This is a genomic window from Pseudomonas sp. 1L-B-1-E-C1, from assembly GCF_057291835.1.
Window position 1 is genome coordinate 339,301 of sequence record NZ_JBXAWN010000003.1, and the last position, 100,665, is coordinate 439,965.

The window sequence follows — 100,665 nt, forward strand, 5'->3', positions numbered from 1 at the left end:
CATTGCTAATAGAGTATTCACAGTCAATTTTTCTTCAAATGCGATTCTATTTCTGTTTAGTGTTTTGACATATTGGACGCTGTTATCTATTCCATTTATATAATCATTGCTATCTAGGTGCCCAGAGCCGTCGTATCTTGATTCATAGAATTCAAGGTCCCCAGTTAGTCCCTGAGCAAAAGGTACGTCTAAGTCCAGGCATGCGGCGATCTCGGCGTTGAGAAAACCTATGGCAGGGGCGGTGTCATTATTAAGAATGTTCTCCAAAAAGGCCCTACGTTTTTTAGTGCACCGCATCAAGGTCGCATGCAAGGAGCATTGGATAGCGTAATGATATGTGGCAGTCGGCCTCGGGATATACCTATTTCTTCTTCCTCTGAGAGAGTCAATAATTTCGATGATTGAAGCCTGATTACTATTCACAAGGGAAAATAATTTGTTCAAGCCTTCAATGATTTCTTTTTCGTAGTCCCACGGCCGTGCCGCTTTTCCATTGATATGCAAAACGTTTTGGTTCGGAAATATTTTCACTCCGTCCATGCCAAACTGGCTCTGTCCACTCTCATCTTCCAAATGTTGATACAGATTTAAGCTGACATATTGCTCCGATAGTCCACCTAATGCGCTCAGGTCTACACCTATACCGTCTGTGCCTTTCCAAGTCCAATTTGGAAGTATGCTTGTTTGGGTGACATTCCAGCGTACTTCTTTTGGAATGGTTTCAATATTAAGAGTGCTGTAGAAAATAGTTTCGAGATCGATTGGAATAGGGCTTGGGCCGTGTGCAATCAAATTGTCAGAGGTAATATCGGCGGCCATAAAGGTGGTGCAGTAACCTAAAAGAAATCCAGCTCTTTTAAAATAAGAAGAAACTTCGGCTTCGCTTTCTGCCTGCGTTTGAGGTGTATGCTCTGACCAACCGTGTTCTTTTTTTACAAGATACCTTGGCAATTTCCAGTTTTCGTAACCATCTCCAGCAGCATGGCTCAAATGCAGCAGTAAATCAGATGCTTCAGCTTCAAGTTCCAAATTTCTCGGTTTATAAACTATCTTGATAGAATCAAAAGAAAGTATGCAAACGGTTCTAGATCCATTGTGAGTTTCGCTGGATGAAACCTCAACGGAGGAAAGTTTGGAACCGGTCGGTATATTAAATTTTTCGTTGATATCTTGTCTGTCTTCGATGAGGGCGAGGATTAACTGTGCCGTAAATTCAATAAAATTTTTTGAAAGTTTGGTCAGAGCTCGATCCAGTTCGGGGTAGGCGCTAATGATGTCCAGGAGGTAGTTTTTGTTTTCACTAATCAATTTGAAATATGCGGAAGTCTTCATTTTGCTGCAGGTGGTTTTTTCAAATATTATTTTTTCCGTTACTAAGACATTGTTGGCGGCGTTAGTAAGTCTGGCTGCAAGGTTGGTTACAAAGCCATTGATAACAGTGGATTTCAATGTTTCGTCGTTTTCACATGATGTTGGAAATTGTTCTTCGACATGGAAAATGTAATAAGAGAGGTAGGGCCAGACCGGGCAGTCAGTAGTGTAGCCGCGTTTAAGTGGCGTTGTTCCACTTAAAAAATCTTTAGGATTTTTCAATGTTTTATCCTTGGCAAGTCAGGGCGGCCACTCGGTTCGAGTGCCGCCCAAATTTTATTTACATGTAGGTCGCATAGCAGCATCCTTGCCAACACTGTGAACAGCAACTAGTACACGGTCGCGAACCGCTGCTTGCAGCGCTCAAGTTACTGAACGCTTGAATTGCCAGAGTTGAGATGGGTGTCGTTGAGTTTAAAAGGCGTGCTCGGGCACGACGGAGTGCTAAGAAGTCGATTTCCATAGTTGAGCCTTGACGTGAATTAGTGTTTGCCTTGATGGCATAAGTTTTTGAAGTGTTACGTTATGAATCCTAGCGAGGACGGAAATAACTTCAATTCAGACGCGTCCTGTAGTGGTGCGTGATTAAATTCGGGTCGATGTAGGAAAAATACGTATAAATGTGTGAGGCGATTCATAGGGCGCGCATAATTCATTGTTATTGCTAAATATTCTTTGTAGGTATTCGCAACCTGGCCTCAGCTCCGGCCTATCGAGAAATTTAGCGGTTTTTTCTTTTTAATCGCCTTCCCTCGGAAGTAATTCCCCGGCAATCTCGGTCTACCCCTATCAACGGAACGGGCGGGAGGCTTCAGATGGTGCAGTTGTGTTCGATCGAACAGGCGGTGGACGACGTACTGGTGCGCTTGCCGGCGCACATCCACATGGGCCTGCCGCTGGGGTTGGGCAAGCCGAATCACTTCGTCAACGCGCTGTACAGTCGGATCAAGGAGCTGCCCGAGCGGCAGCTGACGATCTATACCGCGCTGTGCCTCGGTCGGCCGAATCTGGGCGATGGTTTGCAGAAGCGCTTTATCGAGCCCTTCGTCGAGCGGGTGTTCGGTGATTATCCGGAGTTCGATTTCCTCGCCGATCTGCAGCGCGACAGCCTGCCCGCCAACATCCGTATCCAGCAGTTCTTCATGCAACCCGGCAGTCTGCTCAACAGCGCGCCGGCGCAGCAGGATTACGTCAGCAGCAATTACAGCCATGCCGCCCGCGACATCAACGCAGCGGGGCTGAATCTGGTGGCTCAGTTGCTGGCCAGCAACAGCGATCATCCCGATCGGCTGAGCCTGAGTTGCAACCCGGACATCACCCTTGACCTGTTGCCGATGATCGCCAAGCGCCGCGAGGCGGGCGAGACCATTGTGCTGGTCGGCCAGGTGCATACGGATCTGCCGTACATGCCCGGCGATGCTGAAGTCGACATCGACACCTTCGATCTGCTGATCGACGAGAAGGACAGCAGCACGCTGTTTTCCACGCCGAACATGCCGGTGGGATTTCAGGACCATTTCATTGGCTTGCACGCCAGTACGCTGGTGCGCGATGGCGGCACGCTGCAGATTGGTATTGGTTCGATGGGCGATGCGCTGACCGCAGCGCTGCTGGCCCGTCAGGCCGATAACGCCGGCTATCAGGCGTTGCTCGATGACGTCAACCTCAGCCAATGGGCGCAATTGATCCAGCGCGAGGGCGGCACCGCGCCATTTGCCAAAGGCCTTTACGGATGCAGCGAGATGTTCGTCAACGGGCTGCTGGTTTTGGCGGATGCCGGGATCATCCGGCGCAAGGTCTATCCGGATGTGCTGACCCAGGAGCAGGCCAATGCCGGCACCCTCGACGAAGCTGCGCAGCCTGACGGTATCTGCGTGCACGGCGGCTTCTTTCTTGGCCCGCGAAGTTTTTATGAACGGCTGCGCGAGTTGCCGCAAAGCAGGTTGCTTGAATTCAACATGACCCGCATCAGCTACATCAACGAGCTGTACGGACAGGAAGAGCTCAAGCGCTTGCAGCGCCTTGATGCGCGCTTCATCAACACTGTGTTCAACATGACGTTGTTGGGGGCGGGTGTCGCGGATCAATTGGAAGACGGGCGGGTGCTCAGCGGGGTCGGCGGGCAGTACAACTTCGTGGCGCAGGGACACGCGTTGCACAATGCGCGTTCGATTCTGATTCTGCGCAGCTGGCGCGAGTCCGCCGGCGAGGTCAGTTCCAACATCGTCTGGGAATACGGCCACTGCACGATTCCGAGGCATCTGCGCGACATCGTCGTCACCGAATACGGCATCGCCGACCTGCGTGGTAAATCCGACGCAGCGGTAATCGAAGCGCTGCTCAACATCAGCGACTCACGTTTTCAGCCAGGGCTCATCGAACAGGCGCAGAACGTCGGCAAGCTGCCGAAGGATTTCCGCATCGATCCACGGTTTGCCGACAACACACCGCAACGCTTGCAGGCGATTGCCGCGCGGCACCCGAACCTGTTTCCGGAGTATCCGCTGGGTTGTGATTTCACCGCGATCGAACGGGATCTGCTGCGCGCGCTGAACTGGCTGAAGAGCAAGTTCAAGCTGAGCGAGATGCTGGAGTTGGGCAAGGCAGCGCTGGATGCGCCGGAGGCGTCGCAATTTCCGGAACACCTGGAGCGCATGCAGCTCACCAATCCGGAAGGCCTCAAAGAAGACCTTTTCCAGCGCCTGCTGCTCACCGGCCTGAAAGCCACCACGCAGTAAAGGCTCACCGCAAAAGCTGTAGGAGCTGCGGCACGCTGCGATCTTTTGATCTGTTTCAAGATCAAGATCAAAAGATCGCAGCCTCGTTTCACTCGACAGCTCCTACAGAGGAGCGGTGGTGTGGCCTTAATCGATGAAGGTTACGACGCCATCCTTCAGCGATTGCACCCGGGCCAGCGACTCGACGCGGTAGCCCTGCGAGTCCAGTTCGGCGCGGCCGCCCTGGAACGACTTCTCGATGACGATACCCAGACCGGCAACGGTGGCGCCGGCCTGTTTGATGATCGAGATCAGCGCTTGCGAGGCCTTACCGTTGGCGAGGAAGTCGTCGATGATCAGCACGCGGTCGCTGCTGGTCAGGTGGCGCGGGGAGATGGCCACGGTGCTTTCGGTCTTTTTGGTGAACGAGTACACGGTCGCCGACAGCAGGTTTTCAGTCAGGGTCAGGGACTGTTGCTTGCGGGCGAAGATCACCGGCACGCCGAGGTTCAGACCGGTCATGATCGCTGGGGCGATGCCCGAAGCTTCGATGGTGACGATCTTGGTGATCCCCGAGTCCTTGAACAGCGCGGCGAATTCGTCACCGATCAGCTTCATCAGGGCCGGGTCGATCTGGTGGTTCAGAAAGGCGTCGACTTTCAGGACCTGATCGGAAAGCACGATGCCTTCTTCGCGGATTTTTTTGTGCAGTGCTTCCACAACAGCTTCCTCTGTTGGCGCGATGGGCGCCGAAGGTAGATTAAAAAGTAGTCGATTCTAGCGCTTTAACATCGCGCGTATATCGGCCAATGCGCTATTTCCGCGCACGGCTTTGACTTCAGTCGGGGTGTCGTCGTTGCCTTCCCAGGCCAGATCGTCCGGCGGCAGTTCATCGAGGAAGCGGCTCGGCGCGCAGTCGATGATTTCGCCGTACTGCTTGCGCTTGGCGGCAAAGGTGAACGCCAGGGTCTGGCGGGCACGGGTGATGCCCACGTAGGCCAGGCGACGCTCTTCTTCGATGGTGTCGGCTTCGATGCTGGAGCGGTGCGGGAGGATTTCCTCTTCCATGCCCATGATGAACACGTAGGGAAATTCCAGCCCTTTGGACGCATGCAGCGTCATCATCTGCACACCTTCGGCACCGTCCTCTTCCTCCTGCTGGCGCTCGAGCATGTCGCGCAGCACCAGTTTGCCGATAGCGTCCTCGACGGTCATTTCGCCGTCTTCGTCTTTCTCGAGGGTGTTTTTCAACGCCTCGATCAGGAACCAGACGTTGCCCATCCGGTAGTCCGCCGCCTTGTCGCTGGAGCTGTTGGTGCGCAGCCAGTTCTCGTAGTCAATGTCCATGACCATGCTGCGCAGCGCCGAGATCGGATCTTCGCCGGCGCACTGCTCACGGACCTTGTCCATGAAGCGCTTGAAGCGCGCCAGGCGATCGGTGAAGCGGCTGTCGAGATGTTCGCCCAGGCCGATTTCGTCGGTGGCGGCGTACATCGAAATCTTGCGTTCGGTGGCGTAGTTGCCGAGTTTTTCCAGAGTGGTCGAGCCGATCTCGCGGCGTGGCACGTTGATCACGCGCAGGAAGGCGTTGTCGTCATCCGGATTGACGATCAGGCGGAAGTAGGCCATCAGGTCCTTCACTTCCTGACGGCCGAAGAAGCTGTTGCCGCCGCTCAGGCGATACGGCACCTGATGGTGCTGCAGCTTCAATTCAATCAATTTGGCCTGATAGTTACCGCGATAGAGAATCGCGAAATCGCTGTAGGGGCGATCGGTGCGCAAGTGCAGGCTGAGGATTTCCATGGCCACGCGCTCGGCTTCGGCGTCCTCGTTGCGGCAGCGGATCACGCGGATCTCGTCGCCGTGGCCCATCTCGCTCCACAGCTGTTTTTCGAATTCGTGCGGGTTGTTCGAGATCAGCACGTTGGCGCAGCGCAGGATGCGGCTGGTGGAGCGGTAGTTCTGCTCGAGCATGACCACTTTCAGGGACGGGTAGTCGTCCTTGAGCAGCATCAGGTTTTCCGGGCGCGCGCCACGCCAGGCATAGATCGACTGGTCATCGTCGCCCACCACGGTGAACTGGTTGCGCTTGCCGATGAGCATCTTCACCAACAGATACTGACTGGCGTTGGTGTCCTGGTATTCGTCGACGAGCAGGTAGCGCACCTTGTTCTGCCACTTTTCGAGAATGTCGGCGTGCTCTTCGAAAAGCTTTACCGGCAGCAGGATCAGGTCATCGAAGTCCACCGCGTTGAACGCCTTGAGCGTGCGCTGATAATGGGTGTAGACGATGGCAGCGGTCTGCTCTTTCGGGTTGCGCGCATTTTCCAGGGCCTGGGCAGGCAGGATCAGGTCGTTTTTCCACGCGCCGATCATGTTCTTGATCTCGTCGACGCCGTCGTCGCCTGCGTATTCCTTCTGCATGATGTCGGTCATCAGGGCTTTGACGTCGGTCTCGTCGAAGATCGAGAAACCGGGTTTGTAGCCCAGCCGCGCATGCTCCTTGCGGATGATGTTCAGGCCCAGGTTGTGGAAGGTGCAGACGGTCAGGCCGCGCCCTTCGCCGGCACGCAACAGGGTGCCGACCCGCTCTTTCATTTCGCGCGCGGCCTTGTTGGTAAAGGTCATGGCGACGATGTACTGGGCGCGGATGCCGCAGTTCTGGATCAGGTGCGCGATCTTGCGGGTGATCACGCTGGTCTTGCCGGAGCCAGCACCGGCGAGCACCAATAGAGGGCCGCCGACATAGTTCACGGCTTCTTGCTGCCGGGGATTGAGTCGGGACATACGAAAATTCGGGAGTCGTTGACGAAATGGGCCGGCATTTTAACAGGCTCAGCGATTTGTGCTGCTCTGTCCGACTTGTGACGCAACACGCGATTCAAATTTGCCGCTTTTGTTACTTTCACGCAGGATACGCGGGGATTTTGCGGCTAATGTTCTCATTCGTGACACAAAATAACCTTTCACTGCCGTTGTCATCGGCCAACGCATTGGTCATTGTTCAGCACAACGGCATAATGCCCCGCCTACATCATTGCAGAGTCTAGGGAGTCAGCTTGTCTACGCCTGTCGAACCCTTGCGTTTGCTGCTACTGGCCGAAGAGCCAGCGTGGACAGCGTTGTTGCGTGAGTGTCTGGCTCCGATGGGGAGCGCGGCGGTGCTGATCAGCGCGCCGAACTGGGATTCGGTCAGCCGCCTGTTCGAGGACAACCGCCACGCGGTGCTGCTGACCTTGCCAGCGTTGCAACCGGCGCCGGGGCGTTGCAGCCTGCCGACCGTTCTGCTGCTGGAACATGAACCGGCCACTGCGCCGGTCGGTGTCAGCGACTGGCTGGTATTCGACGCCCTCGACGCTGGCATGCTTCAGCGGTGCCTGCGCCATGTCCGCGAGCGCGGCGTGCTGGAAAACACTCTGCAGCGCCTCGCCGAACAGGATCCGCTGACCGGCATCGCCAATCGCCAGGGTTTCCAGACCCTGCTCACCGCACGTCTTGCCGAAGGCGACGGTCGCGGCCTCGCCCTTGGCCATCTCGACCTCGACAATTTTCGCCATGCCAACGATGCCCTCGGCCATCAGGCCGGCGACCGCCTGATCCTGCAGGTCGTCGCGCGGCTGAAAAGTCAGCTGGAGGCGGGCGATCAACTGGCGCGGCTGGGCAGTGATGAATTCGCTCTGCTGATCGACACCCGCCGCGCGCCGCAACGCGCCGAGTGGATGGCCGAACGCATCACCGAAGCTTTGGCCGAGCCTTATTGGGTCGACGGCGAAAGCCTGCTGATCGGCTCCAGCCTCGGCATCGCTCACGCCCGCGCCAACGGCGGTGCGGATCCCTTGATGTGGCATGCGCACATCGCCATGCAGCAGGCCAAGAGTACGCAGGGCTGCACCTTCCATATCTTCAACGAACGCATCAACCGCAACGCGCGGAGCATGGCCGACCTTGAAAGCGAGCTGCGCCGGGCGTTGCGCCGCGATGAGCTGGAACTGCATTACCAGCCACGCCTGAATCTCGAAGACGGCCAGATTGTCGGCCTCGAAGCGCTGGTGCGCTGGCGTCATGGTGAGCGCGGTCTATTGCCGCCGAGTGAGTTCGTGCCGCTGGCTGAACAAAGCGGTCTGATCGTGCCATTGGGTTACTGGGTGATTTCCCGCGCCTTGCGCGACATGCAGGCCCTGCGCGAGCAGGGTCTGCCGGCCCTGCACATGGCGATCAACCTGTCGTTCCGGCAGTTTCAGGACAGCCAGTTGCTGCCGACGCTAAGCCGTTTGATTGCCGAACGCGGCGTCGAGGCGCAGTGGCTGGAATTCGAACTGACCGAAACCGCAGTGATGCGGCGCAGCGATCTGGTCAAGCAGACCATGGACGCCCTCGGCCGCCTTGGCGTGCGCTTCTCGCTGGACGATTTCGGCACCGGTTTCTCCTCGTTCGTGCACCTCAACAGCCTGCCGATCACCTTGTTGAAGATCGACAAGAGTTTTGTCGGCGGCATGGAACAGCGTGAAGAGAACCGCAAACTGGTGCACGCGATGATCAACCTCGCGCACAACCTGCACCTGGAAGTGGTTGCCGAAGGGGTCGAGACGCCGGGGCAGCTGGATTTGTTGCGCGGGTTTGGTTGCGATCAGGTGCAGGGCTATCTGATCAGCCGGCCGTTGCCGCTGGAGGAGCTGGTGGAATATCTGACGTCGGGATCGAGCCAGCAGCCGGCGCTGGAAATCGTCGGTTGATCACGGCTTTTGCGGCCAACCCGAAACTCCTGTGGGAGCGAGCCTGCTCGCGAATGCGTTCTGTCAGCTGAATGCTTTCTGCCTGACACTCTGTCTTCGCGAGCAGGCTCGCTCCCACAAAGGAAACCCTCATTCGGCCTGGGGGATGTTGAAACCTTCAGCTTGCGGCTCGCGCCGAATCATCCGCTGCATTTTCCATTCGAATGCCAGCGTCAGGCTCACCGCCGCGAACGCCAACCCCAGCGCCAGACCCCACCAGACGCCGGTCGGCCCCCAATTGAGGTGGAACGCCATCCACCACGCCGCCGGTGCGCCAATCAGCCAATAGCAAGCGAGCCCCACGAGAAATGTGGTCTTGGCATCCTTGAGTCCACGAATGCAGCCCATGGCAATCGTCTGCGTGCCGTCGAACAACTCGAACCACGCCGCGACCGCCAACAGGCTCACCGCCAGACGGATCACCTCGGCAAACGCCGGGTCGTTATGGTCAAGAAACAGGCCGACCAATTGGTTCGGCCACAGCCAGAACACCAGGGCAAAGCCGAGCATCACCACCGCGCCGAAAGCGATGCCGACCCGCCCGGACATCCGCGCATCGACCAGTTGCCCGGCGCCATAGTGTTGGCCGACGCGCATGGTGATGGCATAGGACATCCCGGCCGGCACCATGAACGCCACCGAAACGATCTGCAGTGCGATCTGATGCGCGCCCATTTGCGTACTGCCCATGGTGCCCATGCACAGCGCAGCGAAAGCGAACAGGCCGACTTCCACCGCATAGGTGCCGCCAATCGGCAGGCCCAGGCGCCAGAGTTCCTTCAGGTATTGCCGATTCGGCCGCGACAGGCCAGTGCGCAGCGGATAAGCGTCATACGCCGGATGCCGGCGAATGTGCCAGGCCAACGCCAGTGCCATGCAATTGGCGACGATCGCGGTGACCAGACCGATGCCGGTCAGCCCCAGGTGCGGCAGGCCGAACATGCCGGTGATCAGCGCGTAGTTGAGGAGGAAGTTGGCTACTGTGCCAGCGAGGCTGATCACCATCACTGGCGTCGCCCGGCCAATCGCACTGGTGAAGCCGCGCAGGGCCATGAAGCTCAGATAACCGGGCAGAGCGAAGGGCAGGGCGATGAGGAATTGCCCGGCGGCGTTGACGTTGGTTTCGGTCTGGCCGAACAGCAGCAACACGGGTTTGAGATTCCACAACAGCAGCCCGGCGCCGAGCGCCATCAACCAGGCCAGCCACAGCCCGGCCTGAGTCAGGCGCGCGGCACCAAGGATGTCGCCGGCACCCTGACGGATCGCCACCAGTGTGCCGACCGCGGCGATTACGCCGATGCAGAAAATCGACACGAACGAGTAACTCGCCGCACCGAGGCCGCCACCGGCCAGCGCTTCGGGACTCAAGCGCGCCATCATCAGGGTGTCGGTCAGCACCATCAGCATGTGCGCCAACTGCGAAGCAATCAGCGGCCCCGCCAGCCGCAGAATGGCCCAGAGTTCGGTACGCACAGGATGCCGCATGGTCATCACCACCCAAATATCAGAGGGAACAGAAGAGCGTCGATTCTCGGCGCTTGGCAGGCGTTGCACAAAGGGATAAAAAGGATGGGTGGCATGATTATTACTCATACTGAAACGTGCCCGCCGAATTGACCATATCCCCGCTACTGGAGCTTTTTGTATGTCCCGACGCCTGCCGCCGTTGTATGCCCTGCGCGCATTCGAAGCGGCCGCGCGACACAGCTCGTTCACTCGCGCGGCGGAAGAACTGTCGATTACCCAGAGCGCGGTCAGTCGGCACATGCGCACCCTTGAAGAACATTTCGCCTGCCGACTGTTTCACCGCAGTGGGCGCAATCTGCAACTGACCGAATCGGCACGGCTGCTGTTGCCCGGTATCCGCGAAGGCTTCGCCGCCCTCGAGCGAGCCTGCAATACCTTGCGCGCCGAAGACGACATCCTGCGCATGAAGGCGCCATCGACCCTGACAATGCGTTGGCTGCTGGCGCGGTTGAGCCGCTTCCGTCATTTGCAACCGGGCAATGAGGTGCAACTGACCAGCGCGTGGATGGACATCGATTCGGTGGACTTCAACAACGAACCATTCGATTGCGCGGTGTTGCTCAGCGACGGGCATTTCCCGCCGGACTGGGAAGCGAGCCTGCTGTTTCCCGAGGAATTGATTCCGGTCGGCGCGCCGACCCTTCTTAATGATCAGCCCTGGACCGTGGCGCGTCTCGCCGCCGCTGAACTGCTGCACCCGACTCCGGATCGCCGCGACTGGCGCAGTTGGCTGGAGCGCATGGGTTTGTCCGATCAGATCTCGCTCAAGGGCGGGCAGGTGTTCGACACCCTGGAACTGGGCATGATCGCGGCGGCGCGCGGCTACGGTGTGTCAATGGGGGATTTGTTGATGGTTGCCGAAGATGTCGCGCAAGGACGCTTGAGCCTGCCGTGGCCGACGGCGGTCGCCAGTGGCCTGGATTATTACCTGGTGTGGCCAAAAACCCGTCCCGGAGGTGAACGTTTGCGCCGTCTTAGCGACTTTCTGCAAAGCGAAGTCCGCGCCATGCAACTCCCGGCAGTGACACGCTTGAGCTGAAACGTTCGAGCCGGCACAATGCCACCACTGCGCCATACCCACGCAACGCGCTCAAGTATTCGGTTTTACCGCCGACTAGGAGCATGTGGAACCGTCGTGCCGGTTTCGCGCTACCCCCATTATTAGAATATTTTCCGGGCAATTACCGCGATCAAGGAGGATTCGGTGGCTCGGCCAGGAGCTGTTCATGTCTCAACCTCGTGCTCGGATCGCCTCGCAGTTGGGCCTCGCCCTCGCTGTAATACTGGCGATAGTTATCAGCGGCAGTACGGTGTTCGCCTTGCGTTCGCTGGATTCCGCCAACCTCGCCACCCGTGAAGAGCATCTGGCCAGTGAGGCCCGGCTGCTGGCCGATCAACTGAGTACCTTCCACGGTACGCTGCGCGAAAGCACCCTGCGCCTGAGCGGGCTGTTTGAAAAACGCTTCGGCAGCGGCTTGAGTGTGCACCCGGATCAGCCAGTGACCGTGGCCGGCGTGCAGACCCCGGGCCTGCACCTGGGCAACGAGGTGCTGAACAACAACTTCAAGGAAGTTGACGAGTTCAAGCAGATGACCGCCGGCGTGGCCACGGTATTCGTGCGCAGCGGCGAAGATTTCATTCGCGTCAGCACCAACGTCAGCAAGCAGGACGGCACCCGTGCCATCGGCACCGTGCTCGATCATGCCAACCCGGCCTACGCGAAGTTGATGGCGGGGCAGAGTTATGTCGGCCGCTCGCTCCTGTTCGAGCGCTACTACATGTCGCAATACACCCCGGTACGCGACGCGGGCGGCAAGATCATCGCCGTGCTGTACGTCGGCTTCGACTACACCGACGCGCAAAACGCGCAGTTCGCCAATCTCAAGCGCTTCCGCATCGGCAAGACCGGCTCGCTGGCCCTGCTCGACGAGCAGAACAAATGGCTGGTGCCGATTGCCGGCGTGGAAAACCTGGATCAAGCCGCCCCGACCATCAACAACCTGGTGAAAACCCCGGGCAAGGGCGAGTTCTGGAGCGACAAGGGCGAAGACTTCTACAGCATCGCCGTACCGTTCGAAGGTGGCCCGTGGTCGGTGGTAGCGAGCATGCCGAAAGCCGAGATCCGCGCGGTGACCTGGAGCGTCGGTACGCAACTGGCGATCGGCAGCCTGCTGGCGATGTTGCTCGCGGTCGGTTCCGTGGTCTGGCTGCTGCGCAGCAAGCTTGCGCCACTGGGCGATCTGGTGCGCCAGGCCGAGGCCTTGGGTGCCGGTGATCTGAGCGTGCGTCTGAACGTATCGAGCCACGACGAAATCGGTCAGCTGTCCCGCGCCTTCAACCAGATGAGCCAGGCCCTGTCGACCATGGTCGAGCATATCCGCCGTGCCTCGGAAGAGGTCAACAGCCGTGCGCAGGCGCTGTCCGGTTTGTCCGGTGGTGCTTACGAAGGCATGGAGCAGCAGTCGGGCGAAATCACCAGCATGGCCGGCGCCGTGGAAGAGTTCAGCGCGACGTCGCTGGACATTGCCGACAACATGGGCGCGACGCAGCGTCTGGCGCAGGAAAACGCCCAGCAAACGCAGATCGGCCGCAGCTCGATGGAAGAAGCGTCGTCGTCGCTGGAGCAGATCGCTGGCGCGCTGAACAGCACCGCCACGGTGATCAACACCCTCGGTCAGCGCTCGCAGGAAATCGGCGGCATTGTCGGCGTGATCACCTCGATCGCCGAACAGACCAACCTGTTGGCGCTCAACGCTGCCATCGAAGCCGCCCGTGCCGGTGAGCAGGGCCGCGGTTTTGCCGTGGTGGCGGACGAAGTGCGCAGCCTCGCATCCCGTACCCGTCAGGCCACCGACGAAATCTCCAGCATGATCCACAGCATCCAGCAGGAAACCGGCAACGCGATCAGCACCATGGAACAGGGTAACGTGCTGATGCAGGAAGGTCTGTCGCGTAATGCCAACGTAGCTTCGGCACTGGCACGGATCGACGAGCAGAGCCGCTCGGCAGGCCAGCAGTTTGCCGCGATCACCACCGCCACTCAGGAGCAAAGCAGTACCGCGACGTTGCTGAGCAGCAATCTGCAGAGCATTGCCATGGCCAACAGCGAGCAGCGTGAGGTGGTTTCCAACCTGGCCATCACCGCTAAAGAGCTGGAGAAACTGGCGGCGGATCTGCGTTCTGAGGTTGATCGCTTCCGTTGATGTGCGGCTGAAATCGTTATCGCGAGCAAGCTCGCTCCCACAGTTTCCGGGGTAGTTCACAATTCGTGTGAACACCCGAAAAACCTGTGGGAGCGAGCTTGCTCGCGAATGCTCTTGAACAAACCGACCTTTGCACTTGCTGAAACGTTTCCGCAGCGCTATAAAAATGGCACAACTCCAATAAAGGCTGCTGCCATGACCCCGCTCAAACTCGCCGTCGCTCTCGGCGCACTCTCTATTGCTTCCCACGCCATGGCTTGGGACTACGTCCTTCTCGATGCCAATAAGCCCGCGCAAAACTGGACCATCACCAGTGCGCAGCTCGGCGTGAAAACCGACAAACCCTTCTCCGTAAGCTTGCGCACCTTGCACGGTGGGCGGCAGGAAGGCGTCAGCATCGTCGATATCGATAACGGCACGATGAAACTCTCGGTGGTGCCGACCCGAGGCATGAATGTCTTGCAGGCCTCTGTCGGCAACGTGCGCATGGGCTGGGATTCGCCGGTCAAGGACGTGGTCAACCCGGCCTTCATCGAACTTAACGGTCGCGGTGGCCTGGGCTGGCTGGAAGGTTTCAACGAGCTGGTGACCCGCTGTGGTTATGAGTGGGTTGGCCATCCCGGCATGGACAACGGCGAACTGCTGACCCTGCACGGTCGCGCCGCCAATATCCCGGCCAGCACCGTCACCTTGCACATCGACGAACAGCCACCCTACGCCATCAGCCTGCGCGGTGAGCTGAAAGAGCAGGCCTTCAAGAAAGTCGATTTCTCGGTAGCGACCGAACTGGTCACCGAACCGGGCAGCGCAAGCTTCGTCCTCAACGATACCCTGACCAATAATGGCGACTATGCGAAGGAATATCAGGCGCTGTATCACAGCAATTTCAGTACGCCGTTTCTTGAGCAGGGCGCGAAGTTTGCGGCGCCGGTGAAGCAGGTATCGCCGTTCAACGACAAGGCCAAGGGTGATCTGTCCGACTGGCAGACGTACCGCGCACCGACCAGGGACTACGACGAAACGGTCTACAACGTTGTGCCGTATGCGGACGCGAAGGGCGATACCCTGACCGTGCTGCACAACAAGGCCGGTAGCCTCGGCGTTGCGGTTGGCTTCAATACCCAGCAGTTGCCAGTGTTCTCGCTGTGGAAAAACACCGACACCCAAGGGCAGGGCTACGTCACCGGGCTGGAGCCGGGCACCAGTTTTTCCTACAACCGTCGCTATCAGCGGCCGTTGAATCTGGTTCCAACCATTGCGTCGAAAGAACACAAACAGTTCCAGATCATCTACAGCCTGCTCGCAGACAAAGGTGTTGTGGATAACGCCTTGAAGCGTGTGACCGAGATTCAGGCCGGGCGCGAAACCGAAGTGCGCCAGGCACCGCTGGTTGATCTGACCGACCATTAAGGTGTCGCCGGCCGGTACTGCAGTGCCTCGGCCAGATGCTCGCGGGTAATCGCATCGGCCTGCTCAAGATCCGCCAGTGTGCGCGCGACCTTGAGCAGGCGATGCGCCGAGCGCAGCGACAGGATCAATCGCTCACAGGCCGCCTCCAGCCATGTTTCGTCGGCTGTGGATAACTTGCAGTGACGCTTCAATCCCGGCAGATCGAGAAACGCATTGGCACAGCCTTGGCGGTTTTGCTGGCGCTCCCTGGCTTCGGCCACCAACGCCGCAGCGCTGGCGCTGTCTTCGCCGGGCTTGGCTGCCGGATTCAATGCGGTCGCCTCCCGCGCCACCGTCAGGTGCAGATCAATCCGATCCAGCAAAGGCCCCGATAGCTTGTTGCGATAGCGCTGGACCATGTCCGGCGTGCACGAGCACTTGCCGCTGGGTTCGCCAAGATATCCACAGGGACACGGATTCATCGCTGCCACCAACTGAAACCGCGCCGGGAAGCGCACGCGATCCTTGGCTCGGGCGATGACGATATGCCCGGACTCCAAGGGCTCGCGGAGCACCTCGAGAACCTTGCGATCAAACTCCGGCAGTTCATCGAGAAACAGCACGCCGTGATGGGCGAGGGTGATTTCGCCGGGTTGCGGTTTTGAACTGCCACCGACCAGTGCCGGACCGGAAGCGGAGTGGTGCGGTTGGCGAAAGGGGCGCTGCGGCCAGTGAGTCAACGGCACCCCGCTGGCGACCGATTGAATCGCTGCCACTTCCAGCGCCTCGCATTCGGATAGCGGCGGCAGTAATCCTGGCAGACGACTGGCCAGCAGCGTCTTGCCCGTACCCGGAGGTCCGCTGAACAACAAATTGTGCGCCCCCGCAGCGGCAATCAGCAGCGCGCGCTTTGCGGCTGTTTGACCCTGCACTTCGTTGAGGTCGGGATAGGGCTTGGCAGCGTGCATCAAGCCATCGGAAACGTAAGGCTCCACCGGCGTGTGCCCATTGAAATGCGCCACCGCTTCCAGCAAATGATCGACCGCAAACACCTTGAGCCCGGATGCCAGGCACGCCTCTTCCGCATTCGCTCGAGGCACCACTAGCGCTCGCCCGGCCTTGCGCGCCGCCAGTGCCGCCGGCAGCACACCACGCACCGGCCGCACCGCACCCGACAGCGCCAACTCACCCAGACATTCCACCTCATCCAGCGTCAGACACGGCACCTGCACACTCGCCGACAGAATCCCCAAGGCAATCGCCAGATCGAAGCGTCCGCCATCCTTGGGCAGATCCGCCGGCGCCAGATTCAGGGTGATCCGCCGCGCCGGAAACTGCAGCCCGGAATTGATGATCGCGCTGCGCACCCGATCCTTGCTCTCCTTCACCGCCGCTTCAGGCAGGCCGACCATGGTCAGCGACGGCAGACCGTTGGCCAGATGGACTTCGACGGTAACAGCGGGGGCTTCCACGCCAATCTGGGCGCGACTGTGGACAATGGAGAGGGACATGGTCGTTCCTTGAGCTGAATCGGGGAGCCGCTTCCTGCGGGTTTTTGAAGGGTAGTTGAGCCGGGTTTCAGTGCTGAAATAGAGGTTTACAAGACGTATCAAGACCCGATGGGCTGTCACTGCTTGCCTGAATTGGAGCGTTGACTCTCGCCCGGCATTGACGGATCATCCCGTTCGAGGACTGCAACTGCGCATTCGTCGGGACTGGGCACCAGCAAAAGCTCCCCCGCATTTTGGCAGCAGAGAAAGCTGGTTTCTCTGAAGTAGTGACGACGGGCCAGCTCGTCGGATTCTGAACCCAAGGCCGTAAAGCCCGGAGCTAAAGAATCGCTGCGACTACTCCTCCAAACACAAAAAAGGCGTCCTATGGACGCCTTTTTATTTTTGACTCAGGATCTTCTACCCGCCAGCGGGCCGCTTGGCTCAAGCTCTGGCCCACACGTAACAGCAACTTCAATAAATCGCCGTTGGTTGGCTGACATATCCCCAGCCAACCGGAGTGCTTCGAGATGTAGTTCAACAATCTGAAGAAGCTTTGCCTTTCGCTTTTTTGGGCTCATACGCACCTCGTGCGATTGGGTTGTTGATTTCGATGTTATTGACCGTTCACAGAAATGACAAGCCGGTTGGTGTGGTCGAATTCGAACCCCAGTCTCCGGTAATAAAAAACAACATTCGGATCAGGATCCTGAATCTCGATTTCTTTGCATCCTAGCGCTCGCGCATAGTGATCTGCGACAAGCAGAGCAATCGGCGCGATCCTGCCGCGAAGCGGGTGCGCCCTGTCCGGATGCCCTTCCAACAGAACAATCTTTAAGCAAATAGAGCTTGCGCGCGGGGGCGCATAGCACATGCCGCAAAGAATCTGTTTGTACCATATCGCCAAATCCAGACCTTTCGCATCTTTACTTTTCCAGGCTGCAACGTCATCCCAAGGGAAAATTGTTGGCCCCTCCCAGAGAAAGTATTGCTTTATCGCTGCTGGGGTAATTGGCTCAAACTTGACCGCTGCTGCATCAATACTTGGGATTCTCGGGGCCATGTCCTTGAGAAAGAATTTGTAGGCGATCTTTCGCGAGTTTGATCTGAATGTCTGGTTACGAAGATCCGTTGCTTTGCCTTTTCTTCTCATTGTTTTCATCTGTTTGGATCTGGTCGCAGAAGATAGCCAGCAGAGAGGAGGCAGCGAAATCAGACGTGGGGGACGCGTTTTGTAGGACGTTACTTCTGTGAGTGGAGGATTCCGGAGTAGGGGGGGGAGATAACGAAGACACAAAAAAGGTCATTTCAGTGGTATCGCTGAAATGACCTTTGGTGAGGTTGCAGCGCAAAATTCAGATCAATTGCAGAGCCTTTCTCCACCATGAGTTCACAACCGTGCGGTTTACCTGTTCTCGCTCCGTCACCATGTGTGGCACATCCTGCAACCGTATCCACGGCTGATTATTCCAGTGCAACAAACTCAACGTCATGTCCGGCCAACTGAGCAGGCTCAGGTGTGGACGTTCGCTTGTGCTGGGATGTTGGGAGTCGCGCAGGGTGGGGATGACCTGGTGGGTGAGCCATTCGCGCAGGGCTCGGTATTCGGGGCAGTAGTGGTAGACGAGGAGGGCGTAGATGCCGGATTCGCTGATCAGCAGGACGTTTTCGATCTGGTTGTGGGTCAAGGTTTGCGGGTTTGGTATTGGTCGGGGTCGAGTTTTCGCAGCATGCGTTCGTTGAGGTAGATGTGCAGCAGGCGGCTCAGGTCTCGTGCGCAGAGCCAGGGTTAGTTCTGGATGAGGAGGGCGTGGAGGGGGGAGTTTGTGGCGGGTGAAGATGTGCGGGGTCAGATAAGTCTCTTCTTGATTCATTGAGCAGTTCCTCTTGCTTAAGGGGCTGCCCTCAATCGTCGCCAAACGATTAGGTGGCAGTTGTACGCGGGTTGGCGAACCGGAGCAAAAGGAATCCGGCAGACCCGAAGGTCTCCCACGCACAACCGCCATGAAACGATGTGGCGGTAAATGTACCCGCCATCATGGTTGTCGTGCGCCTTAAGCTGTTCGGGTCGCCAAACCCGGTGCTGAACATTCAGCATCAGATGAGCTTAGAAACCTGGGCTTTTCGGCGCAATCGGACGGCGGTGGTGCAGGTTGTAGGACGTTGCCGGGATGGTTGAAGGGCCGGAGATCAAAAGATCGCAGCCTTCGGCAGCTCCTACAGGGGACGCGATTTATTCCGCGGGCGGTGTCAGCTTGGCTTCCATCTCGGCGACTTTGGCTTCGAGGCTTTCGAGGCGAGCGCGAGTGCGGGCCAGTACGACCATCTGACTATCAAACTCTTCCCGGCTGACCAGATCGAGTTTGCTGAAGGCACTCTGCAGCAGCATCTTGAACTGGCTTTCGATTTCGGCTTTCGGCAGTGGCGTGTCGCCGCTGAACAGGCGGGAGGCGGTGCCGCTCAGGGCGTCGAGGAAGTCTTTGGGCGCGAGCATGGGGAATGTCCTGGAAACAATGGCCGGCAGTGTATCACGCAGTGTCTATAGTCAATCCCGTCGCACGGATGCACGCTTTTCGCGCAGGGGGACGGACGGTGGCGCACCGTTGTTGTGCGTATCGGTAAACGCTTTTCTGCGCCAGTGCGCGCAACCGAGGCTAAACGGTTGAAATGCCGGGATTTTGCCGAGCTGGCAAGGTTTCTGCTTAGTCACCCACGACCCATGCACTGATGCAGTCGCTGTGACGAATGCAGTGCGGCAGACGAAGCGGGGAGTTTCGTCTGATGCGGTTAGCTGGCGTCAACGATGCGTTACAAAGCCAGGCACTGCGCTTAGACTTGAGACGGGTTTGTTTTCCTGGGGCAAGTCCACCAATTCGGGAGAGAGTTTCATGAAGCTAGTCACTGCCATCATCAAGCCGTTCAAGTTGGACGACGTGCGCGAGTCGCTGTCCGAAATCGGCGTGCAGGGCATTACCGTCACTGAAGTCAAAGGCTTCGGCCGGCAGAAGGGTCACACCGAGCTGTATCGCGGCGCGGAATATGTGGTCGATTTTCTGCCCAAGGTGAAAATCGACGTGGCCATCGACGACAAGGATCTGGATCGGGTTATCGAGGCGATAACCAAGGCGGCCAACACCGGCAAGATCGGTGACGGCAAGATCTTCGTGGTCAATCTGGAACAGGCGATCCGCATCCGTACCGGCGAAACCGATACCGACGCGATCTAAGCGCCGCCACAAACCCAACGCCCCAGGAGAAAACAATATGACTCTGCGTAAATTCGCAGGGCTAGGCGCCCTGTTGTCCATCGTAATGCCCGGCATCGCCATGGCGGCAGACGAAGTGGCAGCGCCAGTCCTCAATTCCGGCGACACCGCCTGGATGCTCACCTCGACAGCCTTGGTGCTGTTCATGACCATCCCCGGCCTGGCGCTGTTCTACGGCGGCATGGTTCGCTCGAAAAACATTCTTTCCGTGCTGATGCAATGCTTCGCCATTACCGGTCTTATCAGCATCCTGTGGGTCATTTATGGCTACAGCATTGCCTTCGACACCACCGGCATGGAGCAGGGCGTCGTCAACTTCAATTCGTTCTTCGGTGGCATGGGCAAGGCGTTCCTCGCCGGTGTCACGCCTTCGAGCATTACCGGCCCGGCGGCGCTGTTCCCTGAGGCTGTGTTCATCACTTTCCAGATGACCTTCGCGATCATCACTCCGGCGCTGATCGTCGGTGCGTTCGCCGAGCGCATGAAGTTCTCCGCGATGCTGATCTTCATGGGCGTCTGGTTCACCCTGGTTTATGCACCGATCGCGCACATGGTCTGGTCCGGTAACGGCGGCCTGATGTGGGACTGGGGCGTGCTCGACTTCGCCGGCGGCACCGTGGTGCACATCAACGCTGGTATCGCCGGTCTGGTCGCGTGCCTGGTACTGGGCAAGCGCAAAGGTTTCCCGACCACGCCGATGGCTCCGCACAACCTCGGTTACACGCTGATGGGCGCGGCGATGCTGTGGGTCGGCTGGTTCGGCTTCAACGCCGGTTCCGCTGCTGCTGCCAACGGCACTGCCGGTATGGCCATGCTGGTAACGCAGATCGCCACTGCGGCTGCGGCACTGGGCTGGATGTTTGCCGAGTGGGTCACCCACGGCAAGCCAAGCGCACTGGGCATTGCTTCGGGCGTGGTCGCCGGTCTGGTCGCGATCACCCCGGCCGCTGGCACCGTGGGCCCGATGGGTGCACTGGTGATCGGTCTGGCCGCAGGCGTGGTGTGCTTCTTCTGCGCCACCACCCTGAAACGCAAACTCGGCTATGACGATTCCCTGGATGCCTTCGGCGTGCACGGTATCGGCGGTATCCTCGGCGCGATCCTCACCGGTGTGTTTGCCGCACCGGCACTGGGCGGCTTCGGCACCGTGACTGACATTGGCGCGCAGGTCTGGATTCAGATCAAGGGCGTCGGCTTCACGGTGATCTACACCGCCATCGTCACCTTCATCATCCTCAAGGTGCTGGATGCCGTCATGGGTCTGCGTGTTACCGAGGAAGAAGAGTCGGTCGGCCTCGATCTGGCACAACACAACGAACGCGGCTACAACCTGTAAGTACGCGCACTGAAAAAATTGCCCGGTTCGCCGGGCATTTTTTTGTCCGGGATTTGTCATTCAGGGAGCGGCTGAAAGGATTTTTCTTACGGCTTTGGTCGTCTTTACGACGAGGCTTTTTCTGCGGGCAATCGCTTACATCGCTGCAGGAATATTAGGGCCTTTGTTTTTTTTCAGAGCACGCTAGAATGCGCCCCGAACGAGCGGAGAACTGTATGTGGCAACAGACTCTGATAACCCTGCGGGCACGGCCCCGGGGCTTTCATCTGGTAACCGACGAGTTGCTCGCAGGCTTGCCTGAACTCAAGACCTGTCGGGTCGGTCTGTTGCATTTGTGGCTGCAGCACACGTCGGCGTCGTTGACCATCAACGAGAACGCCGATCCGGCAGTTCGTCGCGACTTCGAACGATTTTTCAATCGCCTGATCCCACAAGGAACAGACGGCTACGAGCACAACGACGAAGGCCCGGATGATCTCCCGGCGCACTTCAAAGCCAGCGTACTCGGTTGCCAGATCAGTCTGCCGGTTGCGGCAGGGCGACTGGCACTGGGTACCTGGCAAGGGATTTATCTGGGCGAGCACCGTGATCACGGCGGTGCCCGTAAAGTCCTCGCTACCTTGCACGGTGAACAGGCATGAGCCGCTGCCCGGCAGCGGTGGAAGATTTTTCAACGGCGGCTTCGACAGCCGCCAAAGCTGGTCTATAACTAATCTGCTTTTGGCAAGTCATGAGGTAGAACATGAGCGACGATGATCTGGAAAACGACGACCTCGAAGTAGGCGACGAAGACGAGGCCGAGGAAGGCCTGGAAGCGGCAGCGGAAGACGTTGCCGAAGACGATGGCGGTGATGACACGCCGGCCCCGGCTGCCAAAGGCAAAGCCAAGGCGGCGGTATCGGTCGACGAGTTGCCGAGCATCGAAGCCAAGAACAAGGAGCGTGACGCCCTGGCCAGGGCCATGGAAGAATTTCTTGCGCGCGGCGGTAAGGTGCAGGAAGTGGAGGCCAACGTGGTCGCCGATCCGCCCAAGAAGCCGGACAACAAGTACGGCAGCCGCCCTATCTGAGGCGCGTCGCTCGCTTGCTGAAAAAGCCCGCCGTCGCTGCGGGCTTTTTCATGTCCGATGAAAAAGCAAAAGATCGCAGCCTTCGGCAGCTCCTACAGGGGGAATGCATTTCAAAGGTAGGAGCTGCCGGAGGCTGCGATCTTTTCAGCGGTTCCAGCGCGAGAGGACGGCGGGCAATTCCGTGAGGCTGCGGATCTCTGCATCCGGCAAGCGCTCCGCTTCCCAGACCTTGCCCGTCGGGTTGAACCACACCGCGCGCAATCCCGCCTGCTGCGCGCCGGCAATGTCATCGCCGGGATGATCGCCGACATGCACTGCCGCTTCGGCACTTACGCCGCCGCGCTGCAAGGCTTCGTGGAACAGCCGCGCGTCCGGTTTGGCGATACCGATGTCTTCGGCACACAAGGCAAACTTGAAGTAATCCGCCAGCCCCAGCCGACGCACGTCGGCATTGCCATTGGTGACCACGCCGAGGGCATAGTGATTGGCGAGCAGCTCCAGCAGCGGTTCGACTTCGGGGAACACTTCGATCTGATGCCGCGCATGCAAAAACACTTCGAAAGCCTTGTCGGCCAGATCCGACGCCTCGCCGTGGCCATACCCGGCTTCTTCCAGCGCATGAAACAACACGCGCCTGCGCAACGCACTGATGCGGTGCTTGAGCCCCGGTTCGCCCGCCAGCACCCGCTCGCGAATCGACCACAAATGCTCCACCGGCACTGCCCCCAGATTCGACGCATGTTCGCTCAGCCATTCGCGCAACACGGTTTCGGCGCTGGCGATCACCGGAGCGGTGTCCCACAGGGTGTCGTCGAGGTCGAAGGTGATCAACTGAATGCTCATGAATCATCGCCTTTCATGCGTTTGGCCCGGGGATGGGCGCTGTCGTAGACCGCCGCCAGGTGCTGGAAGTCCAAATGGGTGTAGATCTGCGTGGTCTTGATATCGGAGTGACCGAGCAATTCCTGCACCGCGCGCAGGTCCTGGGAAGACTCCAGCAAATGACTGGCGAACGAGTGCCGGAGCATGTGCGGATGCAGGTTCTGCCCCAGCTCTCGCTCGCCAGCGAGTTTGACCCGCACCTGAATTGCACGCGGGCCAAGGCGTCGGCCTTGCTGGCTGACAAAAACCGCATCGTCGGCAGGATTGGTCATGGCGCGTAGCGGCAGCCATTGTTCGAGGGCTTCACGGGCCTTGGTGCCGACCGGCAGCAGACGGGTCTTGCTGCCCTTGCCCAGCACCTGAACCATGCCGTCGGCGAGGTCGAGCTGATCGAGATTGAGCCCGGTCAGCTCGGACAGGCGCAGGCCTGATGAATAGAACAGCTCCAGAATCGCCTGATCGCGCCGGGCAAGAAAATCGTCCTCGACCGCACCTTCCAGCAGTTGCAGGGCGCGATCGGTGTCGAGGGTTTTCGGCAGGCGCCGTTCGCCTTTCGGCGGAGCCAGGCCGGTGGCCGGGTCGTGGTCGCACAAGCCTTCGCGATTCAGGTAGTGATAGAGCCCACGCACTGCCGAGAGCAGGCGGGCGAGGCTGCGCGAGGACTGGCCTTGCGCATGCAATCGGGCGATCAGGCTGCGCAGGCGCTGGATGTCCAGCGCAGCCCAGCTGCCGATGTTCTGCTTGATGCACCAGCCGAGGACTTTATCGAGGTCGCGGCGATAAGCCGACAGGGTGTGCGGCGACACCTGTCGCTCACTGCGCAGGTGTTCGCAGTAAGCGTCCAGTTGTCGTTCCACGGTCAGCGTACCGAGCGCAGCGAGCTGTTGACCCGTGGCAGCACGCGGCCCATGACCTCGGCGATGTAGCTCAGGAACAGGGTGCCGACCGAGCTCTTGTAGTGCTGCGGATCGCGGCTGGCGATGGCCAGAATGCCGTGGATGCCTTGATGGCTGACGGCAACCACGGCGGTCGAGCCGATCTGCTGGCGCTGTTCTTCGCCGAAGAGGAAATCCAGCTCATGTTCACGCAGGCTGCCGCTGACGCTTTTGCCTTCGGTGAGCAGGCCGCCGATCGCGGTTTGCGCGTCGGCGTGAGTCACCCAGCGGCCGACCGGTGCCGGGTTGTCGCCGAGCAGGATCAGGCTGACAAAAGGCACCTGGAAATCCTGACGCAGGCTGTCTTCAACACTGATCACCACGTCTTCCAGGGTCGAGGCATCCATCAGCGCGAGGATCAGGCGCCGGGTTTTTTCGAACAGCCGATCGTTGTCGCGGGCCACGTCCATCAGATGCGAAAGGCGATGGCGCATCTCGATGTTGCGATCGCGCAGGATGGTCATCTGCCGTTCGACCAGCGACACGGTGTCGCCGCGTCGGTGCGGGATGCGCAACGACGGCAGCAGCTCTTCGTGCTCGACGAAGAAATCCGGATGAGCCTCCAGGTAGGCGGCAACCGCGGCTGCCTCGAGGCTCTCGGACGCTGATTCGTCGGCTGGTCGGGCGGGTACCTGTGGCTTGTCGGTCATGATTTCTGCTCGCTCAAAGACGCACTTGTCCTTCGTATACACGCACTGCCGGACCGGTCATCAATACCGGTTCGCCCGGGCCGGCCCACTCGATGGACAGACGCCCGCCGGGCAGGTCGATCAACAGCGGCGAATCCATCCACCCCTGACTGATGGCCGCCACCGCCGCCGCACAGGCGCCGGTGCCACAGGCCTGGGTTTCCCCGGCGCCGCGCTCCCACACGCGCAGTTGCGCGCGATGGCGGTCGATGACCTGAAGGAAACCGACATTGACCCGCGCCGGAAAGCGCGGATGGTGTTCGATCTTCGGCCCCAGTTCATGCACCGGTGCACTGTTGATGTCATCCACGCGAATGACCGCATGGGGATTGCCCATCGACACGGCGGCCAGTTCGACCGTGGTGCCATCGACGTCCAACGGATAGCTGCTGGCCTGGGCTGGCGCCTGGAATGGAATATCCGCCGGCACCAGGCGCGGCGCGCCCATGTTCACGCCGATCTGGCCGTCGTTACGCACGTCCAGTTCGATGATGCCGCCCTTGGTCTCGACGCGGATCTGCCGCTTGGCGGTCAGACGCTTGTCGAGCACGAAGCGGGCGAAGCAGCGCGCACCGTTGCCGCATTGTTCCACTTCCGAACCGTCGGAGTTGAAGATCCGGTAGCGGAAATCCACGTCCGGGTTGCTCGGCGCTTCGACGATCAGCAACTGGTCGAAACCGATACCGGTGTGGCGGTCGCCCCATTGCTTGGCGTGTTTGGGCTGAATGTGCGCGTGCTGGCTGACCAGGTCGAGGACCATGAAGTCGTTGCCCAGGCCGTGCATTTTGGTAAAACGCAGCAGCATGGGTTACTCCGGCAGCAGGCTTTCGCCGGCAAACAGCTCGGCCACGGTTTCGCGGCGACGCACTTCAAAAACCTGATCACCATCCACCAGCACCTCGGCGGCACGGCCGCGGGTGTTGTAGTTGGAGCTCATGACGAAACCGTAGGCTCCGGCCGAATGCACCGCCAGCAAGTCGCCTTCTTCCAGCGCGAGCTCGCGGTCCTTGGCGAGGAAGTCGCCGGTTTCGCAGATCGGCCCGACGATGTCGTACTTGCGTGCAGCGCTGTCGCGCGGTTTCACCGCCGTGACGTCCATCCACGCCTGATATAGCGCCGGGCGGATGAGGTCGTTCATTGCCGCGTCGACGATGGCGAAATCCTTGTGCTCGGTGTGCTTGAGGTACTCGACCTGGGTCAGCAGCACGCCGCCATTGGCGACGATGAAGCGGCCCGGCTCGAACACCAGCGCCAGATCACGCCCGTCGAGACGCTCGCGCACGGCTTTGATGTAGTCGGCAGCCAGCGGTGGCTCTTCATCGCGATAACGCACGCCCAGGCCACCACCGAGATCGATGTGGCGCAGATGAATGCCGCAATCGCCTAAACGATCGACCAGATCCAGCAGGCGATCCAGTGCATCGATGAACGGCGGCAGCGTGGTCAGTTGCGAACCGATGTGGCAGTCGACACCGACCACTTCCAGGTTCGGCAGATGCGCGGCACGCACGTACACGTCTTCGGCGTCGGCAATGGCGATGCCGAACTTGTTTTCTTTGAGACCGGTGGAAATGTACGGGTGGGTGCCGGCATCGACGTCCGGGTTCACGCGCAGTGAAACCGGGGCGCGAACGCCCAGCTCGGCGGCGACCAGTTGCAGGCGCTCGAGCTCGTCGGTGGATTCGACGTTGAAGCAGTGCACGCCGACTTCGAGGGCGCGACGCATGTCGTCACGGGTCTTGCCGACGCCGGAGAAGACGATCTTGTCGGCGCTGCCGCCAGCGGCCAGTACGCGTTCCAGCTCACCACGGGAAACGATGTCGAAACCGGCGCCGAGACGGGCCAGGACATTGAGTACGCCGAGGTTGGAGTTGGCTTTGACCGCGAAGCACACCAGATGCGGCATGCCGGCCAAGGCATCGGCGTAGGCCAGATATTGCGCTTCGATGTGTGCGCGTGAATAGACATAAGTGGGCGTGCCGAAGCGGTCGGCGATGGCGGACAGCGCCACACCTTCCGCGTACAGCTCCCCGCCACGGTAGTTAAAAGCGTCCATGGCGATCCCTTAGTAAACGTCGTGCTTGTGAGCCTTGGATGGCTGCTTTTGCGAAGACTGGGCTTGTTCGGCCGGGTCCTGATCGTCATCCGGCAGGTACAGCGGGCCCTTTTGACCACAGGCCGAAACGAGGCAGGCAACCGCGACGAGCGCAGCAAGGGAAGAGATCAGGCGCTTCATGGCGAAATCCTTGAAAATGCGTTAATTGCGCCGGAGTATACCGGCCACCCGGCAGCTTGCCTATGCGAGGGGGTTCCCGTCCGGCGGGGCTCCTGTGATGCGCATCATCCCTGTGGGAGCGAGCCTGCTCGCGAAGGCGTCGGCAAATTCAACAGGCTCGTTGCCTGACACACCGCTTTCGCGAGCAGGCTCGCTCCCACTGGGGCGGTGTTGAATGGGACGACAGGTGCTTGGTCGTTAATCTTTGCAATCGGCCGGCAGCGTCCGTATCTTTCGGCGCTTGAGCCTGATCAGACATTTTTGAGGTTGCCGCAATGAGTTTGTCCGAAGCCCGTTTCCACGATCTGGTCGATGAAACCCAGGAAAAACTGGAAGACATATTTGACGAAAGCGATCTGGACATCGATCTGGAAAGCTCGGCCGGCGTGCTGACGGTCAAATTCGAAAACGGCAGCCAGTTGATCTTCAGCCGCCAGGAACCCTTGCGGCAGCTTTGGCTGGCGGCGGTGTCCGGTGGCTTCCACTTCGACTACGACGAAGAAAGCGGGCGCTGGATGTGCGACAAGAGCGAAGAGCAGTTGGGCGAAATGCTCGAACGCATCGTCAAGCAGCAGGCTGACGCCGAATTCGATTTCGAAGGTCTGTGATTCGTGACTGACGCAGCGCCTGTTCGTCCGCCAAAACCGCTTTACAGCAACGTCAGCCCGGCGGTGCCTTCGCCGTGCACGGGCGTCTGTCGACTGGACGAACAGAAAGTCTGTCTCGGCTGTGCACGTCACGTCGAAGACATTCGCGAATGGCGCTCGGCGGATGATCAGCGGCGTCGGGTCATCGTCGCCCAGGCGTCACAGCGCAAGCAGTCCAGTGGGGCGTGACTTGTATATTTTTTGAGCTGTGATAGTGTCCGCGAACGCCTCAAACCACCGAGGCACGGTGAAAACCCCGTCTTTTTTGGCGGGGTTTTGCTTTTTTTGTGCAGAAGAAAGGAGTCTGCCTGGATCATGACCGCACCTTCCATCACCCTTACCCGTCTGGACGTGCAACGTCTGGAACGCCTGATCGACAGCCTGAGCGACAAAGACCAGGCTGCGCCGGGCGTGATTGCGCTGCAAACCGAACTGGACCGCGCCGACACCGTGGTTGGTCACGAGGAAGTGCCCGCCGATGTCGTGACCATGAATTCCCGTGTGCATTGCCGCGAAGAAGGCAGTGGCAAGGATTACCACCTGACGCTGGTCTACCCCAAGGACGCCAACGCCGACGAAGGCAAGATTTCCATTCTGGCCCCGGTCGGCAGTGCACTGCTGGGCCTGAAGGTCGGTCAGCACATCGACTGGCCGGCGCCGGGCGGCAAGTCGCTGAAACTGACCTTGCTGGAGGTGGAATCGCAACCGGTCAACGGCGGCGCCTTTCCCGAATAAAACCCCTGCCTCAAACCTGTTCGAGCGCATCGTTCAAAGAGCGCTCCAGGTCCGCCTTGTAGCGCAGATACAGATTGCTTGAACTGTGCCCGTCACCGAGCAGACCCGATAGGTCGAGGTCGGTGATGTAGCAGCGATAGCGCTCGGTCTCGCGGCGCTGCTCGACGATCTCCCGGGCGACCACGCTGAACAGCTGGTCGCCATGTTCCAGTTCGCTGAATTCCCGCTGATTGCAATACAGGGTCACCTGCACTTCGCCGGGCGCGGCTTTGCCGATGATCGCCTGCACGTCGTAGAACGGTTTGTTCACCGGCGTCTGCGGTGCCGGGCGGGTTTCGACCCTGCGTGAGCGTCCCGGGCCTGACAGCTGGTAATACAAAGTCTCGGGACTGCTCGCCGGACCACCGTCCATCGGCAATTGGGCTTCACGGCGGTACTGGATCGATTGCAGAAAACGCTGCAACGGCACCAGCAGACTCTGTTCGTCGTGGTACGGCAACTGCTGGTGCCACAAGGCATTGAATTCATCCAGCACGTACAGCTCGGCCTGCTGTTCGCTGATGCGATAGAACACCTGAATGCACTCGGGCTGACCCATCGGCAGAATCAGCGCCAGGTCGTGATCCTCGAGTGCCATCGGGTCCAGGTGCAGTGGGCTGTAGCGCGGTTGTTCTTCGCCCAGATAATCGAGCAGTGCCGGCAGGGTGGCAAGGGCGACATGGTTGACCTGACCCGGCACCAGCTCCAGCACGTGATAGTGCTGCTGCACCTGAATCAGGTAGCGATGATTCAAATCACTGAGCAACAGGGTCTGCGCGGTATCGACGATTTCTTCGACGCGGCGGGCAATGAATTGCGCGCGGTTGTGGCAGAAGCAGCGCACCTTCAGCGACGGCTGCACCGAGCCGCGCGGCAGGTTGTTGAGGTAATCGCGCAAGCAATCGAGCAGTGCGTGCGGGCCGTCGAAACGATTGACCAGCACTTCGTTCCAGCTGTTGAGCGTGACCTGATCGAGGGTCAGTACGAGGTTTTCGCGCACGCCGGCATAGCTCAGCGAGTCGGTGCGCTCGGTGGTCATCAGGATGTTCAGATCGCGATGATGCTTGAGCGGGTCGACGCCGACGTTGATCAACATCAGCACTTCGCTGGGCACAGCGCCACGCAGCAAGGGCTCTTCGGCCAGGGTGGGCAACGGCAGGGCGATGCACTGCTGCAGGCTGCCGAGCAGGTTGAACAGCTCGAACTCGCTCAGGTCGCTGGTGCCCGGATGCAGGGCCAGACGGGTGCTGCTGTCGATCACGCCGTTGCGGTGGCACCAGGTCAGCAGTTCAAGCAGTTCGCGACTGCGTTTGATCGGCGCAAAGTTTTCCCACTCCAGCGCTGTCAGGCTACCGTTGTACAGGCCCCACTGGGTCTGCCCCGGCTCTTTTTTGTTGGGCGACTGCACCAGGGTCAGGGTGTCTTCGGCCAGATCCGGGGCGATGCCCGGATTGATGAACTCGACCTTGTCGGCCTTGCGCTCGAACGCCGCATAAAGGCGCCGGCCGAGGACATTCAGGTCGCGCTTGTTGATCAGGCTGACGGTCTGTTCGCTGCGGGCGAACTGGGTCAGGAAGCGATAGCTGTAATTGAGCTCGTTGACCAGCGCGCGACGCTCGGCGCTGACCTGGCGGACTTTCCACTGACTGCGACTGTCGAGCAGCGCCAGTTGCCGCTGATCCCAGTGCCACTCGCTGGCCAGGCGTTCGAGCAGTGCCCGTTGCCAGCCCTGGCTGCGGCTGTTGCCGGTGAGTTTGCGGTTGACCTTCAGATACAGCGCGCGACGCACCAGTTCAAGCCGTTCCGGCTCGTTGCGGGCGATGAGGTATTCCTCGATACGCCGATACACGACCATGTACGGGTCCAGCTCATCGAGATCGAGCTGGTTGGCGAACACGGCGTTCTTGAAGCGCAGACTCAGGCACTGCACGTGCGGGTGTTCGCTGGCGTACACCTCGGTCAGCAGCAGTTTGAGCACTGACTTGTAAGGTGACTCGATGCCTTTGAACAACTGCCACAACCCGGCACCGATGAATTCTCCGGGCGGAATCGTCGCCAGCGGCCCGAGATCCAGGGTTTCGTCTGCACGAATAAAGCGTTTGGACAGCAGGGTATGGGTGTAATCGTCGTAGGCCGTTTCTTCGTAAACCGGCACCAGCCACCAGATTGGCGTGCGCCCGGCCAGCCAGATCGCCGTGCGGTAAAACTCGTCGAGCAGCAGATAGTGCTGGGTGCTGCCGCAGTTTTCCGAACTGAGCTGGGCGTCTCGTTCCCCCTTGATGAATCGAGCTGGGTCGATCAGGAAGAAATGCGCCTCGGCGCCCTGGCTCGCGGCCCAGGTTTCCAGCAACTGGCATTTCCTGGTCAGCTCTGCGAGTTCGCTTTCGCTCAGATCGGGCGCATGGCAGACCCACACGTCCATGTCGCTCTGATCGGCCTGGGCCAGCGTGCCGAGGCTGCCCATCAGGAACAGGCCGTGAATCGGCCGCGGCGGGTTACTGCCATGTCGCGGTTTGTAGGAGAACGAGCGGGTGAGGCGCTGCGCCTCGGTCAGCGCATTGGCGTCCGGCTCATAGTTGGACAAGCCGGCCGGCGTACTGCCCGAGACATAGCCCGGCAGCAGCGGATGATTGACGTGGAAGAACAGCGGCAACAGTGTCAGCACGCTTTGCTGGCGCGTCGACAAGCCTTCGAGTGCACGGCCGAGGCGGCCTTCATTGAGTTTGAGAAAACGTGCGCGCAGTTGGCTGAGTACCTTGCGGTCGATGCCTTCGTCCAGGTCGGGGCGGATTTCGTGGGTGCGCGTCATGTCAGCTCAAACCGGCTTGCAGGCTCGGACGAAGAGGGTCTTGGAATGGCCGCAGTTTAGCCTCTGCGCGGCAGGACGTTTAAGCTGAATTTGTTTTTTGACGGCAGATTTTTTATCGACAGCGATCAGGCGGGCCCGCGGAAATCCCGTGGCAGGAGTTCCCGTGGGCAAAGTGAGAAAAAATCAGGCGGTTTCCTGCTCTCTCAGAATCGTCAGTACGGTCTGCACATTTTGCGCGGCATCGCGGCCAAGGCTGGTCAGATACCCGCCATCAGGCTGGTCGGTGAGTTCTTTTTCGAAGAGGCGTTTGGCGGCGGCTATGTGTTTCGGGGCAGCGGTCTGATGAATTTTCAGACCTTCCTGGGAACTGTCCAGGTTGAAGAGTGCAAGGACTTCCAGTTCGGCAACCAACTCAGGGGTAAGCGACATAAGGACTCCAGACTTTCTAGGAATTGGACGACAGCGCCCCTAAGGTGAACCCGCTGGTGCGGCATGTCCAGTGCTCGGATCAGGGATTTTGTCTTGAGGCGAATTCCAGTGTAGTCCGCATAAAAAAGATCGCAGCCTTCGGCAGCTCCTACATGGGATCCGTGTAGGAGCTGCCGAAGGCTGCGATCTTTTGATCTTAATGTTTTTCCGGTGGCAGCTCTGGCAAAGCGCGCAAGGCCGTTTCGTACCACTGGGTGTCGAACGGGCGATCTTCATCGAGCATCGCGTCAATCTCGAAAGCCAGCACGTGGGCCATCAGATTGAGGATCTCCTCACGTTCCATGCCGACCAGCGTCAGCTTGTTCAACGTCGCCTTCGCCGCCGGCGGGTTGTCGCTTTCGATCTGGTTTTCGATGGCTTCGATCAGCGTCGCTTCGGTGAATGCTTCTTCGTCGTCATCGTTGACGATATCTGTCGGCTCGCTCATGGCAGGCTCCTCAGGGAAAGGCGCCAGTTTACCCGCATTCAGCGGCGTGATGCTGCTGGCGGGAAACGCCGCGGCGATCTATAAACAGGCACTGCCCACCCCGCACGGCCTGGAGGCTCTGTGATGTTCAAGCTCTACGGATTCGCTGTCAGTAACTACTACAACATGGTCAAACTGGCGCTGCTGGAAAAAGGCCTGCCCTTCGAAGAGGTGACCTTCTATCCGACGCAAACCCCGGAGTCACTGGCCATCAGCCCGCGCGGCAAGGTCCCGGTGCTGGGCGTCGACGCCGGTTACATCAACGAAACCGCGATCATCCTCGAATACCTCGAACAATCACAGCAGGGCACGCCGCTCCTGCCGAGCGATCCCTTCGAACGCGCGCAGGTATTGGCGATTGCCAAGGAGATCGAGTTGTACATCGAGTTGCCGGGGCGTGCCTGTTATGGCGAGGCGTTTTTCGGTGTGACATTGCCGGAGCCGATCAAGGAGAAGACCCGGACCGAATTGCTGTTGGGCTTTGCTGCGTTGGGCCGTCACGGCAAGTTCGCCCCGTATGTGGCCGGCGACACTTTGAGCATTGCCGATCTGTATTTCCTCTACAGCGTGCCGCTGGCCTGTGCGGTCGGGCAGAAGCTGTTCGGGATCGATCTGCTGGCCGAGATGCCGCAGGCGAAAGCCTTGCTCGAACGACTTGAGCAGAATCCGCATGTGCAGCAGATTGCAGCGGACAAGGATGCGGCGATGCCGGCGTTTTTGGCGATGGTGGCTGCCAAGAAGTGAGTGTTGTAGCGCTCTGAAGGAAGCCTTCGCGAGCAGGCTCGCTCCCACATTGAATCGGTGGTGAACACAAATTTTGTGAACATCCCGAATCCCTGTGGGAGCGAGCCTGCTCGCGAAGCTTTTTTGACTTTTAGCGGCTGGCAATCAACGCCTGACCGCGAGCCACTGCAGCTTTCACCTGCGCTGGCGCCGTCCCGCCGATATGGTCGCGAGCGTTCACCGAGCCTTCGAGCGTCAGCACGGCAAATACGTCCTGCTCGATCTGATCGCTGAACTGACGCAGTTCTTCCAGACTCATTTCGGCCAGATCCTTGCCGGTGTCGACGCCGTATTTCACCGCGTGGCCAACGATTTCGTGGCAGTCGCGGAACGGCAGGCCACGGCGTACCAGGTAGTCCGCCAGGTCGGTCGCGGTGGAGAAACCACGCAGCGCCGCTTCGCGCATGATCGCGTGTTTCGGCTTGATCGCCGGGATCATGTCAGCAAAAGCGCGCAGCGAATCGCGCAGGGTGTCGGCGGCGTCGAACAGCGGTTCCTTGTCTTCCTGATTGTCCTTGTTGTAGGCCAGCGGCTGGCCTTTCATCAGGGTCAGCAGGCCCATCAGCGCACCGAAGGCGCGGCCGGTCTTGCCGCGCACCAGCTCTGGCACGTCGGGGTTTTTCTTTTGCGGCATGATCGAGCTGCCGGTGCAGAAACGGTCCGGCAGATCGATGAACTGGAACTGCGCGCTGGTCCACAGCACCAGCTCTTCGGAGAAGCGCGACAGGTGCATCATCGCGATGCTCGCGGCCGAGCAGAATTCGATGGCGAAGTCGCGATCGGAAACGTTGTCCAGCGAGTTGCCGCCGACGGCGTCGAAGCCGAGCAGCTGCGCAGTGTATTCGCGGTCGATCGGGTAGGTGGTGCCGGCCAGCGCGGCGCTGCCCAGCGGCATGCGGTTGGTGCGTTTGCGGCAGTCGACCAGGCGCTCGTAGTCGCGGCTGAGCATTTCGAACCACGCCAGCATGTGGTGCCCGAAGGTCACTGGCTGCGCAGTCTGCAGGTGGGTGAAGCCGGGCATGATGCTCGCCGCTTCACGTTCGGCCTGCTCCAGCAGGCCTTTTTGCAGGCGGGTGATCTCGGCGAGGATCAGGTCGATTTCGTCACGCAGCCACAGGCGGATGTCGGTGGCAACCTGGTCGTTGCGGCTGCGCCCGGTGTGGAGCTTTTTACCGGTGACGCCGATGCGGTCGGTCAGGCGTGCTTCGATGTTCATGTGCACGTCTTCGAGGTCGACGCGCCAGTCGAACTGGCCGGCCTCGATTTCGCCCTGAATGGTGTTCAGGCCATCGATGATGCTGTCGCGCTCGGCATCGGTCAGCACGCCGACCCGGGCCAGCATGGTGGCGTGGGCGATCGAGCCCATGATGTCGTGGCGATACAGGCGCTGGTCGAAAGTGACGGAGGCGGTGAAGCGGGCGACGAAGGCGTCGACGGGTTCACTGAAGCGGCCGCCCCAGGACTGATTGGTCTTGTCAGTGCTCATGAATTCGCTCGTATCGGCTTGAAGAAATGGCGTAAACGCTGGCGCGGATGATAACAGGGTTGCCAATCCTGTCGCTGACAGCGGTAGGCAGGTTTTTTTCCTCGGGTGTCAGGTATGGCGGGAGCTGTTCGCAAGGAATTTACAAAAGGATATTTTTTGATTGAGCAATATCGTTCCGACGAACGTCTACAGTGGACATAAGGGTCGGTGCGAATGCGGATCATGCAAAGGTCTGGCCGCCGACTATAAGAAGAGGGGGGCGGGTGAAGTTGTACAACGGTCATCCACCGTGAGAAACGCAGGAAACAGTGGGCTCTGAGCGGTACGACCCGGACGCTGGCAAATATTGCTGGCCGACGTACGGCACTTTTTGGCGCTCGGGCTAGTCTTAGCGTGGATCGCGGTGACGGACGTCACTACACCTGTCTACGCTATCCTTGTGCGAGACTCACGCAGGAATCCAGCGCAATATGAATGTCCTGATCGTTGATGACGAACCCCTGGCTCGCGAGCGCCTAAGCCGTATGGTGAGCGAGCTCGAGGGTTACACAGTCCTGGAGCCCAGTGCCACGAATGGCGAGGAGGCGTTAGCGCTGATCGACAGCCACAAGCCGGATATCGTGCTGCTCGATATCCGCATGCCGGGCCTCGATGGCCTGCAGGTTGCTGCCCGACTGTGCGAACGAGAGACGCCGCCGGCCGTGGTGTTTTGCACCAGTCCCGATGAATTTGCCGTGGAAGCCCTGCAGGCCAGCGCCGTGGGCTATGTGGTGAAACCTGTGCGAACCGAACCCTTGCATGACGCCCTGAAGCGGGCCGACCGTCCCAACCGGGCGCAACTCTCGGCCCTGACCCGTCCCGCTGCCGAGAGTGGCAACGGCCCACGCAGCCACATCAGCGCGCGCACCCGCAAAGGCATCGAGCTGATTCCGCTGGATCAGGTGGTCTACTTTATCGCCGACCACAAATACGTGACCCTGCGTCACGAGGCCGGCGAGGTGCTGCTCGACGAACCCCTCAAAGCCCTCGAAGACGAATTCGGCGAACGCTTCGTGCGTATCCACCGCAATGCGCTGGTCGCCCGCGACCGCATCGAGCGATTGCAGCGCACACCACTGGGACATTTCCAGTTGTTCCTCAAAGGCCTCAATGGCGATGCGCTGATTGTCAGCCGTCGGCATGTCGCTGGCGTGCGCAAGATGATGCAGGGGCTTTGACCCGGTCGTCACCGGGCTTTTCACTTCTTTTACCCGGCATGGCAGGCCAGGGAGGCCACGCCGTTTTCTGATTCAGGTCAAAGTGGAATTGACTGAGCTGTTATTATCCGCCGTATCTATTCAGTACGGATTGTTCCATGTCCCCTCGCGAAATCCGCATCGCCACCCGTAAAAGTGCGCTGGCCCTCTGGCAGGCCGAATACGTCAAAGCCCGTCTGGAAGCGGCCCACCCGGGCTTGCTGGTGACGCTGGTGCCCATGGTCAGTCGCGGCGACAAGCTGCTCGACTCGCCACTGTCGAAGATCGGCGGCAAGGGCCTGTTCGTCAAGGAACTGGAAACCGCGCTGCTGGAAAACGAAGCCGACATCGCCGTGCATTCGATGAAAGACGTGCCGATGGACTTCCCTCAAGGCCTGGGCCTGTTCTGCATCTGCGAACGTGAAGACCCGCGCGATGCATTCGTCTCCAACACCTACGCAAGTCTTGAAGCGCTGCCGACCGGTGCCGTTGTCGGCACATCGAGCCTGCGTCGGCAGACCCAATTGCTGGCGCGTCGCCCGGATCTGCAGATCCGTTTCCTGCGCGGCAACGTCAATACCCGTCTGGCCAAGCTCGACGCCGGTGAGTACGACGCGATCATCCTCGCAGCGGCCGGCTTGATCCGCCTTGGTTTTGAAGATCGCATCACCTCGGCGATCAGTGTCGATGACAGTCTGCCGGCCGGTGGCCAGGGCGCGGTCGGTATCGAATGCCGCAGCGCCGACAACGAAATTCACGCCTTGCTCGCGCCTATGCATCACGCCGATACCGCTTCGCGCGTCAACGCCGAACGTGCTCTCAACAAACATCTCAACGGTGGCTGCCAAGTGCCGATCGCCTGCTACGCCGTGCTCGAAGGCGAGCAGTTGTGGTTGCGCGGTCTGGTCGGTGAGCCAAGCGGCGGCAAGCTGCTCAGCGCCGAAGCGCGCGCGCCGCGCGCTAACGCTGAAGCCTTGGGCGTGCAGGTCGCCGAAGACCTGCTCAAGCAGGGCGCCGACGACATTCTCAAAGCGGTATACGGCGAGGCGGGTCACGAGTGACCGGCTGGCGCCTGCTGCTGACGCGCCCTGCGGATGACTGTGCGGCGCTGGCCGAACAGCTGGCCGGGCAGGGGATTTTCAGCAGTTGCCTGCCGCTTTTGGACATTGTTCCGCTGCCGCTCTCTGACAGTATTCGTCAGTCGATCAGGCGATTGTCTGCCTGCAGCGCAGTGATCGTAGTCAGCAAACCGGCGGCGCGGATCGCGGTAGATCTGCTCAAGTGCGAAGGCTCGGCACCGTTGACCATGCCGTGGTTCAGCGTCGGCGCGGCGACCGCAGAGATTCTGCGCGAGGACGGTCTCGATGTGAACTTCCCGGCTGATGGCGATGACAGTGAAGCCTTGCTGCAACTGCCGCGTCTGCGCGAGGCGGTCAGCCAACCCGGTGCGCAGGTGATGATCCTGCGTGGCGAGGGTGGTCGGGAGCTGCTTGCCGAGCGCCTGCGCGCGCTTGGTGCTAGTGTCGAGTATCTGGAGTTGTATCGCCGCGACCTTCCAGCCTATCCGCCAAACGAGCTGCTACGGCGTATCGAAGCGGAACGCTTGAACGGGCTGGTGGTCAGCAGTGGACAGGGTTTCGAGCACCTGCGGCAGATGGCCGGCGATGCCTGGCCGCAGATCGCGCCGTTGCCGTTGTTTGTTCCAAGCCCGAGGGTCGCCGAGCTGGCACGTGCCGCCGGCGCTCAAACAGTTGTGGATTGCCGCGGCGCGAATGCCGCGGCTTTGCTGACGGCGTTACGGGAATTTCCGGTGCCGTTTTCTAATGCAAAGGATGGATACGTGAGCGAAACAGCCTTGCCAAAAGATGACGTCCAGCCTGCGCTCGATGCCCAGGTTGAAACTCCACCACCGGCCAAAGAGCCGCGCCGAGGCAATGGACTGGCGATTGTTGCCCTGCTCCTCGGCGCTGCCGGTGTCGCCATTGGTGGCTGGGGTGTCTGGCAGGTGCGCCACCTGCAGAGCAACACGCAACAGCAGTCGAGTCAGGTACAGGCGTTGAACGATCAGGCGCAGAGTCTGAAGCTCAACGAGCAACGTTTGACCGAGCGCCTGGCGCAGTTGCCCGGTGCTGACGAACTCGCCGAGCGCCAGCGTCTGGTGACGCAATTGCAGGGCGATCAACAGCGCCTCAATCAACGACTGGAAACCGTCCTCGGCGCCAGCCGCAAGGACTGGCGCCTGGCCGAGGCCGAGCACTTGCTGCGCCTGGCCAGCCTGCGCCTCTCGGCATTGCAGGACATCAGCAGCGCGCAGGCGCTGGTGCAGGGCGCTGACGAAATCCTTCGGGAACAGAATGATCCGGGTTCCTTCGCCGCACGCGAGCAAGTGGCGAAAACCCTGGTCGCCTTGCGCAGCACCGAACAGCCGGATCGCACCGGGCTGTTCCTGCGCCTGGGCGCGCTGCGCGATCAGGTCATCGATCTCACCGAGCTGGCGCCGGAGTACAAGGATCGCGGCGAGTCGCTGCTGGGCCTGACCGCCGACGGCGATGGCGCCAGTCGCTGGGCACAATGGTGGGACAAGGTTTCGCGCTATATCCGCATCGATTTCAACGCTGACAAGAACGTCAAACCGCTGTTGGCCGGACAGAGCCTGAGCCAGGTGCGCCTGGCCCTGAGTCTGGCGCTGGAACAGGCGCAGTGGGCGGCGCTCAACGGTCAGGCGCCGGTCTACACCCAGGCGCTGGCCGAGGCGCGCGATGTGCTCAAGGGCAATTTCAACCCGGACAACCCGCAAAGCAAAGTCATGCTGGAACAGGTCGCCGAGCTGAGCAAGGAGCCGGTCACCGTCAAGACTCCGGATTTGACCGGCACCTTGAGCGCGGTGCAGGGGTATCTGGAGCGGCGTAACGTCAATGCCGAAGAATCGGTGAAACCGTTCGCCAAGCCTGCCGCCAACCCGGCGCAGGAGGCGACTCCATGAAGCGCCTCTATGTCATCGTGTTTCTGGTCATCGCCGCGACGGCAGCGCTGGGCCTGGCGATCGCCGAGCATTCCGGTTACGTGCTGGTGGCGTACAAGAGTTTCCGCTACGAGTCGAGCCTGTGGGCAACGCTGGCAGTGATCGCGGTGCTGTGGCTGCTGTTCTGGGGCATCAAGGTGCTGGTCGAGCTGGTGATGACCTCCACCGGCGTCGTCAATCCGTGGTCGCGGCGTAATCGCAGCCGCCGCGTGCAAGTGGCGATCGAACACGGCCAACTGGATCTGGCCGAAGGACGCTGGGCCAGTGCGCAGCGGCATTTGACCCGTGCGGCGGAAGCCGAGCGCCAGCCACTGCTTTACTACCTCGGCGCCGCACGCGCGGCGAACGAGCAAGGTCAGTACGAAGAAAGCGATCGTTTGCTCGAGCGTGCACTGGAGCGTCAGCCGCAAGCCGAGTTGGCGATCGCCCTGAGTCATGCACAACTGCAGACCGATCGTGGCGACACCGATGGTGCACTGGTGACGTTGCAGGCCATGCATGAACGGCATCCACGCAGCGCACAAACACTGCGTCAATTGCAGCGTCTGTATCAGCAGCGTGGCGAGTGGTCGGCGGTGATTCGTCTGCTGCCAGAGTTGCGCAAGGACAAAGTGCTGCCGCCGGCAGAACTGGCTGAACTCGAGCGGCGTGCCTGGGGTGAAAACCTGTCGCTGGCCGCGCATCGCGAAGAAGACGGCACGGTCGGGCTGCAATCGCTCAAGCGTGCGTGGGAGCAGTTGACTTCGGCGCAACGTCAGGAAGCGCCCCTGGTGGTCGCCTATGCCGAGCAACTGCGCCAGCTTGGCGCTCAGGTCGAGGCCGAAGAAGTATTGCGTTCGGCACTCAAGCGCAAGTACGACAGTCACCTGGCTCGTCTGTATGGCCTGGTTCGTGGCAGTGATCCTGCGCGTCAGTTGCAGACTGCCGAAGGCTGGCTGAAGGAGCATTCGGCCGATCCAAGCCTGCTGTTGACCCTCGGGCGTCTGTGTCTGCAAACCAGTCTGTGGGGCAAGGCCCGTGATTATCTGGAAAGCAGTCTGCGTGTACAGCGCAATCCAGAAACCTGTGCGGAGTTGGCGCGTCTGCTTGCACAGCTCGGCGATACCGAGCGCAGCAATCAGTTGTTCCAGGAAGGTCTGGGGCTGCTGGACGAACGCCTGCTGGCCGCGCCTTTGCCTGTAGCGGCGAAGGTCTGAAGGGCGGGGGAGGTCACTCCCTCGCGAACTTTCAACCAGTGAAAATTCCTCTTCGTTGCTCCCTTGAGGCAAAGTCCTACAGCGTGCTTCATCGTTTCCTCTCGAACCTGTCGGGTTTTCCCTACACCTGTGGTGAACTGTCGGCAGGCCCTCGCCTTGAAAGGCTGACACGCTTTCCTCTACCGTAACCGTCTGTCTCTACTGTTACGGAAAAGCCATGTCGTTGGCCTGCTCACGCTCCTTGTTCTTCATGGCTTTCATTGCGGGGGCCTTTGCTCTGGGAGCTTCCTATTATCTCGAATACGCGATCGGTCTTACGCCATGCAGCCTGTGCCTGGTGCAGCGATTGTTCCTCACGTTGCTGTGCATCACCTGTGGCGTAGCAGCGGTGCACGGCCCCAGGCGCGTTGGCTTGTGGTGTTACTGGCTGTTTGCGCTGGGCGCCAGTCTGGGCGGTACCATGGCTGCGTGGCGCCAGGTATTGATCCAGAGTGATTCCATGCTGCAGCTGGTCAAATGCACGCCGGCGGTGGAGACGTTCTTCAGCGGGTTGCCGTGGATATGCGCCTTGCAACGGATGTTCAACGGTGGCGCCGATTGCGCGGAAATTTCCTGGACGCTGTTCGATTTGAGCATCCCGGAATGGAGTCTGCTGTTTTTTGTCGGCGTATCGATTCTTGCGGTCTATCAGTTGCTGCGTCTGATCTGGAGCGCTCTGCAACGACCGGTCAGCGACGAAGCGTCGCATCACGCGCTGGTCAGGGATTAAACACTTGTATGAACTTTATCTCCTGCGTACCTTGAAGCCATAGGCGTGCGGGCATAATCTGGCCGGCACGTGTCATTGGATTTATGTTGCTCGATGACGCTCTGCCCGATCGTCCACTAGTCAAATCAGAACAGCGGCGCGGGTGTGGAGCAGCATGACCCACAAGGGAAGAGAGATCGCCATGCTCGAAAGTTGTCAGAATGCTCAGGAACGTTGGGGTGGGGTTCATCTGCTGATCGACCGCTGGTTGCAGGAGCGTGAAGAGCTGATAGGCGCCTACGACAAACTCGGTGCGCAGCCTGAGTCGCTGTCCGAGAGTCGCAAGCCTTTGCAGGAGTTCTGCGGGGTGCTGGTCGATTACGTATCGGCGGGGCACTTCGAAATCTATGAACAGCTGACTGGCGAAGCCAAGGCGTTCAACGACAAGCGCGGTCTGGAACTCGCCGAAACGATCTACCCGCGCATCGATGTCATTACCGAGAAGCTGCTGGCCTTCAATGATCTGTGCGACGAAGGCAAGTGTGTCGCGGAGAAATTCAAGGAGCTCGGTGGCCTGTTGCACGAGCGTTTTGAACTTGAAGACTGCCTGATCGAAGTGCTGCACACGGCACACAAGGCAGAAGATCCGGTTCAGGCCTGATCGACATCCTGCATAAAAACGGTGCGCCGAAAACGCACCGTTTTTTTTGCCTGATCAACTCGTCGCGCCGCGTAATTCCACCTCAAATACCAGTGGCGTGAACGGCGCAATCAGGTCGCCGGCACCGTCGGCGCCATAGGCCTGATCCGATGGAATCACCAGTCGCCATTTCGCCCCTACCGGCATGTTCTGCAACGCGGTGCGCCAACCGGCGATCACGCTGTCGAGGTTGAACCATTGCGGCTGGGTGTTCTGATCGAACACGGTGCCGTCTGGCAGCTTGCCGATATACAGCACCTGCACTTTCCCGTCGGGGCCGGCCTTGGCGCCGGAGCCCGGAACCAGTTCAGTCATGAGGATGCCATCGGCCAGTTCCTTCACGCCCGGTCTGGCTTTTTCCGCGCTGAGAAAACGTTGCTCGTTTTCCATTGCGGCATCGCTCGATTGGCCTGAAGCCTGTTCGGCATTGCGCGATTCGTGGTCGGCGAGAATCTGTTCGATTCGCGCTTCACTCAACGCCAGTGGCTTGCCCTGATACGCCTGTTGCAGACCTTCGATCAGCGCCTGGATCTGCAATTGCGGCACCTCCTGACGCAGCCGCTCACCCAGGCTGGCACCGAGGCTATAAGCCAGGTCATGAGCATCGTTCGCCGTGGTTTTTTCATCGGCGTGAGCCAGCGAAAAAACCATGTATAGGGACAAAATAAAGTAGCGCGACATGGGCACTCTCCGACCTGAGATGCGGGGATTATGCCAGCGCGAACGTCTGCATCGGTGAACTGCTTTTTTCTCGGTGCAGAACATTTCGGCTGCGGTGCAACGCAACGGTGCAGATACTGTCAACATGCCCTAGCGGCGGTATCAGCAGAGGTCTAGTATGAGCCGCACTCACGTCAGCCAGGAGGTAAACCATGTCGGCCACCAAGAAGCCTGTAAATACTCCGTTGCACTTACTCCAACAACTGTCGGGCAGCTTGCTCGAGCATTTGGAAAACGCTTGCTCGCAAGCCTTGGCTGATGCTGAAAAACTGCTCGCCAAGCTGGAAAAACAGCGTGGCAAGGCGCAGGAAAAACTGCACAAGTCGCGCACCAAACTGCAAGACGCCGCCACCGCTGGCAAAGCCAAGGCGCAGAACAAAGCCAAGGCTTCGGTGAAAGAACTCGAAGACCTGCTCGATGCATTGAAAGATCGTCAGTCCGAAACCCGCAGCTACATTCTGCAACTCAAGCGTGATGCTCAGGAAAGCCTGAAACTGGCCCAGGGAGTTGGCCGCGTTCAGGAAGCAGTGGGCAAAGTATTGTCGTCGCGCTCGGCCAAACCGGCAGCGGCGCCAGCGAAGAAAGTCGCTGCCAAACCTGCTGCAAGCAAAGCTCCGGCGAAGACTGCTGCGGCCAAACCTGCTGCTGCGAGGGCCGCCGCCAAACCAGCGGCCAAGGCGCCGGTAAAAGCAGCTGCCAAGCCATTGGCGAAAACTGCAGCGAAGAAACCTGCTGCAGCGAGCGCGGCAAAACCGGCGGCTAAAACCACGGCGGCCAAACCTGCTGCAACCAAGCCAGCAGCGAAAACCACCGCTGCCAGATCAGCTGCAAAACCGGCCGCTACCAAAGCCGCGCCAGCGAAAACCGCAGCCGCCAGACCTGCTGCCAAAGCAGCGGCAAAACCTGCAGCCAAAACCGCCGCTGCGAAGCCTGCCGCCAAAACTGCTGTTAAACCGGCCGCCGCCAAATCTGCTGCGAAAGTGGCGGTAAAACCGGCTGCCAAACCAGCCGCAACATCGTCGGCAAAACCTGCGGCAAAAACCGCCGCGAAACCGGCCACCAAGCCTGCTGCGAAACCCGCTGCTGCCAAGCCTGCGACCGCAGCTGCAAAACCTGCTGCTGCAAAACCGGCCGCCAAGCCAGCCGCAAAACCAGCGGTGAAAAAGCCTGCAGCGGCCAAACCAGTCGCGACCAAACCGGCCACCGCTCCAGCGGCCAAGCCTGCCACTGCTGCTACCCCGGCTGCTCCAGCTGCGTCGGCACCCTCGTCCGCAGCTCACTCGACCCCTTCGACTGCGCCAGCGCCAGCCGCTTCGTCGAGCGCCAGCAACACCCCGACCAGCGCTTCCTAAGTGCCGGTTGCCGCGACGCGCAGCACATGCAGCGCGTCGCGGTTCGGGCTGGCCGCGTTGCCGGCCAGACCTTCAAGCCAGGTCACCGCACCTGCATCGTTACGCTTCCACTCCTGCGCCACACCTTCGAGCCGTGACAGCAAGGTACGCTCAGCTTCAAGCTCAAGTGATTTGATCTGCTCGCGCATACCCGCCACCACCGCATCATCGGCAGCCCGCGCTTTCCATTGCATGCGCAGAGTTCGCAGCGGTTGTACCACTTCGATATCCCAAGGCGCAGTCAGGGCCTTGAGCAGGCGCACGCGCGGTTCATCGCAGGCCACTGCGCGCTGCTCCAGCCACAAACCGCAGAGCAACAGGCAGACATTGGCGCCCGCCGTTTGCAATTGCAGGCAGGCATCTTCCACGCCCGGCCGGGCGTAGACATCAAGGGCAAAGCTCCACAGGTCAGAGGACATCGTGCTACTCGCGCCAGTTGTGAGCGAAGCTGGTAGACTCCGCCGCCATTATGATCCGACTTCAGAACCTGACTTTACAGCGTGGCCCGCAACGTCTGCTAGAAGACGCCGAGCTGACCCTGCACGCCGGCCACAAAGCCGGCCTCATCGGCGCCAACGGTGCCGGCAAATCCAGCCTGTTCGCGTTGCTGCGCGGCGAGTTGCACCCGGATTCGGGCGACTGCCTGCTGCCGGCCGACTGGCGCATTGCGCACATGCGTCAGGAGGTCGATACCCTCGAGCGCCTGGCGGTCGATTATGTGCTCGATGGCGACCTGCGTCTGCGCGAGGTGCAACGCGAGCTTGCCGCTGCCGAAGAGGCCCATGACGGCACTGCACTGGCGCGCCTGCATGCCGAGCTCGACAGCGCCGACGGTTACACCGCCGATGCGCGAGCGCGCAAGCTGCTCGCAGGACTCGGTTTCACCAATGAGCAGATGGATCGTCAGGTAGGAGATTTCTCCGGTGGCTGGCGGATGCGTCTGAATCTGGCGCAGGCGCTGATGTGCCCGTCGGATCTGCTGCTGCTCGACGAACCGACCAACCACTTGGACCTCGATGCGATCATCTGGCTCGAAGAGTGGCTGAAGAGTTATCCGGGTACCTTGCTGCTGATTTCCCACGACCGCGACTTCCTCGACGAAGTGGTCGATCACGTTGCGCATGTCGATCAGCGCAAACTGACCCTCTACCGTGGCGGTTACACCGCGTTCGAACGCGCCCGTGCCGAGCGTCTGGCCCAGCAGCAACAGGCCTACGAGAAGCAGCAGGCGCAGCGTGCGCACATGGAAAGCTACATCGCCCGCTTCAAGGCCCAGGCGACCAAGGCTCGTCAGGCGCAGAGCCGGATCAAGGCGCTGGAGCGCATGGAAGAGTTGTCGGCGGCCCACGTCGATTCGCCGTTCGACTTCGTCTTCCGCGAATCAACGAAGATTTCCAGCCCGCTGATCGACCTGTCCGATGCGCGCCTCGGTTATGGCGACAAGACCATCCTCGAGAAGGTCAAGCTGCAGCTGACCCCAGGCGCACGGATCGGTCTGCTCGGGCCGAACGGCGCGGGTAAGTCGACGCTGATCAAGAACCTCGCCGGCGAGCTTGAACCGCTGGCCGGGCGCTTGACCCGTGGTGAAAACACCGTGGTCGGCTACTTCGCCCAGCATCAGCTCGACTCGCTGGATTCCAAGGCCAGCCCGTTGCTGCACTTGCAGCGCCTGGCGCCGGGCGAGCGCGAGCAGACCCTGCGTGACTTCCTCGGCGGTTTCGACTTCCGTGGCGCGCGCATCGATGAGCCGGTGCTGAATTTCTCCGGTGGCGAGAAGGCCCGTCTGGCTCTCGCGTTGATCGCCTGGGAGCGGCCGAACCTGCTGCTGCTCGACGAACCGACCAACCACCTCGACCTGGAAATGCGCCTGGCGCTGACCATGGCCCTGCAGGAATTCAGCGGTGCGGTGCTGGTGGTGTCTCACGATCGGCACTTGCTCAAGAGCACCACCGACAACTTCTATCTGGTCGCCGACGGCAAGGTCGAAGAGTTCGATGGCGACCTCGAAGACTACGCGCGCTGGCTGGTGGAATACCGTCAGCGCAATGCGCCGGTCAGCAACACCCCGGTCAATCCAGACAAGACCGACAAGAAGGCTCAGCGCCAGGCAGCGGCAGCGTTGCGTCAGCAACTGGCGCCGCACAAGCGCGAGGCCGACAAGCTTGAAGCTGAACTGGGCAAGCTCCACGAGAAACTCGCCAAGGTCGATGCCAGCCTCGGTGACAGCGATATCTACGAGCCGGCGCGCAAGAACGAATTGCGTGATCTGCTCGCCGAACAGGCCAAGTTGAAGGTTCGTGAAGCCGAGCTGGAAGAAGCCTGGATGGAAGCGCTGGAAACCCTGGAAAGCATGCAGGCGGAGCTGGAGGCGTTGTCCTGATGGAAGCCTTCAAGCTGCCCTTCGCGGCCGTTTGGGTCGAACCGCTGTGGTTCACCGCGCAGATTCTGCTGATCCTGCTGGCGGGTTACCTGACTCAGCGTTTCGTCGCCAAAGGGCTGACTCGCCTGGGTGAGCGCTATCCGTTCCCGCCGCAGTTGCTGATGCCGCTGCGCGGCGTGTTGCGCTGGCTGATCATGGGCAGCGCGCTGCTATTCGTGCTCGAGCGCCTAGGCGTTTCGGCGACGGTGCTGTGGACGGCGCTGTCGGGTTTCGTTGCGGTGGCGGCGGTGGCGTTTTTCGCCATGTGGAGCGTGCTGTCCAACCTGCTCTGCGCGATTCTGATCTTCACCGTCGGACCGTTCCGCCTCGGCGATGTGGTCGAGCTGGTGGACACCACCGACAAGCCTGGCGTCAAAGGCCGGGTAATCGCGATCAATCTGCTCTACACCACGTTGGTCGAGGCTGAAGAACTCGGCACTGGCAGCGCCATGGTGCAGGTGCCGAACAGCCTGTTCTTCCAGCGTTCGGTGCGACGTTGGCGCGGGACGGATGTGTTTCCGTCGAGCGGGTTCGAGAAATAGATTTCAGGCAAGATCCAAAGATCGCAGCCTTCGGCAGCTCCTACATTTGGAATGCGATCCCTGTAGGAGCTGCCGAAGGCTGCGATCTTTGCTTTTAAGCCCAAAGCGCATTAGCTTGAGCGTCTGTCACGGTTCAGAGTCGAGGTATGCGATGGAGCTTCAAACATGGCTGGCATTTTTTGCCGCCTGCTGGGTGATCAGCCTGTCCCCGGGCGCGGGCGCCATCGCGTCGATGTCCAGCGGTCTGCAATACGGTTTCTGGCGCGGCTACTGGAATGCACTGGGCCTGCAAATCGGTCTGGCGGTGCAGATTGCAATTGTCGGCGCGGGCGTTGGCGCTGTGCTCACCGCTTCGGCCACAGCATTCCAGGCGATCAAATGGTTTGGTGTCGCCTATCTGGTTTACCTGGCGATCAAGCAATGGCGTGCGCTGCCCATGGACATGAGCGATGACGCCGCGGTACGGCCGATCGGCAAGCCGCTGGCGCTGGTATTTCGCGGCTTTCTGGTGAACATCAGCAACCCCAAGGCGCTGGTGTTCATGCTCGCGGTGCTGCCGCAGTTCATCAATCCCCATGCGCCGCTGCTGATGCAGTATGTGGTGATTGGCATGACCATGGTGGTCGTCGATCTGATCGTCATGGCCGGCTACACCGGGCTGGCGTCGAAGGTGCTGCGCCTGTTGCGCACGCCCAAGCAACAGAAGCGCATGAACCGCACCTTTGCCGGGCTGTTCATTGGCGCGGCAGCATTCATGGCGACGTTGCGCAAAGCGCCGGTGTAAACCGCTCAGGCAGAAAAAAGGCGACCTCGCAGGTCGCCTTTTTTGTTTATCCTGTCTCGTCCTGAATAAGGTTTACACCTTCTGGCTTCTTATCAGGAAGGTGCAATGGATACGAGCGCAAAACGTAGTCAGCGCGATTACACGCTGACTTTTAAATTGTCGGTTGTCGACCAAGTAGAAAAAGGCGAGTTGAGTTATAAAGAGGCTCAGCGGCGTTATGGGATTCAAGGTCGGTCGACGGTGTTGGTCTGGTTACGCAAGCATGGTCGACAAGATTGGAGCCATGGCGCCTCCATTCGCACCCAGAGGACTCGACCGATGGACGAGTCAACTTTGCCTTTGACCCCCGAGCAGAGAATCAAAGAGCTTGAGGAGCAACTGGCACTAGCAAATCAGAAAGCCAGATTCTTTGAAGATGTGGTTGATGTCCTGAAGAATGACTACGGCGTATCCATTGTAAAAAAGCGGCCCGGCAAGTCGTTGCGCAAACCCAAACCCTGAGTGTCAGCAGGGCTTGCCAGTTTATGGGGATCAGTCGCCAAGCTTTTTACAAGCGTGATCGCGTCTATCGGGCGCGAGTCGATCAAGATCAGAAACTCATCAAGTTTGTGCAGGCAATCCGGGTGCGCCAACCCTGCATTGGCGCACGCAAGCTCCAGTCATTGATGCACGCGGAGCATGAGAAACCTGAGTTGCATGTTGGCAGGGATCGCTTGTTTGAAGTGCTGCGCGAGCACCGGCAGTTGGTTCGCAGGAAACGGGCGTATCACAAGACGACCGACAGCCATCATCACTTTCGCTGCCATCCCAATTTGCTAAAACCAGGCCCGCAGCAAGTCGTTGCAACCGGTCCGGAACAGGTCTGGGTGGCCGATATTACTTACCTGTCCACCAAACGTGACGATCCGGTCTAGCTGAGCCTGGTCACAGATGCCTTCTCAAGAAAAATTGTCGGTTATCACGTGCATGGCAGCCTGCACGCCGACTCGGTGGCCCAAGCCTTACGCATGGCGTTAAAGACACGTCGAACACGTCAGAAACTGGTCCATCACTCGGATCGAGGTGTCCAGTACTGCTCGGCGCTGTATCAAAAGCTCCACGCCAAGCATGGCATCACGTGTTCGATGACGGATGGCTACGACTGCTACCAAAACGCCTTGGCAGAGCGGGTCAACGGCATCTTGAAAACAGAACTATTACTCCACCGGCCGACAGACTTGGCGCAAGCGGAGCAAATGGTGCGAGAAGCGATCCTGATCTACAACCAGGAACGCCCGCACCTGTCCTTAAAATACAAAACGCCCGATGCGGTGCATCGGGCGTTGGGGTGAAACAGGTGTAAACCTATTTCAGGACTAGACATCCCGGTCAGTCAGCGCAGGATCACCGGCGCCGTATCGCGCGGCAGGTTGTTGCGCTGCGGTGCCTCCCGCGGTTGCTCGTAACCGCCGCCACCGAGCTGCATGCTCAGTTGCCCGGCCACGTCTTCACCCAACGCTTTGGATACGTCACGCACGACCCGAGGGCGGTTGAGCGAGATCTTGATGTCGCGATGGTTCACCAGCTTGGTGTCCTGCGCTTCGCCCATCGCCGTGAAGGCCGAGGTGATCTCGTAGGTCTTGGTGTTGATCAGGCTGAAATCCGCCACCAGTGTCAGGCCCAGCACCGCCGAATAGCTGTCGGTATTCGCCAGCTCGTTGATGTCCTGGGTGAAGTCGATGTCGGACACCGTGCCGAACAGCACGTAGTCGGCGCCTTTGAAATTGCCGGCCTTGATGCGTTTGATCACGTCGTACACATCGCCCTTGGACGAGGCTGTGTACGGTGTGCCCTGCACCAGCTGGAACATGCCGGTACGCAGGATTTCACCCTTGATGTCGCCGGTGAATTTACGCAACTCGCCCTGTTCGATGTAGCTGGTGGTCGCTTCGATCTCGTTGTAACTCGAAGAACCGCTGGCGCTGTAGTAGCTCTCGCGGTGATTGCTCTGCGCTGAAACGATGTGGATGAATTGCTCCACGCGCTCCTGATACGCCAGATCCGTCACCGCTACCTTCGGGGCCGCCTGCGCGCTGAACGCGCAAGCCAGGGCCATCATGCCGATCCATGTGCGCATCGATTAACGCTCCGTGGTTTTGCGGATCTCTTTTTCGTCCATCCACTCGGCCAGCCCGCTTTCGACGTCGATCAGTTGCAGGCTGAATTTGTAGAAGACGTCCTTGTAGTCGCTGCTGCGCTTGACGATCGAGCTGATCGAGCCTTCGATGCGGTACTTGGCGGCGATCATGTTGCCGGTCTTGGCCACGGTGCTTTTCTTGTACAGACCGCTCTGGTTTTGCAGCTTGAGCTGGTCAACCTGGCTCTGCATGGCATTGTTGTCGCTGGCGAAGCGCGCGACTCCGGTCTTCATCAGCTGGGTCTTGATGCTGGTGGTGATCTCGCGGGTGTCGATGTACTCGCTGGTCTTGTTCTTCACGTCGTAGACCTGAACCACCGGACGGCCCTGCAGGATGCCGGACTGGGCCAGCGAGCGGGTCATCGACTCGGCGATCATTTGCAGGTCGGTCGAACCGAATTCGTTGGTCACGGTTTCAACCGCTTTGGTGTCACCGTAGCTGATGTTCTTGCTGCCCAGGGTCGGCGAAGTGTTGGCGCAACCGGAGGCGAGCAGGGCGATGACGGCGATGCAGGAAAAGCGTGCAAACATGAGAAAGCTCTCTCAATCAGAAATAGGGTGGCGGGCTTAAGGCGTCTTGATTTCCAGACGGAAATCCACGGCTTTCGGGGTTGGGGCGATGGCCTGAATGAAGCTGGTCTGGGCGCCGTACATCATCTGGCTTTTCCAGACTTCTTCTTCGGCAACCGGAAAACCTTCTGCGCCAAGCCAGGCAAAGCGGTAGTAGAAGATCTTGTTGCTGTTGAGGGTGTTGCTCAGCTGCACATTGACGGTCATGAAGCCGTTTTCGCGAGCCACGCGCATGGCGCCGACGACGATGTGTTTCTGCGGGCCCATGGCCACGACCTTGCTCGCGGCGCTGCCCGGCTCAGGCGGTGGCGGGGTGGCGCAGCCTGCCAGCAAGGCGAGGGCGGCGACGGCGATGATCTTCAAGCGCATTGCAAAGACTCCGTTCTTAAGGTTGTTTGAGGCTGGCGACGTTGGTCGCGGCAGCGCTCGGCATTACGTGAGCGGCGATGCCGCCAGCGAATACCTGGTTGCCCACGGCACGCAGGCTGACCACTTGATAACGCTGATCGACGGTGACCTTGACCACCGAGCCGCCCACGGCGCTCGGCAGGGTAACCTGATGCTCACCTTTTTTCAGGCGCAGACGCACCACTTGGGTGTTGTCCGGCAAGGTGCGCCATGTACGGGTATCGGCGCCTTCGAGCACCGCTGAAGAAATACCCACGGCGAGGCCGGCCAGCGGGTTGGTTTCGTTGATCTGCTTCTGCGCCACGCCTTTGGTGATTGCGCGTACGGTGGTGCGCACGATGATCCCCGGCATGTCATCGCGCAGGGCGCGGCGGGACATGGCGGTGGTGCTGTTGAGTGCGGTCAGGTCGACCTGCTTGCCGTCGACGCCGATCTGCGCAAACGGCGCGGTGGAGGTGTCCGGTTTGATGATCGGGAACGACAGCGGAGTGATCACCACGTTGTTGGAAATCGGCAGCGGCAGCGGTACGCGAATCGAGTCGCGCGCAGGCGCCAGACCGCTTTGCACGACGATGAGAATGTCGCTGTCGTCGGACTTTGAAGGCTTGTCGAGATTGACCAGCGCCTGTTCGAGCAGCGGCGTGTTCGGGCGCAATTCGGCAGCCTTGCGATAACCCGGCGCGGCCAGATCTTTCTCGCCCAGAGCTTCGTAAACGAAACCGGCCAGGTAATGGCTGAACGCACTCTGGTAGCTGTTTTTCAGGCCGACCACTTCCGGCGCGTCGAGGCTGGCCACCGGATAACCCTGCAGATCCTTGTACTGGGTCTTGATGCCTTCTTTCTCGGCCTGTTCTTCGCTCTTGAGGTATTCCTTGTCGCGCAGGTCGGCGATCACCGCTTCGCGCTCGTGAGTCTTTTTGATCGCCGTGCGGGCACCATCGAAATCGTTGACCGCCAACAGGTTCAGGGCCATCTGCGTGGTCAGCATGACTTTCTCGTAGTCATAGCCTTCGTAGCGACGCACCTTATCGTTGACGATGAAGCTGCCGAACTGCGCCAGGTACTTGGCCGAGTCGAGCTTGACCGTGTCTTCCCACTGACCGACCACCTGATCGGCGCTGCCCCAGGCGTTCTGGCTGCCCGACAGATCGCCCTTGGCGCGCAGCAGTTCGCCTTTCTCGAAGTAATAGAGCAGGTCTTTGTCGGTGCCGGTGTTGTTCTTTTCCAGCAGGGTCAGCGCAGCGTCGACGTTGCCGGAAGCCAATTGCTGGTTGGTCTGGGCCAGTTCGGAATCGTAGTTGCGAAACGCTGCGCAGCCGGACAACAGCGTGACGGCGCTGAGCGCGAGCAGCATGGGAGCGCGGATTGCCATGGGTACTTCTTCCCTGAGTAACAAGACTTGCAGCCGCGTGTGCTGGTCGGGCTGGTGTGACCTATCGACGGCGGCGCTGGCCTCCTGCCAATTCCTCATGCGTGAGGAGCTTTCATGCCGGCTCGCTGGGCGAGGGCGCGGCATTATAAGCGTGGGGTGATGGCGATGTAATGTCTTTTTAGTGGCTTAATAAATGGCCGTGCCATCACCTCGTCATGTTGTTCACTACGGCTTTGGCAACTGTCTCGTCATGCCGAAAAGCGCTGCCATTGGCGAAAACCCGATCGCCGAGGGCGCGCAGGATGATGACCTGGCGGTTCTGATCAATCCGGATCTTCAGCGGCGCGGCGTTGTTGACGTGGGGCAGGGTGATCGCGTGTTCACCTTTCTTCAGGCGCAGGCGCACCACCTGAGTCAGGTTGGGCAGTGTCCGCCAGGTACGCGTGTCGGCCTGTTCGAAACCATCCCAGTGCGTTACGTACGAGGCTTTGCTCGGGTCGCGTCGGTTGTCGGTGGCCTGCACATCCGCTGCCAGAAAGGCTCGGTAAGTCGTGCGCTGGATAATGCCGGGCATGTCATCGCGCAGCGTACGCAAGGACATGTCGGTGATGCTGTTGACCGCGATAAGTCTGTTCTGCCGGCCATCGATGCCAATCTGATTGAACGACGGTGTCGAAGTGTCGGGCACCATCACCGGAAACGAAATGTTGGCGACAATGACCTGACCGTCAGCCAGCTTCACCGGGTACGGCACACGCAGCGAACTGCGCGCGGGTGCAAGGCCGCTTTGCACGATGATCAGCACATCGCTGTCGTCACCCTTGAGGCCGGGACTGTCGAGGTCGCGCAAGGCTTGCTGGAAGAACGGCAGGTCCGGACGCAGCTCGATGGCCTGACGATAGCCGGGCGCGGCGAGGTTCTTTTCTCCGAGTGCTTCATAGGTGAACCCGGCGAGATAGTGACTGAACGCGCTCTGGTAACCGTTCTTCAAGGCAATCACCGCCGGCGCGTCCAGCATCACCACCGGATAGCCCTGCAGATCCTTGTAGTGCACGCGCACGCCCTGCTTTTTCGCGGCCTCTTCAACGCGCTCATATTCAAGCTCGCGCTGTCGGGCGATCAGGGCTTCGCGCTCATGGGTTTTCCTGATGTCGGCGCGGGCACCGTCGAAATTATTCACCGCCAGTTGGTTGAGGGCCATCTGCGTGGTCAGCATGACCTTTTCATAGTCATAGCCATCGTAGCGGCGCAGCTTGTCATTGATGATGCTGCCCCAGTGATTACCCATGGCGGCCAACAGCTTGTCACCGGTGGTTTCAATGGTGTCCTGGCGCTCGATCACCATTTGTTCGGCACTGCGCCATGCCGCCTGGCTCTGTGGCAGTTCACCGCCTGCACTCAACACCGCGCCTTTCTCGAAGAAATAGAGCAAATCCTTCTGCTCGTCCGGGTTATGCGCCTCAATCAGCCCCAGGGAGCCGGCGACATTGCCTTGCTTCAATTGCTCGGTGGTCTGTTCCAGTTCCAGATCGTAATTGCGATAAGCCGCGCAACCGGCCAGTTGCGTAAGGGCGGTCAGCAGCAGAGGAAGCAGCAGGGAATGGCGCATTGGGAACAGATCTTCCTTGAGTAAGGCGGGAGCTTTTTCGTTATCGGCGCCGATGGTGGCACAGTGCTTCAACGTTATAAATCATTACCCTCCGGTGGCAACAAAGCTTGAGAGAAACGTCTGCGAAGTGAACAATATGTAACTTCGCATTTCCATTTGAGATTCGTTCATGACTGCCTCGTCCCGATTGCTGGCCTGGCTGCTGTTCCCGTTATTGTCCCTGAGCAGCCTGCCGCTGCTGGCCGATACCGTGGAAGGCGCGCCGCAAGCGTTGCACCTGCTCGATTACATCAGTGCCGACTACCCGCCGACGGTCGCGGCAGGCAAAGTCATCGACGATGGCGAATACCGCGAACAGCTGGAATTCACCCAGGTTCTGCAAGGCTTGATCACTGCATTGCCAGCCAAAGCGGAAAAAGCCGCGCTGGAGCAGGGCGTGAAGTCTTTGCACGCCGCGATCAGCGCGAAGCAGGACGGTGCCGATGTCGCCCGTCAGGCCCGGCAACTGGGAGCGAAACTGGCGGTGGCGTATGAAGTCAGCCAAGCGCCGATCATTACGCCTGACCCGACACGCGGTGCGCCGTTGTATGCGCAAAATTGCTCGGTGTGCCACGGCGACACTGGCGCTGGCGACGGCCCGGCCGGCGTCGGCCTGACCCCTGCGCCAGCCAACCTGCGGGACGCAGCGCGCATGGATCACCTGAGTCTGTACGCGATCTACAGCACCCTCGGCCAAGGCGTCGAAGGCACCGACATGCCGGCGTTTGCCGATCAGCTCGATGATCGTCAGCGCTGGGATCTGGCCACCTACATCGCCGGCTTCAGTGCCGATGCGGCAGCGGCCAAGTCCGACAAGGTCTACAACATCGCCGACCTGGCCCGCCAGACCCCGGCCGAAGTGCAGGCGGCTGAGGGCGCAGAGGTTGCCGCGACTTTCCGTGCCCAACGCGCGCAACCGCCGCAGGTCAAGCGCGGCCCGGCGCAGTTGCTCGATTACACCGCCGCCACCCTGGACAAGAGCCTCGCGGCCTACCGCGCCGGTGAGCATGATCAGGCCTATGACCTGTCGGTAGCGGCGTACCTGGAGGGCTTCGAACTGGTGGAAAGCTCGCTGGACAACGTCGATGCCAACGTGCGCAAGGACACCGAAAAATCGCTGATGGCGTACCGGCAGTCGCTGCAGGACGGTCTGCCGGTCGAACAGGCCGAGCAGCGTCTGGACGCAGCCAAGGCCAAGCTCAAGGAATCCGCCGGCCTGCTGGGCAGCGATGGCTTGAGCTGGTCGCTGAGCTACATCTCCGGCCTGCTGATTCTGCTGCGCGAAGGCCTGGAAGCAATTCTGGTACTGGCGGCGATCCTCGCCTTCCTGCGCAACACCGGCCAGCAATCGGCGGTGCGCAGCGTCAACGTTGGTTGGGGGCTGGCATTGCTGGCGGGCCTGGGTACCTGGGCGCTGGCGGCGTATGTCATCGATGTCAGCGGTTCGCAGCGTGAGTTGCTGGAGGGCGCCACGGCGCTGTTTGCCAGCGTCATGGTGCTGTGGCTCGGCGTGTGGATGCATGACCGCCGTCACGCGGCGGCCTGGCAGGATTACATCAAGAGCAGCCTGGTCGGCGGCGGTGGACGTTTCGGCTTCGCGATCCTCGCGTTTTTCTCGGTGTATCGCGAGCTGTTCGAGGTGATCCTGTTCTACGAAACCCTGTGGTTGCAGGCCGGGCCTGCCGGGCACAACGCCGTGCTGGCCGGCGGCGCGACCGCTCTGGTTTTGCTGGTCGGCCTGGCGTGGGTGATTCTGCGCGGTTCGGCGAAACTGCCGCTGACCTTGTTCTTCAGCATCAACGCCGCGCTGCTGTGCGCGTTGTCGGTGGTCTTCGCCGGGCATGGTGTGAAGGCCTTGCAGGAAGCCGGGATCTTCGGCACACGGCCGGTGGCGTTTTTTGAATTCGACTGGCTGGGGATCCATGCCGATGCCTATTCGCTGATCGCGCAGGCGGTGGCGATAGTGGCAATTGTGGTGTTGTATGGGCGTAGCTGGGTGGCGGAGAAGCGCCGGGTTTCGGCTGCATAAAGGCATTCGCTGCGCTCATATTCGCGAGCAGGCTCGCTCCCACAGGTTCGGTATGTATCCTGTGGGAGCGAGCCTGCTCGCGAATTTTTTGGAGGCAAGAACATGCGTGTATGGATCGATGCCGACGCCTGTCCACGGGCGGCGAAGGATCTGGTGGTGAAGTTCGCCCTCAAGCGCCAGTTCGAGGTGGTGCTGGTGGCCGGGCAGCCGCAGATCAAGCCGGGGCTGGCCATCGTCAAACTGATCGTGGTTCCGAGCGGGCCGGATGCGGCGGATGATTATCTGGTCGAGCACGCGGTGCCGGGCGAGCTGGTGATCTGCAGCGATATTCCATTGGCCGATCGGCTGGTGAAGAAGGGCGTGGCGGCGCTGGATCCGCGCGGCAAGGAGTTCGACGCGCAGAACATGGGTGAGCGTCTGGCGGTGCGGAATCTGTTTACCGATCTCAGGGAGCAGGGCCAGATGAGCGGCGGACCGGCACCATTTGGCGAGCGTGAGAAGCAGGCGTTTGCCAATGCTTTGGACCGGATTCTGACTCGGCTCATCCGCAAGCCCTGAAAAGATCGCAGCCTGCGGCAGCTCCTACAGGGACGGTGTATGCCGCAATATCACGGCGCGACACGAAACCTGTAGGAGCTGCCGAAGGCTGCGATCTTTTGATTCAAGCGTCGTTTTCGTGGGTCAGTTCGAGCACACGGTCGACCAGTTTGTTGATCCCCGAAGCTGCTTCACTGATGGTCTGCGCCAGCATGTACGCCGGGGTGGTCACCAGTTTGCGGGCCTTGTCTTCGACGATTTCGGTGACGGCGCACTCTTCGTGGGTGGCGCCCATCTTGTTCATCGCCGCAGCGGTGTCGGCGTCGTTACCGATGGTGCAGGTCACGCCAGGGCCGTAGATTTTTGCCGCCAGCGCCGGGGAGATGCAGATCAGCCCGACTGGTTTGCCCGCTTCCGCAAACGCCTCGGCCAGGGCCAGCACCTCAGGTTGCACGGTGCAACCGGCGCCTTCTATGGCGAAGTTCGACAGGTTCTTCGCCGCGCCAAAACCGCCGGGCACGATCAGCGCGTCGAAGTCTTCGACGTCGGCGTCGCGCAGATCCTTGACGTTGCCCCGGGCAATCCGCGCCGATTCCACCAGCACATTGCGCGATTCCGGCATTTCTTCGCCGGTCAGGTGGTTGATCACATGCAATTGCGCAATGTTCGGCGCAAAGCACTGTACCTGAGCGCCGCGCTGGTCGAGGCGCAACAGGGTGATGACACTTTCCTGGATTTCGGCGCCGTCGTACACGCCACTGCCGGACAGGATCACTGCAACTTTTTTGCTCATGGGCTTCTCTCCAGATTCATGGCGCTCAATGTCCCTTAAATCGTCGTGCGTTGCCATAGGGGCATGGGCGACGCACGCGGGGGCAGAGCGCTCTCTCAATGGATCGCAACGGCGGCGGGGTGTTCATTATTTGCCTGGACTGCGCTTGGCAGCCGCCTGCGAATGGCTTATTCGGCTGGCGTTTTCGGCCCGGCAGGCGGGGTCGCTTCGGCCTGGCGCAGTTGCTCGGCCTCGGCAGCTTTGGCGATCTGCTCATCCTGATAGATCTTCTTCGCCAGCTGCGCATTCTTGAAGCGGCGGCGCAGCCACAGGCCCAAGCCGAGGATCAGCAACGCACCGAGCACCCACAGCTCATATTTCTTGATGCTGCCAAGCATGCCTTCCAGCACTGCGCCGAAGTGGTAAGCCGCTGCAGCCAGCGCGCTGGCCCAGATCGCCGCGCCGATGCCGTTGAGCAGCAAGTAGCGTCCCGGCGGATAGCCGGACAGACCGATCGCCACTGGCATCACCGTGCGCAGACCATAGACGAAACGGAAGCTCAGAACCCAGATGTCCGGATGCCTGCGGATGTGCTCCAGCGCGCGGTCGCCCATCATCTGCCAGCGCGGTTTGCGCGCGAGCAATTTGCGCCCGTGCTTGCGTCCCAGGAAGTACCACAGCTGATCGCCGGCATAACTGCCGAAGAACGCCACGACCACCACCAGGTTGATGTCCATGTATCCACGGAACGCGAGGAAGCCTGCGAGCACCAGGATGGTTTCGCCTTCGAAGAACGTGCCGAGAAACAAGGCAAAGTAGCCAAAGTCGTGCAGAAATTGTTGGAGCATTGTCTGGGTGCTGGCGAAATGAACGCGCAGCCTAACCCTTCGGACACATTCATGAAAGTGTCCAAATGTGTCTCGACGTGAACAATTCCTACACCGAGAATGGAAAGCGGCTACCTGTCACAGGTCTCACACAACTGTCATCTGTTGGTCATAATGGCCGTCTATAACTGTCACGCTCGCCCGTTTGCCCGGGCTCAGGAGTCTGCCGTGAGCTTTACCCCCGCCAATCGTCTGTTTCCCGCCACCCGCCTGCGTCGCAATCGTCGTGATGATTTTTCCCGGCGGCTGGTGCGTGAAAACGTGCTGACGGTCGATGACCTGATCCTGCCGGTATTTGTGCTCGACGGTGAGAATCGCCGCGAAGCCGTGGCCTCGATGCCGGGTGTCGAGCGACTGACGATCGATCTGCTGCTGGAAGAAGCGGCGAAGTGGGTCGAGCTGGGGATTCCAGCGCTGGCGCTGTTCCCGGTTACCCCGCCCGAACTGAAATCCCTGGATGCCGCCGAAGCGTGGAATCCCGAAGGTATCGCCCAGCGCGCCACTCGCGCCCTGCGCGAGCGTTTCCCTGAACTGGGGGTGATCACCGACGTGGCGCTGGACCCGTTCACCACCCACGGTCAGGACGGCATTCTCGACGAACACGGCTACGTGCAGAACGACATAACCGTCGATGCGCTGGTACGTCAGGCGCTGTCCCACGCCGAGGCCGGCGCGCAGGTGGTGGCGCCGTCGGACATGATGGACGGGCGCATCCAGGCCATTCGTGAAGCGCTGGAAATCGCCGGTCACGTCAACGTGCGCATCATGGCCTACTCGGCCAAATACGCCAGCACCTACTACGGCCCGTTCCGCGATGCGGTGGGTTCGGCGTCGAACCTCGGCAAAGCGAACAAGGCTTCTTATCAGATGGACCCGGCCAACAGCGACGAAGCGCTGCATGAGGTCGGAGCGGACTTGTCTGAAGGCGCGGACATGGTCATGGTCAAGCCGGGCATGCCCTACCTGGACATTCTTTTTCGGGTCAAAGATGCCTTCAAGGTGCCGACCTTCGTCTATCAGGTCAGTGGCGAATACGCCATGCACATGGCCGCTATCCAGAATGGCTGGTTGAGCGAAGCGGTGATCCTCGAGTCACTGACCGCCTTTAAACGTGCCGGTGCAGATGGCATCCTGACTTACTTTGCCGTTCGTGCCGCTCAATTGTTACGAGAGCAGAAATAGCCCTCCCAGGAACATTCCATGAATACCGAAGGACTCACTGAAGTTGCCGTAAAAGAAGCTCAGCCGGTGGTCGAGCAGATCACCGAAACCCCGCCGGAACTGGAGCCTGCGCCACCCGCGCCGGTTGCCGAAACCGCTGCGGCGGTGCCGGCGATCGCCATTCCCGGCCTGGATGACAGCAGCCTGTACATCCACCGCGAGCTTTCGCAATTGCAGTTCAACATCCGCGTGCTGGAACAGGCGCTGGACGAGTCCTACCCGTTGCTGGAGCGGCTGAAGTTCCTGCTGATCTTCTCCAGCAACCTCGACGAATTCTTCGAGATCCGCGTCGCCGGGCTGAAGAAGCAGATCACCTTCGCCCGCGAACAGGCCGGCGCTGACGGCTTGCAGCCGCATCAGGCGCTGGCGCGGATCAGCGAGCTGGTCCACGGTCACGTCGACCGCCAGTACGCGATCCTTAACGACATCCTGTTGCCCGAGCTGGAAAAGCATCAGGTGCGCTTCATCCGTCGGCGCAACTGGACGACCAAGCTCAAGACCTGGGTGCGCCGCTATTTCCGCGACGAGATTGCGCCGATCATCACCCCGATCGGCCTCGACCCGACGCACCCGTTCCCGTTGCTGGTGAACAAGAGCCTGAACTTCATCGTCGAGCTCGAAGGCATCGACGCCTTCGGGCGCGACTCCGGTCTGGCGATCATCCCCGCGCCGCGCCTGCTGCCGCGGATCATCAAGGTGCCGGAAGAAGTCGGCGGCGCCGGCGACAACTATGTGTTCCTGTCGTCGATGATTCACGCCCACGCCGATGACCTGTTCCAGGGCATGAAGGTCAAGGGCTGCTACCAGTTCCGTCTGACCCGCAACGCCGACCTGGCCCTCGATTCCGAAGACGTCGAAGACCTGGCCCGCGCCCTGCGTGGCGAGTTGTTCTCGCGGCGCTACGGTGACGCGGTGCGTCTGGAAGTCGCCGACACTTGCCCGAAACACCTCTCGGACTACCTGCTCAAGCAGTTCAACCTGAGCGAGACCGAGTTGTATCAGGTCAATGGCCCGGTCAACCTGACGCGCCTGTTCAGCATCACCGGTCTGGACAGCCATCCGGAGCTGCAATACACGCCGTTCACCCCGCAGATCCCGAAACTGCTGCAGAACAGCGAAAACATCTTCAGCGTGGTCAGCAAGCAGGACATCCTCTTGCTGCACCCGTTCGAGTCGTTCACGCCGGTGGTCGACCTGCTGCGTCAGGCGGCGAAAGACCCGCACGTTCTCGCCGTACGGCAAACGCTGTATCGCTCCGGCGCCAATTCCGAGATCGTCGATGCGCTGGTCGACGCTGCGCGTAACGGCAAGGAGGTCACCGCGGTCATCGAGCTGCGTGCGCGCTTCGACGAAGAGTCCAACCTGCAACTGGCCAGCCGTCTGCAAGCGGCCGGTGCGGTGGTGATCTACGGTGTGGTCGGCTTCAAGACCCACGCCAAGATGATGCTCATCCTGCGCCGCGAGGCTGGCGAAATCGTCCGCTACGCGCACCTCGGCACCGGCAACTATCACGCCGGTAACGCCAAGCTCTATACCGACTACAGCCTGCTGACCTCCGACGATGCCTTGTGCGAAGACGTCGGCAAACTGTTCAGCCAGTTGATCGGCATGGGCAAGACGCTGCGCATGAAAAAGCTGCTGCATGCGCCGTTTACCCTGAAGAAGGGCATGCTCGACATGATTGCCCGCGAAACCCAGTTCGCCCTCGAAGGCAAACCGGCGCACATCATCGCCAAGTTCAACTCGCTGACCGATCCGAAGATCATCCGCGCGCTGTACAAGGCCAGCCAGTCCGGCGTGCGCATCGATCTGGTGGTGCGCGGCATGTGCTGCCTGCGTCCGGGCATCGCCGGAGTCTCGCACAACATTCACGTGCGCTCGATCATTGGCCGCTTCCTCGAACACACGCGGGTGTTCTACTTCCTCAATGGTGGTGACGAGCAGATGTTCCTCTCCAGCGCCGACTGGATGGAGCGCAACCTCGACAAGCGCGTCGAGACCTGCTTCCCGGTGGAAGGCAAGAAGCTGCTGACCCGAGTCAAGAAAGAGTTGGAGCTGTACCTGACCGACAACACCCACAGCTGGAGCCTGCAGTCGGACGGCCGCTACATTCGCAATACGCCCACCGGCAACCAGAACCCGCGCAGTGCGCAGGCGACGTTGCTGGAGCGGTTGGGCAGCCCGATCTTGCCTGTTAGCAGCTAAAGCAAAGCCAAGAGCAAAAGCCCCTCACCCTAGCCCTCTCCCGGAGGGAGAGGGGACTGACCGAGGTGTCTTACGCTATACGCCGACCTGAGAAATCGAGTCGAACTCAGGCCTTGAAGCCAATAGAGATCGGCTCCCTCTCCCTCCGGGAGAGGGCTGGGGTGAGGGGAGAGCTTCACCTCCGCTCTCAAGCCGAACCCAATAAAAAAGGCGATCCCAACGGATCGCCTTTTTTGTGCCTGACACATCAACCTGTAGGAGCTGTCGAGTGCAACGAGGCTGCGATCTGTTGATCTTGATCTTGAAAAAATCAAAAGATCGCAGCCTTCGGCGGCTCCTACAGGGCAGATCAGTGCACCGTGAGAACAATCCCCACGCGCGTCAGCCAATCGGCCTCAAGGCCGAAATCCGCCTGGGTCAGCTGATTTTCATCCAGCCAGTTCTCCGGGAATTGCACATCGAGATGGTCACCATCGGCGTGCAGCACCACCTGCGGCATCGCCTGGGTTCCGCGGATGTGATGGAACAGAATCGCAAAACGCAGCAGCACGCACAGGCGAATCAGCTTGATGCCGTCATCGCCGAACTCGGCAAACTTGTCCTTGGGAATGTTGCGCCGGTGGCCGCGCACCAGTAGCGCGAGCATCTGCTGATCCTCGCGGGAGAAGCCGGCAAGGTCCGAGTGCTCGATCAGGTAGGCACCGTGCTTGTGGTAGTGATAGTGAGCGATGTCGAGGCCGACTTCGTGCACTTTCGCCGCCCAGCCCAGCAGTTCGCGCCAGATACCATCGTCCAGCTCCCAGTCCACCGCGACCTGATCGAACGCGTGCAGCGCTTTGCGCTCGACTCGCGCCGCCTGTTCCAGGTCGACGTGATAGCGCTCCATCAGCGAGGTCAGGGTGCGTTCGCGCACGTCTTCGTGATGATGGCGGCCGAGCAGGTCATACAGCACGCCTTCACGCAGCGCGCCTTCGCAATGATCCATGCGTTGCAGTTCGAGGGCGTCGAAGATTGCTTCGAGAATGGCCAGGCCCGCCGGGAAGATTGCCCGGCGGTCAGGCTTGATGCCTTCGAAATCGATCTTGTCGGCGTCGCCAAGCTTGAACAGTTTGCGCTTGAGCCATGCCAGGCCTTCGGCGTTGACCTCGCCGCTGCCATGGCCGCCGGCCTTCAGCGCCAGACCTATGGCGCGAATCGTACCGGAGGAGCCGATGGCTTCATCCCAGGTCAGGCGATGCAGGGCGTGCTCGATGCTCATGATTTCCAGCCGCGCCGCCGTATACGCCTGGGCGTAGCGGGCCGGGGTGATCTTGCCGTCCTTGAAGTAGCGCTGGGTGAAACTCACGCAGCCCATTTGCAGGCTTTCGCGCAGCAGCGGCTCGAAGCGCTGGCCGATGATGAATTCGGTACTGCCGCCGCCGATGTCGGCGACCAAACGTTTGCCCGGGGTATCAGCGAGCGTGTGCGACACGCCGAGATAGATCAGGCGCGCTTCTTCACGGCCGGAGATGACTTCTACTGTGTGGCCGAGAATTTCCTCGGCGCGGCGGATGAATTCGCCACGGTTGCGTGCTTCACGCAGGGCGTTGGTGCCGACGATGCGCACGGCGCCGAGCGGCATACCGTTGATCAGCTGGGCAAAGCGCTTGAGGCAATCGAGGCCGCGCTGCATCGATTCTTCGTTGAGCTGGCGTGCGTCGTCGATGCCGGCAGCCAGTTGCACCTTCTCGCCGAGGCGCTCGAGGATGCGGATTTCGCCGTTCCGGGCCTTGGCCACGACCATGTGAAAGCTGTTGGAGCCCAGGTCGATTGCGGCGATCAGGGACAGATTCTTGGCTTGGGATTGCGGCATGGTCAGGGGGTCTCGGTCGATAACCCCGACATCGTGCCACGATCAAACGCTGACGCCAACGCGCACGGCTCAAACCGTTGATTCAGCGCAGAAAGTCTTAGGATCGCGGCGCGGCCATTCGCGAGCAGGCTCGCTCCCACGGGTGAACGCATTCCAATGTGGGAGCGAGCTTGCTCGCGAAGAGGGCATCACTGCCTAGGAAAATCTTCAGGCTGTCGCTTCCACCGTGCCAATAAAGTTCGCCAGCTCGGCCGTCTGCGGATTGGCAAACAACACCTTCGGATCGCCCACCTCATGCACCTTGCCATGGTGCATGAAGACCAGTTTATCCCCGACTTCCCGGGCAAAGCGCATCTCGTGGGTGACCATGATCAGCGTCATGCCTTCCTTCGCCAATTGCCGCACCACGCTGAGCACTTCGTTGACCAGCTCCGGGTCGAGTGCCGAAGTGATCTCATCGCACAGCAACACCTTCGGCGACATCGCCAATGCCCGGGCAATCGCTACCCGCTGCTGCTGCCCGCCGGACAAGCGATCCGGAAAGGCATCGAATTTCTCCCCGAGCCCGACTCGCTCGAGCATTTCCCGCGCAAGCTCGGCAGCCTTGGCCTTGGGCACTTTCTGCACCACTTGCGGCGCGAGCATGACGTTTTCGCCGACGGTCAGGTGCGGGAACAGGTTGAATTGCTGAAAGACCATGCCGACCTTCTGTCGCAGGCTGCGCAGATCGGCGCGGGCGGCGTCGAGGTACTCGCCGTCGACTTCGATCACGCCATCGTTGATCGACTCCAGGCCATTGAGGGTGCGCAACAGGGTCGATTTGCCCGAGCCGCTGCGGCCGATGATCGCCACCACCTGGCCTTCCTCGACGCTGAGGTCGATGCCTTTGAGCACGTGGTGATCGCCGTAGTATTTATGCAGGGCGGAAATTCTAAGCAGAGGCATGCAGTCTCCTTTCCAGGTAGCGCGCACTGAGGGACAAGGGGTAGCAGAGCAGGAAGTAGCCGAGCGCGACGAGGCCATAGACCATGAACGGTTCAAACGTGGCATTGGCGAGCATGCCGCCGGTCTTGGTCAGCTCGGTGAAGCCGATGATCGAGGTCACCGCTGTGCCCTTGACCACTTGCACCGAGAACCCCACGGTCGGCGCCACGGCGATGCGTAGCGCTTGCGGCAGGATCACGTAGCGCAGTTGCTCCAGCGGATTGAGCGCCAGGCTCGATGAGGCTTCCCACTGGCCGTGGGGAATCGCCTCGACGCAACCGCGCCAGATCTCCGCCAGATAGGCGCTGGTGAACAAGGTCAAAGCGATCGCCGCGGCCATCCACGGCGAAATTTCGATCCCGGCCAGCGCCACGCCAAAGAACACCAGAAACAATTGCATCAACAGCGGCGTGCCCTGGAACAGCTCGATCCAGGTGCGGGCGATGCTGCTTGGCAGGGTGTTTTTCGAGATGCGCATGACCAGAATCAGCAGGCCGACCAGGCCGCCGCCAATGAACGCCACCAGCGACAGCGCCAGCGTCCACTGCAGGCCGGTGAGCAGATTGCGCAGAATGTCCCAGAAAGTGAAGTCGCTCATTGGCTGCTCCTCGCAATGAACCGCCGGCCAAACCAGTTGAGCAACTGGCGGATCAGCAGCGCCATGCACAAGTAGATCAATGTGGTCAGCGCATAGGTTTCAAAGGCGCGGAAGTTGCGCGACTGAATGAAGTTGGCAGCGAAGCTCAATTCTTCCGTGGCGATCTGCGAGCACACCGCCGAACCGAGCATGACGATGATGATCTGGCTGCTCAGCGCCGGCCAGACCTTGCCCAGTGCCGGCAGCAGGACGACGTGACGGAACGCTTCGAAACGGGTCATCGCCAATGCCGCAGCCGCTTCCAGTTGCCCGCGCGGAATCGCCTGGATGCCGGCGCGAATGATCTCGGTCGAGTAGGCGCCAAGGTTGATCACCATCGCCAGCACCGCCGCTTGCCACTCGGAGATCTGCATGCCGAGCGATGGCAGGCCGAAGAAGATGAAGAACAGCTGCACCAGAAACGGCGTGTTGCGGATCAACTCGACGTAGACGCCGAAGATCGCCGAGAACGGGCGGATGTGCCACGCCCGCACCAGCGCGCCGACAACACCCACGCCGACCCCGAGCAGCGCGCCGATAGCGGTCAGTTCAAGGGTGAACAGCGCGCCGCGCAACAGCAGGTCGGTGTTTTCCACCACCGGCAGGAAATCGAACTGATAAGCCATGAAGGTCTCCCGCGCAGTCGATCAGAGATCGGCCGGCAGCGGCTCTTTCAGCCAGGTCTGCGAGTTCTTTTCCAGTGCGCCGTCAGCCTTGGCGGTATTGAGGATGTCGTTGACCCTGGCCAGCAACGCCGCTTCGTTCTTGTTCACACCGACGTAGACTGGCGAATCCTTGAGCTTCACTTTCAGCGCCGGCACGCGTTTCGGGTTCTTTTCGCTGATCGCGACCATCACCACGTTGCCGCTGGCGATCAGGTCGACCTGGCCGGCCAGATAAGCAGCGATGGTCGAGTTGTTGTCTTCGAAGCGCTTGATGGTCACGCCTTCGGGGGCGACTTTGCTCAGCTCGATGTCTTCGATGGCTCCACGGGTGACGCTGATGGTCTTGCCCTTGAGGTCATCGAGGCTGGTGATCGCGGCGTCTGGTGGGCCGAACACCGCGAGATAGAACGGTGCGTAGGCGCGGGAGAAGTCGATGACTTTCTCACGCTCGGGGTTTTTGCCGAGGCTGGAAATCACCAGATCGACTTTGCCGGTGGTGAGGAACGGGATGCGGTTGGTGCTGTTGACCGGGGTCAGTTCAAGTTTGACCTTGAGCTGGTCGGCGAGCAGTTTCGCCGTGTCGATATCCAGACCGCGCGGCTTCATGTCCGGGCCGACCGAGCCGAACGGCGGGAAGTCCTGGGGCACGGCAACTTTCAGCGTGCCGCGTTTGACCACGTCGTCCAGACCGTCGGCGTGAGCGGGGGCCTGGCACAGCAGCAGGCCGGCAAACAGGGAAGCGAGGAGGGCGCTGTAACGCTGGGTCATGGACAATCTCCGGATCGGCGGGAAGTGATTTCTGCAAACGGACAGAGCATGGGCCGTGCCAAAAGCCTGGATTCGCCTCGGCAGGCCGCGGTATCAGCGGCTTGGTTCGGTCTTACTGGTCTGAACAGTCAACCCGGTTTTCGCACTGCGATGGCGCATCGGCAATGCGCGCCGAACCCCGCTGGGGCACGACTTGCCGGACTCGGCGAATAGCTTTACAACTAGCCGCACCTTGGCCATGACGCGTCCGCACATCATGAATTCGATCTCCCGCGCCGTACCCGAAGTGGCGCTGCAAGCGATCCGCAAACTGATCACCGAACAGGGCTTCGGCGCCGGCGATGCCTTGCCGTCGCAACGGGATCTGGCGCTGCAACTGGGCGTCAGTCGGGCATCGTTGCGTGAAGCGCTGTCGTCGCTCAGTGCACTGGGCGTGGTCAGCATTCAGCCGGGCAAGGGCGTGTTCGTGCAGTCGCCGGTCGAATTGTCGCGCGGCGAAGCGCCGGGCTGGCCATTCGCGGCGCAGGCCTCGCCGCTGGACATCTTCCAGTTGCGCTACGCGCTGGAGGGCTTTGCCGCCGGGCTCGCCGCGACAACCTTGAGCACGTTTGATCTGGATGCGCTGGAAGACAATGTCGCGGCGATGCGCGAGCAATTGCGCGGAGGCGACTTCGAAGCGGCGGCGAAACTCGACTTCGATTTTCACCGGCGCATCCTCCTGGCCAGCGGCAATCAGGCGATGCTGAGCATCCTCACCGCCAGCGCCGAGATCTTCCTCGAGAGCCAGAAACTGCCGTTCATCCGCGCCGAGCGCGCCATGGAAACCTGGCAGGAACACCGCAAGATCCTCCGCGCCCTGGCCCGCCGCGCATCGGGGGCTGCACAGAAAGCCATGCAGGAACACGTGCGCAACGCCGCCCTGCGCACCGGAATCGCCTTCATCGCTCCCGCCACGGCGTGACTTGAGCTATACCCAAACTCATCAGGGGCCATAGCAACACTCAATCATCTGCGGCTTCCTGAACAAGGGAAGGGCGGCTATGATGGGCCACGTTTTTTTGCTTACAACCTGGAGAATTCCATGAGCAGCGATCTGATCAAACACGTTAGCGACGCTAGCTTCGAAGCCGACGTACTCAAGGCCGAAGGCGCTGTCCTGGTCGACTACTGGGCTGAATGGTGCGGCCCTTGCAAAATGATCGCACCGGTTCTGGACGAGATTGCCGAGACTTACAAAGGCAAGCTGACCGTCGCCAAACTGAACATCGACGAAAACCAGGAAACCCCGGCCAAGCATGGCGTGCGTGGTATCCCGACGCTGATGCTGTTCAAGAACGGCAACGTTGAAGCGACCAAGGTCGGCGCACTGTCGAAGTCGCAACTGGCGGCTTTCCTCGACGCCAACATCTGAGCGTCGCAGTAAAACGCTGAAAAAAAGCCCCGCAAATCGCGGGGCTTTTTGCGTATTCAGGGCTAGACGCTCCGAAACTCAGGTGGTACATTCGGCCCCGCACTGGTTTCTCCAATGCCCCCTGCTAGCCGTCGCCGACGCACTCCTTTTCGAATTAGTTCGCGATCCTGTCGCCTTCTCCGCGGCGCGGCCTCATTAAGCCAAAAGCTTAATTTCCCCCCTCCATAAATGATTACGTCATTCCTATATGAATCTGACTGAACTCAAGCAAAAGCCGATTACCGAACTGCTCGAATTGGCCGAACAGATGGGCATAGAAAATATGGCCCGTTCGCGCAAGCAGGACGTGATTTTCTCCCTGCTGAAAAAGCACGCGAAAAGCGGCGAGGAAATCTCCGGTGATGGCGTGCTGGAGATTCTCCAGGACGGCTTCGGCTTCCTGCGCTCCGCAGACGCTTCCTACCTCGCCGGCCCTGACGACATCTACGTCTCGCCGAGCCAGATCCGCCGCTTCAACTTGCGCACCGGTGACACCATCGTTGGCAAGATCCGCCCTCCGAAGGAAGGCGAGCGGTATTTCGCCCTGCTCAAGGTCGACACGATCAACTTCGATCGTCCGGAGAACGCGAAAAACAAGATTCTCTTCGAGAACCTGACTCCGCTGTTTCCGACCGTGCGCATGAAGATGGAAGCCGGTAACGGTTCCACCGAAGACCTCACCGGTCGCGTGATCGACCTGTGTGCGCCGATCGGCAAAGGCCAGCGTGGTCTGATCGTCGCACCGCCGAAAGCCGGTAAAACGATCATGCTGCAGAACATCGCAGCGAACATCGCCCGTAACAATCCTGAAGTTCACCTGATCGTGCTGTTGATCGACGAGCGTCCGGAAGAAGTGACTGAAATGCAGCGCACCGTGCGCGGCGAAGTGGTTGCCTCAACCTTCGACGAGCCGCCGACCCGTCACGTGCAGGTCGCTGAAATGGTGATCGAGAAGGCCAAACGCCTGGTCGAACACAAGAAAGACGTGGTGATCCTGCTCGATTCCATCACCCGTCTGGCCCGTGCCTACAACACCGTGATCCCGAGCTCCGGCAAGGTGCTGACCGGTGGTGTCGATGCCCACGCCCTGGAGAAGCCGAAGCGTTTCTTCGGTGCCGCGCGTAACATCGAAGAAGGCGGCTCGCTGACCATTATCGCCACCGCGCTGGTTGAAACCGGCTCGAAGATGGACGAAGTGATCTACGAAGAGTTCAAGGGTACCGGCAACATGGAACTGCCTCTGGATCGCAAGATCGCCGAGAAGCGTGTGTTCCCGGCCATCAACATCAACCGTTCCGGCACCCGCCGCGAAGAGTTGCTGACCGCCGACGACGAACTGCAGCGCATGTGGATCCTGCGCAAGCTGCTGCACCCGATGGACGAAGTCGCCGCCATCGAGTTCCTGGTCGACAAGCTGAAAACGACCAAGACCAACGACGAGTTCTTCTTGTCGATGAAGCGCAAGTAATATTCTGCGCTGTTAGAAAAGGCGTCCCGCGAGGGGCGCTTTTTTTTGCCCGCGATTTATTTGTATCTGGATTGAAGTTTGCGCGGCTGCTAACGTCGCGCCTTCAAGGATTCTGTATCCAGAACAGGTAAGGTTTTTCATGCACACGTTTGGCAATCGCCGTGATATCGACGGTTTACGCGCGCTCGCGGTTCTTCCCGTCGTACTGTTTCATTTCGGGTTCAATACATTCAGCGGCGGCTTTGTCGGCGTGGATGTTTTCTTCGTCATCTCTGGATTTCTGATCACCTCGATCCTGTTTCGCGAAATCAGCGCCCAGCGCTTCAGTTTTGTCGATTTCTGGGCGCGCCGTGCCCGCCGCATTATTCCCGCCTTGACGGTGGTCATGCTGGTGACGCTGGCGCTGGGCTGGCTGCTGCTGACGGCGAAGGATTTTTCCGAGCTGGGCAGAACGGTGCGTTATCAGTCGCTGTTCATCTCCAATATTCTGTTCATGCGCGAGGACGGCTATTTTCAGCCAGCCTCCGACCTGAAACCGTTGTTGCACACCTGGTCGCTGGCGGTTGAAGAGCAGTACTACATCTTTTTCCCGTTACTGATGGCGGTGCTGGTTCGCTATTTCAGACACTGGCGCTGGATCCTGCTGGCAATGCTGCTGGTTTCCTTCGGCCTGAACATCGCCTGGATTGAGCACAAGCCGGAATTCACCTTTTTCTCTCTGCCGACGCGTGCGTGGGAATTATTGTGCGGGGCAATGCTTGCGGTAATGCCTGCGCCCAAACAGGCCGTGCGGCCGTGGCTGTATCAGATGGTTGGCGTTGCAGGTCTGGCGGCAGTGCTGGTCGCCGTATTCACGTTTGATCGCTCGACGGTGTTTCCTGGGTGGGCGGCGTTGCTCCCGGTACTGGGCACCACCGCGTTGATCTGGTCGGGCGCCCAGGGACCGAGCTGGGCCGCACGACTGTTGAGTCTGCGGCCGCTGGTCTGGATCGGCCTGCTGTCCTATTCGTTGTATCTCTGGCACTGGCCGATTTACGTATACGCCAACGCCATTTCCATCGACGGTGTCCAGCCTCTGGAGGCGTTCGCCTGGATTGCGCTGGCAGTGGGCCTGGCGTGGCTGAGCCTGCGCTACATCGAGTTGCCATTTCGGGAAAAACGTTTGCTGGGCGAGCGTAGATCCATACTCGCGGGTGCAGTGGTGGCCATTGCTGTACTGGTAGCGGTCGGATCGGCGATTCGCTCGGCCGACGGTATCCCCGGGCGCCTGAGCGGCAAGGCTCTGGAATATGCCCAGGCCCGCGAGTGGCGCGCCGGACAAATGAAATGCATGGTCGTGACGCAAGACAAATCGATCGACAAGGCCTGCCTGGTCGGCGGCGAACAGGGCACGCCACCGACTCAGGCTTTCTGGGGTGACAGCCATGCTGCCGCGCTGATGCCAGCCATCGAGAGCAATGCCCGCCGCGACGGCCGTTCGGTGTGGCTGTTCAGTATGAGCGCCTGTCCGCCGATTCTCAGCGACGAGCCGCGCCAGCGCTGCAAGGAATTCAATCAGCAAACCATGGACAAAGTGCTCAGCCTTGGTATCAAGGATGTGGTATTGGCGTCCAACTGGAGCCTGTATGTTTACGGCAGAGAGGACGGCGACAAGAAGGTCTTGCTCAACTCCCATGACGATACCGCCCAGGCTGAGCAGCGCATGGCCGCCGCGTTGCGCGCGCGTGTGGCCGCCTTGCGCGCAGCCGGGGTGCAGGTCTGGCTGTTCAGGGAGGTACCGCTGCAACGCAAGGGCACCATTAACCGCCTGACCAGTCTGGCGAGGATCGGCCGCTCCGCCGACGGTCTGGGGCGTCCGCTTGAGGAGCATCTGGCGCGCCAGCATTTTCTCGGCAACCTGTTCACGTCCATGAGCGAAGCCGATCCGGGTGTTCATGTCATCGATCCGACGCCGATGATGTGCGCCGACGGGGTTTGCAGCATCGAGGTCAACGGGCACTCGCAGTACAAGGATGAAGACCATCTTTCCGACATTGGCAGCGCCAGACTGAGCCCGCTGTTTGCACCGGTATTGCTGGGCACGAGCGGGCAATGAGTACTGCCGGGCACTGACGGGCTGCTGTTTGCCCGTCAGAGCAGGTAGGATGTACGCCTATTTTGAGGGTGCCATCGTCAATGAAATTCAAGGATCTTCGGGATTTCGTGCAGCAGCTTGAGCAGCGCGGAGAGTTGAAACGCATCCAGATTCCCGTCTCGCCGGTGCTGGAGATGACTGAGGTGTGCGACCGCACGTTGCGGGCCAAAGGCCCGGCGCTGCTGTTCGAAAAACCCACCGGTTACGACATCCCGGTGCTCGGCAACCTGTTCGGCACCCCCGAGCGCGTGGCCATGGGCATGGGCGCCGAGTCGGTCAGCGAACTGCGCGAAATCGGCAAGCTGCTGGCCTTCCTCAAGGAACCGGAGCCGCCGAAGGGCTTGAAGGACGCGTGGTCGAAACTGCCGATCTTCCGCAAGATCATTTCCATGGCGCCGAAAGTCGTCAAAGACGCGGTGTGCCAGGAAGTGGTCATCGAAGGCGATGACGTCGATCTGGCAATGCTGCCGGTGCAGACCTGCTGGCCCGGCGACGTGGGCCCGCTGATCACCTGGGGCCTGACGGTCACCAAAGGCCCGAACAAGGAACGTCAGAACCTCGGCATCTACCGCCAGCAAGTGATCGGCCGCAACAAGGTGATCATGCGCTGGCTCAGCCACCGTGGTGGCGCCCTCGACTTCCGTGAGTGGTGCGAGAAGCATCCGGGCCAGCCGTTCCCGGTGTCCGTGGCCCTTGGTGCCGATCCGGCGACGATTCTCGGTGCGGTGACGCCGGTGCCGGACAGCCTCTCCGAATACGCTTTCGCCGGCCTGTTGCGCGGTAATCGCACCGAACTGGTCAAGTGCCGTGGCAACGACCTGCAAGTACCGGCCACCGCCGAAATCATCCTTGAAGGCGTGATCCATCCGGGCGAAATGGCCGACGAAGGTCCGTACGGCGACCACACCGGTTACTACAACGAAGTCGACAGCTTCCCGGTGTTCACCGTCGAGCGCATCACCCACCGGATCAAACCGATCTATCACAGCACCTACACCGGGCGGCCGCCGGATGAGCCGGCGATTCTCGGCGTGGCGCTGAACGAAGTGTTCGTGCCGATCCTGCAGAAGCAATTCCCGGAGATCACCGACTTCTACCTGCCGCCGGAAGGCTGCTCGTACCGCATGGCCGTGGTGACAATGAAGAAGTCGTATCCGGGGCATGCCAAGCGCGTGATGCTCGGCGTCTGGTCGTTTTTGCGACAGTTCATGTACACCAAGTTCGTTATCGTCACTGACGACGATATCAACGCCCGCGACTGGAACGATGTGATCTGGGCCATCACCACACGCATGGACCCCAAGCGCGACACGGTGATGATCGACAACACGCCGATCGACTACCTCGATTTCGCTTCGCCGATTTCCGGCCTGGGCTCGAAAATGGGCCTGGATGCCACCCACAAGTGGCCGGGCGAAACCACCCGCGAGTGGGGCCGCGTGATCGTCAAGGACGACGCCGTCACCCAACGGATCGATGCCATCTGGAATCAGTTAGGAATAGATTGATGCGTGTAACCCTGCAGCCTTCCGGAGCGGTGCTCGAGATACAACCCGGTGAGCGGATTCTCGACGGCGCGCGGCGCCTGGGCTATGACTGCCCGCAAAGCTGCCGCAACGGCAATTGCCACGTGTGTGCAGCGCTGCTGGTCGAAGGCCGCGTCGAGCAGGCTGGCAAGGTCCGCGACCACGGCGAGTTCTACACCTGCATCGCCGAACCGCTGGAAGACTGCGTGCTGCTGTGGGATGGCGTGCTCGCATTGGGTGAGCTGCCGGTGCGCAGCCTGTCGTGTCAGGTCATCGAGTGCCGCGAGGTGGGCGGCGATACCTGGCGCGTGCGCCTGCGTGCACCGGCTGGCAAACCACCGCGTTATCACGCCGGGCAGTATTTGATGATCGAGCGTGAGAGCGGCGAGAAATCGGCGTTCTCCATGGCTTCGGCACCCCACGGCGGGCGTGATCTGGAAATCCACGTGCTGGCGCGCGAAGCCAGTGCGCTGAGCCTGATCGAACAGCTGCAACGCAACCCGATGGTGCGTGTCGAGCTTCCATTCGGCGACACACATCTTGCCGAGTTGCCAGACGGCCCACTGGTGTTGATTGCCGCCGGCACTGGCATGGGCCAGATTCACAGCCTGATCGAACATTGCCGAGCCGAAGGCTTCAAGCATCCAGTGCATCTGTATTGGGGCGTACGCCGTCCAGAAGATTTCTATCAGATCGAGCACTGGGACGAATGGCTGAAGCTGCCCAACCTGTTTCTGCACAAGGTCGTCAGCGACCAGTGCGGCTGGGAAGGGCGCTGCGGTATGTTGCACGAGGCGGTTTGCGAGGATTTCCCGGACCTGAAGCCGCTGCACGTCTATGCCAGCGGTTCGCCGGCGATGGTCTACGGCACGCTGGACGCGCTGGTCGAGGCGGGAATGGATGCGCATCAAATGCGCGCCGACGTGTTCGCCTATGCCCCGCGCTCTTGAAAATGTGGGAGCGAGCTTGCTCGCGAATGCGGTTTGTCAGTCATGATTGATGTCGACTGACAGATCGCTTTCGCGAGCAAGCTCGCTCCCACATTGGTTTTATGCGTAGCGCTCGCAATGCGTTATAACTCTACATATAGCCGATCGGTATTTATGTAATTGCACAAATGCCGCTAGGTTATATATCAATCAGGTAATTAATCACTGCCAGTGTCATGGCACTTAATTTGCCTTAAAACATATGTGCCTTATTGTTACAGCGGTGCGTTCTATTAAGTAATTCTTTACCCGCGGGGAGCTGAACGCTATTCGCCATGAGCGCCATTGAAAACGCAATTCTGAATCTGGCTTACCCTCCGCGGCTCGATCTGGGGCCGCAGCTGACGCACGAACAACTTCTCGCTTCCATGCAATCGACCATGGCGCGCCACAAGGGCGGGCCGGTGTGGCTGTTCGCCTATGGCTCGTTGATCTGGCGTCCGGAATGTACGGCGGTTGAGCGTATGCGCGGTCGCGTGCATGGCTACCATCGCGGCTTGTACCTGTGGTCGCACGAGCACCGTGGTACGCCGGAAATGCCCGGTCTGGTGTTCGGTCTGGATCGTGGCGGTTCCTGCAGCGGTTTTGCCTATCGCTTGCCGGAAGACAATCTCGATGCCGCGCTGTATGCGCTGTGGAAACGCGAGATGCCGTTTCCCTCGTATCGTCCGCACTGGCTTAATTGCCGGCTCGAAGATGGCACTCAGGTGCAGGCCTTGGGATTCGTGCTGGAGCGTCACCTGCCGAGCTATGCCGGCAACTTGCCGGATCATGTGCTCAGCCAGGTGTTCGCCAGCGCCAGCGGGCGTTACGGCACCACTCGCGATTATGTCGAGCAGACCGTTCACGCCCTGCGCAGCCACGCCATGCCAGACCGCAATCTGGAGGCGCGGCTCAAGCGCTGTAAATCACACAGCGATCAGGCGACCGCTTCGCGGCTCTGACTGGCGACCTGCTTGTGCCACAGCGTTGGCGCAAGAAAGGCCATCGCCAGCAGGCAAGCGCCGACCAGCAGCACGAAACCGCCGTCCCAGCCGAAATGGTCAACGGTGTAGCCCATCGCCGCACTGGCCGCGACCGAACCACCCAGATAACCAAACAGACCGGTGAAGCCCGCGGCGGTGCCGGCGGCTTTCTTCGGCGCCAGTTCCAGCGCCTGCAGGCCGATCAGCATGACCGGGCCGTAGATCAGGAAGCCGATCGACAGCAGGGCGATCATGTCGACCATCGGGTTGCCGGCCGGATTCAGCCAGTACACCAGCGTCGCCACGGTTACCAAGGCCATGAAGACCATGCCGGTCAGGCCACGGTTGCCACGGAAGATCTTGTCCGACATCCAGCCGCACAGCAGCGTGCCCGGAATCCCCGCCCACTCATAGAAGAAATAGGCCCACGAGGTTTTATCCACGGTGAAACCCTTGGCTTCCTTCAGGTAGGTCGGCGCCCAGTCCAGCACGCCGTAGCGCAGCAGGTAGACGAAGACGTTGGCCATGGCGATGTACCAGAGCATTTTGTTGCGCAGCACGTATTTGACGAAGATTTCCTTGGCGCTGAATTCGTCTTCGTGGCTGGCGTCGTAGCCTTCCGGATAATCGTTCTTGTACTGCTCGATCGGCGGCAGGCCGACCGATTGCGGGGTGTCGCGCATGGTGATGAACGCAAACACCGCCACGCCCAGTGCGACTGCTGCCGGGACGTAAAACGCCGCGTGCCAGTCGTTGAACAGACCCATGCCGATCAGGAACAGCGGGCCGATCAGACCGCCGCCGACGTTATGCGCCACGTTCCACACCGAGACCACGCCGCCGCGTTCCTTCTGCGACCACCAGTGCACCATGGTTCGCCCGCTCGGCGGCCAGCCCATGCCCTGCGCCCAGCCGTTGATGAACAACAGGATGAACATCATCGTCACGCTGGATGTTGCCCACGGCGCGAAACCGAAAATGAACATCACCCCGGCCGAGACCAGCAGGCCGAACGGCAGGAAGAAACGCGGGTTGGAACGGTCGGACACCAGGCCCATGAGGAACTTCGACAAACCGTAGGCAATGGCGATCGCCGACATCGCCAGACCAAGGTCGCCACGGCTGTAGCCTTCATCGATCAAGTAGGGCATGGCCAGGGAGAAGTTCTTGCGCAGCAGGTAGTAACCGGCGTAGCCGATAAAGATACCGGCGAAGATCTGCCAGCGCAGACGTCGGTAGGTGCTGTCTATTTTTTCTTCAGGCAAAGGAGCCTGATGTGCGGCAGGACGAAAGAAAGCAAACATTCAAGAGCTCCAGTTTTCTTGTTTTGACTGCGGATGCGAATGTTACAGTTTCGTTACCGAAAATAGCATCGCTTCACGTCGGCAAAACAGCGGAAATTTGGGCAGATGAGCGTTCCTTTATGAACATGTCGCTCTGAGATAAGTATGGGGCGCTGAGGGAATGGTGGCTCGGGTGGGTTTCTGCGGTTTAACGTGTTGCAGAGACGGATCTCAACGCTAAAGCGATCCGGATGGCTGCTCCGGATCGCTCCCTGTTGTTAACGGACCTGAACGACAACCTTGCCCACAGCCTTGCGCTGGCCAAGATCATCGATCGCCTGAGCGGCATTGCTCAGCGGATACACCAGCGACACCAGTGGTTTGAGCTTGCCCTCGGCAAACCAGGCGAACAGTTGCGCAAAGTTGGCTGCGTTGTCCTGGGGCTGGCGTTGGGCGAACGAGCCCCAGAACACGCCGAGCACCGCCGCGCCTTTAAGCAGGGCGAGGTTCACCGGCAGTTCCGGGATGCGCCCGCTGGCGAAGCCGACGACGAGCAGGCGGCCGTTCCAGGCGATGGCGCGGATGGCCTGGTCGAACAGGTCGCCGCCGACCGGGTCGTAAATCACGTCGGCGCCCTGGCCGTCGGTGAGGCGTTTGATTTCGTCCTTCAGATTGCTTTCGCTGTAGTTGATCAACTCGTCAGCCCCGGCGGCCTTGGCCACCGCGAGTTTCTCGGCGCTGCTGGCGGCGGCGATCACGCGGGCGCCCATGGCTTTGCCGATCTCCACCGCGGCGAGGCCCACACCACCGGATGCACCGAGAACCAGCAGGGTTTCGCCCGGTTGCAGGTTGGCGCGCTGCTTGAGCGCGTGCATGGAGGTGCCGTAGGTCATGCTGAAAGCAGCGGCGATGTTGAAATCCATCGACGGTGGAATCGGCAGGACGTTGTAGCCCGGCACCGCAACCTGCTCGGCAAAACTGCCCCAACCGGTCAACGCCATCACCCGGTCGCCGACTTTCAGGTGGCTGACCTTTTCCCCGACTTCGCGCACCACCCCGGCCGCTTCACCGCCCGGCGAGAACGGGAAGGGCGGTTTGAACTGGTATTTACCCTCGATGATCAGCGTGTCCGGGAAGTTGACCCCGGCGGCGTGCACGTCCAGCAGGATTTCATTCTTCTTGGCGACAGGACTGGCGACGTCTTCCAGCACCAGCGATTCGGCAGGGCCGAAGGCTTTGCACAGCACGGCTTTCATCAGGGCTATTCCTTTGGGAGTGATGGCCGATAAGTGTAGGTGTGTGAATCAACGGGTCAACGAGCATGCCCGACCCTGATAGTCAGCCATAAGCTTGTGCTTGCGCGGCGGGTCGTTATGCTAGGCCGCAAACCGGATAAGGAGCGAATTGTGAAAGCGTGGATCATGTTGTTGCTGGCCCTGTCTCTGCCTGTGGCAGCACTGGCCGAAGAAGCCAAAGAAGGCGAGGCGCCGAAGGTCAATTACATCACCCTCAGCCCGCCGTTCGTCGGCAATTACGGCCTCGACGGCACCGCCAAGCTCAAGGTTTACAAGGCCGATGTGGCCCTGCGCGTGACCGGCGAAGAGGCGAGCAAACTGGTCAAGGCCAACGAGCCGCTGATTCGCAATCAACTGGTGGCGCTGTTCACTCAGCAGACCACCGAGGCGATGGGCAGCATCGAGGGCAAAGAAAAACTGCGTCAGGAAGCGTTGAAGCAGACCCAGCAGGTCATGAATGACGAGACCGGCAAGCCAGTGGTTGAGGATCTGTTGTTCAACAACCTGATCATTCAGTAAGCCATAAAATCAAAAGATCGCAGCCTTCGGCAGCTCCTACCTTGGAATGCGTTTCCCTGTAGGAGCTGCCGAAGGCTGCGATCTTTTTGCGCGTCAACGCAACGCAATCACCGCCGCCCACTGCTCCGCCGTCACCGGCATCACCGACAACCGCGACCCTTTCTGCACCAGTGGCATCTCGGCCAACGCGGTCTGCTGCTTCAGGTAATCGAGCTTCAACACCCGCGCAAACGTCTCGACATGTTCGACATCGATCGCGCTCCAGGCATTTTTCTCCGGCGTAGCCTTGGCATCGAAGTAATGACTCTGGGGCTCCAGTGCCGTCGGATCGGGATACGCTGCTTCGATTATTCTGCCGATCCCGGCAATCCCCGGCTCCGGGCAGCTGGAATGGTAGAAAAAGAACTCGTCACCGACCGCCATCGCCCGCAGGAAGTTGCGCGCCTGATAGTTGCGAACCCCGTCCCAGCGCGCCTTGCCGAGCTTTTCCAGACCCTTGATCGAGAGTTCGTCGGGCTCCGATTTCATCAGCCAGTAGGCCATGTCATTTGCTCCTGAAGCGGTCATTGGGCAGGTTGTCGGGCAATTTTATGACAAACCGACAGTCGGTTGACGTCAGCGTTTGCGCACAGGTTCACGTTGCCGCAAAATGCCGGCCTTTAAAGCTTGACGCTGCTGCACGGCCTACGAACGGAAACCGCTGCTGTCATCGTGATGATGTGCCTTGAGGGGGGCAATCGATGAAACGCAAACCGGATTTGCTATGGACTTTGGTAATTTTGTTTGGCTTGGGCGTGGTAACCACCGGTTACGCGCAGAGCCTGTGGGCGAACAAGACCGACGCGCCGATTGAAGTGGCGCAACAGGTGCAACAGTCGACCGCTTTCAAACGCTGAACCTGTCTCTTCGACGCCGCTGTTCTGTGCGGCGTCTACTCTGCGAAATACCATGCCTTGTCAGTGACCGTGCCTTGTAACGGGACATCCCAACTCGCCTGCGCCAAACGCTCGACCTTCTGACATTCATGGGCCAGGCCCAGCAGCGTCGGCTTGCGCCAGTTCTTGCGCCGGGCCAGATAGGCGAGGCTGCGATCATAAAATCCGCCGCCCATGCCCAGTCGCCCGCCGACATCGTCAAATCCGACCAGCGGCAACAGCACCAGATCCAGCGCCCATACCTTGCGTTGTCGAGCCAGACTGGCCCGGGGCTCAAGGATGCGGAAACGATTGGGGCTGAGCTTTTCGCCAGGACGAATACGCTGAAAGACCATCTTCGTTCGCGGCCAGGCGCTGAGTACCGGCAGATAAGTCGCCTTGCCGCGACGCTGGGCTTCGCGCAGCAGCAAGCGCGGATCGATTTCACCGTCGGTGGGCAAATACAGAGAGATATGTTTCGCCCGGCGAAAATGCGGGTCTTGGGCCAATTGCCGGAACAGGCCTTTGGCAGCCTGGCGTTGTTCGCCCGGCGTCAGTGCGCGGCGCGCCTTGCGCAGCAGGCGACGGAGTTGCGGGCGGGGCAGCAGCGCGGGTTCGGTCATGGTTCGGCTTCGGCAGGTGGATGCAAAAACGTACGCATAAAAAATCCGATGTCGGCATACACCGACATCGGATTCGAATCAGGCTCCCCGGATGAACCGCTGTCAACTCAGCCCTTGAACCCGAAAGTTCAAGGTGGAAGAAGCAGTAGACTTTAAGGCTTTCCGTCTAGCGGACATGCACACCAGCCCAACGTGCAACTTCCAGGGTAGTGCGAATCGGCTCCGGGACATCGTCAACTGGCAAGCACCCCAGGGAGTGTGGCGAGTATACCTCAAGCTGCCAGTCGAATCAGCCCTTGGCGGTACTCTGATCGTCGGCGAGGACCAGATCGACACGATCGAGCAAGTCGCGCACCTGTTCGCGGGTCGAACCGCTGGCCTGGATGTCCGGGCGCTCTTCTTTGTGCAACAGGTCGTGGGTGATGTTCAGCGCGGCCATCACGGCAATGCGGTCGGCACCGATGACTTTGCCGCTGCTGCGGATCTCGCGCATCTTGCCGTCCAGGTAGCGGGCGGCACTGACCAGATTGCTGCGTTCTTCCGGCGGGCAGATGATCGAATACTCTTTGTCGAGGATCTGCACGGTAACGCTATTGCTTGAACTCATGAGTCTTGCTCCAGGGCCTTGAGGCGCGAAATCATCGATTCGACCTTACGCCGGGCGATTTCGTTTTTTTCAATGAGGTGAGCGCGTTCCTCGCGCCAGGTTTTTTCCTGAGCTAGTAAGAGTGCGTTTTGACTCTTAAGTTGCTCGACTCGGCCAATCAGCAGTTCGAGTCTGGCCATCAGCGCTTGCAGGTCGGTGTCTTCCATTGGGTCCACGTGTTCGTCTGATGGGGGTGACTGGCGGACAGCCTTTAATGGTCTTGGCGGGGCTGTCGATGTAGGATACAAGGCCTTCATTCTAGACATAGCGCCGTCTGGCGCCTAGCTGCCCATGACCATTGCGAATTCCCCGTACCAAGCCTTTGCCACCCTGCTGACTGCCAGCGGCCACAACGTCTCGCCTGCCGAACTGCACGGCGTGCTGCTCGGGCGCAGTTGCGCCGGGGCCGGCTTCGATCACGAAGGCTGGCTCATCGACGCCGCCGAACTGCTCGAAGGCGACATCCAGGACAACGTCCGCAACGCCCTGATCGGCCTGCAGGAGATGGTCAAGGGCGAGCTGACCGGTGACGACGTCACCGTGGTTCTGCTGCTGCCGACCGACGATGCACCGCTGGCCGAGCGCGCTGCTGCGCTGGGCGAATGGTGCCAGGGCTTCCTCAGCGGTTTCGGCCTGAACTGCCGCGACAGCAGCATGCTCAGCACCGAAGCCACCGAAGTGCTGCAGGATCTGGCGGCGATTTCCCAGGTTCAGGATGCGCTGGAAGAATCCGAAGACGGCGAGTCCGACTACATGGAAGTCATGGAATACCTGCGCGTCGCGCCGCTGCTGCTGTTCTCGGAAACCAAAAAAGCCGATGTACCGCCAGCCGCCAAGCCGTCGCTGCATTAATCGCGTGCCAGGGAAAGCCATCTGCCCATGACCCATATCCCCAAAGCGGAATACAGCCGTCGCCGCAAGGCCCTGATGGCGCAGATGGAACCCAACAGCATCGCAATCCTACCCGCCGCCGCGGTGGCCATCCGCAACCGCGACGTCGAGCACGTCTACCGGCAGGACAGCGACTTCCAGTACCTCAGCGGTTTTCCCGAGCCGCAAGCCGTCATCGTCCTGATGCCCGGGCGTGAGCACGGCGAGTACATCCTGTTCTGCCGTGAACGCAACGCCGAGCGCGAATTGTGGGATGGCTTGCGCGCCGGGCAGGAAGGCGCGATCAGCGAATACGGCGCCGATGATGCGTTTCCGATTACCGACATCGACGACATCCTCCCGGGCCTGATCGAAGGCCGCGACCGGGTCTATTCGGCGATGGGCAGCAACCCGGAATTCGATCGGCACCTGATGGAGTGGATCAACGTGATCCGCTCCAAGGCGCACCTTGGTGCGCAGCCGCCGAATGAATTCGTTGCCCTGGATCACCTGCTGCACGACATGCGCCTGTATAAATCGGCGGCAGAAGTGAAGGTGATGCGCGAGGCTGCGCGGATCTCGGCGCAAGCGCATATCCGCGCGATGCAGGCCAGTCGGCCCGGGCTCTATGAGTACAGCCTCGAAGCCGAATTGGATTACGAATTCCGTAAGGGCGGGGCGAAAATGCCGGCCTACGGTTCGATCGTCGCCGCCGGGCGCAACAGCTGCATCCTGCATTACCAGCAGAATGACGCGCTGCTCAAGGACGGTGATCTGGTGTTGATCGACGCCGGCTGCGAGATCGACTGCTACGCCAGCGATATCACCCGCACCTGGCCGGTCAACGGCAAGTTTTCGCCCGAGCAGAAAGCGATCTACGAATTGGTACTGGCCTCGCAAGAAGCCGCGTTCGCCGAAATCGCCCCGAACAAGCACTGGAACCAGGCGCATGAAGCCACAGTGCGAGTGATTACCACAGGGCTGGTGAGACTCGGCTTGTTGCAAGGCGAGGTCGATGAATTGATCGCCAGCGAAGCCTACAAAGCGTTTTACATGCACCGCGCCGGCCACTGGCTGGGCATGGATGTGCATGACGTCGGCGAGTACAAGGTCGGCGGCGAATGGCGCGTGCTGGAAGTCGGCATGGCGCTGACCGTGGAACCGGGCATCTACATCGCCCCGGACAACCAGAACGTGGCGAAGAAATGGCGCGGCATTGGCGTGCGCATCGAGGACGACGTGGTCGTGACCCGATCCGGTTGTGAAATTCTCACCGGCGGTGTGCCGAAAACCGTCGCCGAGATCGAAGCGCTGATGGCACAAGCAAGGACACACGCAGCATGAGTCGAGTCAATCTGGCAATCATCGGTGGCGGTCTGGTCGGCGCCAGTCTGGCGTTGGCCTTGCAGGCCGGAGCCAAGGCGCAAGGCTGGAAAATCGTCCTGATCGAACCGTTCGCCCCCGGCGACAGCTGGCAGCCAAGCTACGACGCCCGCTCCTCGGCGCTATCGTTCGGCTCGCGGCAGATTTACCAGCGCCTGGGCGTCTGGCAGGAAATTTCCCGCCGCGCCGAGCCGATCAAACAGATTCATGTCTCCGACCGCGGCCGTTTCTCCACCGCACGTTTGTCGGCGATGGAAGAGGGCGTACCCGCGCTCGGTTACGTGGTGGAAAACGCCTGGCTCGGCCAGTGCCTGTGGCAGCACCTCGACAAAGACGTGGTCAATTGGCGCTGCCCGGCGGAAGTCACGCGCATGGAGCCGTTGGCCGATGGCTATCGCCTGACCCTCAACGATGAAACCTCGCTGGAATGCGACCTCGCAGTGCTCGCCGATGGCGGCCGTTCCGGGTTGCGCGAACAGTTGGGCATCAACGTGCGCAAGCGCCCGTACAATCAGAGCGCGCTGATCGCCAACATCACCCCGAGCGAAGCGCACAACGGCATGGCCTTCGAACGCTTCACCGACGAAGGGCCAATGGCCCTGCTGCCACTGCCGGACAACCGCTGTGCGTTGGTCTGGACCCGACTGGGCATGGATGCGCAGCGCCTGACCGAGTTGAGCGAGCGTGATTTCCTCAGCGAGCTGCAAGGCGTGTTCGGTTACCGCCTCGGCACCTTGAAGCAGGTCGGCGCGCGGCATCTGTATCCGCTGTCGCTGATCGAGGCTGAAGAACAGGTGCGTTCGCACCTGGCCGTGCTCGGTAACGCCGCGCACAGCCTGCATCCGATCGCCGGCCAGGGCTTCAACCTGTCGCTGCGTGACGCCGACGCCTTGGCGGCTGCGCTGCTGGCCAGTGATAAGCCGCTGGGCGACTTCGCCACGTTGCAGGCCTATCGCGAGCGGCAGCGCCTTGATCAGGACTTGACCGTGGGCTTCTCCGATCAGGTTACGCGCCTGTTCGGCAGCACCCAGCCGCTGGTGTCGCTGGGGCGCAACCTCGGCCTGCTCGGCCTCGACCTGCTGCCGCCGGCGAAACGCTGGTTCGCCCGTCAGGCGATGGGCCTGGGAACACGTCCGGATGCTTGAGTGGCTGAGCGGCACTTTCATTTTCAGGATCGCGCCGCCCTCAGGCGCGCTCGGTAAAACCCATTACGTGCGGCGCAAGCCCCAAGCGAGACAGGCCTAAAGCATGGAAATGCGCGCAGATCTGCTGATAGTCGGAGCCGGAATGGTCGGCAGCGCCCTGGCGCTGGCGCTACAGGACAGCGGCCTGGAAGTGCTGCTGCTCGACGGCAGCCCGATGAGCGTGAAACCGTTCGACGCCGACGCTGCATTCGAACCGCGGGTCAGTGCGTTGTCGGCGGCAAGTCAGCGCATCCTCGAACGCCTCGGCGTCTGGGACGGCATCGCGCAACGGCGCAGCAGCCCGTACACCGACATGCACGTCTGGGACGGCAGCGGCACCGGGCAGATTCATTTCTCGGCGAGCAGCGTGCATGCCGATGTGCTCGGCCATATCGTCGAAAACCGCGTGGTCCAGGATGCGCTGCTCGAGCGCTTGCATGACTGCGATCTGGGCATGCTCGCCAATGCGCGGCTGGAGCAGATGCGTCGCTCCGGCGATGACTGGCTGCTGACCCTGGCCGATGGCCGTACCTTGCGCGCGCCGCTGGTGATCGCGGCTGATGGCGCTAATTCTGCTGTGCGCCGTCTCACCGGCGTGGCGACTCGCGAGTGGGATTATCTGCATCACGCCATCGTCACCAGCGTGCGCTGCAGCCAGCCGCACCGCAAAACCGCGTGGCAGCGCTTTACCGATCACGGGCCGTTGGCGTTTCTGCCACTGGAACGCGATGGCCAGCAGGACTGGTGCTCGATCGTCTGGTCGACCACGCCGAGTGAAGCCGAGCGCTTGATGGCGCTGAACGACGTCGCGTTTTGCGCCGAACTGGAGCGGGCCTTTGAGGGACGCCTCGGTGAAGTGATCAGTGCCGATCCGCGTCTGTGCGTGCCGCTGCGTCAGCGCCATGCCAAGCGCTACGTCGCGGAAGGCCTGGCCCTGATCGGCGATGCGGCGCACACCATTCACCCATTGGCGGGGCAGGGCGTAAATCTCGGTTTCCTCGACGCCGCGGTACTGGCGGAAGTATTGCTGCAAGCGCATGAGCGCGGCGAGCGATTGGCTAACGTGAAAGTGCTGAGCCGCTACGAGCGTCGGCGCATGCCGCATAACCTGGCACTGATGGCGGCGATGGAGGGCTTTGAGCGGTTGTTCCAGGCCGATCCGCTGCCGCTGCGCTGGTTGCGCAATACCGGGCTGAAGCTGGTTGAGCAGATGCCCGAGGCGAAGGCCTTGTTTGTGCGCGAGGCGCTGGGGTTGACCGGGGATCTTCCGGCGCTCGCCAAGCCCTGAGATATGCATTGAATCTGATGGCCTCATCGCGAGCAGGCTCACTCCTACAGGGGAGCGCATTCCCCTGTAGGAGCTGCCGAAGGCTGCGATCTTTTGATCTTGATCTTGAAAAATCAAAAGATCGCAGCCTTCGGCAGCTCCTACAACGATTTGTGCAACATCTGGTAACGCCTTCCCCCAGTGTTCGATTGTGGTGGTAAATGTGAGTCCTTATCATTTGGCCCTCATTTCCCGACCGAGAGACCACTCCCATGTTGGCACCCAAGCGTCTTCTGACCGCACTGGCCTTGACCCTGATCGGCAGCACCACTGCCCAGGCTGCCGATGAGGTGGTGGTTTACTCGTCGCGTATCGATGAGCTGATCAAACCGGTATTCGATGCCTACACCGCCAAGACCGGGGTGAAGATCAAGTTCATCACCGACAAGGAAGCGCCGCTGATGCAGCGCATCAAGGCCGAAGGTGAAAACGCCACCGCCGATCTGCTGCTTACCGTCGATGCCGGCAACCTGTGGCAGGCCGAGCAGATGGGCATCCTTCAGCCATTCACCTCGAAAACCATCGACGCAAATATTCCCCTGCAATATCGCTCGTCCACTCATGCCTGGACCGGCCTGAGCCTGCGCGCACGGACCATCGCCTATTCCACCGAGCGGGTGAAGCCGGGCGAACTGACCACCTACGAAGCGCTGGCCGACAAAAACTGGGAAGGTCGCCTGTGCCTGCGCACGGCGAAGAAGGTCTACAACCAGTCGCTGACCGCGACCATGATCGAAGTTCACGGCGCCGAGAAGACCGAGAAGATCCTCAAGGGTTGGGTCAACAACCTGTCCACTGACGTGTTCTCCGATGATGTTGCAGTGCTGGAAGCGATCAATGCCGGGCAGTGCGACGTCGGCATCGTCAACACCTACTACTACGGTCGCCTGCACAAGCAGAAGCCTGAATTGCCAGTGAAGCTGTTCTGGCCGAATCAGGCTGATCGCGGCGTGCATGTGAACCTGTCCGGCATCGGCCTGACCAAACATGCACCACACCCGGAAGCGGCCAAGGCTCTGGTCGAGTGGATGACCACGCCTGAGGCGCAGAAGATTTTCGCTGATGTGAACCAGGAATTCCCGGCCAACCCGGCGGTGGCGCCATCGGAAGAAGTGGCGGCGTGGGGCAAGTTCGTGGCCGATACCCTGCCGGTAGAAGTGGCGGGCAAGCGTCAGGCTGAGGCGATCCGGATGATGGATCGGGCGGGTTGGAACTGAATCGTTTCGAAAGATTCGTTTGATTCAAAATCCAGCCCCTCACCCCAGCCCTCTCCCGGAGGGAGAGGGAGCGGATTTGTGTTGGATTCGAACCTGAGTTCGGCTCGGTACCTCAGATCGGCATAATACGTAAAAGCGACGCGGTCAGTTCCCTCTCCCTCCGGGAGAGGGCTAGGGTGAGGGCAGCGATCCCAACCTGAAATACGCAATCCAAGAACACGCCAATGCCTCCAGAGACCCTAAAGTGGCCCACCTCGCCCAACGCCGCTGGTACCCCATCGTCTTCACCATCGCCGCGCTGGTGCTGTTGCCGCTGAGCGTGCTGCTGCTGTCGTGGCAGACCATCGATCAGCAGATCTGGTCGCACCTGTGGGAAACCCAGATGCCGCGTCTGCTCGGCAATACCCTGACGCTGATCCTCGGCGTCGGTATCGGCGTGACCCTGCTGGGTGTCAGCCTGGCCTGGCTCACCAGCCTCTGCGAGTTCCCCGGCCGGCGCTGGCTCGACTGGGCACTGATGCTGCCCTTCGCCATTCCCGCCTATGTACTGGCCTTTGTTTTCGTTGGCCTGCTCGACTTCGCCGGCCCCGTGCAGACCTTGCTGCGCGAATGGTTCGGCACCGGCCTGCGCCTGCCGCGGGTGCGATCCACCGGCGGGGTGATCGTGGTGCTGGTGCTGGTCTTTTATCCTTACGTTTATCTGCTGGCGCGCACCGCATTCCTGGCCCAGGGCAAAGGCCTGATGGAAGCGGCGCGGGTGCTCGGGCAATCGCCGTGGCAGGCGTTCTGGCGGGTCGCGTTGCCGATGGCGCGTCCGGCGATTGGCGCGGGCGTGGCGCTGGCGCTGATGGAAACCCTCGCCGATTTCGGCGCGGTGTCGGTGTTCAACTTCGACACCTTCACCACGGCAATCTACAAGACCTGGTACGGCTTCTTCAGCCTGCCCAGCGCCGCGCAACTGGCCAGTCTGTTGCTGCTGGTGGTGATGCTGGTGCTGTACGGCGAACGCCGGGCACGCGGGGCGAATCGGGCCAGCAATGAGCGGCCACGGGTAAAAGCGCTGTATCACCTGCGCGGGGTCAAGGCGTTGGCGGCGACGGGCTGGTGTGCCCTGGTGTTCGCCTGCGCCTTCGTCATCCCGGTGCTGCAACTGATCGTCTGGTTCTGGCAGCGCGGACGCTTCGATCTGGACGAGCGCTACGCCGGGCTGATCCTGCACACGCTTTACCTGGGCGCGATGGCGGCGCTGATTACCGTCAGCGTTGCGATGTTGCTGGCGTTCGCCCGGCGTCTGGCGCCGACCCAGACGATCAACTCCGGCGTCGGTCTGGCCAATCTCGGCTACGCGTTGCCCGGTTCGGTGCTGGCGGTGTCGATCATGCTCGCTTTCAGTTATCTGGATCGTGAACTGGTGATTCCGCTCTCCGCGTGGCTCGGCGGTGCCGGCAAACCACTGTTGCTCGGCAGCCTCGCCGCTTTGCTCATGGCTTATCTGGTGCGCTTTATCGCCGTCGCTTACGGGCCGCTGGAAAGCAGTCTGGCGCGTATACGGCCATCTTTGCCCGAAGCGGCACGTAGCCTGGGTGTCAGTGGGCCGCGACTGTTTTTCAAAGTGTATCTGCCGCTGTTGCTGCCCGGCACCTTGAGCGCCGCGTTGCTGGTGTTCGTCGATGTGCTCAAGGAAATGCCCGCGACCCTGCTGATGCGCCCGTTTGGCTGGGACACGCTGGCGGTGCGCATCTTTGAAATGACCAGCGAAGGTGAGTGGGCGAGGGCGTCATTGCCTGCGCTGACCCTGGTGCTGGTTGGTCTATTGCCAGTGATCGGATTGATTCGACGCTCAGCGCACCGAAACACTTAGTAGTGAGTCCTACATCATGCGGCTACAATGCGCGGCATTCGGTGCGGTTCGTCTGACAGACCCGTGCGCTGGAATCGGCTGAAAGCCTTATCCATCAAGGCTTTCAGCCGTATAGCGGCGGTCCGCACCCTCGCCACGCCCGGAAGGAGAAACCCATGGGACAGCGTACGCCTCTGTATGACCTGCACCTCGCGCTCGGCGCGAAGATGGTCGATTTTGGCGGTTGGGACATGCCACTGCATTACGGCTCGCAAGTCGAGGAGCACCACGAAGTGCGCCGCGATTGCGGGGTGTTCGATGTTTCCCATATGACCGTGATCGATGTCACCGGCGCCCAGGCCAAGGCCTGGCTCCAGCATCTGCTGGCCAACGATGTCGAACGTCTGCACCGCCCCGGCCGGGCGTTGTACAGCACCATGCTCAATGAGCGCGGCGGCATCGTCGACGACATGATCGTCTATCGCCTCGACGACGCGTACCGGCTGGTGTTCAACGCCTCGACCCGCGATCAGGATCTGGCGTGGATGAACGCGCAACTCGGTACATACGACGTGCAGTTGCACGAGCGCTCCGAGCTGGCAATGCTCGCCATCCAGGGCCCGCAGGCCCGGCACAAGATTGCCGAACTGGTCACCCAGTCCCGCGCCACGCTGATCCAGCAACTCAAACCTTTCGAAGGCGCCATTGACGGTGACTGGTTCATCGCGCGCACCGGGTACACCGGTGAGGATGGCCTGGAAATCTGCCTGCCGGCCCATCAGGCGCCGGGCTTCTTCAACGACCTGGTCGGCGCCGGTATTTCCCCGATTGGCCTTGGTGCTCGCGATACGTTGCGTGTCGAGGCCGGGATGAACCTCTACGGCCAGGACATCCACCAGGACGTTTCGCCGCTGGCCTCGAACATGGCCTGGAGCATCGCCTGGGAACCGGCCTCGCGTCAGTTCATCGGCCGCGCGGCGCTGGAGGCGGAAAAAGCCGCCGGCGTGGCGCACAAACTGGTCGGTCTGGTGCTGGAAGAACGCGGGGTTTTACGCGCTCACCAAGTGGTTCGCATCGCCGATGTTGGCGAAGGGGAGATCACCAGTGGTAGTTTCTCTCCTACGCTGAGCAAATCGATTGCCCTGGCGCGTGTACCGATGGCAACTGCCGACCGCGCCGAAGTGGAAATTCGTGGCAAGTGGTACCCGGTGCGAGTGGTCAAACCGACCTTCGTACGCCATGGCAAGACTTTGATCTAACCTTTTCTGGCGGGCACAACCGCTGACCAATTCCTGAGGAAACCGAAGATGAGCGATATCCCTGCCGAACTGCGTTTTGCCGAAAGTCATGAATGGGCACGTCTGGAAGCCGACGGCAGCGTCACCGTGGGCATCAGCGATCACGCGCAGGAAGCGCTGGGCGACGTGGTATTCGTCGAACTGACCGAAGTCGGCAAGGTGTTCGCCGCCGGTGATCAATCCGGCGTGGTCGAGTCGGTGAAAGCCGCCTCCGACATCTACGCCCCGGTCAGCGGCGTAGTCATCGCGATCAACGAAGAGCTGGGCGGCTCGCCCGAGTTGCTGAACTCCGACCCGTACGGCGCGTGGATCTTCAAGCTCAAGCCAAGCGACAAGGCCGAGCTGGACAAGCTGCTGGATGCTGGTGCGTACAAGGCTGCCATCGGCGAGTAATTCGCTGTCTGAAATCCGGACAAAAAAATGCCGCTCAATCGAGCGGCATTTTTCATGGGGCAAGGCTTACTCGGAAGCCACGGCGTTCTTCGCCAGAATTGCGTTCGCCAGTTCCATGTCCGAGGCCTGCAGGCCCGGGTTGTCGGCGCGGACTTTCTGCATCGCGGCTTCCAGATACGGACCACGGATACCGCCGTCACTGGCAACGAAGCTGCCGGCGTCGTCCTGAGCGGCAACGATCAGCTTGTGATCCTTGAAGGTCAGGTAAGTCGAACCGGTGGTGGCACCGGAGGAAATGACGTTACGCCAAAAGCTGTCCGCCATGGCCGAACCAACGGGAAGCGACAGCAGGGCCAGGGTGGCGACAGCAAGTTTGAGACGCATGATGGGGTGACTCCTGGGGATTGACTACGGCGTTGGATCGGCGATCCATCGATCCAGTTCCGTGGCGACTTATTTCGACTCACTTTGCGGCGTTACCCGCAGCACTTCCTCCACTGTGGTCAGCCCTGCGGCAACTTTTTGCGCGCCTGACAGGCGCAGGCTGCGCATGCCTTCCTTGAATGCCTGGCGGCGGATGGCCGTCAGGTCGGTGTCCGGGTTGATCAGCGCCTTGAGGCCGTCGCTCAGTTGCATGATTTCGTAGACCCCGGCGCGGCCGCGATAGCCGGTGTCGCGGCATTCCAGGCAGCCGATCGCTCGCTGCGCATTGCTCGGCAGCGGCGCCTGCCAGGGTCGGGTCAGGGTTTGCCAGTCTTCATCCTCGAGCGTCAGCGGCGCCTTGCAGTGCGGGCACAAAGTGCGCACCAGACGCTGAGCCATGACGCCCAATACGGTCGCTTTGATCAGGTAATGCGGCACGCCGAGTTCGAGCAAACGGCTGATGGCGCTCGGCGCATCGTTGGTGTGCAGCGTCGACAGGACCAAGTGCCCGGTGAGCGCGGCCTGAATCGCCATTTCCGCAGTTTCCAGATCGCGGATCTCGCCGATCATGATGATGTCCGGGTCCTGTCGCATCAGCGCGCGCACCCCGGCGGCGAAGGTCAGTTCGATGTTGTGCTGAACCTGCATCTGGTTGAAGGCCGGCTCGACCATTTCGATCGGGTCCTCGATGGTGCAGAGGTTGACCTCCGGCGTCGCCAGTTTTTTCAGCGTGGTGTACAGGGTGGTGGTCTTGCCCGAACCGGTCGGCCCGGTGACCAGAATGATGCCGTTGGGCTGGCGGGTCATGTCCTGCCAGCGCCGCAGGTCGTCGGCGCTGAAACCCAACTGGTCGAAATTTTTCAGCAGCACTTCCGGGTCGAAAATCCGCATGACCATTTTTTCGCCGAACGCCGTCGGCAAGGTCGACAAACGCAATTCCACTTCGCCGCCGTCCGGGGTCTTGGTCTTGACCCGGCCATCCTGGGGTTTGCGCTTTTCCGCGACGTTCATGCGACCGAGGCTTTTCAGGCGGCTGACAATCGCCATGGTCACCTGCGGCGGGAATTGATAGACGTTGTGCAACACGCCGTCGATGCGAAAGCGCACGGTGCCGTGCTCGCGGCGCGGTTCGATGTGGATATCGCTGGCGCGCTGCTGGAAGGCGTACTGGAACAGCCAGTCGACGATGTTGACGATGTGTGCGTCGTTGGCGTCCGGCTCCTGATCGCTGGCGCCGAGGTTGAGCAGTTGTTCGAAATTGCCGAGGTTGCCGCTCTGGGCGTCGGCATTGCTGGCGCCGCTGACCGATTTGGCCAGCCGGAAAAATTCGACGCTGAAGCGCTGGATATCGACCGGGTTGGCCACGACCCGTTTGATCGGCAGCTTCAATACGTGGGTCAGATCGGCTTCCCAACCGTTGACGTAAGGTTGGGCGCTGGCCACGGTCACCGCATCGCGATCCACGGCGACGGCAAGGATTTTGTGCCGTTGGGCGAAGGCATACGACATCAGTGGTGTGATCGCTGCAACGTTGATTTTCAGCGGATCAATGCGCATATACGGCTGGCCGGCCTGTTGCGCCAGCCACAGGGTCAGGCTTTCCAGGTCCAGATGTTTGCCCGGACGGCTGAGGTCGTCGAGTTGCTGGCTGGCGATGAACTCCAGCGGATGCATCTGCCCGTGAGCAGCATGGCGACGCCTGGCATTGAGCGCCTGTTCCGCCGCGTCCTGGCAGATGAAGCCTTGGGCGACCAGTTCACGCAGTACATCGTTGAGGTCCAGCCAGCGGTCCTGAGTGACAAATTGAACGGACATGTGGCTTTCCTTTTTAAGCGTCATGCCCAAAAGGATAGTCGTGGCGCTGCTGACCGTTGGGCCACTACCCGACGAAGCCGTTGCCGGATCTGTCAGCCGGCGGCTTGCACGGGCGCCTGCCATGCTGCATCGGCATTGTGCAAATCCACCGAGCAGACGCTGATCAGGTTACGCAGTTTTTCCGCGATCACTTGCGCGCGATGCCAGCTCAAGCCGCTCATCAGCAGATCGATCGACAGCAGATCGTCCTGGCGCTGGACGTTGACCTGCTCCGGCGTCAGGCACTGCAAGGCGAACAGATTCAATACCCGCACCAGCAGATCCGGCTCGGCCTCGGCGAGGATCTGGTACTGCGCCAGGCAGTGGGCGTTATTGACGTTCCAGACATCGGCGCGGGTGGCGGGGCTGTTCACGGCTTCAAGGTGCGGCATGGCGAGTCTCCATAAGTGCTGGAGAAATTTTTACATTCGGTGCGGGGTATTTCTTGGCTATGATCGGCGGCTAATGGGATTTATCGAAAGATATGATTCGTGAAAACTGATCTTTGAGGATTTTTTATGCACAGCGAGCTCGATGGCTATGATCGCAAGATCCTCGCCTTGCTGCAGGAAGACGCCTCGCTGTCGAGCGCGCAGATCGCCGAGCAGGTCGGCCTGTCGCAATCGCCGTGCTGGCGGCGGATTCAGCGGATGAAGGAGGAGGGCATCATTCGCGGGCAGGTGACCTTACTTGATCGCAAGAAGATCGGCCTGAACACGCAAATCTTCGCCGAGATCAAACTCAACGCCCACGGCCGTTCGAACTTCACCGAATTCACCGAGGCAATACGCGGCTTTCCGGAAGTGCTGGAGTGTTACGTACTGATGGGCGCGGTGGACTTCATGTTGCGCATCGTCGCGGCGGACATCGAGGCGTACGAGCGGTTCTTCTTCGAGAAGCTGTCGCTGGTACCGGGGATACAGGAAGTGAATTCGATCGTGGCGCTGTCGGAGATCAAATCCACCACGAGCCTGCCGGTCTAGCAAAAAAGCAAAAGATCGCAGCCTTCGGCAGCTCCTACAGGGGAATGCATTCCAAAGGTAGGAGCTGCCGAAGGCTGCGATCTTTTAGCGGTGTTACACGCGCAGGAGGGTTTTCCAGGCGCGGTTCTGGTACACCGCAATCGCCTGATGCTTGCGCGCATCGAGCAGTTCGTCGGTGATGGTCGGCTCGTTGGCCAGTTGCGCCAGTTTGTTCAGTTCACCGTACAGGCGATCCATTTCCGGAATGTCCAGCACGTTGCGCGCGTGGTGCAGCCAGACCTGAATGCGCTCGATACGCGGCAGTTGCTCGGCGAGATCTTCCGGCTGTTGCTGGTAGCGCTGCAACTGCAGAGCGGTGGCTTCTTCGCCCAGCAGACGCGGCAACCAGCTGTGCAGTTGCGCGTCACCCTGACGGTTGCCGCGAGTGTTGCGGTCGGCGGTCCAGGTACGGGCCAGCAGCCAGCGTGAAGCGTTCAGCGAGAACTGACCCCAGCGTGGGTCTTCCAGCTCTTCGAGGAACTGCTCGGGCGCGGCTTTGCGCACGTCCTCGTCTTCGATGCCGACCTGCACCAGCGGGCGCCAGTCTTCCAGCAAGGCATCCAGGGCCACACGCAAATCGTGAGTCGACTGACGCGGTGCCGCTTGACCGAGGCTGCTGAGCAGGGCGCGCATTTCCGCGAGGTTCTCGACCCAGTCCTGCAGCAGGCGCCAGTGGCCGTTGAAGCGATATTGTTCGGCCAGACGCTGGCTGCTGCCGAGAAGATGCCAGCTCAGCGCGGCGAAGGCGTCGTCGAGACGGGTTTCGGTGGTCAGCTGCGGCGCTGGCAGGCTCAGCGAGTAGCTGTTGGCGTCGTGCAGACGATAGCCGCGCTCGGCCTTGCTGATGTCGCATGGCATCAACGCCAGGGTTTCAGCCAGTTCGGCAGCCAGTTCCAGCAGTGCAGCAGGCTCGCCTTCGCGCAGCTCCAGTTCCAGTTCGCAGATTTCTTCTTTCTGCTTGCCGACCACCACATGGCCGAGATCCAGCGCCGCTTCGATGACGACTTTGGTCTTGCCACGACCCCAGGCGATTTCCGCGCGCTCGCGGACGAAATCGGTGGTGAAGATCGGCTTGAGGGTTTTCTTGTCCAGCTCGGCCAGCGCCTCGGGCCAGCATTCGCCGTCGAGTTTCTTTACGTCGAGTTTGGCTTTCGGCAGTTTCCAATCGTACTCGTTACGCTCGGACAGACCGGCGACGCTCTGGCCACGGGTCTTGAGGGTCTGAATTACTTCGTCACCGTCCTTGCGCAGGCGCAGGGCGACTTTGGCCTGGGCCAGGTCGCGCTCGGGGGTGTCGAAATACTGGTTCATCAACTCACGGCGTTCCCAGCCACTTTTGTTGCGTTTCTTCAGCAGCGGGTGCTCGCGCAGGGCAGCGAGGGTTTCGCGGCTGACGCGGAGTTTGATTTCGGTTTCTTTTTGCATGGCCGGAACATCCAGAATCGGGAGCGCAGCCGGGGGAATGTGTGGCTGCCAAGGCCGTGCAGTGTACAGCAGTCAAACTTCCTACGCCCTGCGGCGGTTTATTCCGCGCGCCGGATGGTTCTATAGTGGGCCTCAATCCGGGACCTGGAGTCAGTGATGCCATTGCCGTCCATGCAAGACCAGTTCGCCGCGCTGATTGCCGCGCCATCGGTCAGCTGTACCCAACCGAACCTGGACCAGTCCAACCGCGCCGTCATCGATCTGCTCGCTGGCTGGCTCGGTGACCTGGGTTTCAGCTGCGATATCCAGCAGGTCAGCCCCGGCAAATTCAATCTGCTTGCCAGTATCGGCAGCGGTCCCGGCGGCCTGGTGCTGGCCGGACACAGCGACACCGTGCCTTATGACGACGCGTTGTGGCAGACCGACCCGCTGAAGCTCACTGAAGTCGATGGCCGCTGGGTGGGGCTTGGCAGTTGTGACATGAAGGGCTTCTTTGCACTGATCATCGAAGCCGTGCAGCCGCTGCTCGATCAGCCGTTCAAACAGCCATTGCTGATCCTCGCCACCTGCGACGAAGAAAGCTCGATGTCCGGCGCCCGCGCGCTGGCCGAGGCCGGGCAGCCATTGGGCCGCGCGGCGGTGATCGGCGAGCCGACCGGGCTCAAGCCAATCCGCATGCACAAAGGCATCATGATGGAGCGCATCGACATCCTCGGGCAGAGCGGCCACTCGTCCGATCCGCGTCTGGGTCACAGCGCCCTTGAGGCGATGCATGATGCCATCGGCGAACTGCGCGGCCTGCGCCTGTTGTGGCAGCGCGAATTCAGCAATCCGCAATTCAGCGTGCCGCAACCGACGATGAACTTCGGCTGCATTCATGGCGGCGACAACCCCAATCGCATCTGCGGCCAGTGTTCGCTGGAGTTCGATTTGCGGCCGTTGCCAGGCATGGACCCCAACGTGCTGCGCGCGGAAATCCTGCGCAAGCTCAACCCGGTGGCCGAGCGGCACAAAGTGAAAATCGATTACAAACCGCTGTTCCCGGAAGTGCCGCCGTTCGAGCAGGCCGAGGATGCCGAACTGGTGCGCATCGCCGAAAAACTCACCGGCCATCGTGCCGAAGCAGTAGCGTTCGGCACCGAAGCGCCTTATCTTCAGCGCCTCGGCTGCGAAACCATCGTGCTTGGCCCCGGCGACATTGCCTGTGCGCATCAGCCGGGGGAATACCTTGAAATGTCACGTTTGCAGCCTACCGTGCATCTGATTCGGCAGTTGATTGAACATTACTGCCTGACGACAGACGAACGATGATGGCCCTATGTGGGAGCGAGCCTGCTCGCGAAAGCGTTTTGTCAGTCGCCATTGATGAACCTGATTCACCGCTTTCGCGAGCAGGCTCGCTCCCACAGGGTTAAATGTCCTGCATCAATTCGGTAAATTGCCTGCACCCCAACCCGTATTCATGAGGAGAGCGCGCGTGTCGCCAAGCCTGTTCCGACGATAACCATCAGCCCGCTGTGCGTTTTTCGTTTCGCCCCTTTTTTCGGCTGCTCTTTATTACAGGCCCAGGTTCATGCCCGAATACGTCAATTGGCTTCGCCACGCGTCTCCCTACATCAATGCCCACCGCGATTGCACCTTCGTCGTCATGCTTCCCGGCGACGGCGTCGAGCATCCGAATTTCGGCAATATCGTCCACGACCTGGTCTTGCTGCACAGCCTCGGCGTGCGTCTGGTGCTGGTGCACGGTTCGCGCCCGCAGATCGAAACCCGCCTCGCCGCCCGTGGCCTGACCCCGCATTACCATCACGGCATGCGCATCACCGATGCCGCGACCCTGGAATGTGTGATCGATGCGGTCGGCCAGTTGCGCATCGCCATCGAAGCGCGCCTGTCGATGGACATGGCCTCGTCGCCGATGCAGGGCTCACGCTTGCGCGTGGCCAGCGGCAACCTGGTCACGGCGCGGCCGATCGGCGTGCTGGAAGGCGTCGACTATCACCACACCGGCGAAGTGCGTCGGGTCGACCGCAAGGGCATCAACCGCCTGCTCGACGAGCGTTCGATCGTGCTGCTGTCGCCGCTGGGCTACTCGCCGACCGGTGAGATTTTCAACCTTGCCTGCGAAGACGTCGCCACCCGCGCCGCGATTGATCTGGGCGCGGACAAGCTGCTGTTGTTCGGCGCCGAGCTCGGCCTGATCGACGAGAACGGCAAACTGGTGCGCGAACTGCGCCCGCAACAAGTGCCGGCCCATTTGCAGCGCCTGGGCATGAGCAATTATCAAGCGGAGCTGCTCGATGCCGCCGCTGAAGCCTGTCGTGGCGGCGTGGCGCGCAGCCATATCGTCAGTTACGCCGAGGACGGCGCGCTGCTGACCGAACTGTTCACCCGTGACGGTGGCGGTACGCTGGTCGCGCAAGAGCAATTCGAGCTGGTGCGCGAGGCGGCGATTGAAGACGTCGGTGGCCTGCTCGACCTGATCAGTCCGCTGGAAGAGCAGGGCATTCTGGTGCGTCGCTCCCGCGAAGTGCTGGAGCGCGAGATCGAGCAGTTCAGCGTGGTCGAGCGTGAAGGGATGATCATTGCTTGTGCGGCGCTGTATCAGATCGCTGACTCCGATGCCGGCGAACTGGCGTGCCTGGCGGTGAATCCGGAATACCGCCATGGCGGGCGCGGCGACGAGTTGCTCGAGCGCATCGAAACCCGGGCGCGGGCGCAGGGTTTGAAAACCCTGTTCGTGCTCACCACCCGCACAGCGCACTGGTTCCGCGAGCGCGGGTTCGAACCGAGCAGCGTCGAACGCCTGCCAGCGGCGCGGGCGTCGCTGTACAACTATCAGCGCAATTCGAAGATTTTTGAAAAAACTCTGTAAAACCGTGTTGCTCCATTCGCGAGCAGGTCGCACCGTCGCTCCCACAGGAAAGCGCATTCCAGTGTGGGAGCGACGGTGCGACGATTCGACCTGCTCGCGAAGCTTTTTACTGGGTGATGAATTTCGCGCTGACGTACGGCGAGTAATCCGGCAGCACCGTCTCGACCTTGCCCTGTTCTTTCAGGAATTTCGCCGTTTCAGCAATTGCCTTCGCGGTGCCGCCGTCCAGCAGCGCCGTGGTTTGCTGCGCCTTCGCGTCAGGGAATGCCGAACCGGCGAGTAGTTCTGGAACATCCGCTGCGTTGGCACCGGTCAGTTTGGCGATTTTCTGCACAGGCACCGAGTCGGCTGTCCAGCTGTCCTTGTGCGCGGCGTAATCAGCGAACGAGTCCAGGGTGACCTGGGCAAACTTGGCCACGACCTCGGGATGCTTCTCGGCAAAATCCTTGCGCGCGACCCACACCTCGAAGGTCGGCGCACCCCACTGGCCGACTTGTCCGGCGTCGGTCAGGGTCTTGCCGGTCTTGCGAATCTCACCGAGGGCCGGTGACCAGACAAACGCACCATCAATGTCGCCACGCTTCCACGCAGCGGCGATTTCCGCTGGTTGCAGATTGACCACTTTGACTTGCGAAGGATTCAGGCCCCAGTGCTTCAGCGCCCCAAGAAGGCTGTAGTGCGAGGTCGATACGAACGGCGTGGCGATGGTCTTGCCGATCAGGTCCTGCGGTTTGTCGATGCCGCTGCCGTTGCGCACCACCAAGGCTTCAGCGGCATTGATCTGCGCCGAAACAATAAACGCCACGATCGGCAGATTACGTGACGCCGCCGCAGCCAGTGGGCTGGAGCCAAGGTTGCCGATCTGCACGTCGCCAGAAGCAATGGCTGTCACTACTTCCGGGCCGCTGTTGAAGCGGCGCCAGTCGATCTTCTCGCCAATGGTTTTCTCATAGACGCCGTCGGCCTGCGGCACCTTGCTCGGGTCGATGCCGGTTTGGTAGCCAACAGTCAGACCGGCGGCGTGTGCGGAAAAACAAAACAGTGCCGACACACAAACTGTAACAAATTGACTTGATAGTGCGCGTTTCGCCATGATGCGTCGCCTTTTCGATGGGATTTGCCGTGTTGGGAGTACGGCAAAGCTAATCGATCTAAAAAAAGGTCAACAAATACCATTTAGGAATGAGCTTAGGCGCCGATACGCTGTTTCCCGGCGCGGATGGCCATTAATGGGCCATATACCTGAATGGTATGAAAAAGAATGAATAAATTCTTTTTGGGATTATCAGGAAGTCTTTACGCTGCAGGGACCAAATCACTAGCGATTAGACGATGGTCGTAGACACACAAGGTTACGATTGACTTGGCAGTCACGGTCTGGCGCTAATCGCGAATCTTAGGATTCAGGGCAAATCGACCCCGAACCAGGAACACAAGAATTAGAACGAGAGGAGCGATACATGAACAAGTCCACCTTGGCCCTGGCTGTGGCCGTTGGGGTTATGGCGCAGCAGGCAGGCGCCGCCGGTTTCATCGAAGACAGCAAGGCTACTCTGGGTCTGCGCAACTTCTACATCAACACTGATAACCGTGACGGCGCTGGCGCCAACAAGAACGAAGAATGGGGCCAAGGCTTCGATCTGCGTTTCATCTCCGGTTACACCCAAGGCACCGTCGGTTTCGGTCTCGACGCCATCGGCCTGCTGGGCATCCGTCTTGATTCGGGCGGCGGCACCAACGGCAACAGCGGCACCGCTTACGGCGGCACCGTGTTCCCGAGCGAGTCCAACGGTAAAGCCGTGGACAACTTCTCCAGCCTGGGTCTGACTGCCAAAGCCAAGATCTCCCAGACTGAACTGAAGCTGGGTACCTTGCAGCCGAAGAACCCGGTCATCGTTACTAACGACGGTCGTCTGCTGCCGCAAACCTGGCAGGGTGGCCAGATCACATCCGGCGAGATCAAGGACCTGACTCTGGTCGGTGGTCAGATCGAAGCGGTAAAAGGTCGTAACTCCAGCAACAACGAAAACCTTTCGATCGGCGGCGCCAACACCCGCGGCACGGCTTTCCGTGACAGCAACAAGTTCATCTACGCCGGTGGTGACTACAAGATCACCAAGGACCTGACTGCCCAGTACTACTACGGCAACCTGGAAGATTTCTACAAGCAGCACTTCCTCGGTCTGGTGCACAACTGGTCGATCGGCCCGGGCGTGTTGAAGTCTGACCTGCGTTACTTCAACAGCTCAGACGACGGCAAGAACGGCACTGACTCGGCTTACTACAGCTCGGGTAACTACACCGGTTTCCGTAACGGCCGTGGTGAAGTCGACAACAACCTGTACAGCGGTCTGTTCCTGTACACCGTTGCCGGTCACACCTTTGGTGGTGGTTATCAGGTTTCCAACGGCAGCAGCGATTTCCCTTGGCTGAACCAGGGTGACGGTTCGTCGAACTACACCATCACCGACATGCAGATCCAGAAGTTCGGCCGCGCCGGTGAGAAAACCTGGCAGGCTCGCTACTCCTACGACTTCGCCAAGGTCGGCGTACCTGGCCTGACCGCCGGTGTGGTTTACCTCAAAGGTGACAGCATCGACACCGTAGGCACCAATGGTCGCGAGAGCGCGTCGAACCGCTCCGAGTGGGAACGCGACTTCACCATCGGTTACGTAGTACCGGAAGGCCCGTTCAAGAACGTCGGCCTGATGTGGAAAAACGCTGTATGGCGCACCGACTTGCCGAACACCCGTTCGCAGGACGAAAACCGCCTGATCGTCAGCTACTCGATCCCGCTGCTGTAATTACGCGGCTCGATTCGCAGACAAAAAAAGCCCCGTCCGGCATCGCGCCGGACGGGGCTTTTGCGTTTCGAGTCAGGCTCACCCCCGTAAGCCCTTCCCGATTCCCTCTTTGCTGCAACTCAAGGCCTTCTCGAACCTTGCGTTGGATGTTCGTCGCGATGCGGGCCAGTGTCCAATGAACAGATGTTTAATATTCATTAATGATCTAGATATCTAGTTATTTATTCTTTTTCACACTGATCGATCCCGGGCTACAGTTGTTCTCTCCCATCCCTTATCAGGAGCAGCACCATGAGCCTCAGACTCGGCGACATCGCCCCCGATTTCGAACAGGACTCCAGCGCCGGCAAGATTCGTTTCCACGAATGGCTGGGCGATAGCTGGGGCGTGCTGTTTTCCCATCCGGCGGATTTCACCCCGGTGTGCACCACCGAGCTGGGTTTCACCGCCAAGCTCAAGGATGAATTCAGCCAGCGCGGCGTAAAAGCCATCGCGCTGTCGGTCGACCCGGTGGACTCGCACCACAAGTGGATCGAGGACATCAATGAAACCCAGAACACCATCGTCAATTTCCCGATTCTGGCCGATGCCGATCGCAAGGTCTCCGATCTCTACGACCTGATCCATCCGAACGCCAATGACACGCTGACCGTACGTTCACTGTTCGTCATTGATCCGAACAAGAAAATCCGCCTGACTATCACCTATCCGGCGAGCACCGGGCGCAACTTCCACGAGATCCTGCGGGTGATCGATTCGCTGCAACTCACCGACAACTACAAGGTGGCCACCCCGGCCAACTGGCAGGACGGTGAAGAAGTGGTGATCGTGCCGTCGCTAAAGGACGAGGAGGAGATCAAGCAGCGCTTCCCCAAAGGTTATCGTGCAGTGAAGCCGTACCTGCGCCTGACGCCACAGCCGAATCGTTAAGATCAAAAGATCGCATCCTGCGGCAGCTCCTACAGGAGTATGCCGGAGCCTGTAGATACCGTCTTGAGCCTCACCGGGCAAGCGCAAGTTGCGGGTCATATGGCAGTCCTGACTTGAGCACTCCGTAAACGAAGTGCAGCAGCTT

91 protein-coding genes, 1 other RNA gene and 4 pseudogenes (1 of these 96 only partly in view) are annotated in these 100,665 nt (G+C 60.4%); 52 read left to right on the forward strand and 44 right to left on the reverse strand.

Going from position 1 to position 100,665, the window contains the following annotated elements:
* Positions 1-1,593: the 5' portion of a type 2 lanthipeptide synthetase LanM gene (gene lanM, locus AC0Z4S_RS07830; RefSeq protein ID WP_485622598.1), read on the reverse strand. The gene continues 1,338 nt to the left of window position 1, outside the view; only the first 1,593 of its 2,931 coding nucleotides appear in the window; the start codon lies at positions 1,591-1,593; its stop codon lies beyond the left edge, outside the window.
* Positions 1,594-2,186: 593 nt separating this feature from the next.
* Here lanM and AC0Z4S_RS07835 point away from each other — a divergent pair.
* Positions 2,187-4,109 carry an acetyl-CoA hydrolase/transferase C-terminal domain-containing protein gene (locus AC0Z4S_RS07835; RefSeq protein WP_485622599.1) on the forward strand — a complete coding sequence of 641 codons (1,923 nt, stop codon included), beginning with the start codon at positions 2,187-2,189 and terminating at the stop codon, positions 4,107-4,109.
* A gap of 126 nt (positions 4,110-4,235) precedes the next feature.
* Here the strand turns inward: AC0Z4S_RS07835 and AC0Z4S_RS07840 are convergent, their stop codons facing one another.
* The gene (locus AC0Z4S_RS07840; RefSeq protein WP_485622600.1) at positions 4,236-4,808 is read right to left on the reverse strand and encodes a xanthine phosphoribosyltransferase; all 573 of its coding nucleotides are present in this window, start codon (positions 4,806-4,808) and stop codon (positions 4,236-4,238) included.
* A 57-nt stretch (positions 4,809-4,865) separates the two neighbouring features.
* Positions 4,866-6,875 carry a DNA helicase Rep gene (gene rep / locus AC0Z4S_RS07845; RefSeq protein ID WP_016772574.1) on the reverse strand — a complete coding sequence of 670 codons (2,010 nt, stop codon included), beginning with the start codon at positions 6,873-6,875 and terminating at the stop codon, positions 4,866-4,868.
* Positions 6,876-7,147: 272 nt separating this feature from the next.
* On the opposite strand from rep, the gene AC0Z4S_RS07850 reads away from it, so the two are divergent.
* Positions 7,148-8,821: a putative bifunctional diguanylate cyclase/phosphodiesterase gene (locus tag AC0Z4S_RS07850; protein ID WP_485622601.1), complete on the forward strand. Its 1,674-nt coding sequence runs from the start codon at positions 7,148-7,150 to the stop codon at positions 8,819-8,821.
* 129 nt (positions 8,822-8,950) lie between these two features.
* On the opposite strand, the gene AC0Z4S_RS07855 is transcribed toward AC0Z4S_RS07850, so the two are convergent.
* Entirely contained in the window at positions 8,951-10,345 is a 1,395-nt protein-coding gene (locus AC0Z4S_RS07855) for a NorM family multidrug efflux MATE transporter (protein ID WP_485622602.1), read from the reverse strand.
* A 160-nt stretch (positions 10,346-10,505) separates the two neighbouring features.
* Between AC0Z4S_RS07855 and AC0Z4S_RS07860 the strand changes: the two genes are divergently transcribed.
* From AC0Z4S_RS07860 to AC0Z4S_RS07870, 3 genes are all read left to right on the forward strand, one after another.
* Positions 10,506-11,426 (forward strand): LysR substrate-binding domain-containing protein, encoded by a 921-nt coding sequence (locus AC0Z4S_RS07860; RefSeq protein WP_485622603.1) that lies wholly within the window; start codon positions 10,506-10,508, stop codon positions 11,424-11,426.
* A gap of 187 nt (positions 11,427-11,613) precedes the next feature.
* Positions 11,614-13,590, forward strand: coding sequence for a methyl-accepting chemotaxis protein (locus AC0Z4S_RS07865; RefSeq protein ID WP_485622604.1), 1,977 nt, complete (start codon positions 11,614-11,616; stop codon positions 13,588-13,590).
* A gap of 195 nt (positions 13,591-13,785) precedes the next feature.
* Positions 13,786-15,000, forward strand: coding sequence for an aldose 1-epimerase family protein (locus AC0Z4S_RS07870; RefSeq protein WP_485622605.1), 1,215 nt, complete (start codon positions 13,786-13,788; stop codon positions 14,998-15,000).
* Here the strand turns inward: AC0Z4S_RS07870 and AC0Z4S_RS07875 are convergent.
* The 4 genes and pseudogenes from AC0Z4S_RS07875 to AC0Z4S_RS07890 all read right to left on the reverse strand — a co-directional run bounded on the left by AC0Z4S_RS07875 (position 14,997) and on the right by AC0Z4S_RS07890 (position 18,963).
* Complete coding sequence (locus tag AC0Z4S_RS07875) at positions 14,997-16,490, reverse strand: YifB family Mg chelatase-like AAA ATPase (protein ID WP_485622606.1); 1,494 nt, start codon at positions 16,488-16,490, stop codon at positions 14,997-14,999. The two genes, AC0Z4S_RS07870 and AC0Z4S_RS07875, sit on opposite strands and share 4 nt — an antisense overlap.
* A 595-nt stretch (positions 16,491-17,085) precedes the next feature.
* Positions 17,086-17,631 carry an N-acetyltransferase gene (locus AC0Z4S_RS07880; RefSeq protein ID WP_485622607.1) on the reverse strand — a complete coding sequence of 182 codons (546 nt, stop codon included), beginning with the start codon at positions 17,629-17,631 and terminating at the stop codon, positions 17,086-17,088.
* A 193-nt stretch (positions 17,632-17,824) separates the two neighbouring features.
* A pseudogene (locus AC0Z4S_RS07885) lies at positions 17,825-18,343 on the reverse strand (BRO-N domain-containing protein).
* Positions 18,344-18,702: 359 nt separating this feature from the next.
* Entirely contained in the window at positions 18,703-18,963 is a 261-nt protein-coding gene (locus AC0Z4S_RS07890; RefSeq protein ID WP_007920416.1) for an accessory factor UbiK family protein, read from the reverse strand.
* Positions 18,964-19,357: 394 nt separating this feature from the next.
* Between AC0Z4S_RS07890 and glnK the strand changes: the two genes are divergently transcribed.
* From glnK to sutA, 4 genes are all read left to right on the forward strand, one after another.
* The gene (gene glnK / locus AC0Z4S_RS07895; RefSeq protein ID WP_002555808.1) at positions 19,358-19,696 is read left to right on the forward strand and encodes a P-II family nitrogen regulator; all 339 of its coding nucleotides are present in this window, start codon (positions 19,358-19,360) and stop codon (positions 19,694-19,696) included.
* Positions 19,697-19,733: 37 nt separating this feature from the next.
* Positions 19,734-21,071, forward strand: a complete 1,338-nt coding sequence (locus tag AC0Z4S_RS07900) for an ammonium transporter (RefSeq protein WP_024014776.1) — start codon at positions 19,734-19,736, stop codon at positions 21,069-21,071.
* Positions 21,072-21,286: 215 nt separating this feature from the next.
* Positions 21,287-21,712 (forward strand): secondary thiamine-phosphate synthase enzyme YjbQ, encoded by a 426-nt coding sequence (locus tag AC0Z4S_RS07905; protein WP_024014775.1) that lies wholly within the window; start codon positions 21,287-21,289, stop codon positions 21,710-21,712.
* A 101-nt stretch (positions 21,713-21,813) separates the two neighbouring features.
* The gene (sutA, locus tag AC0Z4S_RS07910) at positions 21,814-22,140 is read left to right on the forward strand and encodes a transcriptional regulator SutA (RefSeq protein ID WP_101161580.1); all 327 of its coding nucleotides are present in this window, start codon (positions 21,814-21,816) and stop codon (positions 22,138-22,140) included.
* Positions 22,141-22,284: 144 nt separating this feature from the next.
* On the opposite strand, the gene AC0Z4S_RS07915 is transcribed toward sutA, so the two are convergent.
* The 6 genes from AC0Z4S_RS07915 to lptM are packed head-to-tail and all read right to left on the reverse strand — an operon-like array spanning position 22,285 to position 26,882.
* Positions 22,285-22,983 (reverse strand): HAD family hydrolase, encoded by a 699-nt coding sequence (locus tag AC0Z4S_RS07915; RefSeq protein ID WP_485622608.1) that lies wholly within the window; start codon positions 22,981-22,983, stop codon positions 22,285-22,287.
* A complete protein-coding gene (xerC, locus tag AC0Z4S_RS07920) occupies positions 22,980-23,879 on the reverse strand; it encodes a tyrosine recombinase XerC (protein WP_122880307.1) in 900 nt (299 codons plus the stop codon). Before xerC ends, AC0Z4S_RS07915 begins: the two co-directional genes overlap by 4 nt.
* Before the next feature lie 2 nt (positions 23,880-23,881).
* Positions 23,882-24,607 carry a DUF484 family protein gene (locus AC0Z4S_RS07925; RefSeq protein ID WP_042607115.1) on the reverse strand — a complete coding sequence of 242 codons (726 nt, stop codon included), beginning with the start codon at positions 24,605-24,607 and terminating at the stop codon, positions 23,882-23,884.
* A gap of 13 nt (positions 24,608-24,620) precedes the next feature.
* The gene (gene dapF / locus AC0Z4S_RS07930) at positions 24,621-25,451 is read right to left on the reverse strand and encodes a diaminopimelate epimerase (protein ID WP_485622609.1); all 831 of its coding nucleotides are present in this window, start codon (positions 25,449-25,451) and stop codon (positions 24,621-24,623) included.
* A 3-nt stretch (positions 25,452-25,454) separates the two neighbouring features.
* Positions 25,455-26,702, reverse strand: a complete 1,248-nt coding sequence (lysA, locus tag AC0Z4S_RS07935) for a diaminopimelate decarboxylase (RefSeq protein WP_471877022.1) — start codon at positions 26,700-26,702, stop codon at positions 25,455-25,457.
* Between the two features lie 9 nt (positions 26,703-26,711).
* Positions 26,712-26,882, reverse strand: coding sequence for an LPS translocon maturation chaperone LptM (gene lptM, locus AC0Z4S_RS07940; protein WP_016772589.1), 171 nt, complete (start codon positions 26,880-26,882; stop codon positions 26,712-26,714).
* Positions 26,883-27,196: 314 nt separating this feature from the next.
* Here lptM and cyaY point away from each other — a divergent pair, with 314 nt between their 5' ends.
* From cyaY to rnk, 3 genes are all read left to right on the forward strand, one after another.
* Positions 27,197-27,529 carry an iron donor protein CyaY gene (gene cyaY, locus AC0Z4S_RS07945; RefSeq protein WP_253497108.1) on the forward strand — a complete coding sequence of 111 codons (333 nt, stop codon included), beginning with the start codon at positions 27,197-27,199 and terminating at the stop codon, positions 27,527-27,529.
* 3 nt (positions 27,530-27,532) lie between these two features.
* Positions 27,533-27,757 carry a DUF1289 domain-containing protein gene (locus AC0Z4S_RS07950; protein ID WP_064364658.1) on the forward strand — a complete coding sequence of 75 codons (225 nt, stop codon included), beginning with the start codon at positions 27,533-27,535 and terminating at the stop codon, positions 27,755-27,757.
* 126 nt (positions 27,758-27,883) lie between these two features.
* Entirely contained in the window at positions 27,884-28,303 is a 420-nt protein-coding gene (gene rnk / locus AC0Z4S_RS07955; protein ID WP_485622610.1) for a nucleoside diphosphate kinase regulator, read from the forward strand.
* A 10-nt stretch (positions 28,304-28,313) separates the two neighbouring features.
* Here the strand turns inward: rnk and AC0Z4S_RS07960 are convergent, their stop codons facing one another.
* The 3 genes from AC0Z4S_RS07960 to AC0Z4S_RS07970 form a co-directional block, all read right to left on the reverse strand.
* Positions 28,314-31,151 carry a class I adenylate cyclase gene (locus AC0Z4S_RS07960; RefSeq protein ID WP_485622611.1) on the reverse strand — a complete coding sequence of 946 codons (2,838 nt, stop codon included), beginning with the start codon at positions 31,149-31,151 and terminating at the stop codon, positions 28,314-28,316.
* A gap of 183 nt (positions 31,152-31,334) precedes the next feature.
* Positions 31,335-31,580: a TIGR02647 family protein gene (locus AC0Z4S_RS07965; protein ID WP_003229392.1), complete on the reverse strand. Its 246-nt coding sequence runs from the start codon at positions 31,578-31,580 to the stop codon at positions 31,335-31,337.
* A gap of 196 nt (positions 31,581-31,776) precedes the next feature.
* Complete coding sequence (locus tag AC0Z4S_RS07970) at positions 31,777-32,067, reverse strand: hypothetical protein (RefSeq protein WP_485622612.1); 291 nt, start codon at positions 32,065-32,067, stop codon at positions 31,777-31,779.
* Between the two features lie 123 nt (positions 32,068-32,190).
* Between AC0Z4S_RS07970 and AC0Z4S_RS07975 the strand changes: the two genes are divergently transcribed.
* Entirely contained in the window at positions 32,191-32,850 is a 660-nt protein-coding gene (locus tag AC0Z4S_RS07975; RefSeq protein ID WP_485622613.1) for a glutathione S-transferase family protein, read from the forward strand.
* 130 nt (positions 32,851-32,980) lie between these two features.
* Here AC0Z4S_RS07975 and argH read toward each other — a convergent pair whose 3' ends face one another.
* On the reverse strand, positions 32,981-34,375 hold the full coding sequence (argH, locus tag AC0Z4S_RS07980) for an argininosuccinate lyase (protein ID WP_485622614.1): 1,395 nt from the start codon (positions 34,373-34,375) through the stop codon (positions 32,981-32,983).
* Positions 34,376-34,687: 312 nt separating this feature from the next.
* Here argH and AC0Z4S_RS07985 point away from each other — a divergent pair.
* The 8 genes and pseudogenes from AC0Z4S_RS07985 to AC0Z4S_RS08020 form a co-directional block, all read left to right on the forward strand.
* Positions 34,688-34,849, forward strand: a pseudogene (locus AC0Z4S_RS07985) (sensor histidine kinase); the annotation flags it as partial.
* Positions 34,846-35,592 (forward strand): LytR/AlgR family response regulator transcription factor, encoded by a 747-nt coding sequence (locus tag AC0Z4S_RS07990; RefSeq protein WP_485622615.1) that lies wholly within the window; start codon positions 34,846-34,848, stop codon positions 35,590-35,592. The pseudogene AC0Z4S_RS07985 and the gene AC0Z4S_RS07990, both read left to right, overlap by 4 nt.
* Positions 35,593-35,729: 137 nt before the next feature.
* Positions 35,730-36,671 carry a hydroxymethylbilane synthase gene (hemC, locus tag AC0Z4S_RS07995; RefSeq protein ID WP_485622616.1) on the forward strand — a complete coding sequence of 314 codons (942 nt, stop codon included), beginning with the start codon at positions 35,730-35,732 and terminating at the stop codon, positions 36,669-36,671.
* Positions 36,668-37,414: pseudogene (locus tag AC0Z4S_RS08000) on the forward strand (uroporphyrinogen-III synthase); the annotation flags it as partial. The gene hemC and the pseudogene AC0Z4S_RS08000, both read left to right, overlap by 4 nt.
* Positions 37,415-37,450: 36 nt before the next feature.
* Positions 37,451-38,593, forward strand: coding sequence for a uroporphyrinogen-III C-methyltransferase (locus tag AC0Z4S_RS08005; protein WP_485622648.1), 1,143 nt, complete (start codon positions 37,451-37,453; stop codon positions 38,591-38,593).
* Positions 38,590-39,828: a heme biosynthesis HemY N-terminal domain-containing protein gene (locus AC0Z4S_RS08010; RefSeq protein WP_485622617.1), complete on the forward strand. Its 1,239-nt coding sequence runs from the start codon at positions 38,590-38,592 to the stop codon at positions 39,826-39,828. The genes AC0Z4S_RS08005 and AC0Z4S_RS08010 overlap by 4 nt, the downstream gene beginning before the upstream one ends.
* Before the next feature lie 217 nt (positions 39,829-40,045).
* Positions 40,046-40,597, forward strand: a complete 552-nt coding sequence (locus AC0Z4S_RS08015) for a disulfide bond formation protein B (protein ID WP_485622618.1) — start codon at positions 40,046-40,048, stop codon at positions 40,595-40,597.
* Positions 40,598-40,778: 181 nt separating this feature from the next.
* Positions 40,779-41,237: an Rsd/AlgQ family anti-sigma factor gene (locus tag AC0Z4S_RS08020; RefSeq protein WP_016772602.1), complete on the forward strand. Its 459-nt coding sequence runs from the start codon at positions 40,779-40,781 to the stop codon at positions 41,235-41,237.
* A 54-nt stretch (positions 41,238-41,291) separates the two neighbouring features.
* On the opposite strand, the gene AC0Z4S_RS08025 is transcribed toward AC0Z4S_RS08020, so the two are convergent.
* A complete protein-coding gene (locus AC0Z4S_RS08025) occupies positions 41,292-41,957 on the reverse strand; it encodes an FKBP-type peptidyl-prolyl cis-trans isomerase (RefSeq protein ID WP_485622619.1) in 666 nt (221 codons plus the stop codon).
* Between the two features lie 191 nt (positions 41,958-42,148).
* Here AC0Z4S_RS08025 and AC0Z4S_RS08030 point away from each other — a divergent pair, with 191 nt between their 5' ends.
* The gene (locus AC0Z4S_RS08030) at positions 42,149-43,348 is read left to right on the forward strand and encodes an AlgP family protein (protein ID WP_485622620.1); all 1,200 of its coding nucleotides are present in this window, start codon (positions 42,149-42,151) and stop codon (positions 43,346-43,348) included.
* Here AC0Z4S_RS08030 and AC0Z4S_RS08035 read toward each other — a convergent pair.
* The gene (locus AC0Z4S_RS08035; protein WP_485622621.1) at positions 43,345-43,806 is read right to left on the reverse strand and encodes a TIGR02444 family protein; all 462 of its coding nucleotides are present in this window, start codon (positions 43,804-43,806) and stop codon (positions 43,345-43,347) included. The genes AC0Z4S_RS08030 and AC0Z4S_RS08035 overlap by 4 nt on opposite strands.
* A gap of 50 nt (positions 43,807-43,856) precedes the next feature.
* On the opposite strand from AC0Z4S_RS08035, the gene AC0Z4S_RS08040 reads away from it, so the two are divergent.
* From AC0Z4S_RS08040 to AC0Z4S_RS08055, 4 genes and pseudogenes are all read left to right on the forward strand, one after another.
* A complete protein-coding gene (locus tag AC0Z4S_RS08040; protein WP_016772606.1) occupies positions 43,857-45,767 on the forward strand; it encodes an ATP-binding cassette domain-containing protein in 1,911 nt (636 codons plus the stop codon).
* Positions 45,767-46,348, forward strand: a complete 582-nt coding sequence (locus tag AC0Z4S_RS08045) for a mechanosensitive ion channel family protein (RefSeq protein ID WP_024014760.1) — start codon at positions 45,767-45,769, stop codon at positions 46,346-46,348. The genes AC0Z4S_RS08040 and AC0Z4S_RS08045 overlap by 1 nt, the downstream gene beginning before the upstream one ends.
* A gap of 151 nt (positions 46,349-46,499) precedes the next feature.
* Positions 46,500-47,132, forward strand: coding sequence for a homoserine/homoserine lactone efflux protein (gene rhtB, locus AC0Z4S_RS08050; RefSeq protein WP_485622622.1), 633 nt, complete (start codon positions 46,500-46,502; stop codon positions 47,130-47,132).
* Positions 47,133-47,237: 105 nt separating this feature from the next.
* Positions 47,238-48,463 (forward strand): annotated as a pseudogene (locus tag AC0Z4S_RS08055) (IS3 family transposase).
* A gap of 41 nt (positions 48,464-48,504) precedes the next feature.
* Here AC0Z4S_RS08055 and AC0Z4S_RS08060 read toward each other — a convergent pair.
* The 5 genes from AC0Z4S_RS08060 to AC0Z4S_RS08080 all read right to left on the reverse strand — a co-directional run bounded on the left by AC0Z4S_RS08060 (position 48,505) and on the right by AC0Z4S_RS08080 (position 53,267).
* Positions 48,505-49,248 (reverse strand): penicillin-binding protein activator LpoB, encoded by a 744-nt coding sequence (locus AC0Z4S_RS08060; RefSeq protein WP_485622623.1) that lies wholly within the window; start codon positions 49,246-49,248, stop codon positions 48,505-48,507.
* A gap of 3 nt (positions 49,249-49,251) precedes the next feature.
* The gene (gene lpoB, locus AC0Z4S_RS08065; RefSeq protein ID WP_039757415.1) at positions 49,252-49,839 is read right to left on the reverse strand and encodes a penicillin-binding protein activator LpoB; all 588 of its coding nucleotides are present in this window, start codon (positions 49,837-49,839) and stop codon (positions 49,252-49,254) included.
* A 36-nt stretch (positions 49,840-49,875) separates the two neighbouring features.
* On the reverse strand, positions 49,876-50,247 hold the full coding sequence (locus AC0Z4S_RS08070; protein WP_016772611.1) for a YcfL family putative periplasmic lipoprotein: 372 nt from the start codon (positions 50,245-50,247) through the stop codon (positions 49,876-49,878).
* 16 nt (positions 50,248-50,263) lie between these two features.
* Entirely contained in the window at positions 50,264-51,658 is a 1,395-nt protein-coding gene (locus tag AC0Z4S_RS08075; protein WP_485622624.1) for a COG3014 family protein, read from the reverse strand.
* Between the two features lie 205 nt (positions 51,659-51,863).
* On the reverse strand, positions 51,864-53,267 hold the full coding sequence (locus tag AC0Z4S_RS08080; RefSeq protein WP_485622625.1) for a COG3014 family protein: 1,404 nt from the start codon (positions 53,265-53,267) through the stop codon (positions 51,864-51,866).
* 169 nt (positions 53,268-53,436) lie between these two features.
* Here AC0Z4S_RS08080 and AC0Z4S_RS08085 point away from each other — a divergent pair, with 169 nt between their 5' ends.
* Both AC0Z4S_RS08085 and AC0Z4S_RS08090 read left to right on the forward strand, forming a co-directional pair.
* Positions 53,437-55,335, forward strand: coding sequence for an FTR1 family protein (locus AC0Z4S_RS08085; RefSeq protein WP_485622626.1), 1,899 nt, complete (start codon positions 53,437-53,439; stop codon positions 55,333-55,335).
* Between the two features lie 102 nt (positions 55,336-55,437).
* Complete coding sequence (locus AC0Z4S_RS08090; protein ID WP_064364673.1) at positions 55,438-55,893, forward strand: YaiI/YqxD family protein; 456 nt, start codon at positions 55,438-55,440, stop codon at positions 55,891-55,893.
* Between the two features lie 103 nt (positions 55,894-55,996).
* On the opposite strand, the gene elbB is transcribed toward AC0Z4S_RS08090, so the two are convergent.
* A complete protein-coding gene (gene elbB, locus AC0Z4S_RS08095; protein WP_253497053.1) occupies positions 55,997-56,665 on the reverse strand; it encodes an isoprenoid biosynthesis glyoxalase ElbB in 669 nt (222 codons plus the stop codon).
* Positions 56,666-56,832: 167 nt separating this feature from the next.
* Entirely contained in the window at positions 56,833-57,492 is a 660-nt protein-coding gene (locus AC0Z4S_RS08100) for a DedA family protein (RefSeq protein WP_253497049.1), read from the reverse strand.
* Between the two features lie 207 nt (positions 57,493-57,699).
* Here AC0Z4S_RS08100 and hemB point away from each other — a divergent pair, with 207 nt between their 5' ends.
* Positions 57,700-58,713 (forward strand): porphobilinogen synthase, encoded by a 1,014-nt coding sequence (hemB, locus tag AC0Z4S_RS08105; protein WP_485622627.1) that lies wholly within the window; start codon positions 57,700-57,702, stop codon positions 58,711-58,713.
* 18 nt (positions 58,714-58,731) lie between these two features.
* On the forward strand, positions 58,732-60,957 hold the full coding sequence (gene ppk1, locus AC0Z4S_RS08110; protein ID WP_101161521.1) for a polyphosphate kinase 1: 2,226 nt from the start codon (positions 58,732-58,734) through the stop codon (positions 60,955-60,957).
* Between the two features lie 349 nt (positions 60,958-61,306).
* On the opposite strand, the gene ppx is transcribed toward ppk1, so the two are convergent.
* The 5 genes from ppx to AC0Z4S_RS08135 all read right to left on the reverse strand — a co-directional run bounded on the left by ppx (position 61,307) and on the right by AC0Z4S_RS08135 (position 65,863).
* Positions 61,307-62,809, reverse strand: coding sequence for an exopolyphosphatase (gene ppx / locus AC0Z4S_RS08115; RefSeq protein WP_485622628.1), 1,503 nt, complete (start codon positions 62,807-62,809; stop codon positions 61,307-61,309).
* A gap of 207 nt (positions 62,810-63,016) precedes the next feature.
* Complete coding sequence (locus AC0Z4S_RS08120) at positions 63,017-63,754, reverse strand: amino acid ABC transporter ATP-binding protein (protein WP_007911148.1); 738 nt, start codon at positions 63,752-63,754, stop codon at positions 63,017-63,019.
* Entirely contained in the window at positions 63,741-64,391 is a 651-nt protein-coding gene (locus tag AC0Z4S_RS08125) for an amino acid ABC transporter permease (protein WP_016772621.1), read from the reverse strand. Before AC0Z4S_RS08125 ends, AC0Z4S_RS08120 begins: the two co-directional genes overlap by 14 nt.
* Positions 64,388-65,056, reverse strand: coding sequence for an amino acid ABC transporter permease (locus AC0Z4S_RS08130; protein ID WP_485622629.1), 669 nt, complete (start codon positions 65,054-65,056; stop codon positions 64,388-64,390). The genes AC0Z4S_RS08125 and AC0Z4S_RS08130 overlap by 4 nt, the downstream gene beginning before the upstream one ends.
* A gap of 21 nt (positions 65,057-65,077) precedes the next feature.
* Positions 65,078-65,863 carry a transporter substrate-binding domain-containing protein gene (locus AC0Z4S_RS08135; RefSeq protein WP_253497037.1) on the reverse strand — a complete coding sequence of 262 codons (786 nt, stop codon included), beginning with the start codon at positions 65,861-65,863 and terminating at the stop codon, positions 65,078-65,080.
* A gap of 256 nt (positions 65,864-66,119) precedes the next feature.
* Here AC0Z4S_RS08135 and AC0Z4S_RS08140 point away from each other — a divergent pair, with 256 nt between their 5' ends.
* From AC0Z4S_RS08140 to AC0Z4S_RS08170, 7 genes are all read left to right on the forward strand, one after another.
* Positions 66,120-66,824: a FadR/GntR family transcriptional regulator gene (locus AC0Z4S_RS08140; protein WP_042607141.1), complete on the forward strand. Its 705-nt coding sequence runs from the start codon at positions 66,120-66,122 to the stop codon at positions 66,822-66,824.
* A gap of 120 nt (positions 66,825-66,944) precedes the next feature.
* Positions 66,945-67,274 (forward strand): thioredoxin TrxA, encoded by a 330-nt coding sequence (gene trxA / locus AC0Z4S_RS08145; protein ID WP_003206727.1) that lies wholly within the window; start codon positions 66,945-66,947, stop codon positions 67,272-67,274.
* A gap of 247 nt (positions 67,275-67,521) precedes the next feature.
* A complete protein-coding gene (gene rho / locus AC0Z4S_RS08150; protein WP_003229334.1) occupies positions 67,522-68,781 on the forward strand; it encodes a transcription termination factor Rho in 1,260 nt (419 codons plus the stop codon).
* A 139-nt stretch (positions 68,782-68,920) separates the two neighbouring features.
* On the forward strand, positions 68,921-70,876 hold the full coding sequence (locus AC0Z4S_RS08155) for an acyltransferase family protein (protein WP_485622630.1): 1,956 nt from the start codon (positions 68,921-68,923) through the stop codon (positions 70,874-70,876).
* A gap of 80 nt (positions 70,877-70,956) precedes the next feature.
* Positions 70,957-72,423, forward strand: a complete 1,467-nt coding sequence (gene ubiD / locus AC0Z4S_RS08160) for a 4-hydroxy-3-polyprenylbenzoate decarboxylase (protein ID WP_039757427.1) — start codon at positions 70,957-70,959, stop codon at positions 72,421-72,423.
* On the forward strand, positions 72,423-73,391 hold the full coding sequence (locus AC0Z4S_RS08165; RefSeq protein WP_485622631.1) for a CDP-6-deoxy-delta-3,4-glucoseen reductase: 969 nt from the start codon (positions 72,423-72,425) through the stop codon (positions 73,389-73,391). Before ubiD ends, AC0Z4S_RS08165 begins: the two co-directional genes overlap by 1 nt.
* A gap of 314 nt (positions 73,392-73,705) precedes the next feature.
* Positions 73,706-74,374 (forward strand): gamma-glutamylcyclotransferase, encoded by a 669-nt coding sequence (locus AC0Z4S_RS08170; RefSeq protein WP_485622632.1) that lies wholly within the window; start codon positions 73,706-73,708, stop codon positions 74,372-74,374.
* On the opposite strand, the gene glpT is transcribed toward AC0Z4S_RS08170, so the two are convergent.
* Positions 74,350-75,699 carry a glycerol-3-phosphate transporter gene (gene glpT / locus AC0Z4S_RS08175; protein WP_039757430.1) on the reverse strand — a complete coding sequence of 450 codons (1,350 nt, stop codon included), beginning with the start codon at positions 75,697-75,699 and terminating at the stop codon, positions 74,350-74,352. The two genes, AC0Z4S_RS08170 and glpT, sit on opposite strands and share 25 nt — an antisense overlap.
* 257 nt (positions 75,700-75,956) lie before the next feature.
* Positions 75,957-76,934 carry an NADPH:quinone oxidoreductase family protein gene (locus AC0Z4S_RS08180; RefSeq protein WP_485622633.1) on the reverse strand — a complete coding sequence of 326 codons (978 nt, stop codon included), beginning with the start codon at positions 76,932-76,934 and terminating at the stop codon, positions 75,957-75,959.
* A gap of 150 nt (positions 76,935-77,084) precedes the next feature.
* Between AC0Z4S_RS08180 and AC0Z4S_RS08185 the strand changes: the two genes are divergently transcribed.
* The gene (locus tag AC0Z4S_RS08185) at positions 77,085-77,492 is read left to right on the forward strand and encodes a flagellar basal body-associated protein FliL (protein WP_253497019.1); all 408 of its coding nucleotides are present in this window, start codon (positions 77,085-77,087) and stop codon (positions 77,490-77,492) included.
* Between the two features lie 93 nt (positions 77,493-77,585).
* On the opposite strand, the gene AC0Z4S_RS08190 is transcribed toward AC0Z4S_RS08185, so the two are convergent.
* On the reverse strand, positions 77,586-78,035 hold the full coding sequence (locus tag AC0Z4S_RS08190) for an EVE domain-containing protein (RefSeq protein WP_471877050.1): 450 nt from the start codon (positions 78,033-78,035) through the stop codon (positions 77,586-77,588).
* Positions 78,036-78,232: 197 nt separating this feature from the next.
* Here AC0Z4S_RS08190 and AC0Z4S_RS08195 point away from each other — a divergent pair, with 197 nt between their 5' ends.
* Positions 78,233-78,388, forward strand: a complete 156-nt coding sequence (locus tag AC0Z4S_RS08195) for a hypothetical protein (RefSeq protein ID WP_024014743.1) — start codon at positions 78,233-78,235, stop codon at positions 78,386-78,388.
* 35 nt (positions 78,389-78,423) lie between these two features.
* On the opposite strand, the gene AC0Z4S_RS08200 is transcribed toward AC0Z4S_RS08195, so the two are convergent.
* From AC0Z4S_RS08200 to AC0Z4S_RS08215, 4 genes are all read right to left on the reverse strand, one after another.
* Positions 78,424-79,029, reverse strand: a complete 606-nt coding sequence (locus AC0Z4S_RS08200; protein WP_471877051.1) for a 5-formyltetrahydrofolate cyclo-ligase — start codon at positions 79,027-79,029, stop codon at positions 78,424-78,426.
* An 80-nt stretch (positions 79,030-79,109) separates the two neighbouring features.
* Positions 79,110-79,288: non-coding RNA, 6S RNA (gene ssrS, locus AC0Z4S_RS08205), on the reverse strand.
* A gap of 30 nt (positions 79,289-79,318) precedes the next feature.
* On the reverse strand, positions 79,319-79,636 hold the full coding sequence (locus AC0Z4S_RS08210; protein WP_042607079.1) for a cell division protein ZapA: 318 nt from the start codon (positions 79,634-79,636) through the stop codon (positions 79,319-79,321).
* On the reverse strand, positions 79,633-79,842 hold the full coding sequence (locus tag AC0Z4S_RS08215; RefSeq protein WP_007911197.1) for a TIGR02449 family protein: 210 nt from the start codon (positions 79,840-79,842) through the stop codon (positions 79,633-79,635). The genes AC0Z4S_RS08210 and AC0Z4S_RS08215 overlap by 4 nt, the downstream gene beginning before the upstream one ends.
* 124 nt (positions 79,843-79,966) lie before the next feature.
* On the opposite strand from AC0Z4S_RS08215, the gene AC0Z4S_RS08220 reads away from it, so the two are divergent.
* The 8 genes from AC0Z4S_RS08220 to gcvH all read left to right on the forward strand — a co-directional run bounded on the left by AC0Z4S_RS08220 (position 79,967) and on the right by gcvH (position 89,187).
* Positions 79,967-80,527: a YecA/YgfB family protein gene (locus AC0Z4S_RS08220; RefSeq protein WP_101161501.1), complete on the forward strand. Its 561-nt coding sequence runs from the start codon at positions 79,967-79,969 to the stop codon at positions 80,525-80,527.
* 27 nt (positions 80,528-80,554) lie between these two features.
* Positions 80,555-81,889, forward strand: a complete 1,335-nt coding sequence (gene pepP, locus AC0Z4S_RS08225) for a Xaa-Pro aminopeptidase (RefSeq protein ID WP_253497011.1) — start codon at positions 80,555-80,557, stop codon at positions 81,887-81,889.
* Positions 81,886-83,073, forward strand: coding sequence for a 2-octaprenyl-6-methoxyphenyl hydroxylase (gene ubiH / locus AC0Z4S_RS08230; protein ID WP_485622634.1), 1,188 nt, complete (start codon positions 81,886-81,888; stop codon positions 83,071-83,073). The genes pepP and ubiH overlap by 4 nt, the downstream gene beginning before the upstream one ends.
* Before the next feature lie 109 nt (positions 83,074-83,182).
* Complete coding sequence (locus AC0Z4S_RS08235) at positions 83,183-84,400, forward strand: 2-octaprenyl-3-methyl-6-methoxy-1,4-benzoquinol hydroxylase (RefSeq protein ID WP_485622649.1); 1,218 nt, start codon at positions 83,183-83,185, stop codon at positions 84,398-84,400.
* 251 nt (positions 84,401-84,651) lie between these two features.
* Positions 84,652-85,656 (forward strand): extracellular solute-binding protein, encoded by a 1,005-nt coding sequence (locus AC0Z4S_RS08240; RefSeq protein ID WP_024014737.1) that lies wholly within the window; start codon positions 84,652-84,654, stop codon positions 85,654-85,656.
* Between the two features lie 244 nt (positions 85,657-85,900).
* The gene (locus AC0Z4S_RS08245; RefSeq protein WP_485622635.1) at positions 85,901-87,517 is read left to right on the forward strand and encodes an ABC transporter permease; all 1,617 of its coding nucleotides are present in this window, start codon (positions 85,901-85,903) and stop codon (positions 87,515-87,517) included.
* A 155-nt stretch (positions 87,518-87,672) separates the two neighbouring features.
* A complete protein-coding gene (gene gcvT / locus AC0Z4S_RS08250; protein WP_485622636.1) occupies positions 87,673-88,755 on the forward strand; it encodes a glycine cleavage system aminomethyltransferase GcvT in 1,083 nt (360 codons plus the stop codon).
* Positions 88,756-88,803: 48 nt separating this feature from the next.
* Entirely contained in the window at positions 88,804-89,187 is a 384-nt protein-coding gene (gene gcvH, locus AC0Z4S_RS08255) for a glycine cleavage system protein GcvH (RefSeq protein WP_485622637.1), read from the forward strand.
* 66 nt (positions 89,188-89,253) lie between these two features.
* On the opposite strand, the gene AC0Z4S_RS08260 is transcribed toward gcvH, so the two are convergent.
* The 3 genes from AC0Z4S_RS08260 to AC0Z4S_RS08270 form a co-directional block, all read right to left on the reverse strand.
* The gene (locus AC0Z4S_RS08260) at positions 89,254-89,574 is read right to left on the reverse strand and encodes a DUF2388 domain-containing protein (RefSeq protein WP_172667868.1); all 321 of its coding nucleotides are present in this window, start codon (positions 89,572-89,574) and stop codon (positions 89,254-89,256) included.
* Between the two features lie 66 nt (positions 89,575-89,640).
* Positions 89,641-91,425: a type IV pilus assembly ATPase TfpB gene (tfpB, locus tag AC0Z4S_RS08265; protein WP_485622638.1), complete on the reverse strand. Its 1,785-nt coding sequence runs from the start codon at positions 91,423-91,425 to the stop codon at positions 89,641-89,643.
* A 92-nt stretch (positions 91,426-91,517) separates the two neighbouring features.
* On the reverse strand, positions 91,518-91,856 hold the full coding sequence (locus AC0Z4S_RS08270; protein WP_253496991.1) for a hypothetical protein: 339 nt from the start codon (positions 91,854-91,856) through the stop codon (positions 91,518-91,520).
* Between the two features lie 126 nt (positions 91,857-91,982).
* Between AC0Z4S_RS08270 and AC0Z4S_RS08275 the strand changes: the two genes are divergently transcribed.
* Positions 91,983-92,447, forward strand: a complete 465-nt coding sequence (locus AC0Z4S_RS08275; protein ID WP_471877060.1) for an Lrp/AsnC family transcriptional regulator — start codon at positions 91,983-91,985, stop codon at positions 92,445-92,447.
* 93 nt (positions 92,448-92,540) lie between these two features.
* On the opposite strand, the gene AC0Z4S_RS08280 is transcribed toward AC0Z4S_RS08275, so the two are convergent.
* Complete coding sequence (locus tag AC0Z4S_RS08280; protein ID WP_253496988.1) at positions 92,541-93,911, reverse strand: CYTH domain-containing protein; 1,371 nt, start codon at positions 93,909-93,911, stop codon at positions 92,541-92,543.
* 156 nt (positions 93,912-94,067) lie between these two features.
* Between AC0Z4S_RS08280 and argE the strand changes: the two genes are divergently transcribed.
* Together argE and argA are read left to right on the forward strand one after the other, a co-directional pair.
* On the forward strand, positions 94,068-95,222 hold the full coding sequence (gene argE / locus AC0Z4S_RS08285) for an acetylornithine deacetylase (protein WP_485622639.1): 1,155 nt from the start codon (positions 94,068-94,070) through the stop codon (positions 95,220-95,222).
* Positions 95,223-95,484: 262 nt separating this feature from the next.
* Positions 95,485-96,786 (forward strand): amino-acid N-acetyltransferase, encoded by a 1,302-nt coding sequence (gene argA / locus AC0Z4S_RS08290; protein ID WP_016772647.1) that lies wholly within the window; start codon positions 95,485-95,487, stop codon positions 96,784-96,786.
* Between the two features lie 106 nt (positions 96,787-96,892).
* On the opposite strand, the gene tauA is transcribed toward argA, so the two are convergent.
* Entirely contained in the window at positions 96,893-97,882 is a 990-nt protein-coding gene (gene tauA / locus AC0Z4S_RS08295) for a taurine ABC transporter substrate-binding protein (RefSeq protein ID WP_485622650.1), read from the reverse strand.
* Positions 97,883-98,246: 364 nt separating this feature from the next.
* On the opposite strand from tauA, the gene AC0Z4S_RS08300 reads away from it, so the two are divergent.
* Both AC0Z4S_RS08300 and AC0Z4S_RS08305 read left to right on the forward strand, forming a co-directional pair.
* A complete protein-coding gene (locus AC0Z4S_RS08300) occupies positions 98,247-99,590 on the forward strand; it encodes an OprD family porin (RefSeq protein WP_253496982.1) in 1,344 nt (447 codons plus the stop codon).
* A 291-nt stretch (positions 99,591-99,881) separates the two neighbouring features.
* Positions 99,882-100,520, forward strand: a complete 639-nt coding sequence (locus AC0Z4S_RS08305; RefSeq protein WP_325717774.1) for a peroxiredoxin — start codon at positions 99,882-99,884, stop codon at positions 100,518-100,520.
* The last annotated feature ends 145 nt before the right edge of the window (positions 100,521-100,665 follow it).

Bases quoted from the DNA above. Each gene is read 5' to 3' on its own strand.
- AC0Z4S_RS07835 (WP_485622599.1), top strand. From the start codon at position 2,187: ATGGTGCAGTTGTGTTCGATCGAACAGGCGGTGGACGACGTACTGGTG.
- rep (WP_016772574.1), bottom strand. From the start codon at position 6,875: ATGTCCCGACTCAATCCCCGGCAGCAAGAAGCCGTGAACTATGTCGGC.
- AC0Z4S_RS07855 (WP_485622602.1), bottom strand. From the start codon at position 10,345: ATGCGGCATCCTGTGCGTACCGAACTCTGGGCCATTCTGCGGCTGGCG.
- AC0Z4S_RS07860 (WP_485622603.1), top strand. From the start codon at position 10,506: ATGTCCCGACGCCTGCCGCCGTTGTATGCCCTGCGCGCATTCGAAGCG.
- AC0Z4S_RS07865 (WP_485622604.1), top strand. From the start codon at position 11,614: ATGTCTCAACCTCGTGCTCGGATCGCCTCGCAGTTGGGCCTCGCCCTC.
- AC0Z4S_RS07870 (WP_485622605.1), top strand. From the start codon at position 13,786: ATGACCCCGCTCAAACTCGCCGTCGCTCTCGGCGCACTCTCTATTGCT.
- AC0Z4S_RS07875 (WP_485622606.1), bottom strand. From the start codon at position 16,490: ATGTCCCTCTCCATTGTCCACAGTCGCGCCCAGATTGGCGTGGAAGCC.
- AC0Z4S_RS07880 (WP_485622607.1), bottom strand. From the start codon at position 17,631: ATGAAAACAATGAGAAGAAAAGGCAAAGCAACGGATCTTCGTAACCAG.
- AC0Z4S_RS07890 (WP_007920416.1), bottom strand. From the start codon at position 18,963: ATGCTCGCGCCCAAAGACTTCCTCGACGCCCTGAGCGGCACCGCCTCC.
- glnK (WP_002555808.1), top strand. From the start codon at position 19,358: ATGAAGCTAGTCACTGCCATCATCAAGCCGTTCAAGTTGGACGACGTG.
- AC0Z4S_RS07900 (WP_024014776.1), top strand. From the start codon at position 19,734: ATGACTCTGCGTAAATTCGCAGGGCTAGGCGCCCTGTTGTCCATCGTA.
- AC0Z4S_RS07905 (WP_024014775.1), top strand. From the start codon at position 21,287: ATGTGGCAACAGACTCTGATAACCCTGCGGGCACGGCCCCGGGGCTTT.
- sutA (WP_101161580.1), top strand. From the start codon at position 21,814: ATGAGCGACGATGATCTGGAAAACGACGACCTCGAAGTAGGCGACGAA.
- AC0Z4S_RS07915 (WP_485622608.1), bottom strand. From the start codon at position 22,983: ATGAGCATTCAGTTGATCACCTTCGACCTCGACGACACCCTGTGGGAC.
- AC0Z4S_RS07925 (WP_042607115.1), bottom strand. From the start codon at position 24,607: ATGACCGACAAGCCACAGGTACCCGCCCGACCAGCCGACGAATCAGCG.
- dapF (WP_485622609.1), bottom strand. From the start codon at position 25,451: ATGCTGCTGCGTTTTACCAAAATGCACGGCCTGGGCAACGACTTCATG.
- lysA (WP_471877022.1), bottom strand. From the start codon at position 26,702: ATGGACGCTTTTAACTACCGTGGCGGGGAGCTGTACGCGGAAGGTGTG.
- lptM (WP_016772589.1), bottom strand. From the start codon at position 26,882: ATGAAGCGCCTGATCTCTTCCCTTGCTGCGCTCGTCGCGGTTGCCTGC.
- cyaY (WP_253497108.1), top strand. From the start codon at position 27,197: ATGAGTTTGTCCGAAGCCCGTTTCCACGATCTGGTCGATGAAACCCAG.
- rnk (WP_485622610.1), top strand. From the start codon at position 27,884: ATGACCGCACCTTCCATCACCCTTACCCGTCTGGACGTGCAACGTCTG.
- AC0Z4S_RS07960 (WP_485622611.1), bottom strand. From the start codon at position 31,151: ATGACGCGCACCCACGAAATCCGCCCCGACCTGGACGAAGGCATCGAC.
- AC0Z4S_RS07965 (WP_003229392.1), bottom strand. From the start codon at position 31,580: ATGTCGCTTACCCCTGAGTTGGTTGCCGAACTGGAAGTCCTTGCACTC.
- AC0Z4S_RS07970 (WP_485622612.1), bottom strand. From the start codon at position 32,067: ATGAGCGAGCCGACAGATATCGTCAACGATGACGACGAAGAAGCATTC.
- AC0Z4S_RS07975 (WP_485622613.1), top strand. From the start codon at position 32,191: ATGTTCAAGCTCTACGGATTCGCTGTCAGTAACTACTACAACATGGTC.
- argH (WP_485622614.1), bottom strand. From the start codon at position 34,375: ATGAGCACTGACAAGACCAATCAGTCCTGGGGCGGCCGCTTCAGTGAA.
- AC0Z4S_RS07990 (WP_485622615.1), top strand. From the start codon at position 34,846: ATGAATGTCCTGATCGTTGATGACGAACCCCTGGCTCGCGAGCGCCTA.
- hemC (WP_485622616.1), top strand. From the start codon at position 35,730: ATGTCCCCTCGCGAAATCCGCATCGCCACCCGTAAAAGTGCGCTGGCC.
- AC0Z4S_RS08010 (WP_485622617.1), top strand. From the start codon at position 38,590: ATGAAGCGCCTCTATGTCATCGTGTTTCTGGTCATCGCCGCGACGGCA.
- AC0Z4S_RS08015 (WP_485622618.1), top strand. From the start codon at position 40,046: ATGTCGTTGGCCTGCTCACGCTCCTTGTTCTTCATGGCTTTCATTGCG.
- AC0Z4S_RS08020 (WP_016772602.1), top strand. From the start codon at position 40,779: ATGCTCGAAAGTTGTCAGAATGCTCAGGAACGTTGGGGTGGGGTTCAT.
- AC0Z4S_RS08025 (WP_485622619.1), bottom strand. From the start codon at position 41,957: ATGTCGCGCTACTTTATTTTGTCCCTATACATGGTTTTTTCGCTGGCT.
- AC0Z4S_RS08030 (WP_485622620.1), top strand. From the start codon at position 42,149: ATGTCGGCCACCAAGAAGCCTGTAAATACTCCGTTGCACTTACTCCAA.
- AC0Z4S_RS08035 (WP_485622621.1), bottom strand. From the start codon at position 43,806: ATGTCCTCTGACCTGTGGAGCTTTGCCCTTGATGTCTACGCCCGGCCG.
- AC0Z4S_RS08040 (WP_016772606.1), top strand. From the start codon at position 43,857: ATGATCCGACTTCAGAACCTGACTTTACAGCGTGGCCCGCAACGTCTG.
- AC0Z4S_RS08045 (WP_024014760.1), top strand. From the start codon at position 45,767: ATGGAAGCCTTCAAGCTGCCCTTCGCGGCCGTTTGGGTCGAACCGCTG.
- rhtB (WP_485622622.1), top strand. From the start codon at position 46,500: ATGGAGCTTCAAACATGGCTGGCATTTTTTGCCGCCTGCTGGGTGATC.
- AC0Z4S_RS08060 (WP_485622623.1), bottom strand. From the start codon at position 49,248: ATGCGCACATGGATCGGCATGATGGCCCTGGCTTGCGCGTTCAGCGCG.
- lpoB (WP_039757415.1), bottom strand. From the start codon at position 49,839: ATGTTTGCACGCTTTTCCTGCATCGCCGTCATCGCCCTGCTCGCCTCC.
- AC0Z4S_RS08070 (WP_016772611.1), bottom strand. From the start codon at position 50,247: ATGCGCTTGAAGATCATCGCCGTCGCCGCCCTCGCCTTGCTGGCAGGC.
- AC0Z4S_RS08075 (WP_485622624.1), bottom strand. From the start codon at position 51,658: ATGGCAATCCGCGCTCCCATGCTGCTCGCGCTCAGCGCCGTCACGCTG.
- AC0Z4S_RS08080 (WP_485622625.1), bottom strand. From the start codon at position 53,267: ATGCGCCATTCCCTGCTGCTTCCTCTGCTGCTGACCGCCCTTACGCAA.
- AC0Z4S_RS08085 (WP_485622626.1), top strand. From the start codon at position 53,437: ATGACTGCCTCGTCCCGATTGCTGGCCTGGCTGCTGTTCCCGTTATTG.
- AC0Z4S_RS08090 (WP_064364673.1), top strand. From the start codon at position 55,438: ATGCGTGTATGGATCGATGCCGACGCCTGTCCACGGGCGGCGAAGGAT.
- elbB (WP_253497053.1), bottom strand. From the start codon at position 56,665: ATGAGCAAAAAAGTTGCAGTGATCCTGTCCGGCAGTGGCGTGTACGAC.
- AC0Z4S_RS08100 (WP_253497049.1), bottom strand. From the start codon at position 57,492: ATGCTCCAACAATTTCTGCACGACTTTGGCTACTTTGCCTTGTTTCTC.
- ppk1 (WP_101161521.1), top strand. From the start codon at position 58,732: ATGAATACCGAAGGACTCACTGAAGTTGCCGTAAAAGAAGCTCAGCCG.
- ppx (WP_485622628.1), bottom strand. From the start codon at position 62,809: ATGCCGCAATCCCAAGCCAAGAATCTGTCCCTGATCGCCGCAATCGAC.
- AC0Z4S_RS08120 (WP_007911148.1), bottom strand. From the start codon at position 63,754: ATGCCTCTGCTTAGAATTTCCGCCCTGCATAAATACTACGGCGATCAC.
- AC0Z4S_RS08125 (WP_016772621.1), bottom strand. From the start codon at position 64,391: ATGAGCGACTTCACTTTCTGGGACATTCTGCGCAATCTGCTCACCGGC.
- AC0Z4S_RS08130 (WP_485622629.1), bottom strand. From the start codon at position 65,056: ATGGCTTATCAGTTCGATTTCCTGCCGGTGGTGGAAAACACCGACCTG.
- AC0Z4S_RS08135 (WP_253497037.1), bottom strand. From the start codon at position 65,863: ATGACCCAGCGTTACAGCGCCCTCCTCGCTTCCCTGTTTGCCGGCCTG.
- AC0Z4S_RS08140 (WP_042607141.1), top strand. From the start codon at position 66,120: ATGAATTCGATCTCCCGCGCCGTACCCGAAGTGGCGCTGCAAGCGATC.
- trxA (WP_003206727.1), top strand. From the start codon at position 66,945: ATGAGCAGCGATCTGATCAAACACGTTAGCGACGCTAGCTTCGAAGCC.
- rho (WP_003229334.1), top strand. From the start codon at position 67,522: ATGAATCTGACTGAACTCAAGCAAAAGCCGATTACCGAACTGCTCGAA.
- AC0Z4S_RS08155 (WP_485622630.1), top strand. From the start codon at position 68,921: ATGCACACGTTTGGCAATCGCCGTGATATCGACGGTTTACGCGCGCTC.
- ubiD (WP_039757427.1), top strand. From the start codon at position 70,957: ATGAAATTCAAGGATCTTCGGGATTTCGTGCAGCAGCTTGAGCAGCGC.
- AC0Z4S_RS08165 (WP_485622631.1), top strand. From the start codon at position 72,423: ATGCGTGTAACCCTGCAGCCTTCCGGAGCGGTGCTCGAGATACAACCC.
- AC0Z4S_RS08170 (WP_485622632.1), top strand. From the start codon at position 73,706: ATGAGCGCCATTGAAAACGCAATTCTGAATCTGGCTTACCCTCCGCGG.
- glpT (WP_039757430.1), bottom strand. From the start codon at position 75,699: ATGTTTGCTTTCTTTCGTCCTGCCGCACATCAGGCTCCTTTGCCTGAA.
- AC0Z4S_RS08180 (WP_485622633.1), bottom strand. From the start codon at position 76,934: ATGAAAGCCGTGCTGTGCAAAGCCTTCGGCCCTGCCGAATCGCTGGTG.
- AC0Z4S_RS08190 (WP_471877050.1), bottom strand. From the start codon at position 78,035: ATGGCCTACTGGCTGATGAAATCGGAGCCCGACGAACTCTCGATCAAG.
- AC0Z4S_RS08195 (WP_024014743.1), top strand. From the start codon at position 78,233: ATGAAACGCAAACCGGATTTGCTATGGACTTTGGTAATTTTGTTTGGC.
- AC0Z4S_RS08200 (WP_471877051.1), bottom strand. From the start codon at position 79,029: ATGACCGAACCCGCGCTGCTGCCCCGCCCGCAACTCCGTCGCCTGCTG.
- AC0Z4S_RS08210 (WP_042607079.1), bottom strand. From the start codon at position 79,636: ATGAGTTCAAGCAATAGCGTTACCGTGCAGATCCTCGACAAAGAGTAT.
- AC0Z4S_RS08215 (WP_007911197.1), bottom strand. From the start codon at position 79,842: ATGGAAGACACCGACCTGCAAGCGCTGATGGCCAGACTCGAACTGCTG.
- AC0Z4S_RS08220 (WP_101161501.1), top strand. From the start codon at position 79,967: ATGACCATTGCGAATTCCCCGTACCAAGCCTTTGCCACCCTGCTGACT.
- pepP (WP_253497011.1), top strand. From the start codon at position 80,555: ATGACCCATATCCCCAAAGCGGAATACAGCCGTCGCCGCAAGGCCCTG.
- ubiH (WP_485622634.1), top strand. From the start codon at position 81,886: ATGAGTCGAGTCAATCTGGCAATCATCGGTGGCGGTCTGGTCGGCGCC.
- AC0Z4S_RS08235 (WP_485622649.1), top strand. From the start codon at position 83,183: ATGCGCGCAGATCTGCTGATAGTCGGAGCCGGAATGGTCGGCAGCGCC.
- AC0Z4S_RS08240 (WP_024014737.1), top strand. From the start codon at position 84,652: ATGTTGGCACCCAAGCGTCTTCTGACCGCACTGGCCTTGACCCTGATC.
- gcvT (WP_485622636.1), top strand. From the start codon at position 87,673: ATGGGACAGCGTACGCCTCTGTATGACCTGCACCTCGCGCTCGGCGCG.
- gcvH (WP_485622637.1), top strand. From the start codon at position 88,804: ATGAGCGATATCCCTGCCGAACTGCGTTTTGCCGAAAGTCATGAATGG.
- tfpB (WP_485622638.1), bottom strand. From the start codon at position 91,425: ATGTCCGTTCAATTTGTCACTCAGGACCGCTGGCTGGACCTCAACGAT.
- AC0Z4S_RS08270 (WP_253496991.1), bottom strand. From the start codon at position 91,856: ATGCCGCACCTTGAAGCCGTGAACAGCCCCGCCACCCGCGCCGATGTC.
- AC0Z4S_RS08275 (WP_471877060.1), top strand. From the start codon at position 91,983: ATGCACAGCGAGCTCGATGGCTATGATCGCAAGATCCTCGCCTTGCTG.
- AC0Z4S_RS08280 (WP_253496988.1), bottom strand. From the start codon at position 93,911: ATGCAAAAAGAAACCGAAATCAAACTCCGCGTCAGCCGCGAAACCCTC.
- argE (WP_485622639.1), top strand. From the start codon at position 94,068: ATGCCATTGCCGTCCATGCAAGACCAGTTCGCCGCGCTGATTGCCGCG.
- argA (WP_016772647.1), top strand. From the start codon at position 95,485: ATGCCCGAATACGTCAATTGGCTTCGCCACGCGTCTCCCTACATCAAT.
- AC0Z4S_RS08300 (WP_253496982.1), top strand. From the start codon at position 98,247: ATGAACAAGTCCACCTTGGCCCTGGCTGTGGCCGTTGGGGTTATGGCG.
- AC0Z4S_RS08305 (WP_325717774.1), top strand. From the start codon at position 99,882: ATGAGCCTCAGACTCGGCGACATCGCCCCCGATTTCGAACAGGACTCC.